General features: G+C 38.5%; 87 protein-coding genes, 7 tRNA genes and 4 pseudogenes. 33 read left to right on the top strand and 65 right to left on the bottom strand.

From position 1 onward, the window contains the following. Positions 1–318 precede the first annotated feature (318 nt). The 24 genes from PCY16_RS10105 to PCY16_RS09990 form a co-directional block, all read right to left on the bottom strand. Positions 319–792 carry an ECF transporter S component gene (locus tag PCY16_RS10105; RefSeq protein WP_070576157.1) on the bottom strand — a complete coding sequence of 158 codons (474 nt, stop codon included), beginning with the start codon at positions 790–792 and terminating at the stop codon, positions 319–321. Beyond that, positions 782–1,543 (bottom strand): bifunctional hydroxymethylpyrimidine kinase/phosphomethylpyrimidine kinase, encoded by a 762-nt coding sequence (locus tag PCY16_RS10100; RefSeq protein ID WP_070576154.1) that lies wholly within the window; start codon positions 1,541–1,543, stop codon positions 782–784. The genes PCY16_RS10105 and PCY16_RS10100 overlap by 11 nt, the downstream gene beginning before the upstream one ends. Beyond that, the gene (truA, locus tag PCY16_RS10095; RefSeq protein WP_070576151.1) at positions 1,536–2,282 is read right to left on the bottom strand and encodes a tRNA pseudouridine(38-40) synthase TruA; all 747 of its coding nucleotides are present in this window, start codon (positions 2,280–2,282) and stop codon (positions 1,536–1,538) included. Before truA ends, PCY16_RS10100 begins: the two co-directional genes overlap by 8 nt. Before the next feature lie 106 nt (positions 2,283–2,388). Further along, positions 2,389–3,522: a molecular chaperone DnaJ gene (gene dnaJ / locus PCY16_RS10090; protein WP_070576148.1), complete on the bottom strand. Its 1,134-nt coding sequence runs from the start codon at positions 3,520–3,522 to the stop codon at positions 2,389–2,391. 353 nt (positions 3,523–3,875) lie between these two features. After that, a complete protein-coding gene (gene dnaK, locus PCY16_RS10085; RefSeq protein ID WP_014633800.1) occupies positions 3,876–5,699 on the bottom strand; it encodes a molecular chaperone DnaK in 1,824 nt (607 codons plus the stop codon). Between the two features lie 85 nt (positions 5,700–5,784). Continuing rightward, positions 5,785–6,309 carry a nucleotide exchange factor GrpE gene (grpE, locus tag PCY16_RS10080; RefSeq protein ID WP_002886396.1) on the bottom strand — a complete coding sequence of 175 codons (525 nt, stop codon included), beginning with the start codon at positions 6,307–6,309 and terminating at the stop codon, positions 5,785–5,787. A 38-nt stretch (positions 6,310–6,347) separates the two neighbouring features. Beyond that, entirely contained in the window at positions 6,348–7,382 is a 1,035-nt protein-coding gene (gene hrcA, locus PCY16_RS10075; protein ID WP_004182170.1) for a heat-inducible transcriptional repressor HrcA, read from the bottom strand. Positions 7,383–7,571: 189 nt separating this feature from the next. After that, on the bottom strand, positions 7,572–8,156 hold the full coding sequence (locus tag PCY16_RS10070) for a glycoside hydrolase family 73 protein (protein ID WP_195413970.1): 585 nt from the start codon (positions 8,154–8,156) through the stop codon (positions 7,572–7,574). Then, complete coding sequence (locus PCY16_RS10065; protein WP_195413969.1) at positions 8,153–8,950, bottom strand: M15 family metallopeptidase; 798 nt, start codon at positions 8,948–8,950, stop codon at positions 8,153–8,155. Before PCY16_RS10065 ends, PCY16_RS10070 begins: the two co-directional genes overlap by 4 nt. Beyond that, entirely contained in the window at positions 8,937–9,641 is a 705-nt protein-coding gene (locus tag PCY16_RS10060) for a histidine phosphatase family protein (RefSeq protein WP_195413968.1), read from the bottom strand. The genes PCY16_RS10065 and PCY16_RS10060 overlap by 14 nt, the downstream gene beginning before the upstream one ends. A gap of 115 nt (positions 9,642–9,756) precedes the next feature. Beyond that, entirely contained in the window at positions 9,757–11,094 is a 1,338-nt protein-coding gene (locus tag PCY16_RS10055) for a PFL family protein (RefSeq protein WP_301354552.1), read from the bottom strand. Positions 11,095–11,111: 17 nt separating this feature from the next. Beyond that, a complete protein-coding gene (locus tag PCY16_RS10050; RefSeq protein WP_002889695.1) occupies positions 11,112–11,378 on the bottom strand; it encodes an ACT domain-containing protein in 267 nt (88 codons plus the stop codon). Between the two features lie 320 nt (positions 11,379–11,698). Continuing rightward, the gene (locus PCY16_RS10045; protein WP_301354551.1) at positions 11,699–12,916 is read right to left on the bottom strand and encodes a CapA family protein; all 1,218 of its coding nucleotides are present in this window, start codon (positions 12,914–12,916) and stop codon (positions 11,699–11,701) included. Positions 12,917–13,082: 166 nt separating this feature from the next. Further along, positions 13,083–13,919, bottom strand: coding sequence for a class B sortase, LPKTxAVK-specific (srtB, locus tag PCY16_RS10040; protein ID WP_002889691.1), 837 nt, complete (start codon positions 13,917–13,919; stop codon positions 13,083–13,085). Positions 13,920–14,005: 86 nt separating this feature from the next. Beyond that, positions 14,006–14,419, bottom strand: coding sequence for an LPKTxAVK-anchored surface protein (locus PCY16_RS10035; RefSeq protein WP_002889684.1), 414 nt, complete (start codon positions 14,417–14,419; stop codon positions 14,006–14,008). Between the two features lie 691 nt (positions 14,420–15,110). Further along, entirely contained in the window at positions 15,111–15,320 is a 210-nt protein-coding gene (locus PCY16_RS10030) for a helix-turn-helix transcriptional regulator (protein ID WP_002886384.1), read from the bottom strand. Between the two features lie 3 nt (positions 15,321–15,323). Next, a complete protein-coding gene (locus PCY16_RS10025; RefSeq protein ID WP_301354550.1) occupies positions 15,324–15,905 on the bottom strand; it encodes a hypothetical protein in 582 nt (193 codons plus the stop codon). Positions 15,906–16,510: 605 nt separating this feature from the next. Then, positions 16,511–16,795, bottom strand: a complete 285-nt coding sequence (locus PCY16_RS10020) for a hypothetical protein (protein ID WP_014334291.1) — start codon at positions 16,793–16,795, stop codon at positions 16,511–16,513. A 69-nt stretch (positions 16,796–16,864) separates the two neighbouring features. Continuing rightward, positions 16,865–16,999 (bottom strand): hypothetical protein, encoded by a 135-nt coding sequence (locus PCY16_RS10015; RefSeq protein WP_002889641.1) that lies wholly within the window; start codon positions 16,997–16,999, stop codon positions 16,865–16,867. 45 nt (positions 17,000–17,044) lie between these two features. Beyond that, positions 17,045–17,383, bottom strand: coding sequence for a Cd(II)/Zn(II)-sensing metalloregulatory transcriptional regulator CadX (gene cadX, locus PCY16_RS10010; RefSeq protein WP_118172276.1), 339 nt, complete (start codon positions 17,381–17,383; stop codon positions 17,045–17,047). Between the two features lie 11 nt (positions 17,384–17,394). Then, positions 17,395–18,009 carry a CadD family cadmium resistance transporter gene (locus PCY16_RS10005; RefSeq protein ID WP_301354549.1) on the bottom strand — a complete coding sequence of 205 codons (615 nt, stop codon included), beginning with the start codon at positions 18,007–18,009 and terminating at the stop codon, positions 17,395–17,397. A gap of 706 nt (positions 18,010–18,715) precedes the next feature. Next, positions 18,716–20,713 (bottom strand): heavy metal translocating P-type ATPase, encoded by a 1,998-nt coding sequence (locus tag PCY16_RS10000; RefSeq protein WP_301354548.1) that lies wholly within the window; start codon positions 20,711–20,713, stop codon positions 18,716–18,718. A gap of 19 nt (positions 20,714–20,732) precedes the next feature. Then, a complete protein-coding gene (locus PCY16_RS09995) occupies positions 20,733–21,182 on the bottom strand; it encodes a CopY/TcrY family copper transport repressor (protein WP_301354547.1) in 450 nt (149 codons plus the stop codon). Between the two features lie 621 nt (positions 21,183–21,803). After that, the gene (locus PCY16_RS09990) at positions 21,804–22,712 is read right to left on the bottom strand and encodes a hypothetical protein (protein WP_037611209.1); all 909 of its coding nucleotides are present in this window, start codon (positions 22,710–22,712) and stop codon (positions 21,804–21,806) included. A 362-nt stretch (positions 22,713–23,074) separates the two neighbouring features. On the opposite strand from PCY16_RS09990, the gene PCY16_RS09985 reads away from it, so the two are divergent. The 7 genes and pseudogenes from PCY16_RS09985 to PCY16_RS09955 all read left to right on the top strand — a co-directional run bounded on the left by PCY16_RS09985 (position 23,075) and on the right by PCY16_RS09955 (position 29,002). Then, complete coding sequence (locus tag PCY16_RS09985) at positions 23,075–23,446, top strand: hypothetical protein (protein ID WP_037611208.1); 372 nt, start codon at positions 23,075–23,077, stop codon at positions 23,444–23,446. Positions 23,447–23,902: 456 nt separating this feature from the next. Continuing rightward, positions 23,903–24,220: pseudogene (locus PCY16_RS09980) on the top strand (IS30 family transposase); the annotation flags it as partial. A gap of 373 nt (positions 24,221–24,593) precedes the next feature. After that, positions 24,594–25,175 (top strand): CPBP family intramembrane glutamic endopeptidase, encoded by a 582-nt coding sequence (locus PCY16_RS09975; RefSeq protein WP_051413952.1) that lies wholly within the window; start codon positions 24,594–24,596, stop codon positions 25,173–25,175. Between the two features lie 12 nt (positions 25,176–25,187). Beyond that, entirely contained in the window at positions 25,188–25,613 is a 426-nt protein-coding gene (locus tag PCY16_RS09970) for an Msa family membrane protein (protein ID WP_037611206.1), read from the top strand. Further along, a complete protein-coding gene (locus PCY16_RS09965) occupies positions 25,606–26,487 on the top strand; it encodes an ABC transporter ATP-binding protein (RefSeq protein WP_037611212.1) in 882 nt (293 codons plus the stop codon). Before PCY16_RS09970 ends, PCY16_RS09965 begins: the two co-directional genes overlap by 8 nt. 2 nt (positions 26,488–26,489) lie before the next feature. Continuing rightward, complete coding sequence (locus PCY16_RS09960) at positions 26,490–27,248, top strand: ABC transporter permease (RefSeq protein WP_037611205.1); 759 nt, start codon at positions 26,490–26,492, stop codon at positions 27,246–27,248. A 17-nt stretch (positions 27,249–27,265) separates the two neighbouring features. After that, entirely contained in the window at positions 27,266–29,002 is a 1,737-nt protein-coding gene (locus PCY16_RS09955; protein WP_051413951.1) for an ABC transporter ATP-binding protein, read from the top strand. A gap of 505 nt (positions 29,003–29,507) precedes the next feature. On the opposite strand, the gene PCY16_RS09950 is transcribed toward PCY16_RS09955, so the two are convergent. From PCY16_RS09950 to PCY16_RS09930, 5 genes and pseudogenes are all read right to left on the bottom strand, one after another. Beyond that, positions 29,508–29,906, bottom strand: a complete 399-nt coding sequence (locus tag PCY16_RS09950) for a hypothetical protein (protein WP_301354546.1) — start codon at positions 29,904–29,906, stop codon at positions 29,508–29,510. A gap of 301 nt (positions 29,907–30,207) precedes the next feature. Further along, complete coding sequence (locus tag PCY16_RS09945; protein WP_037611204.1) at positions 30,208–30,648, bottom strand: ASCH domain-containing protein; 441 nt, start codon at positions 30,646–30,648, stop codon at positions 30,208–30,210. Between the two features lie 11 nt (positions 30,649–30,659). Further along, positions 30,660–31,349 (bottom strand): hypothetical protein, encoded by a 690-nt coding sequence (locus PCY16_RS09940; RefSeq protein WP_037611203.1) that lies wholly within the window; start codon positions 31,347–31,349, stop codon positions 30,660–30,662. A 10-nt stretch (positions 31,350–31,359) separates the two neighbouring features. Further along, positions 31,360–31,506, bottom strand: a pseudogene (locus PCY16_RS09935) (SDR family oxidoreductase); the annotation flags it as partial. 59 nt (positions 31,507–31,565) lie between these two features. Then, positions 31,566–31,808, bottom strand: a complete 243-nt coding sequence (locus tag PCY16_RS09930) for a hypothetical protein (RefSeq protein ID WP_037611202.1) — start codon at positions 31,806–31,808, stop codon at positions 31,566–31,568. On the opposite strand from PCY16_RS09930, the pseudogene PCY16_RS09925 reads away from it, so the two are divergent. After that, positions 31,808–31,924, top strand: a pseudogene (locus PCY16_RS09925) (DNA methyltransferase); the annotation flags it as partial. The gene PCY16_RS09930 and the pseudogene PCY16_RS09925 overlap by 1 nt on opposite strands. A 28-nt stretch (positions 31,925–31,952) precedes the next feature. On the opposite strand, the gene PCY16_RS09920 reads toward PCY16_RS09925, so the two are convergent. From PCY16_RS09920 to PCY16_RS09890, 7 genes are all read right to left on the bottom strand, one after another. Next, positions 31,953–32,237, bottom strand: coding sequence for a DUF5960 family protein (locus tag PCY16_RS09920; protein WP_037611200.1), 285 nt, complete (start codon positions 32,235–32,237; stop codon positions 31,953–31,955). After that, positions 32,230–32,592 (bottom strand): hypothetical protein, encoded by a 363-nt coding sequence (locus tag PCY16_RS09915; protein ID WP_037611199.1) that lies wholly within the window; start codon positions 32,590–32,592, stop codon positions 32,230–32,232. The genes PCY16_RS09920 and PCY16_RS09915 overlap by 8 nt, the downstream gene beginning before the upstream one ends. After that, complete coding sequence (locus PCY16_RS09910; RefSeq protein WP_037611198.1) at positions 32,589–34,004, bottom strand: Y-family DNA polymerase; 1,416 nt, start codon at positions 34,002–34,004, stop codon at positions 32,589–32,591. Before PCY16_RS09910 ends, PCY16_RS09915 begins: the two co-directional genes overlap by 4 nt. A 3-nt stretch (positions 34,005–34,007) precedes the next feature. Continuing rightward, positions 34,008–34,694, bottom strand: coding sequence for an XRE family transcriptional regulator (locus PCY16_RS09905; RefSeq protein WP_037611197.1), 687 nt, complete (start codon positions 34,692–34,694; stop codon positions 34,008–34,010). An 8-nt stretch (positions 34,695–34,702) separates the two neighbouring features. After that, on the bottom strand, positions 34,703–35,560 hold the full coding sequence (locus PCY16_RS09900) for an ImmA/IrrE family metallo-endopeptidase (RefSeq protein WP_037611196.1): 858 nt from the start codon (positions 35,558–35,560) through the stop codon (positions 34,703–34,705). A 119-nt stretch (positions 35,561–35,679) separates the two neighbouring features. Beyond that, the gene (locus tag PCY16_RS09895) at positions 35,680–37,275 is read right to left on the bottom strand and encodes an RNA-directed DNA polymerase (protein WP_229036661.1); all 1,596 of its coding nucleotides are present in this window, start codon (positions 37,273–37,275) and stop codon (positions 35,680–35,682) included. After that, positions 37,276–37,617 (bottom strand): helix-turn-helix domain-containing protein, encoded by a 342-nt coding sequence (locus PCY16_RS09890; RefSeq protein WP_037611195.1) that lies wholly within the window; start codon positions 37,615–37,617, stop codon positions 37,276–37,278. A 640-nt stretch (positions 37,618–38,257) separates the two neighbouring features. On the opposite strand from PCY16_RS09890, the gene PCY16_RS09885 reads away from it, so the two are divergent. The 17 genes from PCY16_RS09885 (at position 38,258) to PCY16_RS09805 (ending at position 53,059) form a co-directional block, all read left to right on the top strand. Next, the gene (locus PCY16_RS09885; RefSeq protein ID WP_081721214.1) at positions 38,258–38,440 is read left to right on the top strand and encodes a hypothetical protein; all 183 of its coding nucleotides are present in this window, start codon (positions 38,258–38,260) and stop codon (positions 38,438–38,440) included. A 38-nt stretch (positions 38,441–38,478) separates the two neighbouring features. Continuing rightward, positions 38,479–38,775: a hypothetical protein gene (locus tag PCY16_RS09880; protein ID WP_021144871.1), complete on the top strand. Its 297-nt coding sequence runs from the start codon at positions 38,479–38,481 to the stop codon at positions 38,773–38,775. Positions 38,776–38,796: 21 nt separating this feature from the next. Beyond that, complete coding sequence (locus tag PCY16_RS09875; RefSeq protein ID WP_061652451.1) at positions 38,797–39,258, top strand: hypothetical protein; 462 nt, start codon at positions 38,797–38,799, stop codon at positions 39,256–39,258. A gap of 13 nt (positions 39,259–39,271) precedes the next feature. Then, complete coding sequence (locus PCY16_RS09870) at positions 39,272–40,960, top strand: FtsK/SpoIIIE domain-containing protein (protein WP_301354545.1); 1,689 nt, start codon at positions 39,272–39,274, stop codon at positions 40,958–40,960. A 206-nt stretch (positions 40,961–41,166) separates the two neighbouring features. After that, positions 41,167–42,399, top strand: coding sequence for a replication initiation factor domain-containing protein (locus PCY16_RS09865; protein ID WP_037611146.1), 1,233 nt, complete (start codon positions 41,167–41,169; stop codon positions 42,397–42,399). Positions 42,400–42,413: 14 nt separating this feature from the next. After that, on the top strand, positions 42,414–42,644 hold the full coding sequence (locus PCY16_RS09860; RefSeq protein WP_037611147.1) for a hypothetical protein: 231 nt from the start codon (positions 42,414–42,416) through the stop codon (positions 42,642–42,644). A 3-nt stretch (positions 42,645–42,647) separates the two neighbouring features. Next, positions 42,648–43,205, top strand: coding sequence for a hypothetical protein (locus PCY16_RS09855; protein ID WP_037611148.1), 558 nt, complete (start codon positions 42,648–42,650; stop codon positions 43,203–43,205). Between the two features lie 11 nt (positions 43,206–43,216). After that, positions 43,217–44,212, top strand: a complete 996-nt coding sequence (locus tag PCY16_RS09850; RefSeq protein ID WP_037611149.1) for a conjugal transfer protein — start codon at positions 43,217–43,219, stop codon at positions 44,210–44,212. Between the two features lie 9 nt (positions 44,213–44,221). Next, positions 44,222–44,446 carry a hypothetical protein gene (locus PCY16_RS09845; protein ID WP_021144863.1) on the top strand — a complete coding sequence of 75 codons (225 nt, stop codon included), beginning with the start codon at positions 44,222–44,224 and terminating at the stop codon, positions 44,444–44,446. A 2-nt stretch (positions 44,447–44,448) separates the two neighbouring features. After that, entirely contained in the window at positions 44,449–44,859 is a 411-nt protein-coding gene (locus PCY16_RS09840; RefSeq protein ID WP_037611150.1) for a conjugal transfer protein, read from the top strand. Between the two features lie 13 nt (positions 44,860–44,872). Beyond that, entirely contained in the window at positions 44,873–47,377 is a 2,505-nt protein-coding gene (locus tag PCY16_RS09835; RefSeq protein WP_272146434.1) for an ATP-binding protein, read from the top strand. Positions 47,378–47,388: 11 nt separating this feature from the next. Then, a complete protein-coding gene (locus tag PCY16_RS09830; protein WP_037611151.1) occupies positions 47,389–49,269 on the top strand; it encodes a hypothetical protein in 1,881 nt (626 codons plus the stop codon). Position 49,270: 1 nt separating this feature from the next. Beyond that, complete coding sequence (locus PCY16_RS09825; RefSeq protein ID WP_195187935.1) at positions 49,271–49,495, top strand: hypothetical protein; 225 nt, start codon at positions 49,271–49,273, stop codon at positions 49,493–49,495. Positions 49,496–49,512: 17 nt separating this feature from the next. After that, positions 49,513–50,625 carry a CHAP domain-containing protein gene (locus PCY16_RS09820; protein ID WP_195401414.1) on the top strand — a complete coding sequence of 371 codons (1,113 nt, stop codon included), beginning with the start codon at positions 49,513–49,515 and terminating at the stop codon, positions 50,623–50,625. A gap of 61 nt (positions 50,626–50,686) precedes the next feature. Then, positions 50,687–51,514 (top strand): hypothetical protein, encoded by an 828-nt coding sequence (locus PCY16_RS09815; protein ID WP_037611320.1) that lies wholly within the window; start codon positions 50,687–50,689, stop codon positions 51,512–51,514. Positions 51,515–51,558: 44 nt separating this feature from the next. Continuing rightward, entirely contained in the window at positions 51,559–51,831 is a 273-nt protein-coding gene (locus PCY16_RS09810; RefSeq protein WP_037611321.1) for a helix-turn-helix domain-containing protein, read from the top strand. Positions 51,832–51,841: 10 nt separating this feature from the next. After that, positions 51,842–53,059, top strand: a complete 1,218-nt coding sequence (locus PCY16_RS09805; RefSeq protein WP_301354544.1) for a site-specific integrase — start codon at positions 51,842–51,844, stop codon at positions 53,057–53,059. 331 nt (positions 53,060–53,390) lie between these two features. Here the strand turns inward: PCY16_RS09805 and PCY16_RS09800 are convergent. Then, a pseudogene (locus PCY16_RS09800) lies at positions 53,391–53,724 on the bottom strand (diacylglycerol kinase family lipid kinase); the annotation flags it as partial. Positions 53,725–54,220: 496 nt separating this feature from the next. Here PCY16_RS09800 and PCY16_RS09795 point away from each other — a divergent pair. After that, positions 54,221–54,829 carry a DUF1269 domain-containing protein gene (locus PCY16_RS09795; protein WP_037611045.1) on the top strand — a complete coding sequence of 203 codons (609 nt, stop codon included), beginning with the start codon at positions 54,221–54,223 and terminating at the stop codon, positions 54,827–54,829. A 244-nt stretch (positions 54,830–55,073) separates the two neighbouring features. Next, positions 55,074–55,295, top strand: coding sequence for a tyrosine-type recombinase/integrase (locus tag PCY16_RS09790; RefSeq protein ID WP_037611047.1), 222 nt, complete (start codon positions 55,074–55,076; stop codon positions 55,293–55,295). A 109-nt stretch (positions 55,296–55,404) separates the two neighbouring features. Here PCY16_RS09790 and rpsI read toward each other — a convergent pair whose 3' ends face one another. From rpsI to pnp, 13 genes are all read right to left on the bottom strand, one after another. After that, positions 55,405–55,797, bottom strand: a complete 393-nt coding sequence (rpsI, locus tag PCY16_RS09785) for a 30S ribosomal protein S9 (RefSeq protein WP_002888293.1) — start codon at positions 55,795–55,797, stop codon at positions 55,405–55,407. A gap of 27 nt (positions 55,798–55,824) precedes the next feature. Next, positions 55,825–56,271, bottom strand: a complete 447-nt coding sequence (gene rplM, locus PCY16_RS09780) for a 50S ribosomal protein L13 (RefSeq protein WP_002886374.1) — start codon at positions 56,269–56,271, stop codon at positions 55,825–55,827. Positions 56,272–56,520: 249 nt separating this feature from the next. Then, on the bottom strand, positions 56,521–56,721 hold the full coding sequence (locus PCY16_RS09775; protein ID WP_002886373.1) for a helix-turn-helix transcriptional regulator: 201 nt from the start codon (positions 56,719–56,721) through the stop codon (positions 56,521–56,523). A 9-nt stretch (positions 56,722–56,730) separates the two neighbouring features. Beyond that, a complete protein-coding gene (locus PCY16_RS09770) occupies positions 56,731–57,228 on the bottom strand; it encodes a hypothetical protein (RefSeq protein ID WP_301354543.1) in 498 nt (165 codons plus the stop codon). Between the two features lie 125 nt (positions 57,229–57,353). Next, positions 57,354–58,214, bottom strand: coding sequence for a DegV family protein (locus tag PCY16_RS09765; protein ID WP_301354542.1), 861 nt, complete (start codon positions 58,212–58,214; stop codon positions 57,354–57,356). Positions 58,215–58,222: 8 nt separating this feature from the next. Further along, a complete protein-coding gene (locus PCY16_RS09760) occupies positions 58,223–58,738 on the bottom strand; it encodes an NYN domain-containing protein (protein WP_175062692.1) in 516 nt (171 codons plus the stop codon). Positions 58,739–58,740: 2 nt separating this feature from the next. Beyond that, positions 58,741–59,484: a 23S rRNA (guanosine(2251)-2'-O)-methyltransferase RlmB gene (gene rlmB / locus PCY16_RS09755; RefSeq protein WP_301354541.1), complete on the bottom strand. Its 744-nt coding sequence runs from the start codon at positions 59,482–59,484 to the stop codon at positions 58,741–58,743. A 47-nt stretch (positions 59,485–59,531) separates the two neighbouring features. Then, a complete protein-coding gene (locus PCY16_RS09750; RefSeq protein ID WP_301354540.1) occupies positions 59,532–61,205 on the bottom strand; it encodes a hypothetical protein in 1,674 nt (557 codons plus the stop codon). A 288-nt stretch (positions 61,206–61,493) separates the two neighbouring features. Further along, positions 61,494–61,895, bottom strand: a complete 402-nt coding sequence (locus PCY16_RS09745; RefSeq protein WP_037599742.1) for a Mini-ribonuclease 3 — start codon at positions 61,893–61,895, stop codon at positions 61,494–61,496. Beyond that, entirely contained in the window at positions 61,888–63,231 is a 1,344-nt protein-coding gene (cysS, locus tag PCY16_RS09740) for a cysteine--tRNA ligase (RefSeq protein WP_060971526.1), read from the bottom strand. Before cysS ends, PCY16_RS09745 begins: the two co-directional genes overlap by 8 nt. Before the next feature lie 376 nt (positions 63,232–63,607). After that, on the bottom strand, positions 63,608–64,228 hold the full coding sequence (gene cysE / locus PCY16_RS09735) for a serine O-acetyltransferase (RefSeq protein WP_014633706.1): 621 nt from the start codon (positions 64,226–64,228) through the stop codon (positions 63,608–63,610). 86 nt (positions 64,229–64,314) lie between these two features. After that, positions 64,315–65,085: an SseB family protein gene (locus PCY16_RS09730; protein ID WP_060971525.1), complete on the bottom strand. Its 771-nt coding sequence runs from the start codon at positions 65,083–65,085 to the stop codon at positions 64,315–64,317. Then, positions 65,082–67,319: a polyribonucleotide nucleotidyltransferase gene (pnp, locus tag PCY16_RS09725; protein ID WP_195413966.1), complete on the bottom strand. Its 2,238-nt coding sequence runs from the start codon at positions 67,317–67,319 to the stop codon at positions 65,082–65,084. The genes PCY16_RS09730 and pnp overlap by 4 nt, the downstream gene beginning before the upstream one ends. Positions 67,320–67,528: 209 nt before the next feature. Here pnp and pbp3 (PCY16_RS09720) point away from each other — a divergent pair, with 209 nt between their 5' ends. Beyond that, positions 67,529–68,776: a D-alanyl-D-alanine carboxypeptidase PBP3 gene (pbp3, locus tag PCY16_RS09720; RefSeq protein ID WP_195413965.1), complete on the top strand. Its 1,248-nt coding sequence runs from the start codon at positions 67,529–67,531 to the stop codon at positions 68,774–68,776. 144 nt (positions 68,777–68,920) lie between these two features. After that, positions 68,921–70,177 carry a D-alanyl-D-alanine carboxypeptidase PBP3 gene (gene pbp3 / locus PCY16_RS09715; protein WP_195413964.1) on the top strand — a complete coding sequence of 419 codons (1,257 nt, stop codon included), beginning with the start codon at positions 68,921–68,923 and terminating at the stop codon, positions 70,175–70,177. A 129-nt stretch (positions 70,178–70,306) separates the two neighbouring features. On the opposite strand, the gene PCY16_RS09710 is transcribed toward pbp3 (PCY16_RS09715), so the two are convergent. Continuing rightward, positions 70,307–72,757, bottom strand: a complete 2,451-nt coding sequence (locus PCY16_RS09710) for an ATP-dependent Clp protease ATP-binding subunit (protein ID WP_195413963.1) — start codon at positions 72,755–72,757, stop codon at positions 70,307–70,309. Next, a complete protein-coding gene (locus tag PCY16_RS09705; protein ID WP_002889615.1) occupies positions 72,758–73,213 on the bottom strand; it encodes a CtsR family transcriptional regulator in 456 nt (151 codons plus the stop codon). Between the two features lie 317 nt (positions 73,214–73,530). Here PCY16_RS09705 and PCY16_RS09700 point away from each other — a divergent pair, with 317 nt between their 5' ends. Next, a complete protein-coding gene (locus tag PCY16_RS09700) occupies positions 73,531–74,001 on the top strand; it encodes a small multi-drug export protein (RefSeq protein WP_004182164.1) in 471 nt (156 codons plus the stop codon). A gap of 108 nt (positions 74,002–74,109) precedes the next feature. On the opposite strand, the gene tsf is transcribed toward PCY16_RS09700, so the two are convergent. Together tsf and rpsB are read right to left on the bottom strand one after the other, a co-directional pair. Further along, the gene (gene tsf, locus PCY16_RS09695) at positions 74,110–75,150 is read right to left on the bottom strand and encodes a translation elongation factor Ts (protein WP_002886343.1); all 1,041 of its coding nucleotides are present in this window, start codon (positions 75,148–75,150) and stop codon (positions 74,110–74,112) included. Positions 75,151–75,260: 110 nt separating this feature from the next. After that, the gene (gene rpsB, locus PCY16_RS09690; protein ID WP_002886342.1) at positions 75,261–76,028 is read right to left on the bottom strand and encodes a 30S ribosomal protein S2; all 768 of its coding nucleotides are present in this window, start codon (positions 76,026–76,028) and stop codon (positions 75,261–75,263) included. Positions 76,029–76,299: 271 nt separating this feature from the next. Here rpsB and ahpC point away from each other — a divergent pair, with 271 nt between their 5' ends. The 3 genes from ahpC (at position 76,300) to PCY16_RS09675 (ending at position 78,655) form a co-directional block, all read left to right on the top strand. Continuing rightward, positions 76,300–76,860, top strand: a complete 561-nt coding sequence (ahpC, locus tag PCY16_RS09685; RefSeq protein ID WP_037599758.1) for an alkyl hydroperoxide reductase subunit C — start codon at positions 76,300–76,302, stop codon at positions 76,858–76,860. 16 nt (positions 76,861–76,876) lie between these two features. Continuing rightward, positions 76,877–78,409, top strand: coding sequence for an alkyl hydroperoxide reductase subunit F (gene ahpF / locus PCY16_RS09680; protein ID WP_070576123.1), 1,533 nt, complete (start codon positions 76,877–76,879; stop codon positions 78,407–78,409). 175 nt (positions 78,410–78,584) lie between these two features. Then, positions 78,585–78,655, top strand: a tRNA-Cys gene (locus tag PCY16_RS09675). An 87-nt stretch (positions 78,656–78,742) separates the two neighbouring features. On the opposite strand, the gene PCY16_RS09670 is transcribed toward PCY16_RS09675, so the two are convergent. The 11 genes from PCY16_RS09670 to PCY16_RS09620 form a co-directional block, all read right to left on the bottom strand. Continuing rightward, positions 78,743–79,288 (bottom strand): NAD(P)H-dependent oxidoreductase, encoded by a 546-nt coding sequence (locus PCY16_RS09670; protein ID WP_195413962.1) that lies wholly within the window; start codon positions 79,286–79,288, stop codon positions 78,743–78,745. 87 nt (positions 79,289–79,375) lie between these two features. Further along, the gene (locus PCY16_RS09665; RefSeq protein ID WP_002886332.1) at positions 79,376–79,804 is read right to left on the bottom strand and encodes a MarR family winged helix-turn-helix transcriptional regulator; all 429 of its coding nucleotides are present in this window, start codon (positions 79,802–79,804) and stop codon (positions 79,376–79,378) included. 132 nt (positions 79,805–79,936) lie between these two features. Continuing rightward, the gene (locus tag PCY16_RS09660; RefSeq protein ID WP_002889604.1) at positions 79,937–80,167 is read right to left on the bottom strand and encodes a GlsB/YeaQ/YmgE family stress response membrane protein; all 231 of its coding nucleotides are present in this window, start codon (positions 80,165–80,167) and stop codon (positions 79,937–79,939) included. A gap of 19 nt (positions 80,168–80,186) precedes the next feature. Further along, positions 80,187–81,428 (bottom strand): aminopeptidase, encoded by a 1,242-nt coding sequence (locus PCY16_RS09655; protein WP_195413961.1) that lies wholly within the window; start codon positions 81,426–81,428, stop codon positions 80,187–80,189. Between the two features lie 163 nt (positions 81,429–81,591). Then, positions 81,592–85,986 (bottom strand): PolC-type DNA polymerase III, encoded by a 4,395-nt coding sequence (locus tag PCY16_RS09650; RefSeq protein WP_195413960.1) that lies wholly within the window; start codon positions 85,984–85,986, stop codon positions 81,592–81,594. A gap of 51 nt (positions 85,987–86,037) precedes the next feature. Next, a tRNA-Leu gene (locus PCY16_RS09645) sits at positions 86,038–86,121 on the bottom strand. 9 nt (positions 86,122–86,130) lie between these two features. Further along, positions 86,131–86,202, bottom strand: a tRNA-Gln gene (locus tag PCY16_RS09640). 8 nt (positions 86,203–86,210) lie between these two features. After that, positions 86,211–86,283 (bottom strand) — tRNA-His (locus PCY16_RS09635). A gap of 11 nt (positions 86,284–86,294) precedes the next feature. Continuing rightward, positions 86,295–86,365 (bottom strand) — tRNA-Trp (locus tag PCY16_RS09630). 5 nt (positions 86,366–86,370) lie between these two features. Further along, a tRNA-Tyr gene (locus PCY16_RS09625) sits at positions 86,371–86,451 on the bottom strand. A gap of 14 nt (positions 86,452–86,465) precedes the next feature. Continuing rightward, positions 86,466–86,538 (bottom strand) — tRNA-Phe (locus PCY16_RS09620). Positions 86,539–86,589: the final 51 nt, after the last annotated feature.

Below are 86,589 nucleotides of genomic sequence, written 5' to 3'. Positions count from 1 at the left end.
GACAGGTTATAATTTCTTCTATCATAACCCTGCACTTGGTTTCTTATTCAGTTCTCAAAGGTCTTTGTCTCTCTTAAGACAACTCCTATATTCTAGCAAATCTAGAATAGCTTGTCAACACTTTTTTCGAAGTTTTTTTACTTCTCGTGTTCGCCGCCCCTTCCGAAGCAGCTTATTTATAATATCATCTCTGACTTATCTTGTCAATAACTTTTTTAAAGTTTTGGAACCTTTTCAAGTTTGTGGCAAGTCTGTTAAGACAACTTTTATATTCTAACACCCAATTTAGTTCTTGTCAATAGGGTTTTAGTAAATCTATTAACCTTTTTTAGATTGAACTTTTTTGAATCCTTGATACAATACCCATCCAACAACTACGCCAAGGGCATTCTGGCAGAAATTAGGAATTACTTCTGCGATTGAAGCTCCTGTTCCATACATAAATACTGAAGCAAGTGCATAGCCACCCACCATCACAACTGCTGCAATCAGAAGGCCTAGGATACGATAGTTCCCTTTTAAGCCAGCAAAATAACCTTGTGCACCATGGATTAACAAACTGATAAACATCCATTGCGGAGCAGATGATAGCAGATCTATCAGAAAAGCAGACAATCCGCCCACAATTGCCCCCTCTTTCTTCCCAAGATAGAAGGCTGTGAAGTAGATTCCCGCATCTACCAAGGTTAAGAGCCCTGTCGGAGTTGGAATTTTAGCTACGAATCCAAAGGTTACTGATAAAGCTGTTAAGATTGCTAATAATGTTAGCTCTTTTGTTTTCTTATTTTGCATATTGAACTACTCCAAATTCATTTGATTGTTTAATTGATTCAAAAACAAAGGCTTTAGCATTAGCTACAGCTTCAATTTCTGAACATCCTTTGACTAATTCACTAGCTATACTTGAAGCAAATGTACATCCTGCACCGGTATTGTTTTTATCCAACACAGCTTCTTCAAACAATTTGTAGTCTGCTCCATCATAAAAGACATCTATCGCTTTATTACCATCCAAGCGGTTTCCACCTTTGACAACGATAGTCTTAGCTCCTAATTCATTGAGATAGCTAGCCGCATGCTTCATATCATCAAGAGTCTTGACCTTTCTATCTATAAGCAGTTCGACTTCAGGTAAGTTCGGAGTGATAACCGTGATATAAGGGAAAAATTTAACCAATTCATCACGTAGTTGAGAAACTTCAACGTCATGAGTCTCCTTACATACTAAAACGGGATCCAAGACAATTGGAATATCAGAATGATTTTTAACAAAATCCAACGTTAATTCTGCGATCTCAACGTTAGGCAACAAGCCAATTTTAATTGCTGAGAAGGGGACATCTTTTAGTGAGTCAAGTTGTTGTTTAAAAACATTAGTATCAACCGGAATGACCTCAAAACCATTCTCAGTCATAGCTGTTAGACAGGTAAGAGCCACAAATCCATGCTGTTTATTTGTGGTAAATGTCGCTAAATCTGCATGAAGTCCGCCACCACTAAAAATATCATTCCCTGAAATCGCTAAAATCAATTCATCACTCATATCTTATCTCCTTCAAATATAACCCATTTCCTGCTGCTGTTGGTCCTGCAAGATTACGGTCACGACTTTCCAACACTGTCTTCACTTGTGAAACAGGCATGCGGCCATTGCCAATCTTTAACAAGGTACCCACCATATTTCTAACTTGCTTATAGAGAAAACCATTACCAGAAAAAGTAAAGATATAAAATCCAGTTTTCTCATCGATAGATACACTAGCCTGTGTAATTGTACGTTCTTTATTTTCTACAGAAGTTCCTGAAGCTGTGAAGCCTGTAAAATCATGTGTCCCGACCAAATCCTTAGCAGCCTCCTGCATAGGAGCTAAACTCAAAGGATAAGGATAGTGGGTGGCATAATTACGCATCATGGGGTTCTTAGGTCGCCCTGCATCTACTAGAAACTCATAAGTTTTACTGTGTTTATTGTATCGTGCATGGAATTCCTCCGATACAAGTTCGATACTAACAACATCAATGTCATCTGGACATTGCGTATCTAAACCGAAACGTAACTTCTCTGGATCTCGCTCCTGGGGCAAATCGAAGTGGACAACTTGTCCATAGGCATGAACACCTGCATCTGTCCGACCCGCCCCATGAACGGTGACAGGTGTACCGCTATTTAACCGTAAGAGAGTCTTTTCAAGCTCTTCTTGAATAGAACGTGCATTTGGTTGTCTTTGAAAACCTGAGAAAAGTGTACCATCATAGGAAATTGTCGCTTTGTATCTAACCATAGAATTATCATATCAGATTTTTTCAAGGATAAAAAGTAGGTCGATCACCAACTGACCCCATACAGATTTTTGTCATAAAGAAAAAGACGCATTAAGCGTCCTTCCTTTATAAATCTTCTAAAGCGTCTTTTACCTTGTTAAAGAAACCTTTTTTCTGTGGTACAATCTTTTCATCACCACTTGCTTTGGCGAATGCAAGGAGAGCTTCTTTTTGAGCATCATTTAGCTTCGTAGGAGTTACAATCTTAACTGTAACGTGTTGGTCTCCTTGTGAACCTCCACGAAGACGTGGAGCACCCTTTCCTTTTAGACGGAAAGTTTTGCCTGTTTGAGTTCCTGCTGGAATGGTCATCTCAACATTGCCATGAACTGTTGGTACTTCGACAGTGTCACCAAGAGCTGCTTGGACAAAAGAAATGTTAAGTGTATAGTAAATCGTTGATCCATCACGCGTAAATTTATCACTTGGATTAACATTGATGATTACAAAGAGATCTCCATAAGGTCCACCATTGAAACCAGCTTCACCTTGACCAGCAAGACGGATTTGTTGACCTGTTTCAACACCTGCTGGAATCTTGACAGATACTTTATGGCTTTGTTTTTCATGCCCTGTTCCATGACAAGTTTGACATGGCTCTTTAATTTCTTGACCTGTTCCATGACAAACATCACAGGTTACTTGACGACGCATCATACCAAGTGGTGTTTGCGTATCGACATTGATAACCCCTTGACCATGACAGCGACCACAAGTTACAGGGCTTGTGCCAGGTTTTGCACCAGATCCCGAACATGTCTTACATGTTGCTTCACGATTGTAGTGAACTTCTTTTTCGGCACCAAAAATCGCCTCTTCGAAGCTTAGGTTGACACGGTACTGAAGATCATCACCTTGACGTGGAGCATTCGGGTTACGAGTAGCACCACCACCAAAGAAGCTAGAGAAGATATCCTCAAAGCCACCAAAGCCTGCACCACCATCGAAGCCACCAAAGCCTCCTTGACCACCAAAACCATTCGCACCATCTGGTCCGTATTGGTCATAGGCTGCACGTTTTTGGTCATCACTTAAAGTTTCGTAGGCCTCTTGAACCTCTTTATATTTTTCTTCCGCACCCGGTTCTTTATTAATGTCTGGGTGGTATTTCTTAGACATCTTACGATAGGCACGTTTAATTTCATCTTGAGAGGCATCCTTAGATACCCCAAGACGATCGTAATATTCGGTATTGTTCATAATTTTAGATACAAAGGGCATCTAATGGAGAAAGCCAAAGTAATAGTTTTGAAGATGAACACCTAGTCCCTTGAAACCAACTATCTTTTTTGCTTAATCCATAGCCCGTGTTCAACGACGAACACTCTTTGTTCCTTTCTATTTTATATTTGTTACGATACGAAGTAAAACTATATCTTATATTCACTTCACTTATTTTAGCGAAAAACAGAGGCTGGTTTGCAACCTCTGGATTTCTTTTTATCATTTACTAGCTAAGCTCAACACCTTACCGAACTGAGCACGCCCTAACCTCTTGGTGAAAAAGAGAAATCTTCCTATTTTCACTGTGAGGTTTTAATGGACTTTACATCTTATTTTTCAGTAAACTCTCCGTCTACGACATCGTCGCCTGGGTTATCTGCTGTTTGTGCACCTTCTGCTCCTGCTTGAGCTTGTTGTGCTGCTGCAGCTTGTTCGTAAAGTTTAACTGCAAGAGCTTGAGCTTTTTCGTTAAGAGCTTCCAATTTAGCCTTCATATCATCAAGATTGCCTGATTCTTGAGCTTTCTTAAGGTCATCAAGAGCTGATTGAGCAGCATCACGTTCTGTGTCGAAGCCTTTACCTTCTGTTTCTTTGATTGTTTTTTCAGTCGCAAAGATAGCTTGGTCAACTTCGTTACGAAGATCTACTTCTTCTTTACGTTTTGCATCTGCTTCAGCATTTGCTTCAGCATCTTTCATCATCTTTTCAATTTCTTCGTCTGTCAAACCAGAGTTAGATTGGATGACAATTGTTTGTTCTTTTTGAGTTCCAAGGTCTTTAGCTTTAACAGATACGATACCGTTCTTATCAATATCGAAAGTAACTTCGATTTGTGGGATACCACGAGGTGCAGCTGGGATATCAGTCAATTGGAAGCGTCCAAGAGTCTTGTTATCTGCTGCCATTGGGCGTTCCCCTTGAAGAACATGGATATCAACGGCTGGTTGGTTGTCTGCTGCAGTTGAGAAGACTTGTGATTTAGATGTTGGAATAGTAGTGTTGCGGTCAATAAGTTTTGTGAACACTCCACCCATTGTTTCGATACCAAGTGACAATGGAGTTACATCAAGAAGGACAACGTCTTTGACATCACCAGTAATAACACCACCTTGGATAGCAGCACCCATGGCAACTACTTCATCAGGGTTAACTGATTTGTTTGGTTCTTTACCAGTTTCAGCTTTAACAGCTTCTACAACGGCAGGGATACGAGTTGAACCACCGACAAGGATAACTTCGTCAATATCTGACAAGCTCAAACCTGCATCTGAAAGGGCTTGACGAACTGGAGTTTTCGTACGTTCTACAAGGTCACGAGTCAAATCATCGAATTTCGCACGAGTCAATGTCATTTCCAAGTGAAGAGGTCCAGCCTCACCGGCAGTGATGAATGGCAAGCTGATTTGTGTTGAAGTGACACCTGAAAGGTCTTTCTTAGCTTTTTCTGCTGCGTCTTTCAAACGTTGAAGAGCCATCTTGTCTGTTGACAAGTCGATTCCATTTTCTTTCTTGAATTCTTCAACCATGTGGTCGATGATTTTTTGGTCAAAGTCATCACCACCGAGTTTGTTATCCCCTGCAGTGGCCAATACGTCAAAGACACCGTCACCAAGTTCAAGGATAGATACGTCGAATGTACCACCACCAAGGTCGAATACCAAGATTTTTTCTTCTTTATCAGTCTTATCCAAACCATAAGCAAGGGCTGCTGCTGTTGGTTCGTTGACGATACGTTCTACTTCAAGACCAGCGATTTTACCAGCGTCTTTTGTTGCTTGACGTTGTGCATCGTTGAAGTAAGCAGGAACTGTGATAACTGCTTTAGTTACTTTTTCACCAAGGTAATCTTCAGCATAACCTTTCAAGTATTGAAGAATCATAGCTGAAATCTCTTGTGGTGTGTATTCTTTACCGTTTGCAGAAACTTTTTCAGAAGTACCCATCTTAGATTTGATAGAGATGATTGTATCTGGGTTTGTTACTGCTTGACGTTTTGCAGCGTCACCAACGATGATTTCACCGTTTTTGAATGACACAACAGATGGAGTTGTGCGGTTACCTTCTGGGTTTGCGATAATTTTTGATTCAGTTCCTTCAAGAACTGCTACTGCTGAGTTTGTTGTACCTAAGTCAATACCAATGATTTTAGACATATGTTTTTCCCCTTTTTACTTTAATTTCTATTTTGCTTTTTTATCTTTCATTCATAGTTTTCTGTCATTTCGGACAAGTTTTCAATTAATTATATACAACTACCATAGCTGGGCGTAAGACGCGTTCGTGGAGTTTATACCCTTTTTGGAAAACTTGTGCAATCGTGTCTGCTGGATGTTCATCATCTGCAGGCATTGTTTGAATCGCCATGTGGAAGTTGTGATCGAAATCACCATCTGCTGGGATTTCTTCAATTCCTTCCTCTTTAAGAGCATGTACTAAACTTTCTTGCACCATTTCCAAGCCTTTTTTGACATCATCAGTCAAACCCTCAACGGCAAGAGCACGTTCAAGGTTATCAAGTGATGGCAAAATCGCTTTTGCCAAATCTTGGCTACGATACTTTTGCAATTGTTGACGTTCTTCATTGGCACGTCGCTGAATATTTTGCATTTCTGCATGGGCACGAAGGTATTTGTTTTCAAATTCTTCGGCACGCGCTTGGGCTTCTTCAAGTTCAGAAGGTTCGCTTACTTCCTCTACAACTTCTTCAGTTGTCTCAGTAGCTTCCTCTTCTTTCACTTCTTCTTTTTTAATATCTTCAGTCAAGGCATACACCTCTTTCTATACTTTTTAAATGTTATATCTTAGCTAACTTCATAATGGTTACTATTGAGGTAACGGTAATAATCCGTCAACTTCATAACCAAAACTCTACTAATAACATTGACCAAACTAACCATGCGACGATAATCCATTTCAACTGGGCCAATCACATGCATGAGCGCCATCCCACGATAAGGAATCAGGAATTTATGACTCATAACTGTGACATTTTCAAGCGCTTCTTCAGTTGATTCTGCAACCGAAATCTTGGTCACTTCATCATCGGAGATAGCTGATCGAAGCTCAAGTGCCACATGTTGTGGATTGTCCAAAAATTGATAGGTTTTTAAGTCGGCATAAGTCAGTGATGCAACCTTACCTTCGATGAAAATCAATTCCTTAAAAAGTTGTGAAAAGATATAATCAAACAAATCCAGAACATTATCTGTTATCTTGAAATACTTCTGCACAATCTGAGGAATCTCAGTTCTCAATCGGTAATGGATATCTAAGACAGTGTTTCCCAAAAAACGTTCTTGAACAAGCTTATGAAGAATTTCCAAATCACTAGACAAGAAATTCTTTGGAATAGCAAACTGAACTGTCACAGGCTTAGATTCATCTAGAGTGAGAACCGCTAAAGCGTCGTGATTGGATAGATGAACAATGTCAAATCCAGTCAGACGTTGTCGTGTCGGTTCCACATCTTGAATCACCGCTGTGCATCCTGTCATTTCTGCCAGCAGCTTTGCCGCTGCATCCAAGATATCTTCAAGTTTGAAAGCTTCAAAGTCGAAAGCTTTAACCACTTGATAAACATCTTGTTCATCAATCGTATCAAGATTCAAAGAATTAGCGACAAAATACTGGAAACCTGCTCGGCTTGGCATACGCCCACTAGAAGTATGAGCTTTTTCAAGATAGCCCATTTTTTCTAGCTTGGCCATGTCATTACGAATAGTCGCTGAACTCGAATCAATTGATTCTTGTAACGCTTTAGAACCAACCGGTTCATGTGTACGAGTGAACATCTCAACTATCAAATTCAAAATAGTGTTTTGCCTTTGCGTAATCACGATGTCACCTCATTTCTTTTTATTAGCACTCTAACACATCGACTGCTAACTTATGATTCTATTATACACCTAAACTTGAACATGTCAACCCCAAAAAACAAAAAAATTAGCACTCTTTTTGATAGAGTGCTAAAAATACATCTCAAGACCTAGAGAAGCAAAAAAGAGCACCTCCGAGGTACTCTAATCTTATCGATCATATTTTGACAAATGATAGGTCTCAATAATAGATATGAGGTGTTTGGCGTAATCTGGATCACTGCTAAAACCCGCAGCTTGTAGTTTTTCTGCCGCAACTTTATAACTAGTCGTTCCTGCCACCTCTTTATAGGTCGACTCGCCCCACGTTCCTTGGCGAAGTTCTTCTAAATAAGTCATCATAGAACTTGACCAATCCTTAAAAACTGCAAAATCCACCTTTTGGTATTGCCACTTACCTTTACTATAGATACTATCTTTTAAACGAATACGTTCTTGACCCGGCTGAGCTAGCAGACTGTAGATGTTATGGTATTTAACAGATAAAAGACTGCTACCATAATTCGACTCATATGCAGCTTGACTAAGGAGAATAGACGCAGGTACACCATAGTTTTTAGACATCTTTTGAGCTGTTGGAGCTAAGGTCTCAATAAACTCTTGCTGCGTGTAAGCAACCTTTACCGAACGAGCATTATCATCTGTAGAGACATGAAGAATCAAAGGTAAGACAATACCTAAAGCGAAAACAGCAACTAAGGTTATGAAGGCTTTTAGTTTAAAACGTCGTCTCACTTAGTTTTCTCCTTTAATAATGCCAAATATTCCTCCAAAGTAAGATTATGTTCAGTCATATACTCTGCTGACTCTTTACCAACATAGCGGAAATGCCAATCCTCGTAGCCTACACCAGTTGATGATGTTTTACCATCTGGAAAACGAAGAACAAAGCCATATTTCGGCGCCAACTCTTTGACTTTAGCTACTGTATCTGGATCTGCTTCATTTAAGCTATCTACAGTACTCATATCAATCGCAAGACCTGTCTGGTGTTCACTCGCTCCTGGTGGTTGTGAATAGGTTTGAACCTTTTTCTCCGCCTGAGACTCCGTCAAACTTGGGTCAGCAGCCATTTCCTGCTGAACATAACTGTTATAAAGTTCTGTCTGATAAGCGACACTACGATAACCGGATATCAAGTGATAACTTGGATCAATTTCTTGAGCAGCCGCTAAAAACTCCTTAACATTCTTAGCAATTCTCGCATCTACAGAAACACCATCGACATCAGCAATCTCAGGGTTAAGTTCTTTAGACTTATTATCTCGATTTACCAAAAGCAATTGCCAGTCTTTAGGCGATACATCAGGTAGTCCCTTTGCATCCTTGCTTTGAGTCGCATCGGTAGCTTGTTTACTACTTTTTGTTATTGACGATCCACTGGTTTGTTGGACTGTACGACTGACACCAAATACTGAATAAAGTCCTGCTACAACTAAAAGAACTGCAATCAAGACACTACTGATAACCAAAAACCAGTTGGTTTGCTTTTTCGCCCGACGGCGACTTGGATAGTTATTTTTTACCATTTTCTTTTTCTATTATCTCTCGCCCAACCTGACGATAAGTCATATCGCCAAGTGCTTCTAATGTAAATTTACCATTTTCATAAGCAACAACAGTAACCGAACCGTTGTCCAATGAAGGATGCTCGACAGAAGGATCAATTAACCATGCAAAAGTTGCGATAGTCATACCGTGACTAACGACGATAGCATCACCACCACCAGACCTCTCAAGATCCTCAGCCATAGCTGTAAACCCTTCTATAATACGTTTTCTGAGCACTTCCCAAGACTCTGCCCAACCAGCCGTATCCACATCAAGGATACCTTGTGCAAGTTCAGGATAAGTTACCTCATGCAAATCCTTACCTTGAAAAGCATCTGTTCTCGGTAGCACACCGTAGAAAAGTTCACCATCATAGCCACCATCTAAACTACCAAAACACCACTCACGAATACGTTTGTCACGTTTATAGGGAATAGTTTCTAAACCCGTCTCACGCAAAATGATATCCATGGTTTGAATCGTTCGACCTGAATCACTAGAATATGCGGCCTTGAAAGGAATACCTGCCGCTTTCAGACCTATCCCCAATTCACGAATACCTTCTTCACCGAATGGGGTCAAAGGGCTATCAGACCAACCTTGTGCACGACCAATGGTGTTAAACATCGTTTTGCCATGTCTCGCAATATATAACCTAACCTTACTCATAGCGCCCCTTCTTTCCGTCATTTTTGAATTCATTATAGCACAAATCCCCTCGACTATCTAGCCAGCGAGACCATCAGAAAATGCCTTACCAATTGGCAAAGCATTTATCATCCGTTTAGTTTTTAAAGCTGTGAACAGGAGCTGGGATTTGACCACCACGCGCAATGAAGTCAGCCGATGAAGCTTTGTTTACCTTCATTACCGGTGCATACCCAAGAAGACCTCCAAGTTCCAGCATGTCACCTTCCTTACCATAAGGAATAATACGAACAGCTGTTGTTTTCTGGTTAATAACACCGATAGCCGCTTCATCAGCAATCATGGCCGCGATTGTAGTATCTGGCGTATCAGCAGGAATAGCAATCATGTCTAGACCAACAGAACAGATGGCTGTCATAGCTTCCAATTTTTCAAGGTTGATATGACCAGATTTAACAGCCGCAATCATACCCTCATCTTCAGAAACTGGAATAAAGGCACCTGACAAACCACCAACTTGGTTACATGCCATGATACCACCTTTTTTAACTTGGTCATTAAGAAGAGCTAGAGCTGCAGTAGTACCATGTGTACCAACAACTTCAAGACCCATCGCTTCAAGGACACGGGCTACTGAATCACCAACTGCTGGTGTTGGCGCAAGAGACAAATCTACAATACCGAACTCGACACCAAGACGTTCACTGGCCATTTGACCAACCAACTGACCAACACGTGTGATTTTGAAGGCAGTCTTCTTAACTGTTTCAGCTAAAACATCGAAACTTTCGCCTGGAACTTTCTCAACTGCACGTTGCACAACACCAGGACCTGAAACCCCAACATTGATTACAACATCAGCCTCACCAACACCGTGGAAGGCACCTGCCATAAATGGATTATCTTCAACCGCATTGGCAAAGACAACCAATTTACCTGGACCCATTGGATCTGCCTGAGAAGCCTCTTTGATGATACGTCCCATGTCACGTACTGCTGTCATGTTAATACCGGTCTTTGTTGAACCAATGTTGACAGACGAACAGACAAAATCAGTCTCAGCAAGCGCACGTGGAATAGAATTGATAAGAATCTCATCACCTTTTTGGTAACCCTTTTGAACGAGCGCAGAGAAACCACCAATAAAGTTAACGCCGATTTCCTTAGCTGCTCGGTCAAGCGCCTTCGCAAAAGGTACATAGTCTGTAGCATCTGTTGCCGCACCGATGATTGAAATCGGAGTAACAGATACACGTTTATTAACAATCGGAATACCAAGTTCAGCCGCAACCTCGTCGCCAACAGTTACCAAATCCTTAGCCTTAGATATAATCTTGTTATATACTTTTTCCGCTGCCTTATCGATATCTGAATCGATACAGTCTAGGAGTGAGATTCCCATGGTAATGGTACGAACATCAAAATTCTGTTCCTCAATCATGGCAATGGTTTCTGTGACCTGTTTAATATCCATTTTAAGCTACTCCTATCTTACAAGTTGTGCATCGCATCAAAAATCGCTGAACTTTGGATGTTGATTTTAACGTTCAATGACTCACCAAAGGCTTCCAATTCAGCACGTAGGTGTGTAAAATCTTGTTTGCCTTCCGATGATACAACCGCCATCATGGTAAAGAATTCATCAAGGACTGTTTGAGAAATATCATCAATATTCAAACCAAGTTCTGCCACCTTAGTCGCAACACCCGCAACAATACCTGCTTTGTCCTTACCTACAACTGTAATAATTGCTTTCATGAGAAGCCTCCATCATTTTATTTTGTATAATTTTAGCATATTTTGATTAAAAATGCTATTTTTTATGAAAATTGCCTCTTTTTCTTGAAAAAGACGAATGTTTCAGCAACATTTAATCATTATCGTTTATGAAAATATCCTCTCTTTGACTTAACTACTTGTGGATAAACTTGTTCACAACCTAAATAATTTCCTTCTTTTAAAACCTTGAAAAATCAATATTCAACACAGTTAACAGACTTATCCACACCTGTGGATAAGTCTGTGGGTAACTTGTCGATAAACAAAAAATACCGCCAAATTTAGGCGATATCTTAGCTTTATTTCCATTTTAAATTAACATGGGCATTCATTTCTTTATAGGCAGTATCGATACGTTCTTTGGTCTCTTCATCTAGTTTATTTCTATATTTACCACCTTTAATGAAATCCTCTAAAATATAAGTTTGGTAAGTATACAAAGGATACCCCTCTGGCGAAGTTGTTCCTTTAGGCGTACGGTTAACCCAAGTCGGATGTGCTTGAGCCGTCTTAATCGTGGTTTGACCATTCTTTTTCTCAAGGGTCACATCCATTAAGACACCTCTCTCTGTCCACTCTGCACTATCCACACCATCCATAGTCTCTATGCGCTGGTTAGAGATAAAATTCCCCATTGAGTAAATAATAAGTTTTTGCTGACCATCTTTTTTAACCACCTTTGAAGGCTCAACCACATGAGGATGACCTCCAAAGATAATATCGGCACCCCAATCAATCATCTTATGATAGAGTTTAACCTGTTCATCTGTCGGTTCCAAACGATACTCAACACCCATCTGAGGCATGATAACCGTGATATCTGCTTCTTTTTCTGCACGCTGAATCTCAGCTTTCATACGTTTTTCATCCAAATTCGATAAGTGATCTGCAACCTCTTTATACGTTAAGTTCGACTCTAGACCATTGTAACCATAAGCATAGGAAAGTATTGCAACCTTGATACCATTAACATTCTTGATGAGGAGTGGTGCCTTGTCACGCACCGGCTTTTCATAAACACCAACAGGATCAATTCCTACTTTTTTAAAAGCATCAGCTGTTGTAAAAGCTCCCTCTAAACCAGAATCCAAGATATGATTATGAGCCAAATCCATAACATCATAGCCAGCATCCTTAATAGCTGCGGTCACTGATTGAGGAGCATTAAACAGAGGATAACCTGACAAGGGATAGTCAGGATTGATAGTTCCCTCAAAATCACCCAAAACCAAATCAGCCTGCTTTAACCACGGCTTCACATAAGTAAAATTCTCCGTGAAATCATAGCTACCATCTGCCTGCAGAGCACTCATATAGAGACCGTCATGATAGAGCAAGTCCCCATTAGCCATGATACGTGCTGTCTGTATCTGGTTCGAGGCATTCTTTTGCTGTTCGTTCTTACTATGAACAATTAAAATCTCAAGAAAAAGCAAACCTAAGACAAGAGCAATTAACCCCATCAAAATCTTATTAGTCATCGCATTGTCACGCTTTTTAGCCTGGCTCTGTTTCATAATACTCTCCTTTTTCATACTTCTAGTGTACCAAAAAAACTTATCCATTGATGATAAAAAAGATTAATAAACGGTTACATCTCAATTCCACGACGATTGAAAAGATCAGTTTTCTTAGACAAGATAAAAAACCCTACTTCAGTATGAAGTAGAGTTTTGTTAATGATTAGCGTGTTGGTGTGTATTCCAAATCTTTACCGTGTTTAGCTACAAAATCAGACATTTCAGAGTCTGGAATTTGACGTAAGTAGAGATTGGCACGAATCGTTTCATCTTCCTCACGACAAGTCGAAAGAACGAGGTATTTATCTGAAGCACTAACCTTCAAATCCTTGTTTTTAACACTTGCTTGATCATAGATAATATCCAACTGTTGTTTAAAGTCTTTATCGCTTTCAAATGATGTACGATAGAAAGCTGTGTCTTCAGGCACAATTACCATAGCAAGCGCTTCATAATAGTACTTACGTTGAGGCGTCTCAATAACAACATATTTGTGTTTATCAAAGAACGACTGATCACTATAGTAGTTAACATCATTGAACATACGACTATCAGCAACCTTACTGCCTCGAGCATGGCCGAAGAGCCAAGTCAAACGATCACTGAAATCTTTCTTATTGTCTGTATCCATGAAGACAGTTCCCAAATACGGAACGTTTCCTCCATCAAATGTTTTATCTAAATAGGTTGAATTGTCCGTTGTTTGAACAACTGGCTCATCCAATTTAGTCCCTGGTGCATAGACATAAGCGATAGTATCAGGGTTTGTTGCCTCAAGACCATCAAATTTATTTTTGAGGTAGGCTTTCTCCTCATCTGAAACTTTATAAGTGTTTGCTTTTTTAGTCGTTAAAACACTCTTAACACCATTAGAGGATGATGCTGTTGGAGACATAAACTGGAAGCCAAGGAAAATTGCCAAAGCAGCAATTACTACGGCAGAAATCCCAGCAATCAGTTTATTGCGAGATCCATTAGATTTACGATTGTGATTACTCATGAAATGTCAAATCCTTTTCTTTATCCATAGAAAAATATCACCGAAGCTTAAGCTCCAGTGATATTCTTTTTAGCAATAACAGTTAATTATTTAACAGCTGCTGTGTTTGGAAGAGCTTTAGCTTCAGCTTTAGCTGCTGGAGCTTTCTTTTCTGCAGCTTTAACAGCTTTAGCTTCTTCTTTAGCGTCTTTGTTAGCGTTAGCTTTATCAGTAACTACAAATTCATCTTTGATGATGTTTCCGTTAGCATCACGTTTTGGTTCGATGTGTTCACCAGCATCTTCAAATTTTTGTTTAGTTGAATCTGCGTCAACGTTGTTAAGACCATCTTTAGCAGCTTGAGTAAGACCACCTTCGTTGTTTGTGAAGAAGTCACCACCAGTTGCTTCAGTTTTGTTATCAAGGTTTCCAGTGTGAACGTTACCGTCGTTAGCGAAAACTGCTGCTGATGAAGCGAATACTGCAAGAACTGCAGCTGATGTAAGCAATACTTTTTTCATAATTGTTTCTCCTCTAATGGATTATTATATATTTAGTATCAGGACCTCCCTGACATCTATAGATTATAACACTATCTAGAGATATGTCAACAATTTTTAAAAACTTTTTTAAATTTTTAATATATCCTACAATTCCTACAAACAAAGGGTTTTTGAAGTCTGTTACCAAATAGTAATAATTAATCATTTTTAATTTTAATGTTATTTTAGGTAATTTATTATGTCCTCTGCTAAGTTTAAATACAAATTTAAATCATATATAAAAGCATAATTTGTAAAATATACATTCATTATTATGTGAAGTTTTTTGGCCAAAAATCAAGAGATATTTAATAGATGTATAAAACCCTTTACTGATAATATGTTTGAAGTATATAACAATATCATCTTTCAAATGAATGTACTCATTCACTTTGAGCGCTTTTGTATGATAACTACATAATATGCAAGACCTCAAAATTGAATAGATTAGAGAAACATTAGCATTTTTGAAAGTATTTCGGCCTAAAAAGTTCTATTATTGGGTTAAAATGCTTGAAAAATAAACTATTATCTTATTTTTGAATGCGTTTCAACTAAGGTGAAGTCAAGAAAATTCCTTTGAAAACACTCCCTCTTACCAAGACCTCTTCTCAGAATAACAAGTCTCCAAAAAACTAATACACAAATCAATTGGATTGTTTTACTTCTCTTATTTCAGACGAAATAGTTCTTCCACTTGTTTATTAAAGACTTGTGCTATTTTTAAAGCCATTTCCAACGAAGGGTTGTAGCGGTTATTTTCTAAGTGAACAATCGTTTCTCTCCGTATTCCTACTTGATCTGCTAAATCTTGTTGAGTCATACCATAAGCTTCCCTTACTTCTTTCAAGTTAGTCTTTATTTTACTTTCTTTCGCCATATTTCATCCCCTTTTTTCAGTGATAAAGTAAGTAATGGCAAATAATAAGAGTAAAAAAGCCACCAAAATATAAAGAAATCCAGCATTCAAAACAAAAACTTTACAGACGGCTATCAAGGTTGCAATTCCCAATAATATAAAGATTGCTATTGTAAACAAAATGGAAGAGGACTTTGCAATATTTCTATAAAATCGTTCATCGGGTTCTTCATTAATTCTCTTGAATAAGAAGTAAAACATTAATAACAACTGAACACTTAATCCAACTCCTAACATTATATTCTTAATCAAAGAACCAGGAGTTAGAAGCCAAACTCCAATAGTATAAATCGAGGACGAGAGAAATACAAGCACTGTATATAATTTTGCAGTAATCCCAAACATATTTTTCTCTTTCTTTTGATAGGTTGATTTTGAGAGGACCGATAGCATCGTACAAGCCAAATACGTAGGAAGCCAAGACATCGTCATAATAGCACCTTTTGCTAGAATCGGTAGGTGATTCCCCAGCAATAAAACTAAACATACAACAATAAGCATGCTAGCGATATAAAGGATTATCTTTAAGTTCTTCGACATTTTCATTTTCGTCACCTTCTTTCATCATGTTATAAATACATCACACCTCATATGTTATAAATATATCACATTGTTATAAGAATTTCAAGATGAAGACAAAACTCTAGTAAGATTTTGAACAATTTTTCAGAAATCTATACAAAAAAGCACCCATGAGGTAAACTCTTGAGTGCTTTGAAACGTTGATATAATCGTATCGATTAACGTTTTGAGTGCAGTGGTTGCCATCCAATCAAACATCGCTTCGCTTGTTTTCTTGGGGCAACTATGCATAGCATATCTCTATGCGACTAAAGTCGCTAGAGCTATCCTAATTGCGCACCGCCAATTCTCATACAAAAAACACCTTGCAAGTTGCAAAGCGCTTTCGATTATAATTTGCTGTCTAGTAACAATTAACGTTTAGAGAATTGGCTAGCTTTACGAGCTTTCTTAAGACCTAGTTTGGAAAGTATGGATTTCAGTTGGACTAAAAACAGCGTAATATCAAGGATTTTCTGAACAATATCTACTTTTTAATTTCATAAAATCTGAATCAATATTTTTAAAATAGGGGAATAGTTTAGGTCTCTAAGCATTAAAATAATACACCTAACTTTGGTCACCGTTTTTTAGTTATTCACTCTTTTTTCGGATAGTGTTTTTAAAGTTATGATGTAAAATGCCGCAATTAAAACACTATACATCATAATCGGAGGATAGAGAATTAAGGATAGAATCAATCCCACTCCTTTAATTATTAGGTCAGGTATCAATAACTTCCTATATTGTGCGGTAGCTTCAAGTAATTCTTTCTGATCTATATTGGGTTTATCAATTACTTTATGTAAAAACCAGTTTGCTACCGTTGAAACAATAACGATCAGTCCATAAAAGAGCTGTGCCGTATGATTCATGAAATGACTACTAACTATTCCAGTAGCATAGGGCATAAATGAAACAAAAAATAAAAGATACAAATCCTTTCAAATTCCTCCCTTTTCAACTTGGCTAACTTGACCTGCATTACCTAGGTCGCTTTGCTTTAAATTATACTTTTTTCTTAAACATTTGATACGAGTAGGTATTTCTTGTGAGTAATTTTCATCAAAAAATTTCATAGATAAGTCCTATATATAATCATGGTAAAGTAGTAAAAATAGTTGTTATCCTAGTTGATTAAAAAAGTCTTTGATTTCCTCATCTTTTATAAAATAATATATAATTTTCCCCTCTCTTCTAGTATCCAAGATGTTTTGATTGGCTAGTTTACGAAGATGGTGGGAGGCAGATGCCATACTGAGATCTAGTAAACAGGCTATATCACAGACACAGAGTTCTTCAACAGCAAGGAGATAAAAGATGATATTTATCTGTTTATTATCGGTAAACTTTGATAAAATACGAAGTGATTTTTGGACTTTTTCCTTTTCAAGGTAGTTCGTTGCGGTTGTAACATTTTGTTGATTTATAACATCCACTTGACAGATACTATCTTTTTTCATAATTTTTTCTCCTAGCCGAACACAGTCCTTAGCATGTCAAAGCTGTTGTTTTCAATCAGGATATACATCCCCAATCCTAAATAGACAACGGCAATAAACCATCTGCTATATTTCTCCAAAGTTTCTCCAACAGAAGGGACTTGTGCTAATTTTTGGGCAGAAAAAACCAAGAGATAAATCATGACTAGAAAAGTAAGTAAAGTCACTATCAAATTCGCTAAATTTAAGGTAGTAAAATATGGGACAAAGACACCAATATTGTCAGCGCCACAACTTGCAAAAGTAATCATAGCGACTAAAAAAATCAAGTTTTTATTGTCTTTTCGCAAACCATCTTTTGCAATAGCTTCTCCATCAGAATCTCCTAAAAGCAAAACTTTGAGGCCTAGGAAAATTGGAATCAAACCGAGTAAACCTAAAATCTCTTTACTAGGAATATAATTTAAGACAAATGCAAAAAGCAAACTTAGGAATATTAGACTAACAGAGCCTAGAAATTGTCCTAAATAGATGTTAATGATGTCCTTTCTGCTTTTTCTTTTGGCAAAAAATAACATTAGGATAATAAGTAAGTCTACGGCTGTCCCAGAATACAGGATTATTGAAGTAACAACATTTTGAATCATAAAATACCTCATTCAAATATATTTTTGAATGTATTCTAACATTAAGCTTTGTAGATGTCAACTTAAAATCCACCAATTAATAATTGCATGTCAATATTTGTATTGTGAAACTAGTTTCAGAAATATATAGTCTTAAAGTATGTCCACTGCCAATGGTTTTTTCAATATTTAAGAGGAGATTTATAATGGTTCATTTCTATAAATTTATAAACGAGTTATATATTTTGTTTAACCAATTATTAACTATTTTTATCAATAATCACTTCATTAATTTGTACTTTTTAATTTTGATTTATTTTTCGTGCATATTTTATATGAATTTAATTCTAATACATTTTAAATAAAAAATACGCAATTTTAATTGGCACTGACCCCCGTAAATGAGAATTAAATAAAAACACCTCCAAGTTGGATTTGGTACAATATAATCAAATGCTCATGGAGGTGTCTTTTTATGGTTAAAAAACGTGTGGAGACGGTGGTATTATTGTCAAGAAAATAGAATAACAAGCTATAAAACTGTCGAAATAGGTGGCTTTTAGGATTTTAACAGAAATCAGTTCTATAATAAATTAAAAATCGTGTTGGTAGAAAAATCGTCTACTTCTACCAACACGATTTTACAAAGAGCCATTACTTACATCTCTTTTTCTCCTGTAAAACTATTGTATCTTGATACTTTAAGGAGTTTCCATCATTCAATCTGTTAACCGTTATTTTTGGGATCTAAACGTAATAACATAGCATTAATAGCGACGATGACTGTTGACACAGACATTAGGATTGCTCCTAATGCAGGGCTTAATGTGATACCAATAGGAGCCAAAATTCCTGCAGCTAGAGGGATAGCTATAAAGTTATAACCAGCTCCCCAAAATAGGTTTTGTTTCATTTTACGAGTTGTTTTGTGTGCTAAATCAATGAATGATCCAATATCTCCTGGATCGGATTGAGTCAATATGACATCAGCTGAATCCAACGCAACTTGAGTTCCAGCACCTATAGCTATACCAACATCTGCTAAGGCAAGAGAAGGAGCATCATTTACACCATCACCTACCATGATAACTTTCTTTCCTTCATCTTTAAGTGTTTTAACTAACTCATATTTGTCTTGTGGAGATTGATTTGATCTATATTCAATCCCTAAATCTACTGCCGCGCCTTGAGCCGCTTTTTCATTATCACCTGTTGCCATAATTGGTCGAATATTGTTCTTTTTAAGAGCTTTAATTAACTCTTTACTCGTTGGTTTTAATTCGTCCCCTAAAGCTACAGCACCAATGGCATCATCATTTTCTACTAAGACACTAAGAGTTGCTCCTTTTGGAGTATCCATATCAAGATTACGTCCATAGGCTTTTTGACTGATTAATTGGTAACGGTGCCCACCTGCTTTACCCTCTACTCCAGAACCGGAAATCACATCAATCGAATCAAAAGATGCTGGACGTATATTTTGCTGCTCGGCGAAACTTATAATTGATTGAGCAATTGGGTGGCTAGATCCTCCTTCAATACCTGCCAATAAGGCAATGATTTCCTCTTTTGTATATTTGTCATTAAGAAGTTTTACATCTAATACTTTAAATTCACCAGTTGTTAAAGTACCCGTTTTATCTAAAATCATCACATCTGCATCTTGAGCTATTTCTAAGGCTTGGCGGTCTTTTACTAGTAAGCCACGGCTAGCTCCTAAGCTTGTGCTACGGGCGGTTACCAATGGAATAGCCAGACCCAATGCGTGCGGACAAGCAATAACTAATGTAGTAATAGTAAATATAACTGCCGTTGGGATATCTCCAATAATCATCCACACTACAAAAGCAATTAGCGCGACAATAACAGCAATATAGAAGAGCCACCCTGCAACCTTTTGCGCAATATTTTCTGCCCTGGAAGGCTGACTTTGAGCTTGGCTAATTAAAGTCTGTACTTGAGAGATAAAGGATTGATCACCTGTCTCAAGCACTTTAATATAAAGAACCCCTTCTCCATTTGTTGAGCCCCCGATTACTTCATCGCCAGGGCCTTTTTTAACTGCTTTTGATTCTCCAGTCAAAAGAGCTTCATTTAAACGTGATTCGCCACGCTCGATAATCCCGTCTGCTGGCACATTTTCTCCGGCTTGAACACGAATTAAATCACCTACCTTTAAGTCAGCAACTGGTCGTGTTTCAATTGAATCGTCTTCTAATACAACGTGAGCATCTTTCGGCACTAACTTAGCCAATTCTGCTTGTGCGTCTCCTGCTTCTCCAATAGCTTTCATCTCAATCCAGTGACCTAATAGCATGATTAATAGTAATGAAGCAAATTCAAAGAAAAAGTCCATCACGTGTTCACCCGTTACGTAGGTAATGATCACAGCATAAATACTGTATAAATATGAAACACTTATACCTAAAGAAACGAGTGCCATCATTCCAGGGTTTTTTTGTTTAAATTCGTCAACTGCACCTTGATAGAATGGACGTCCGCCATAAATAATTAATATAGTAGATAAAACAGCTACTACAATATCAGAATATGGAAAAGTAAACTGGAATGGTAGTTTAAATCCATGCAAAGGGGAAAAGAACATAATAATGATTCCTAGTGGCAATGACTTTAAGAAAAGTTCCTTAAAGCTTCCGTGATGATGGTGGGCATGCCCACTGTGCCCGCTGTGATTATGGGACGAATATTTGTTGTCATTATTCATTTTAAATTCCTCCTTATGCTTAATGATGATGTAAATGACATTCGCATTGTTCTTCTGGACAATTGCAATCCACTTCTTCTACTGCGAAAGATTTTTTCATCTCTAATATTTTTTCTAGTCGATCTATATCATCGAAGCTTAAAACATGATCTTCAATGATGCTTCCGATTACATTTCCGACATTCTTATTGCAAATACGTTTAAAAATATCTTCTGCATAATTCCTTACGGCTTCTTTCTCTTTAATATTGGCAGTGTAAATAAACTTTCTACCTTCTTTCTCTGTATTTAGTACGCCTTTTCCAACTAATCGACCTAAGATCGTTTTGATAGTGGATTGTGTCCAGTCCATTTTTTCTTGCAATACGGAAATGACTTTTTTACTAGTTACTCGATCATTTGCCCAAACTACACGCATGACTTCCCATTCTGCATCTGTGATATAAGTATTAAATTCTATTGTGCTCATTCTCCTTCCTCCTAGCTGTCTACAGATGTAAACGAATATCTTTAAAAGAAGTTTACCATTGTAAACGAATTATGTCAAGTCTTTTTATTAAATTCTCACTTTTTGGGGTCAGTCCCTTAAAACATGCTATTTTTATCATTGATAAATATTAATAGCTAACTTTCCGAAAAACAACTATTTTTTATACAAAAAAGACATCCAAGAGAAATCTCTTGAATGTCTTGAAACGTTGAGATAATCGTATTGATTAACGTTTTGAGTGCAGTGGTTGCCATCCAATCAAATGTCGCTTCGCTTATTTTCTTGGGGCAACTATGCATAGCATATCTCTATGCGACTAAAGTCGCTAGAGCTATCCTAATTGCGCACCGCCAATTCTCATACAAAAAAACACCTTGCAAGTTGCAAAGTGTTTTCGTTTGGACTCTGCTGTCCAGTAACGAATTAACGTTTTGAGAACTGGCTAGCTTTACGAGCTTTCTTAAGACCTGGTTTGGAAAGTATGGGTTTCATTTGGACTAAAAATAATGTAATATCAATATTCTATAGTTTTCAACTGCCTTTTTATTTCAAAAAATTTGTATAAGTTTTATTGAATGAGGGAAATTTCAAGTAAACAACTTAGCTGTTATTACTCCCAAATAGAGTTTCCCACTGAGTTATTGATAATGGGAGTATGGGTTTGTTTTTCTTGTAAAAATCTAATAGGTCATCATTATCTATTCGAATCACATTGTCAATCTGATCTATATTAATTACTTGCGGTGCATATAAGTAAACTATATATCCCTCTTCAACATATTGTTTAAAATCTAAAGCATCAAGTACTTTCGCTTTCTTACCCTTCACCTGAACCACAGCTTTCCTAAAGTTGCCAACCTCTCTAGAAATCATTTCACACTCGATCTTAATTGTAGTAGATTTATTTGCTATTGAATTAGATAGAACATAGTAGTTCTCTTCTATTTGCAAATAAGATATCACAAGTTCCTCTAAGTCAAAATCCGGTAGATTATCCAAAAGATTATCCTCATATGGAATAACCTTATAATATTTACTGTTTGATAATTGATTAAAAATTGTTTTCGAATACTCAATTATTATTCTATCACGAATTCTTTCAACAGTACCACCTCGTGGCCTATTGAAGGACGATTTAATTTGACCAGGAACTTGCATTCCAAAATTATAAGCTTCAACTGGTAAGACTGCTCCAATATCCAATCGTTTATCACATACTACTTCAACAGGCGATTTAACTCTACAAATCCAGTATCTACCATCTAGATCTCTTGTCCAGAATAAGTCGTCTACTTTTGCATCCCTAAAAACGTTAATTGCTGGGTTAGCTCTTCCAGATAATTCTTTAACCCTTTGATAATACTCTTGAAAACTCTCACGATAGAGATCTTCACTCTGACTACTCCACCCAATAGCAACATACTGTTTTTTACTATTTAAACAGAAATCCACCAATTCCTGCCTAGAATCAGTCCCAGTCTTCAAGTGTAATCTCACTACATTATCCATAAATTTCACCTCATCAAAGGATATAATTACAGTATAAGTATATCATAAATAACAACAAAATCTTGACTTTCTGAAAAACAACAATTTTCCCGAAAGTTGATTATTTGCCGTTATAGCAGACATTAGCATAATCCTATAAAATTCTTTTGGTAAAAAACTATAAAAAGATGTGTATTTTATGATAAGATTGATAGAGATTCTACTACTTTCATTATCAATTATTGCGCTAATTGCTAGCTCAAAAATAATTGTTTTTTTCAAATATAAACTTCTTAAAAAATTGAGGGAAATAGAAAAAGCATCCCGTATTATGATGGAGAAATAATTACCTATTACATATAGTAGAAAAGGAGAAATTCATCATGAAAAAAATCTTATCAATTCTACTTCTTACCTTATCAGCTTTCCTTCTCTTTTCTTGCTCATCACAAGACAAACTAGATGGCAATTACTACTGGATTGATACCGAAAATGGTCTAAGAAATGAGTTGTCATTCACTATCAAAGGTATTGAAGGTACGATTGAGAAGGGGGAGTACGACAAATTCACCATCAATAGTAAAAACAACACCTTTGAACTTTCTGGTGAAGATGCTTCAGCCAAAGAAGTGACTTACAAACATTCTGATGGAGTCATCACCGTTGATATTAGTGGTACTGAACATGAGTACTATAAAGAAGGTACTAATGCTTATAAAAAAGCCGTCAAGAAATACAATGAATTACAAAACTAAAAAGGAGGTCATTTGAATGGAAATCAACTCAGAAATCTATGATAATCTATATGATTTTATCCAAAACCTAGAAATCAGAATCCAAAAGAATGTTTTTCATTCTAATCATTCGGAACAACTATCAACTTTCAGCAATGAACTATACTAACTTTGCAAGACCAAAGAATTGAATGTCTTGCTAAATGACGTTACTTCTCTATCTTCATATGAAGAACTTGTCCTGTCTACACCTGAACGATCAAAAGGATACGTTATGATGAGCGTAGAGAATTTCTATAATGAGGTTATTGAGCCGTCTAAAATAGAATATTATGGGTAAAAGCACTAAAGCCACTTCGATTATGAAGTGGCTTTTCTATTTATTAAGGAGGCTAAAATGAATACATTTAATAAGAAAGAATTACTTAGAAAATATCCAGTAGGTGCTAAAGTTAAACTTTTATTCATGGATGTGATGTCAATCAAGCAGTCTTAGAGTGTATGAAACTTTATCCCATTAAGTCCATAACTGCAGATAATGGAAACGAATTTTCATCATTGAGTAAAATAGAGGGATTAGATGTTTATTTTGCACATGCCTATTCATCTTATGAACGAGGAACAAATGAGAATTTCAATGGACTACTAAGAGAGTTCATTCCGAAGGGGTGTTCGTTAAAAGAACTAAATCAGAATCTTTTAGAGGACTATACAAAGGCTATCAATGAAAGACCTAGACGAATTCATGGCTATCAGTCCGCAAAAAAGCTGTTTGAGCTAACTCAAACAGCTTGAAAGATACTCACTTAATCAGATGAACAACTTTGTTGCACTTGACTTGATAATTAGAGGAAAGTTTGAAATTATTTAAAGTTTTGTAATTTTTTCTTGACATAGGAAAACGTTTGTAATACAATAATGGTGTTAGCAGGTTAACATATGATTAATAGTTGGAGGTATTATCATGAAGTTCCTAAAAAAATTATTTTCACGCAACGAAGTTAATGTTGGTTTCGTAAAATTTGGATACACTGGTAAAAATTGGCACTGGTAAGATATAATTACCTTACTGTATGTGTCAATTATTACAGTAGCTACTGATGGTTGCAGTTGAGAGAAAGGTAGCTGATTCTCTCAACTGTTTTTATTTTTGTTAAAAGTTTAATTTATGTTTATGAAAGAATCCCATAGTAAATTTGAAGCAATAATCATTTCAATTGGTATGGTGGTATTAGCAGGTTTATTTGTTAATATTGGTAATGTCTTTGCTCTTTTTTGGAGTGTAGACAATCAAATGATTATTAATTGTATTTTGGCTTTTTCATCTTCAGTAGGTTTTATAGCAATACCGTTATTATTTTTACACCTTTTAGGATTTAAATTTATTAAGCCTAAGTTTAATATTGTTTTTGCTATTATTTTATTGATTGTTATTCTGTTTATTTCTATTTTTGTTTTTAAATCAGGAGAAACAATACATGCATTAATTATAGCAACTTGTGAGGAATTTTTATTCAGAGGAATTATTTTAAGTGTATTATTGTCTTGTTTTACAAAACGAGAGGCTTTTATTTTAGGTTCTCTAGTATTTGCAATTCTTTTACATTTAAATGGTGATTTTTTGTTAAATTTTGTGGTGAAGTTTCCTGCTAGTATTATTTTATATATTTTAGCAGATTATTTTGGATTACAAAGTTCAATTGCATTTCACTGGCTTTATAATATTTGTGTGGGGGTTTTTCTTGGCTAAGGAGGAGATTTTTTGTTACTTTATGTTATTATTGCAAGCATAATAAATATATTTTTGATTGTTGTTGGGACAAAATTTTTATCAAGCTTAACAATTTTAGGATTTATTTTTATTATTTATCTGTTTCCAATTATATTGAATTTAATACTTTCAGTTTTAGCGATTTTAAAAAAGCATGTAAAGCCAACCTATTGTTTTATTTTTCCAGCAATCTCTTTAATTGCTTACATTATTATAGGGCTATTTTTAAAAGGTTCTAGTGTCTGGACTAGTTTTATTCAAAAAAATACAATAACAAGTGGAGAAATGTATATCAAGATAAATAATAGTTTAATTGAGCCTTCTCAAATTGTATTTGTAGCCTTACTTTATTTCTTGGTAGAGTATATTAGCATAAAAGTTATGGAACGTATGGTGAAGAAAAATGGCAATAATTGAAGTTAAAGGGTTAGGAAAAAAATATAAGGGTAATGCTTTTTATTCTTTAGAAAATGCTAATTTTACGATTGAAGAGGGAGATATTATAGGTTTAGTAGGTAAAAATGGTTCAGGGAAGAGTACTTTGCTCAAAATATTAGCAAAATCTCAAAATCCTACAGAAGGGACTGTTTTTTTTAATGGTAGGGACATTTTTAAAGAAGATAATATTCTTAAAGATTTTGGAATCATGATAGAACCTGTATTCTTTCCACAAATTAGTGTTGAAGAAAACTTAAAGTTATATCTTAAAATTCATAAGAAAGAACAGTATCAAGATAATATCGAAAAAATACTGAAATTAGTCGGACTTTGGGAAGCTAAAGATAGAAAACCTATAGATTTTTCTTTTGGTATGAAACAAAGAACTGCTTTAGCATTGGCTCTTGTTACGGAACCTCAATTTGTGTTATTAGATGAGCCTTTTGTGGGTTTAGATCCTATTGGTGTTAAAAATTTATTGGAAATTTTAAAACAATGGTCAAAAGTTAATAAAACATCAATGATAATATCTAGTCATCAGTTAGCAGAATTAGAAGACTTGTGTACACGTTATCTTTTCATTGAATCAGGGATAATTGATGATAAAATCAGTACGGAGCAAAATAGTATTATAATAGAGCTGAATGAGATTTTCAGAGATGAAGATAATCATTTGATAGAGAATCTTGTGAAAAAATATAGCTTAAAGTATAGTGAAAATAATATTGAAATTGATAATTCTGTAAATAATGAAGCATTAAATAGTATCTTGGAACAACTTGCAGTTGCTAAGCTAATTAATAATGTTTTATCAAAAAAGGATAGTTTAGAAAGATTATTTGTGGAGGAATAGGAATGAATTACTTAACATTACCTTTTTTTAAAGCATTGTTGAAGAAAAAAGAATCAAAAATTGCGTTAGCTTTTAGCTTTTTCCCAATGCTATTAATTGTTGTAGGATTATTTAATACCAATTTTATGCAATTGAGCGCCCCAGTGGGGTCACTAAGCTTTTTTGAGTTTTTTAGTGCAGTTTTATTTACTCAGTACCAAATGACCTTGCCATTAGTAGTTTTTATTTATATTGTAAGTACGATTTTTAGAGATGAAATTACAAGTGGTATTATGTATCTTTACAAAGATATTAGTAGAAAAGTTATTTTAAATGCAAAGCTAGGAGCGATTTTATTGTTTCAAATATTGTATATAGTAATAACTTTCTTTTCATCATTGTTTACTTATTATGTCTATTTGGTTCATCAACCATATACATCAGGTAGGTTTTGGCCTTCCCAAATTGATGATGTACAGTATACGGTAATTAGTATTTTAGGGACTATTTTGGTGTTTTTGTTGTGTTTATTAGTTGCCAGTTTGGCATCAATTATCTTGACAAATGGATTCACTATGCTTGTAGGAATTATTTTTGCATCTTTTTCTTTTATAGCTCCACATCTTGCTTCGCTAAAATATGTGTTTCCGAACGGTTATGTTAATGTGTTAGGTCATATGTCTTTTAATAGTAGTATATTACTTATTATGTTATTATTTGTAGTCTACTATGCAATTTTGTATATTGCTTCTTTATATTTTTATAGTAGACTTGAGTATTAGTGGGTTGAGGTACTATTATGGAGAGTAAAAAAAGTTCTTCAGTATTATCTCAAATTAGACGCTTTCTTATACCTGAGTACTTTTTATTTATAGTAGGATTAATTCTAAGTATTATCGGTGCCTTATCTACACTTGCTTTGCCTTTAATTATGGGCAGTTTAGCAGATCGTAATAGAATGAACTTTATTCTATCACATAAAATTATAGTTCTTTTAGGAATGATTGTAATTTGTATAATTTATATTATTCAAGGTTTAGCTACATTTTTGTTGGGTAAGGTTGGAGCTAGGGTTATTAAGAATATGGAGAATGAGTTTGTTAACCATACTTTGAATTTACCTATTTATCAGTTAAATAAATTTTCAGCAGGAGATCTTACGAGTCGTCTGACAAATGATATATCAGAAACGGCTAAAATTGTTACTACGACTATTCCTCAATTAATAATAAATGCTATTATTGTTTTGGGAACGAGTATTATACTTGTGTCAATAAATTTTCGCCTTACTATTATAGCCTTTTTAGCAACAGCTTTAGCCAGTTTGCTTATCATGCCTTTTAATAAAAAACTGGAACGGCTCTACAATTTACACCAGACATATTTAGGTGATGTTAGTGGAAGTTTTACTCAAAAGATTTTAAATAATAAGTTGGTAAAGTCTTATGTAGGATCAAAACAAGAAGTAAGTACATTTAAAGGTAAATTTAATAAGATTTACTATAATTTTGTTCAGATGGTTGCTACAGCCGCTGTTCTTAATACTTTAACATCTGGTTTGTTAATTCTTTTAGTACTTAGTTTTTTACTATATACTAGTTGGCAAGTGAATCAAGGACTTTTGTCTATTGGTGAGATGGTAACTTTCATCTTATATATTATTCAAGCTATTAGTCCAATCACGAGTATTTTTACTAGTATATCAGAATTTTTTGAAGTTAAAGGGACATTAAGACGTATTACAGATATTTTGACTGTTAATATTGAAAGTGATTCATTAGATTCAATTGATTTTAACATTTTAAAAGGAACTATCACTTTAGATAATTTATCTTTTAGTTACGATGGTGTTACAAAAGTTTTAAATAATATCAATGTAGAGTTACCTTCAAAAAAATTTATAGCTATAGTTGGTCCAAGTGGCTCAGGAAAGACGACCTTGTTTTCTTTGCTGTTAAAATTTTTTAATGATTATGATGGGAATATTTTAGTGGATAATGTTTCATTAAAAAATATTTCTACAAATACTATACGAAATCAGATTTCTTGTGTTTTCCAAGAAAGTGGCTTCTTTTCAGGAACTATTAAATCTAACTTATTGTATGGAAAAAATTGGAAATCAGATGATGTGAGTATTGCCAGGGCTCTAAAAAGGTCAGGGGCATATGATTTTGTTCATCAGTTTTCTAGTGGTTTGGATACAGTTATTGGTGAAGGTGGGATAGAACTTTCCGAAGGGCAAAAACAAAGGTTAAATATTGCCAGAGCTCTAATAAGTAATCCTAAAATTTTATTGATGGATGAAGCAACAGCAAATCTTGATACAATGACTGAAAGTCTTATTATTAATACTTTGTTAGAGCTAAAAGGAACTATCACAACCATTGTTATTGCTCATCGGTTAAAAACTATTGTTGAATCAGATTTAATTATTGTGTTGGAGGAAGATGGTACAGTAATACATTGTGGGACACATCAAGAGTTGCTTCAGCAAAGTGAAACTTATAGAAAAATATACAGTGAGGGACGCTTTTAAAAAAATTGTCTTCAATATGCTAGTTATGCGATTGCATGGGTGATGGTGATGAATGGGAAGATGTTACCATGAGTACTGAAGTTCCTTACTATGAGGGGGAGCAGATATTGTCAGCTAGTTAATGAGTATAATTGTTGTGATATTGAGAGAGTTGTGTTAGTATGACACTAATCTTTTAGTATTTATTCTCTTTTACAAATTGTCACAATAGAGTAGTCGTAGGACTATTCTATTTTTATAACAGAGATACTATCAATAATTTTGTGTAAACACCCTAGTAGAGTTATGGAGTTTTAATCAAATAAGCTTTCAAGTGTGTCAGAACATTGGTTTTCAGTGTGATGATGGCTTTTGAGCAGCATTCTACTAAGGTAATGACTGCACTTTTGTGTTTTTCTCCCACAATTGTATCCCCTTCTAGATGACCGATTCCGTCTTAAAATTAGGATAACTGTCTGCTCTCTCACGTAAATCTCTGCGCAACGCTTGTTTTCCTCGTTTTTCGCTATGACCATTTGGTTTTCTTTTGCCTTTCCAAGGGAGATCCTCTTTCTTTAGAATACCACGGTCTGCTAGTCGATAGAGAGCTCATAGAACAAGAAACCCTATCTGGATAAGTTCCTTTAATGACATCAAGGCTCCAATTTTGTTCTAAATAAGTTTGGATAAAAACTTTTTCTGATTGCGTAAGACTGGTTTTATTCCTGCCACAGCGTTTCTTATTGATTTTATATCGGTTATAGCAATCATAAGCAGAGCGCCCCTCTTTCAGATAGTTGATGACATTGTAGATTGTCTGTTTTGATCTGCCAAGTGAAGTCACAATATCTGAAACTTTTATGTTTTCTTGATAGTAAACCTCTATCATTACAAGCTCGTTTGTGATAAGATGAGCATAGGTCATTTATGTTAGGGTCAGACAAATGTGGTGTTTATCTGGCCCTAACATAGATGGTTTTTTCTGTCTAGCTTAATTTTACAAATTGGGATTGATAAAGATAATAAAACCTTTGAACTTGAACATAAAGAGGCTGGGACAAAAGTCCTAGCCTCTCAATTGTCTTTGGATTGTCGAGCAAGACGCAGTGGTTGAGTGGGCTCTACTACGCTGATTTCATCAGCTTTTACAGCCCTACTCAACTGTGAGGAGGTAGGACAGAAATCGAATTCTAACGAATTACCGATTTCTGTCCCCCCCTCATGTTCTATAATGGATAAACCTTACGAAATTCTTCCAAAACAACCTTGCTGTTAGGTGTAAAAGTCATTCCTGCCTCTCTCAGCCACTCAGCGAAACAGTCCTCATGAACCTGACGCCAATAGGCTAGGGATTTGTCACCTTCCCCTTCCTTGAAGGCATGGTCAGCTGACACTTGATCAAAGGGTTCAACGGAAACCTTTGTAATTTCGACAATGCAGACAGCTTGACCTTGACTGTCTAAAATAACATCGAATGTCCCTTCCTGTGGAAGGGGTTCATCCTCTAGTGCATAAAGGTCGTAAGCTGAAGCGGTTGCCGTCTTTACGCCTTTTAAAACCAAGTCAGCTAAGAGATCTGCCTCTACTCCAAAAGCCCAGGCGTCTATCTCATCACCGATAGAGGGGTTGATTTGCTTGTAGGCATTCCACGTTTCTTGCGGTGTCATGAGTTCTCCTTTCAACTGAATATACCTTTCCGGTTTAAATTTAACATATTTTCCATGTACAGATTTAATGTATCTGAAATCTCTTTTCTAGAAATGATTTTCTGGATAATTTCTGATTGTGCTTTACTGATACCTAAAACTTCATAGTTTTCATTCACGAAAGCATTCAACTTCATCTTATCAATGAAATACTTGAAACCTCTATTAAACTGCCTTAACCAAATCTCTGTCTCTTCACCTTGATAGGCAGCAATCATCGGAGCCTCTTGTCCTCTAAAATAACATTTTAGATCAAAAAGTAAATAATCAATCCTATCTAAATATTTAGTGTAGCGATAAGTATTGATTGTTGGCGCCTTGTGTTTAGGCCACAAAAAATGAAGGTTTAAATTGGAACGAACAAGTTCAAAATCTTCTCTCCACTTTTTATAATCATTTTCGTGAAACTTAACAATTTGCTTTCTACCACAAATAATATCAGACGCAAGTCTAATCTTTCGTCCTTCAATATCATCTATCAAATGATCTTTTCTAGCAGGGATTTGAAACTTATTACTTAATTCTTGGTACAAAGTTCTGTCACTTGCATCTGGATCTTCACATAAATGATCAAATAAATAGGGGATATAGTTGTGACTATTCTCCTCTAAAAATTGATAAAAAGCATCACAACGTCTTAAATTTTCTTTAATAACTTCCATCCTACTCCTCCTACTTCAAAGACCAGCCACCATCAATCGTCAGGATTTGTCCTTGCATGGCAGATGCATGACCACTAGCTAAGAATAAGCTGACTTCTGCAATCTCACTTGGCTCAATCCAGCGTTTGATGGGTGTTGAGAACTTCCACAATGAGATTATTGAGCCATCTAAAATTGAATACTATGGATAATAAAAGATGAGCAAACACCCCTCTTTCATTTTAGTTTATCAGAAAAAATTCCCATTTTTTTCAAATAGTATTTAGCAACCGTCATATTCAAGGGATGCTCTTTTTTCCTATTAGGACTAGTATATATAATTTGAGGACCTTTTTTGTCAGTATTTTGTGAATTAAGCACATTCAAATATACTTTTTCGTCATCTAAAATTACCTTGAGAGCCTTATCCTCATGAAAAGCTTTTCCATTTGTAACCATTGTTTTATATGTCTGTTGCATCCAATGGATCTATTGTTGAAGTTTCTGATAAAATGCGTATGTTCTTTATGGGAAATGCTTTAGTAACGGAAATTGTTCGTAAAATTGGAGATTTTATTAAAAAAATTGAGAAATAGAAGAAGTACGGAAAATCAACCGTACTTTTTATTTGATTTCAAACCTATGTTGCTTATACTCAAAGCACCTTATTTCTCCACTACTTCTAATAAGAAAATAAAAATAGTGATCCCGTCTATCCTTTGCGTTCTCTTTATTCAACTTGAAAAAGTTCTTCTGGTTCATTGCCATAGTTCTGAGAATATCATCAATTAGAAAAGTAAGTGGTACGTCCATTGCTGAGTATTTTTGGAAGTCTTCTTCGAATCGTATATAGTCTTCTGAGAAATAATCCATCTGCAATTTATTCTCATATAGTTCTTTTCTACTCATAGGTAACCTCTTCTAATAACTGGATGCTCAAGAAGTCTTCTACTTGAATCAGTCGGTATCCTTCATAGGTCTTGAGAGATATTTCTTTTGCTGAAATTTCTCTAACTTCGCCAATCAGAATTACTTTTTGAGTTTTTTGTTTGACTATAAAGCGACCCTTTAAATTCCCAACATAAAGCTGAGAAAGTAACAATAATTTTTCTGTTTTGTTCAAGTCACTAGTTAGATCGACACGATATTTTTCTTCTCCTAGTGACCTGGTATGTTCGGACAAAAAGAAGCCCATCCACTTTTGCATACCTGAGTCTTGATATTCTCGGGCTGACTGATAGGGCAAATAAGAACGATCAATCATTTTAAACCATCTAATCCGCCAGCAGAATGACCTCCGATTAGTTTACTTCTAACGACGCTTCTTGATGCTGACTCAAGCGCATTGGCTTTTAATAGTGAAGTGAACCCAAACCGATCTCGGATACTGTCAATCGCTGATTGGAGCCTTTCTTCTTTTTCTATTTTTTCAACATCATCAAATAAAGAAATGAGTCCAAACGATTCATCCACTAGACCCGAATAGTTGACGGCAACGCTTCTTACAGCACCAGAACTGTATTTCTGATGAAATAACTGTAAAACCACATTAGTTAGAGTGTCAATCTGATTAGTTGGTTCGATCTTTCTTTGTGTGTTGATTGATTTTCTATTTTCTTGTTTGGAATAGCCTACGTGAATAGAGACAACAGTTGTTTTCTTACCTGCTCGTCTAAGACGTATAGCAACCTGCTCTGCCATCTCTCGAAGGACAATCTCAATATCCCGTTGCTTGATATAATCTCTTGGTAAGACTTGAGAGTTACCTAATCCTGAGCTCTTTGGTTTATATGGAGTGTTAACTTTACTTTCATCTACTCCATTTGCGTAAAACCAGAGACGTAGCCCTACTACTCCTAAAGACTTTTTTAGTAAGTCGGGATTACAATTAGCAAGTTCCTTAATAGAGAAGATTCCCAAATCATTTAATCTCTTTTCCATACGATGACCAATTCCCAAAAAATCAGTCATGTTAGGAATTGTCCAAACCTTACTTTCTACGTCTTCATAAGACCAGTTAGCACGCATGGTGGACATTTTCTTAGCTTCGTTGTCTAAGGCTAGCTTTGCAAGTAAGGGATTACTATTTGACATACCAACAGTTGAGTAAATACCTGTCTTTCGCCAAATATCATTTTGAATCTTAGCAGAAATCATATCCAACTTATCTTTTCGGGATATGGTCTGATCGCTAACAAAGTAGTTAAGAGAAGTTGTTAGATCAATAAAGCCCTCATCAATTGAATAAGGGTGTATTTCATTGGGGCTACCGTAGTCTTGGAAAACTCGTTGTATTTCCATATTAACCTCAATGTACTTGTCCATTCGAGGTGGAACGATAAAGGTGGCCTTCGCCCATTCCTCAATATAGCCTACAAAGTCTGGATCCGTTGGAAGTCCCTGCTTTTTTGCGTTAAAGTAAGAAAATTTTCTGGTTTTGACGTCAAATGGTAAATCATAAGCCCGACCAACATTCTTTTTTCCAAATACTTTCTTAAACATAGGTGATGATGCCAATATCAATCCAGCAGAATTATCCGCTCGACTCATCACACAGAGGGAGGTTTTAAGAGGATGAAGTCCTCGCTCCACACATTCAACACTAGCATAGAAGGACTTCATATCAATAAAGGCAATATCACTGACAGGCTCTTTTGAATAGTCAATGATTCCCATAGGCTAGTCCTCCAAAGGCATAAAGTTTCCTACAATTTTACCAACAATGCGAGGATCATCGTCATAAGGAGCAAATTTGTCTTTGTATTTTTTATTGATGGAAACGAGGCGTAAGCCATCTTCTTCCAAGTAGACTCGCTTGATATAGGTCTGCTCATTCCAAACAACTGCATAAACTGCCCCATTATAATCAAAGCCTGTCTCACGAATGAGGGCAACGGAACCATTCGGATATTTAGGCTCCATAGAGTCCCCTGAAACCCAAGAAGCGAAATCATGTCCCAGCTCCTCATCATAGTAGACCGTATCGTATTCTTTTTCTCCATAAATAGTGGCTCCAAGACCAGCAGACATTTCTTCATAGACCCGATATTCATAACGTGGTTCAGCAATAGAGACAACCTTCTTATTTTTCTCTTCTGCGACTAAGTCACGAGCATAAGACACAACTTGATTTTTTCCATTGGGTGAGAGGACATTATAAAGTCTGACAATCTCTATTTCAGTGAAATAACCTTTTGGGACACTCAGAATCTTTTCTAGTAATGCTACTTTCTCAGTAGATGGTTCTTTAACTCCACGTTCCCAAGCAGAATAGGCTTGATAGCTAATTCCTAGCTTATCTGCAATATCTTTTTGTGTTAGTTTTAGCTCTTTCCTCCGAGCTTTTAATTTTTCTGGTTGATACATGATTCACCTCACATGACTAATAATTCTAAATTTGCCTTTCTCCTAGCTTCTGTCTCTGATAGTTTGTTGCTATCCCACACGTAGGCTAAAGATTTTCCCTTATTGTAAACAAGCCACACCTTGAATTTCTTTACCGCTCTAATCTCGTCCCATCTTGTCTGATCAAGTAATTCTGGTAGTTCTTGACTCGTCACAAAATTGGTTTGTTTCAATCTCTTTTTTAGCCGTGCTATAAGCGAGGGTTGATATTGATTGAACTCCTCAATCAATATTTCTTTAAGTTGATGAAAGCAATGGTGAAGGGAGGCATTTTGACCGTCAAGGTATTCATCTACTGCCTGTTTGATGGCTGATTCAGTATCCACTTTGTAAATTCTCAACAAGTCAATCAGTCGGAAATAAAGTGCCTGCTTTGAAACCTCTAGATCCTCTTTGACCTTTTGGAAAGATTCACAAGCGTAGTAAATCTTGGATAGTAACACTATATCAGGCATGAGTACAATAGCTGAAAACACATTGGCTTCTCGCTCCAAAATAGATTCCTGATTATCCACCAACTCTGTAAAATAAGAACCATCGTGTTTCAAGATAAAATGGCCTAATTCATGACACAATGTAAAGTGACGTTTGCTTACTGGATTTTCTTGCTCATAGGAAAAACTCGTTCCTAGATTATCAGTAACTGTCAGGCCTTCAATTTTATGATTTGAAAAGTGATGACTAATAACTTGTATATTATTTTCACGAATACAATAGTCAAAATAATAGTGGAACTTATAGTTCAGTGTAGAAATTTCTTCCTCTTTCATAAAAGAATAGAGGGCTTGTTTTGTGATTTCACTTACTCTTGAATACAATTCATCCAACTAACAGCACCTCCCTTAATTCATAATCCACTAAACTAAACCAAAATGGTTGAGCTTATTGTACAAAAAAAGTGGACGATTGTCCACTTAAATCCATGATCAAAGAATAATGTAAATTTCTATAAATCTGAGTCTAAATCAAAATTATTTAAGATGTATTTCGGTTGTAATTCAGAAATTTTATCCTCATCTATTAGAAGCGTTTCATTAATTCTCTTTTCAGGCTTTAACCAATCACTATTCCATAAGAGTATACTATTATCGGCTATCTTTTGAGAAAGTAAATTTTTGTATTTCTTTGATCTATCTAGCCTGACTGAAATATTTTGAATCCAAATCTCTACTAGATCTGCATTTGGTAAACTATTAAATTTTTTAAGAATACTATTTATTATTTCCTCAGCCTCTTCCTTATTCTCTAGAAATTCCAAAAGTTTGTGTAGAATAGCTACACAACTTTGTATTGTTCTAGGATTTTTTACCATAATTGATGTAACAATGCTTATAAGTTGATAAGTATCAGGAAGTTGATTTTTAGAGGAATTTAAAACAGAAATACGATTATCATAAAATTCATTTAATGCCTTTATTAGTTGTCCACAATTTGGAAATTTATCACCTAAAATCTTTAATTCAATCAAATGTTTCTGTAGACTAATTTTATAGTGAATCTCCTTAGTTATCCTGATTTTATCATCTTTTCGATATAAAAATGTACGATATTCAGCGAAACTAGCCCTTTTAGTAGTCCAATATAATTTATCTGCTTTAATGGCATCTAGAATAATCTCTTCAGACAAAAATGTTTTTTTTGAATTAATTTTTAAATTTAAATCTAAAAGAACCTCGGACAACAATTTCATTAATCTTTCCGCAACATCTTTTTTGTTTGCAAAAATCCTGTAATCATCTCTATATCTCAATATTTTGAACTCTGAAAGAGATTCTTGATCAGCTAAATCTAATAATCGAATATCGGCATACCCTAATACAATCTCTGCAATAAGATCCATTAACACTGATCCTTGTGGTATTCCATTTGTTTGTTGACCTTGTAACGACTGAATTTTCCCATCAATCATGTTTCCTAAACCATCGTCTCTATTGTTCTTTGCCCATTCTTTGTTATGCAAAGCCCATGCAATTGTATGAGTATAGATTGAAGGATAGCAATCGGTTATATCAGTATGAATACAATAGTTAAAATCTAAAGCAAGTTTTATTTGAGCTTGTTCAAGGTTTTCCCACCAAGATAAAATTTGCTCTTCTGTGTCACTCTTTTTTGCAGTTGACTCTACGGGAATAGAAGCACATATAACTCTATCATCTTCCTGAAATTTAGTAAATCTAGCTTTAATTTCTTCCCAATTATCTTTTCCAGTAATACATTTAACAAAATCAACATAAATTATTGGATGAATAAGCGTAAAAGGACGCCAAGAGTATGCTCCATCTTTATTAGCCATTATTCGCAAATTAGCATCACTTATATCCTTTAATAAAACAATATCTAAGTCAGGATGTTTTTTTTTATACTTTGGTGAATACTGTATGTTTGAAAGATCTTCTATACCATCTATTAAATTTTCAGCATATTGTATAACATCCTTTAAATTAATATAGTCCGGTAAAGGAATATTACAATACGACTCCGGTTTCAGGAAGAAGTTTCTAGCTTCAATTTCATTCATATCTAAAATGCTTCTTCTAGGCATCTATTCTTCCTTCCTAAATGCTTTTTTCCTCTCTTCCATAAACTCAATCAATTCCTTCTTGAAGATTTCTTTTTCTTCTTCGGTCATTCCCTTTGAGTTCATACGGAAAAGCAATTCAATATTGTCTAATTCATCTGATTTTTCTTCTGAATTTCCAACTAAATAATCAATTGATACACTTAAAACTTGTGCTATCTTAACAAGATTTTCTTGGGTTGGTTTTTTCTTGCCTCTCTCCCAGTCTGCATAGGAAGATTGTCCTATCCCTAATCGTTTTGCGAGTTCAACCTGAGTCAGGTGAGCTTGTTTTCGTAATTCTTTTAAACGTTCTGCAAACGCCATAGCTATTCCTCTTCAATTTTTTAAAAAAATTCCAAAAATCTCTTGACTATTATCGCCAATAGCGATAAAATATAAATATAGCTGGTAGCGATATTGAAAATCAAAATAATAATCCCTACCAATTGAGATCATTGACAATTAAATAAAAAGTGCGTCTGACAACCAGAGGACTGACTATCAAACTACACTAAACTTCGTACCTTTATTGTAATTGTTTTGATAAGTAAAGTCAAGTCCATTTATGGTTGAAGTGAAGATAAAAACAAGTATTTTGTGGGCTTCCACGCATTTCGGACGATTAGCACTTTTGCCGAATAGTAAAGTGAACTGGTTGCGCAAGATTGCGTAAGAGAATCCCTAGGGTATGACAATGACTACCTAAAGAGATTGGCCGGGAAAGCGATGGTAATTCATGCAATGCACCTTGCTAAACGTTGCCACCGTGGAAAGAAGAATCTTTCCAACCAAACAACTTTTCTATACTGCTGTCTATCTTTTGAGATAGACTTACTCTCAAGCTACTAAGTCTTCTTTATATCTTAGTAGCTTTTTTACGCTTACAATAAAGGAGAAATTATGACTAACTTTTTTCGCACTACAATGTAAACGCCTCTATGATAACTATGAATTCACCTATAACATGTTTAGCTACTCGCCTAAACTACAAGCTAAACTCTATGCACAAGCTCTTATTGACCTCGAACATTTAGTCCAAGAAGCTCGTAGAAACAGCTATCCTAGTGGTGATATTCAGTTCTATAGTCGACAGTTTAAACGTAAACTATTTACCCACTATTACTCAAGAGTGAAGCAACTAGCTTAACTCTTTTTCTTTTGCTTAAATTCAGAAAGGAAAAACCTATGATTCCAGAAACACTTGTTATGAAACCAGATTTTATCGGCCCTGCTTACTACGAAAAATTAGGAAATGCTCCTCGTTTTATCTTTGGTAAAGAAGGCAAATACCAACGTCATATCCTTAATAGCGAAAAGCACGGTGCTTTTCACGTCATTACCCCTGCTTCTACCACCGTTTTCCCAGAAGATGCTCTCGTAGAAGCGGTCAACCCAATTTTTCTCTCAGACACGGCTCTAAACGGCAACTCAGTTGCCCCAGCCCTCAATGTCTTTGCGGAAAAATTAGTCCTAAAAAAATAAGAAAGTAAAGGAGAAATACCTATGGCTAAAATTGGATTAAACTACGGAGAAAAACTACAAATTGCAGACAAGACCTATCGTGTCATTACGGATGGCCTAAACGTACCTGAAGTCCTTGGAAGACTATCCTTCCGTGGCATTGAAGGTCCTGATATCATCTTTGAAGAAGACCGCACCCAACGAAATCCTGACGGCTCATTTGTACAAGTTAATACAGGAGAAATCCGAGGGATTGTGGTGGCAATTCACTCTTCCGTCCAACACGAAACCCTCTTTTTCACCATTGCTGATATGGCACAGTCTGAAATCGAAGACCTAGGGATTAAATACCGAGAAGAAGTTGAACTAAAAGATATTGTGATCACCCATACGCACGTTAACCGCAATGATATTTACAAGCTCTTTGCTTCTAAAATCAAGAAAAAGAATGGAGGGGCACCTCTTAAGGAAAACAAACCTCTAGACACCAAGAAGGATAATTAGGAGGTGATGCATTATGAAACTCTTTACCTATCGTGGGATAAGAGTTAGGGCCTTTTATCGTCATATTCGGGGAATCACCTGGTTTATCTGGTGGTTCCCTTCTTTGTTAGCGATTGGAAATTATTGCTATCTTAACCTAGAAGAATTGAAGGACCATCCCTTGCCACAAGTTTACTTTATCGGGGGTGTCCTTGTTGCTTCTTGCCTGGTGGCTTACCTACTGAATCGGATGTGTTACGAGAAAATCGTCTTCTTTCAAAAGCTCAATAGCCTACGGATTTTATCTCGCTTCCTGATCGAAAATAACCTCTATTTGATTAAAAATATCAGACGTGAAAACAAAACGATTGAAAAGATTGTCCTTCCTCAGGTCTACTTGAAACAGTCTCGCTACAAGATTGAAGTTCGTTTTATCCTAGAAGGCAATAAATTTCAGGACCGTTTTCTCAATCTTGGCTCGACTCTTGAAGTCATGTTTAACGGGGACTTTCGTAATAAAACCTTTGATAAACGGTTTATCACCTATGACATTGCCATCAACCGCATTGATAGCCGTATCACCATTAATGAGGTCGATGTCAAGGGATCTAAACTCCAACTTATGAAAGACGTCACTTGGGATTATATTGAAGAGCCTCACTTGCTCATTGGTGGGGGAACCGGTGGTGGTAAAACCGTTGTCCTTATGACCATTATCTATGCACTGGCTAAGATTGGCTTTGTGGATATCTGTGATCCAAAGAACTCTGATTTGGCTGGTCTCAAAAAGATACCTGTCTTTCATGGTCGTGTCTATACAAGTAAAGAAGATATCATCCAGTGTTTTAAAGAGAACGTCGCCTTCATGGAAAAACGCTACGAGCTTATGTCAACGTCACCTAAATTTCAAGCTGGAAAGAACTTTACATACTACGGTATGACACCCAAATTCATCCTCGTCGACGAGTGGGCAGCCCTTATAGCCAAGATTGACCGTGACTATAGTCTCCAATCTGAACTCATGGAATACCTCTCTCAGCTCGTCCTAGAAGGGCGTCAAGCTGGTGTCTTTATCATCTTTGCCATGCAACGACCTGATGGAGAATTCATCAAAACAGCTCTTCGAGATAACTTTATGAAACGTCTCTCAGTTGGCCACTTGGAATCAACAGGTTACGACATGATGTTTGGAGATGCTAACAAAACCAAAGAGTTCAAAAAGCTTGATGAAATCAATGGCGTCAAAGTTAAAGGACGAGGCTATATCGCAAATAATGGGGACCTGGCTGGGGAATTCTTCTCACCTTACGTGCCACTTGACCAAGGCTTCTCTTTCTATGATGCCTACGCAAAGATCCCTATTATGGAATATGATGGCAAAGAATTTGAGGTCTTTGGAGAAGTCCAACCTCAACCAGAAACGATTGAATCAATAGAGGAGGAAGAGCCTCTAAATATTGAAACCAATCGGCGTCCTCTCAAGGAATTTGCGGAGGAACAAGAACTCAAAATGGCGACGCTTAGAAAGATTATCTATCTCTTGCAAGAACAAGGGATTGTTTTCGAACGGACAGAATCCGCCATTCTAGTCGATCCTTTTCAAGAAGAACTTCTTCTTGAAATTCTCATCCACTTTGAGGAGGGGGGACGCAAATCTTATCCAAAAGCCGTTGAAGCGACGCTTAGTCATCATGAGCTAGGACAAGGGCAAGGGCAAGCCTGACCACAGGTCAGGCGCAGACCGTAGCCCGAAGTTCCTAGGCCATGATGAGACTTCAACCCCCGATTCTAATAGGGGGGTTACATTTGGCAAAAGTGCCACGTCCACCCCTCCTCATTCCTTGTGGGAGTTGGGATTTCAAGATTTAGAAAGTGTGTCACTTTGGTCCAAAAAGTGTGTCACTTAATTAAAAGGAGGTGTTTCCATGAATGACTAAAATGAGTCCCTTTCAGATCAAGAACTTCAGAAAACAAATAGGCCTTAGCCAAAAAGCCTTTGCACAAGCTGTTGATCTTCCAACTAGAACCTACCGCTCTTATGAAACAGGCGAAAGAGGACTGACCATTAACAAGTTCCGAGAACTCAAAGAAAAACTTGGTTATTATCAGGAGTGTCACAGAAATAATCTTAGAGCTCACATCGACTATTTGCGATTAACCTTCCCTAGTCTGAGGGATTTAGAAGCTTTCTGTGAAAACTTTCTTTTTTGTCACCTAAGCGAATTTACAGACCAAGAAACACGGCTCATGAATTATACCCACTTGTGGCAACGAGGAAACATTTGGATTTTCGATTTCTTTGATAAGTCTGCGACCAATAACTACCAAACGTGTCTTCAACTATCTGGTCAAGGCTGTCGGGAGATGGAACTCCTCTTAGAACACAAGGGGATTTCTTGGCAAAACTTTCTTCAAAATATTCTCTATGCCTACCAAGATGTTAGGGTAAAACGCCTTGATATTGCCCTAGACGAGCTCTATAAAGGCTATGGACACGAGGAGGAACATATCCAGATCCCCAAGCTCATTGATAAGCTCTATGCCAAAGAGATTGTACTAGATACTATCAAAAAATGGAATATCACTGGTGGAGGTTCCTTCACCGATAACGAGGACATGGAAGCCAATCATGGTCTTTCCCTTTACTTTGGGAGCCGACAAAGTCAGCTCTACTTCAACTTTTATGAAAAACGATACGAAATCGCCCGTATGGAAAATATCTCCTTGGAAGAATCCTTGGAGATTTTTGGTATCTGGAACCGCTACGAGCTACGTTTTTCAGACCAGAAAGCCCAAGGGGTTGTGGAGGAATACATCAACGGTGTGGACCTCGGAGAAATCGCAAGAGGCATCGTGAATAAAGAAATCCAAGTCTATGATGGTCTCACTCGGTTTGGAGCCTATAAGCCCGATGAAAAATGGCAAAGGCTCTTTGGAGGGGTTGAACCCCTAAAACTCTCAACCAGTCCACAACCTTACAGTATCGAACGGACTATTCGCTGGTTAACCTATCAAGTCGCAAATTCTCTTGCACTCGTTTCTGAGGCAGACAAAATCATGCAAACAGAATACATGAAGATGATTCAAAATAGCGGTGAAATTACTGATCGTGGGGAGGCTATCTTAAGACTCCTCAAAACCAACAAACACTATGAACACTAGAAAGGAAATCCCTTATGGAATACAAAGTCGAAATCAATTCACTAAACAACTTTAAAGCCTGGTCTGGTGGCCTGAGTACCTTAAACACTGTTCGTGAACGAGGTGGCATAGATACCCTAACCACCATTTGTGAAGACCTCTTTTCTGGCAATATCCCCACCGACACTCAAATCAATGATTGGCTTTGGTTTGATACAGATTTTATTTACCAGGCGCTAGGCTACGAGGACCTTCTAGAGGGCTAATCCATGCTCAAGAAAATCTATCAAGCAGACTTCCTCCTTCTTCCTGATCAAGAGTTTTGGAACATGTATATCCTCCTTAGAAAAGGTAAGGACTTCTACTATGAATGTGCTGGAAGGTGTACCGAAAAGCCACCAGATGACAGGGGCTTCTACGACTATGAACATGCCTGTTTCACCCTAGACGGTCAAGTTCTGAATCTCAATAAACGAATGCGCCCCTCTCTCATTGCCTATATTCAACAGACCATCAAAAACAATCACGAAACATTTAGAAAGGAAATTGACATGGCCACTAAAACGATGTTTGAAACCAAAATTGGACAAGTTACCAACGAACTCGGAGAATTGCTCAAAAAGAAAGACCACAAACAAGCTTGGACTAAGGCTGGAGAACTAAACGCTCTGCTCAAGAAAGAGGAAGCCAAAGACCTAAAGCCTGAGTTAGTCGAACAACTACATAATGAGTTACGAGGCTACTACTACATCAACAGTGAGATTGAAAAAGCCAATAAGCGCCTCTACGCTAAAGGGTCTAAACTCATCGAACTCGCTAGTCTCTAGAAGGAGGACCTATGATAAAAGCCAAACGTTACTTACTAAAAGCAAGGGAATACCTCTCAAACTTTAAAAAGGTGGAGAAGAAAGGAGGTCCACCAAAACTAAAAGTCACTACGAAAAAGACCGTCAATCTAGCTGTTATCGGAGGAATTGCTTTCCTCCTTTTTGTTGGTCTTACGGGTGCTATCCGTGCCATCACACTCTCAAATAAAGTGGGAACACTACAAGCTCAAGTGGAAGCAGCTCAAAAACAAAAAGCACAGCCTGTTAACGCTAATCGTAAGTACGACTACAAGCTCCAGTATTATCTCAATGACTATGTTTATGCCTACTTTACCCTCCCACAAGAAGGGGATAAACAACAAGCACAAGTTGAACACCTCAACAGCTTCTATAACTTCGTTCCAGACGTCAAAGCACAAGGTCAAGTGCGTAACCCAAGTACCTTGCTCTACTCACAATTAGTCACGGTAGAGGGTAAGGTAGCCACCTACAAGGTCAAATACAAGGAAATAACCCAACATGACAAAGACACCGAGGAAAAAGAACTGGTAACAGGATTTAATATTCCCTTTGATGAAAAAGAGGGGAAATACTACGTTTCTGGACTCCCTTGGTTCTCTGCCATTGACTCTTCACAAGCTGGACACTTTAGCGAAGACGATCAACTCCAACTAACAGCTAACGACCACGCCTCAGACAGCCAGCACAAGAAGGTTGAAAAGTTCCTCAAGGTCTTCTTCACCAACTATACCACTAACCAAGACAACCTCAACCTTATTGCCAAGAACGTTGCAATTGTAGCCAATACCACCTTTAAAACGATTGACTATACCTATCTTAAGAAAGATGGGGATGATCTCATTGCTTATGTCCAAGCAACCTTTGAGGTGGGGGAAACGACACACTCTGAAAACTTCACCTTCACGCTCTCAGAAAAAGACAAGAACTACTATGTCACAAAACTAGAACACACCATTCCTCTCAACTACGCAAACGATAAAGATTAGGAGAACTCTATGAATACAGACAATCTACGCACCTTCCTCCAAGGCGATGGGATTTGGATTCTCACCGCTATCGCTGTTTTGTTGGCTATTAAAGCTTGGCGAAACAGTTCTTGGCTTCAACTCTTCTCAGTCGTTGGCTTCTATGCTGTCATTGTCTCAATCGCAAAAGGACAAGACATCCTAAAAGTGGTCGGCTGGTTTCTACGACTCTTTGGTATCGATTCAGGACTTTAAGTATGACTGACGAAAGACTCTATGACTACAGTAAGGGCTTAAACGCCCCCTATTGGATCCAGGAAATCAAGACAAAAAAGGGAACTCGCCTTTGGTACTTTGCGACACCAATGCAACTATCATTTTTCATTGTCTTTACCTTCGTTTTTGTTGCTATGTTGCTCTTTGGAGGATTCATCCTGGTTCCCCTCGCAAAACTCACACACTCTATTTCACTACTGCTCTACTGGTACCTCCCCTATAAACTTGCTAAATTCTACACCGAGTATGAACCTCATGGAAAGAAGATGCATCTCTTTCTATCTGACTACCTGATGTATCTGTGGGACTTCAAACTTAATCAAAAAGCTATCTACCAGGAGGACCGAATAGAACCAATTGATGAAATTGTCTTTGAAAAAACAAACCTATAGAAAAGGAGGTCCTATGAGTATTACCTTAACCTATCCAATTCGAGAGACACATGACAACCTAGCTCTGAAAAAGGATCATTCCGTTGTCGCCTTCTATCGAATCCCCAATACTCCCATCACCATTACGGATGATGAGAAAAAATGGAAACACAAAATTACTGTTGCGCAAATGATGAAAAAGCTCCAAAAGAACCAGCACTTTGAAATCTCTCTCATTCCAAAAGATTATCTCCTAGAAGAAAAAATGCGGGACTTTTCCGATGCTCTAGCAGATGACAGCCGTGAACTAGGAGAAGAATTGCTTCTTTACACGGTGGATCGTCTAACAGACGAGATGGAGATCCCTTATCAGTTTGACTGGGTGATTGGAGTCACCCTTCGCAAACAAAATCACGGGGCAACACTTAAAGACTTAGCCTATGAAAGCTTTACAGACTTTTCAGAAAAAATCGCAAAAGGGCTTGGCTATGAGTTAGAACTGAGCCCAACTTGGTATGAAGAATATCAAAGTGACGAATTAACTATCTTTCAAGCTCTTTCTGTTCTTCGAGCACAGCGCCTCACCAATGAAGAACTTTTCTACTACCAGCGGATGCAATACCTCCGCTATATCCCTCACTACAAGAAAGAAGTGGTTGCCAATCGTGCTTCATTCAATATCACAGATACCTTGATTAAAGTCCTAAAAGGAGGCTTCCTTAAGCTAGAAAGTCCTTATGGATCCTCCTTTGTGACGATTCTTCCTGTTGGAAAGTTCCCAGTTCAATTCAATGGTTTTCACTTAGGAGAATTTATCCAGCGCTTGAATTTTCCAGTTGAGTTACGAGTCAAATCTGAGTTCATTGATACCAATAAGATTAAAGGCAAGATGGGACGTTCCAACACTCGTTATCGAAACATTATGGAAGAAGCTGAGAATACCGACACCGTCCAACAAGATGAGATTATTATGGGATCTATCTCTCTAAAAGATCTGATGCGTAAAGTCGGAAACAAAGAAGATATTATTGAATATGGAGCCTACTTGATTGTCTCAGCTTCAAGTGTTCACCAGCTCCGCCAAAGACGACAAGTGGTCCTTAATTATTTTGATGATATGGGAGTTGAGATTAGTGAAGCCTCACAAGATGGACCTTATCTCTTTCAGGCTCTCCTATACGGGGAACCTCTTCAAAAGAAAACTCGTACCTGGACTCACATGGTAACACCACGAGGCTTTGCGGAACTCATGCCCTTTACCAATACCACTTCTGGAAATAGAATTGGTTGGTATATCGGCCGGGTTGATAACTGGACGGGACGCTGGGACTCTATCTCAAAAGCCATCGAATCATCAAAAAATATCGTCCTCTATAATGCGACAGTGGGAAACAAAGAAGATATTGCAGGAAAGATTACCAAGAACCCTCATATCATTATCACTGGGGCAACAGGACAAGGGAAATCTTTCCTCGCTCAGATTATCTTTTTAAGTGTCGCTCTTCAAAATGTCAAAACTCTCTACATTGACCCGAAACGTGAACTTAGAAATCACTACCAACAAGTGATTAGTTCTCCAGAATTTGCAAGACTTTACCCTGAACGCAAGAAACAAATTGAGAACTTTAATTTTGTGACACTGGATAGCTCACTACCATCAAACCACGGAGTCTTAGATCCTATTGTAGTTCTCGATAAGGAACAAGCTGTAGAGGTCGCAAAGAACATGCTCGAGTTTCTACTACAAGCTGTCGATGATGTAACGATGGACCAGAAAACAGCCATCACAGAAGCCATCAATGCTATCGTGGAACGTCGAGTAGCTGGTGAAAACGTCGGCTTTAAACATGTCCTAGAAGCCTTAAGACAGGCTTCCTCATCTGAAATTGCCTCAGTGGGTCGCTATCTGACGTCCATTGTGACAAACTCCATCTTGGAACTCGCCTTCTCAGATGGCACAACTCCGGGGCTTAACTATGAGTCCCGAGTCACTATCCTAGAAGTCAATAACCTCAAGCTCCCAAAAGATGACTCCACAAAGATTTCAGACCACGAACGGAACTCTATTGCCCTCATGTTTGCGCTTGGGGCCTTTTGTACCCACTTTGGGGAACGCAATGAAAATGAAGATACCATTGAGTTCTTTGACGAAGCTTGGATTCTCATGAAGTCCGCAGAAGGAAAAGCCGTTATCAAAAATATGAGACGTATTGGACGCTCCAAAAACAATACCTTAGCACTGATTACACAATCTGTCCATGATGCAGAAAATGACGATGACACGACTGGATTTGGGACTATCTTTGCCTTCTATGAAAAATCTGAACGTGAAGATATTCTCAGACACGTCAATCTCGAAGTCACTGAAAGTAACCTCGAATGGATTGATAATATGATTTCTGGTCAATGCCTTTACTACGATGTCTACGGTAATCTTAATATGATTTCCGTCCATAATCTCTTTGAGGATATTGACATGCTTCTAAAACCAATGAAAGCAACAGTCTCTTCAAGTCTCGAAAATAAATACGCTAGTTAGGAGGTGAACTGATGCAAGAAGCTTTTGCCAAGCTAAAGGGAGTGGATATCTTCTCCCTAAAGTCCTACATGGAACCAACCAACTTTGGCTCCTTTAATGGAGCCTGGGTCCTAATTAATGAACTCTTCGTAAACCTCTTCTTTTTCATTCTTAATGCCGTCGTTGGCTTCTTTTCCCTCCTCATTCGCATCTTAGAAAAGATTGATCTCTACGCCACCTATAAAACCTATGTCTTTCATGGAGCAAGCAGTATTTGGCACGGATTTACGGGCTCTAATTCTGGCAACATTACCAACAAATCACTTGTAGGCACCTTGCTTTTGGTTTTAGCTTTCTACCTGTTCTACCAGTATTTCTTCTCAAAAGGCTCTTTTTCAAGAACACTCCTCCATGTCTGTCTAGTACTCCTATTAGCTCTGGGGTACTTTGGGACAGTCGCTGGAACTTCTGGTGGGCTCTATCTCCTTGATACCGTCAATAACGTCTCTAAAGACGTTACCAAAAAGATTGCAGGTATTAAGGTGGACTACGCCAAAGACAAGTCGATTAAAATTGGAAAATCGATGTCGGATAGCTACATTGCAGAAACGTCCTATAAAGCCTATATCTTTGTCAATACCGGCCAAGAAAATGGAAAATACAAGAATAGCCAAGACGGGAAAGAAGAAGCCTTTGACGACAGTAAAGTTCTTGGAACTAGTGATAAGAATGGAAATTTTAAGGCTGTCAAAGCCAAAGACCGTTCCAAGTATTTAGACGATTTAGGAGACGGAGCCAACGATGATGGTGAAAAGAACCGTTGGGTATCAGCCATGCCGGACTTCATTTTCACTCGGATGTTCTATGTGATTTTTAAAATTGTAGAAGCCTTTGTATTAGCTGTCCCCATTATCCTTATCCAGCTCTTAAATGTAGTAGCCCAAATCCTTGTCCTCACCATGATTCTACTTTTCCCAGTAGTCCTTCTCATGTCATTCGTTCCAAGAATGCAAGAGTTGGTCTTTGGAGTGCTTAAAGTTATGTTTGGAGGTTTGATTTTTCCAGCAATTACAACTCTCTTAACACTCCTTATTTTCTATATTGAAAAAATGATAGAAAACATCGTCACAAATGGGTTTGATGGAGTTCTAAAAACCTTACCATCCCTTCTCTTATTTGGTCTTGTCTTCAAACTCTTAGTATCGGTGGTTTCTAAAGGTGTCATCTATTTCCTTATCTGGAGATTTAAAGGCCAACTCCTCCAATTCGTTCTTGGCTCCAAAGCTCGAATGGTTGCGACAGATATTGGGACTAAAGTTGAACATGGCGTCACAAAGACCAAAGAGGTTGCTTCACAAGTCCCAACACGAAGCCTTGCGACGGCTCAACACCTCGGAAACTTTGCATTGGCTGGAGCCGGTTTTGGGACTGGAGTAATGATGAATGCCAAGAGCCATTTCCAAAATGCTGGTTCCTTCTTTACCCGTAAAGAACCAAGTCAACCGGAAACTGCCATGCCATCTGTACCAACAGAGGCTCCAATAACGTCAGAATCTCCAGAACCAATCATTCCTCCAACACAGACACCACCTGATAACTTCAAGCCGATTGAAGAAGAGAGCCCAACACCTCCAAATGAGGCACCAATCATGTCAGAAGGAATACCTAGTCCAGAGGACGAATTCCAAACGCTCAGAAAAGAGTGGATGTCACCATTCAAACAACACCGTATCAATATCCTAGAACGGAGATTGGATGCTTACAAGGACCCTCAAGCCATGTATAAAGCCCAAGGTTCCAATGTCTTCACCCGTGCTTATCGTCAGACCATGACACGAGACGATAAGATAAGAGCCAATATCGAGCGACGAGATCGTTTAACTCAACGCCTAAACCAATTGAGAGGAGAATAGAATGAATACTAAAATACGCTCAAGAACAGCCTTTCCAAGAATGCTTGAAGAGACACTTTTTAAGGCCTACCAAGAAGGGAAACGCTCCGTCGATTTTCTTCTTTTATTTCCAGTCTCAGAAAAAGACAAAGACCAGATCATTGCACAAACGAAAGCTTATTCCGTCGTCTTAGACGCTAAATGGCGCTTTGGGACTGTTCTATTTACAGCTTATATCAGACATTAAAGTAGAAAGGAGAGTCGATGAAAAAACTAAAATGGTATCTATTATCTAGCCTTCTTCCTCTCTTTTTTCCTGTTTTTATCATTATCATCATTATGGGAGCCGTCGGAGGAGGTAGCACTGGTGGCTCTTCTCAATCACTAAATGGCGCAACCTACACAGACCACTGGTCAAATGGAGACCCCTATACCCATAATTTACTCGTCCATCGCTATGGTATTAAAGCAGAGCAATTGGACGGTTTTTTAGATACTTTAGGAATCTCCTATGACAAGAAACGCATCAATGGGAAAAAACTCTTAGACTGGGAGGCTAAGTCTAATCTAGATGTTCGTGCCATTGTAGCGATTGCCTTAAATGAAAGCTCACTTGGAACAGCTGGAGTCGCTACAAATCCTGGTTCCAATATGTTTGGTTTTGGAGCATTTGACTCTAATCCAGAAAATGCCAATAATTTTAACGATGAAGTGGCCGTTGTTGGACTCACCAATCAGACCATCATTGGCAATAAAAATGAAACCTTCAAAGTCCAAGATGACAAAGCGCAAAAATTTGCGAGTGGTTCCCTCAACACGTCAACAGATGGTGGGGTCTACTTCACCGATACCTCTGGCTCAGGAAAAAGGCGTGCTGAAACCATGCAAAAACTCGATACTTATATCGATGAGCATGGAGGTACACCAAAAGCCCCTAAACAAACAACAGGAAAAACCAGAGACGGAGGCGGTGTCACAACTGGGGATGTCCCACAAGGCTATAGCCTCACCAAAGAAATCAATACCTCAAGCTATACAGGACTGTCTTATCCTTGGGGACAATGTACCTGGTTTGTCTATAACCGAGGAAAAGAGGTCGGTGTTAGCTTTGGAGAGTATATGGGAAATGGTGGCCAATGGATGAATGCCCCAGGTTATCAAACAACTCATACCCCTACCGAACACTCCGCACTATCTTTTAGCCCAGGACAAGCTGGAGCAGATCCAACCTATGGTCACATTGCCTTTGTGGAACAAGTCAAATCAGATGGCTCCATTCTTATCTCTGAATCAAACGTCAAAGGACTAGGAGTCGTTAGCTACCGTACTTTTGATGCAGATACAGCAAAACAATTTACATATGTCATAGGACATTGATATTTCAACTAAATTAGAATATAATTTAGTTTATCTTACAAATAATACGCTGAGGTTTACTATGAATAACAAATCAGTATCAATAGCTGATTCCAATATCCTTGATAAAACTGTAAATTTAAGTCCAGACGATGAGCAATTCATCTTGAATTGCTTGAAGACATCTGACAAACTACACACTATCTTTAATTATTTCAAAATTACTGAGTATAATTTTTATAAGATTTTTGTTGAATTTGAAGTCAAAAAAAATGGTTTTATATCGCTAAAATGTGAAGATAAGTCAGAAGAATTTATAGTTTTAAATTCATTACTTATCAGCTACCTTACAAGTAGTAGAACCCTAACAGATCTCTTAGAATCATTTGAACAAACTGACTTGATGGATGATCATTTTAAAAAGATATATGATACTAATTTCTACTATCAGCTTATGTATACATTAAGAAACTTTGCATTACACGGTCATATACCTATTTATTTCGATGGCTTAAGATATAGTTTTAACCTAGAATATATCCTTAAAGAAGGTGAAAATTTTAAATTTAGTAACTCTGCTAAAAGTACCTTAGAAAAAGTAAGGAATACAATCTTAGAGGATCGTTTTGATATTGCTAATATAGATTTTTACACTACCATTACAGAGTATCATCATAGTCTACTAATATCTACTAAGCACTTTTTTGAAGTGTATGAAAGTATCTTAAAAGGGAAATTTACTAAATACAAGGAATTAATTGAAAAATATAAAAATGACGATGACACACTGTATCTTAATTTAGGCAATGAAATTCACTCAAACTTCCCTAAGGATATATTGAAATGGATAAATTCTCTAGATAATTTTATTCAGGAAAGCTTATCCTTTTATGAACAACAATTTACTTAATATAGAACCGTATTATTACGGTTCTTTTTTATAAGGAGGACATTATGCAGGTAACATTACCAGAAGAACAGACACAAGAAATTCAAAAAATGATTGCAACTCTTATCAAAGATGAGATTCATCATTTCAAAGAAGATATGGGATTAGATACTCCATTTCTGAACAAAAAACAAACGTGCCATTATCTTGGAGTTTCACATAATACCCTTGATATCTGGATTGCAATGGGATTACCCTATATTCGAATTGGAAAATCCATTCGTTTCAGCAAAGAAAGTATCAATCAGTGGATGACTCGACTAGAGATAAGCGCATAAGGAGGCAAAAATGGGCATTTCAAAAACAAAAAATGGATCTTATAGGCTAAGGGTGTACATACCCGATGACGTCCAAGGAAAGTTAGGAATGGGTAAACGATTTGAAAAAAGATTCAAAACTCGCAGAGAGGCAAAGGAAGCAGAAATTAAGTTAGCTGTTGACATTGAAAATGCACGTTTAGGAAGATTTTCTACTTTATCTCAAAGAAAAGGAGACATCCTATTTAAAGATTTTTACAAAGACATTTGGCTAGAACCCTATAAAGCAGGACAAGCTACTGCTACTATTAAACCACCTACAGCAGTAACTGTCTTTCAAACAGAAAATCTCTTTCGTTTGCAAATTCTTCCAGTCCTAGGTAATTATTCTATTGATCATCTCAATGAAAATAAACAACTAGTTTTGTCACTTCTTACTCCACTATCGAATTCTTATGCCAACTTTAAATCCATTAGAGGGTACGTCAATTCTGTCTTGGACTGGGCAGAAGAGCTTGAATATATTCAAGTCAATAAGGTAAAAAAGACAATCAGTAGAATTAAAGCTAATAAAAAATTAGCCCTCAAAGAAAGTAAAAAGTTTGAAGACCTAGCATTAAATGAGGAAGAACTTAAACAATGGCTACAAGCATTTGATGACGATCTAAAAAATGATCGAATGGAATTAAAAGATTATGCTTTGTTCTATACGACATTCTTTTTATCAGATAGAAAATCAGAAACCTACGCTCTCCAATGGAAACATATCAATTTTGAAAAAAATGAAATTCTCATTGAACAAGCATTAGACAAATTCGGAAATGTTAAATCAACTAAAGGAAATAAAAAAACTCTATTTAAAGCACCTAAAGAACTAATGAATATCCTGACCGATTGGAAAATAGAACAAAAAAAGCAACTAAAGCTGTTTGGAATCAGACAGAATGAAAAGCAATTCGTTTTCACATACAATAATAGAACAAACGGTATTAACGTTCCACTTCATATTGATTATCTTAATCATCGAATGAATTCTATTCGAAGAAGACATCCGGAACTTCCTCCAGCATCTCCTCACAAATTAAGACACACCGGAGCAACTCTGGCAAGACAGGCTGGAACATCATTAAATGCTATTTCAGAAGCACTTACTCATAGTGACATCCAAATAACGAAGACTTATGTCAATACTACTGAAACAGTAAATCAAACAGCAGGAGAAATAGCCTTTAGAAGTCTCAAAAAGTAATAGGGTGAACTTGGGGTGAATTTTGGGGTGAACTTTAGTTTTTTGAACAAAAAAAGACATCCAAGAAATAATTCTTGAATGTCTGTAAACGTTGATATAATCGTGTTGATTAACGTTTTGAGTGCAGTGGTTGCCATCCAATCAAACATCGCTTCGCTTGTTTTCTTGGGGCAACTGTGCATAGCATATCTCTATGCGACTAAAGTCGCTAGAGCTATCCTAATTGCGCACCGCCAGTTCTCATAGAAAAAAACACCTTGCAAGATGCAAAGTGTTTTCGTTTGTATTCTGCTGTCCAGCAACGAATTAACGTTTAGAGAACTGGCTAGCTTTACGAGCCTTTTTCAAGCCTGTTTTCTAGTATTTTTATATCTATTGGCAGATTATCCGACTTATCCCCATCAACATCTGACTCTAACTCAACCTCTGAAGAAATCCTAATATTGCGTACTTTGATATATTCGATATTATTGTTACCTACTAGATCCCCTTTTTAATAAATCTGGGATAGCCGATAATTTAGAAATGATGGATGAATCCTTTAAAATCAAGATATTTCCATATTCATCTGTATTTTCATCAAATAGTTTTTTGTCTGCATAGTAATTGGATAGAAGAACTAAGACCTGAGTAGCTTCACCTTCATAATTGCCATTTTTGCTTTCAAAAGGTAATAATTGCTTGTTCATAGCTTGGCGAATCAGTTGCACCAGCCAAATTAATTGTCTTGACCGACGAATAAAGCGACTTCTTTCAAGGATTCGACCATAAGGAAACAGTTGGCAGATTCTATAAAAGTGTCGATGTGATTCGGCACGCTCATCAGACTCGCTACACAGAGCTGGTACATAAATCTGCTATAATTTTCTGGAAGATTTGGTCAAGCGGTCTTTTAGCCGTGTGACAGGCATACAGGAAAAACACTATTTATTTACTTTTTGCACGGGAGGCTTTAAGATGTTGCTGGACGCCTTTCTTGATAGTCACTCAGAGTCTCCAGAGTGTCTGGGCTGGGATATGGCAAAGATATACCGCTGCTGAAACTGTTCTTTGACGCTGATAAACGCGACATAGCAATTAAAATGTCGCACTAAAATGATTGAAAAGTGATTGAAACTGTGTTACAATGCACATGTAATTTTTAGAAAAGAGGTACTAACTATGGAAAACCTAGTAGTTTCAGTCTTTAACACTGAAAGCGAAGCTTATCAGTCCTTTGCGGATTTGAAGGCTTTCCGCCAAACTCAGACGACCAAGGTTGCTCAAATCGCCTTGGTCAAAAATGAAAACGGTCACATCGTTGAAAAAGAACGCTATGACTTTGAAGATTCAACGACGGATGCAACCCTAGAAGGTGGCTTGCTCGGTGCAGTTATCGGGCTTTTGGGTGGTCCTATCGGCGTCTTGTTTGGTTATGGTATTGGCAGCCTCTATGGTTTGGCTGCTGGTGATACCGTTGATACGGCAGAAGCTGGCTTGATTGACGTTGTGTCTCAAAAATTGATCGACGGCGAAACAGCCGTTGTCGCCTTGGTGCAAGAAAACAACGAAGCAGTCATCGATGCTTACTTCACCAAGTACGACACCCAAATCGTGCGTTGGGATGTAGCAACCGTCGTAGCCGAAATCGAAGCAGCTCTGCAAGTCCAAGAAGACCTCTACAACCAAGCGCGTGCGCAAATGAAGGCTGAACGTAAAGCAGAGCGCAAGGCCAAAATTGAAGAGTTCAAGGCAAACATCAAATCAAAATTTGATAAATTGAAAGCCTAACGTCTAAGCGTCTCATAAATTTAAATGTGACTGAGACGCCATTTAAAATTTATGTGCGTCGGATTCTCACAGTTAAATAATTGCGTTGACAAAGCCGTTACAGCCGTTCTTCCATTCTTTGAAAAGAATGTTTAATAGACAAGAAATCTGGACTAGTATTGGTCTGGATTTTTTTGTGAATATAGAGGTCATAGCTTTTTGACTATGCTTCGTTATAATTAGAAAAATTTTAAGTTTTATCAAGATGAAATCAGTCAGACGAAGACATCCCGAATTAGCACCAGCATCACCACACAAACTAAGACATACTGGTGCTACTCTTGCTAAACAAGCAGGTGTTTCTCTTGAAGCCATCTCAGAAGCTCTTACTCATAGTGATAAAGAGATTACAAAAACTTACGTTAATATCAAAGATAAAGTCAATCGGACTGTAGGTGATATTGCTTTTCGTAGTTTAAAAAATTGATGGGGTGAATATGGGGTGAATTTTGGGGTGAACTTTAGTTTTTTGAACAAAAAAAGACATCCAAGAAATAATTCTTGAATGTCTGTAAACGTTGATATAATCGTGTTGATTAACGTTTTGAGAATTGTGATGCTTTACGAGCTTTCTTAAGACCTGGTTTCTTACGTTCAACCATACGTGCATCACGAGTAAGAAGTCCAGCGCGTTTCAATGAATCGCGGAAGTCTGGGTCTACTTGAAGAAGTGCACGAGCGATACCGTGACGGATCGCACCTGATTGACCAGCGTATCCACCACCTACAACGTTAACGTGTACGTCGTATGAACCTTCAGTTGAAGTAACTGCGAAAGGTTGGTTGATAACGAGACGAAGGTCTGCGTGTGGGATGTATTCTTCTACATCTTTTTTGTTAACTGTGATTTTACCAGTACCTGGAACCAAACGTACGCGTGCAACGGCGTTTTTACGGCGTCCTGTACCTGCATATTGTGCTTGTGCCATTATATTAGTGCTCCTTTCCTCTTAGAATTAGATAAGTCCTGAGATATCAAGTACTTCTGGTTGTTGTGCAGCGTGAGTGTGCTCACCGCCAACGAAGACTTTCAATTTCATACCTTGTGCGCGTCCAAGAGTGTTGTGTGGAAGCATACCTTTAACTGATTTTTCAATCAAACGAACAGCATTTTTAGAACGAAGTTCACCTGCTGAGATTTGTTTCAATCCACCTGGGTACATTGAGTGAGTGTAGTAGATCTTATCAGTTGCTTTTTTACCAGTCAATTTAACTTTTTCAGCATTGATAACGATTACGAAGTCACCTGTATCAGTGTGTGGTGTGAAAGTTGGTTTGTTTTTTCCGCGAAGTACGCTAGCAACTACTGCAGAAAGACGTCCAAGTGGCACATCAGTTGCGTCAACGACATACCATTTACGTTCAACTTGGCCTGGTTTAGCCATAAATGTTGTTTTGTTCATGATTTCTCCTATATATAGTTCGATTTTTGTTTACGAGTGATGGGTGTTCCTTCCCATCGAAAAGTATTTGGAAGGTTCCGGGGCCTTTCAAATGGGGTAAACAATACCGTTTAACATAATATCAAAAAAATACGTCCAAGGCAAGTCATTTGGAGGTGTTTTCTTTTATTTTTTGTATTTTTTTAGTCTCTCATTTTATAAGGTGTAAGACTAGAAATCATACCTAATTAACCTCTAAGGGGGTACAAATTAATCCTCAGATTCCCAAAAAAGCTGGTCTAAAGTTTTGTCCAGAGTTTTGCAGATAGCAATACACAGATTTATAGTCGGGTTGTAGTCTCCCTTTTCAATAGCTGAGATAGTCTGACGAGAGACCCCTATAGCATCTGCCAACCCCTGTTGAGTGAGATCCTTTGCTACACGAGCTGACTTCATTTTTAAATTTTTCATTCAAAAATCCTATTCTTCGTCTTCTAGTTCTTCCAAACGGTTTTTCTTGATTCTGTTAATAATAACCCAGCAGTCACAAATAAGGGTCAAACCCAATGTCAAAAATGCTACACTACTCATAAGATTCTTCCCTATCTTAAACGACTGAAATAGACTTAAGAGGCCCATTAGCAATATAAAAATTCCCAAAAGACACATTCCCCAGGACAATATGAGCATCTTCTTCTCAAGTTTTTTGTCCAGCAACCATGGGTGGCCATTCCGTGATACGCTGTGCACTACGACCACACACATAGAACCAAAGAAGGTAATGTATAATAATGACTGCACTAATTCGACAGAGTGTGTCTTACTAACAACCATAATCGTTACAAATAGACCAAGCATGGCTACCCAATAACCTCTAGCAGAAGATTCTCCGCTGATCAACTGAGCACGTTCATCCATCGTGCTAGCTACTTTTTTCTTTGACTTCTTCATTTTGTTTCCTCCATTTTCTAGATTCATTATAGCATTATTTTACGTTATGTCAAATATATCATTCATTTTGTATGGATTATCTTTTGATTTTCTATTAATCTAGCATTTCAGAAAACAAAAAATCAGATAGGAAATCCTATCTGACACTTTTTCTATCTAGCTTCTTTACCAATCGTGAAGACGGCCAAGGTATCTGGTCCGACGTGAGTAGAGATGACTGGCCCAAGTGGCATAATGAGAACTTGCTCAATGCCGTCAACTGCTAACAATTGTTCTTTTAGATTCTCCGCCGCTTCACTATCATTGGCATAAGCAACAATTGCTGTGCTATGTCCAATATCCTGGGTAGCTTGTAGGACCATTTCTTTAATGGCTTTTTTACGTCCACGGATCTTGGCCAGAGGAACCAACTTGCCTGAAGCATCTAACCAAAGGAGAGGTTTAATATTAATCAAACTACCAATAATAGCTGAGCTCTTTGAGAGACGTCCCCCACGCATGAGATGGTAGAGATCATCAACTAAGAAATAAGTCCGTAAACGTGGCAGAATGTCCTCAATCATGGCTTTCGTTTCAGATAAGCTCTTACCTTGGTCACGAGCTTCTGCCGCCAAGATAGAGAGATAACCTTCCCCACCTGCTGCCGCTAGAGTATCTACAATCTCAATGACAGCTTCTGGGTATTCATCCAAAATCATGTCACGCGCCATAACAGCACTTTGATAAGTACCTGAAAGCACTGATGAGAAGGCAATATAGAGAAGAGCATCACCATTTTTAGCATGACGACGAAAAACCTCTTCAAATTGACCAACATTCACCTGGCTTGTGGTTGGCTGACTGCCTTCTTGCATACGTTCTAAGAGACGGTCACTCGTTAAACGGTTAGGACCAACGGTCTCATAGGCAATATCATCAAGCGTAATGGTCAAACCAACGAGCTCTACCTTATTCTCCTGAGCCCATTTTTCATCTAGATCTGCTGTGGAATCTGTCAAAATGTTAAATGTCATATGTCCCTCTATTCTATTTCATTTAAAAGGTCCTGTAATTTCCCTAATTGCGCATCGTCCCATGGACGTAGTTTTGGTGTCTTTAAGTCAATATGTGCCGACATCTTGTCTAGATCAGACTTAACGGTATTGACACGCTCTTCCAACTCACGCGCCGAAACACGTAAAGCCCCTTGTGAAAAAATAGCCCACTGTTCATTTAAGTCACTAGTTGCTACTTCAACTAGATTTTGAACAGTATTCATCTCAGATGCTGCGCGCTCAATATAGCTATCTGCTGTCTCATCTTCCTCAGTAAAAATGACACTGATACGATATTGATCATAACGTTGACGACTCCCTGGAACAAACTGGGCATCAAACACACAGATAATATCAATATGTTCAAAGTTAGCATAATGATTGAGCTTACGAAGCAAGGTTTCACGAGCTTCATCAAGCTGGTTGGTCTTAAAGAGTTGACGGGTTTCTTGCCAAAAGGCAATCATATTATAACCATCAACTAGAAGTATTCTTTTTTTCATAGTTACAATCGGTTTCGATAAACTTCATACATGAGAACTGCTGCTGCCACACTGGCATTAAGGCTCTGCACATGACCACTCATGGGTATTGTAATCATCTCATCCACTTGTTTCTTGATGTTAGCAGAGATTCCCTTACCTTCATTACCAATGATAAGGGTAACCTTTCCAGCTGTATTCCATTTATGAGATGGGGTCCCATCCATATCCGTTCCAAACACCCAGAAGCCTGCTTCTTTAAGCTTATCAAGAGTTTGGCTAAGATTAGTCACTCGGGCAATGGGAATATGCTCCACGGCCCCTGTTGATGTCTTGGCAACGACAGGGGTTACCCCCACAGCACGATGCTTAGGAATAATAACTCCTGTCACCTGAGTAGCATCAGCTGTACGTAGGATAGAACCAAAGTTATGAGGGTCGTTAAGTCCATCTAAAATGAGGACTAGAGGATTCTCCTCTTGTTCAGCCTTATCCATAATAACTGAGAGCTCAGAATAAGCGAACTCTGACACACGAAGAACAAAACCTTGATGCACAGCCCCACCTGTCATATCAGACAAGGTTTTCTTAGGTGTCCAAGAGATGGAAACCTTCTTTTCAGCTGCCAAGGCCTTAATGGCATCAACATTTTTCCCTCGAAGATCATCTTGAATATAGAGTTTATTACCAGTATTTGCTTCTAGACTCTCTGTTACGGCGTGCACACCGTAAACAATGTCTAGACTTGATTCTTTAGTTGTTTTCATAAGCTAATTCTATCATAAAAAAAGCCCTCTTACGAGGGCAAAGCATGTTAAATAAATGTAATTGCTGCTAAGTAAAGCACTAGAAGAACGAGAACAACAGTTGCAGCAGCCAAAGCTTGCTTACCAATTGTATCTGGATCTGAGATTGATTCTGCAATCTTTCTCGCAGCTTGAGTAATGGTTTTACCTGCCGCTTGGAAGATATCAATTGAACCTGTGCTTGTTGAATTATTTCCAGAAATCGCTGAAGACCAACCACTCAAAACCTCAGCAATTTGTTCTGCTAATTGCTGTGTTAACGCTCTAGTTGTCTCAGCCAACTCATTAACAGCCGTAGCTTGTATATGATTGGCGGTCTCAGTATAGTTATTTGCACTGGTATTATAAGTAACCGGTACAGTCGTTGTTGTCGTTGATGAATACTGATTCCTACGGTAACTATCAGGTGTCACTGGACGCTCGCCTTCATTGAAGACGCTAAAAGTCTGTGTCAGGTAATGAATATTGTTATTCGTATCAATCAACTCAAAGGTCATTTTATGAATACCAGTCGTTTGTTCTGCCAAATGGTAGGCACTCAAACCAGCATTGACCTCATCCAGAGTTCCTTCAACAAAGTAGCTATGATGAATTTGTTTGCCATCAAGGACTAGATTAAGGCCCTTAATCTTCTTACCTTCCATCTTGTTAACATCAAAATTGACGTTAAAGATTTCACCACGTGCTAAATAAAGAATGTCTGTATTCCCTGTAACAGCAGATTGATCTTCAAGAAGCGCTCCAGTACTATCTCGTTTTGGAACAACGGTGTATACTTCAGAAGTGATTGGAGTCGCTAAGATTTCTGAGATGAGTCCATCCGTAAAGGTTACCTCTGACGAATAGGTCAAACTCTCACTTTGCAACATAGAAACCACTTCAGAAGTTTCAAAGACCTCAGAAGTTGATGATGAATCTTTCCAACCAATCGTGAGGACAGTTAAGCTATCTTCTGAATTATTATTTAACTGACTCGTTTCTGGAGCCGTAGATGCAAGAGAACTTGCAGTACTTGCAGACTCAGAAGCGACTTCAGAAGTTGCAATAGCTTGGCTAGTAGGAGTCGCACTTACAGATGTCGTATGAGAATCCAGTGAAGAATACTCTGATTTTTCAATAACTGCATGTGTATTTCCAGCAAGTTCGGATGTATATAGTGTGCTTTCACTCTTATACATTGAAGTTACAGCTTGAGACTCTGCAGTCGCTGTAGCCTCACGAGACTTATCATAAGTAAGCACAATATTTGGTTTAGCTTGTTCAGAATCAGATGTTGGATTTGCATCTCCTCGTTCAGATGTCGCTACTGATCGATCCTCACCAAAAGCTTGGGCACGAGCCTCTTCTGAATGAGATGAAGTCGTAGAAACGCTAGTCTCCACGATATCAACTTGAGAATGTACCTCAAGAAGCCCCTCATCTGTCTCACTTGAAGAGATAACCATCAGTGACGTTGAGGTCACTACTGAACTTACTTGACTCGTTGGCTCTGCCTTAGCTCCTACCGATGAAAGATCAGCCTGAGGAGCAACTGGAGCCGGTGCCTCACTATTAACATAATCTATTTTAGCTTCATCAGGTTTTACCTGAACCTCATCTGCTTTACCTGTTTGAAGCGTAAAGCTAGATAAAATCAAAGCAGCAAAAGTTGTATAGAAAACTTTTTTCTTAGCTATTTCCATTCACCTCCTCATTTTTAGATGGCCTCATTTATTAATATTATAGACTTTTTTTTTACTTTCTGTCAAATTAGTTTTATTAAAAAAGCTATAATATCGGGGTTTTACACGTGTTAGACATCCCTTAACTTTCTCATTTTCAAGGTACTAAATATTAGTTTCATCTTATTTTTTATTGTCAAATCGCTGAATTACTTTGATTATCAAATAATCTAAATTTTGAAGCTTCAACTAATTGTCACAATTTTTATAGCCTTTAAATAACAAAAAATCCTGCTCTCGGCAGAATTTTTAGATTTCTTTTTCAACTTCGTCAATACACCAATCAATAAGTTCCTCTAAGCGAGCAATATCCTCGGTCATATGAAGATAGCCCATGACTGCTTCGAAGCCTGTTGACATTTTGTAGGTAATGACATCTGTATTTTTAGCCTTGGTATGGCTATTCGCATTACGACCTCGTTTATAGATATCTAGCTCTTTTTCAGTCAAAAGCTCTTGCTCTAGCATTTTTTCAATGAGACTAGCTTGCGCCTTTGCCGATACATAGCGTGTAGCTAGACGGTGCAATTGATTTGGCTTGGTCTGACCTTGAAAAATCAGGTGACGGCGAATGTACAAGGAATAAACAGCATCTCCCTCAAAAGCGAGAGCAATACCATTAATAAGGTTGACATCAAGGTGTTTAGTCACGTGTCCACCTCACACCATCCTTGGTATCAAGAAGTTTGATACCTTGAGCAGCTAATTCATCGCGAATGCGGTCTGCTGTCGCAAAGTCTTTGTTGGCCCGCGCTGCTTGACGCTCTTCAATGAGTTTTTCGATATCTTCATCAAGGACTTCTTCTTCGAAAACAATACCGAAGACTTGGAGCATTTTTTCAAAGACATCCTTAACGGTTTGGTCATAATTGCCTGAATTAATCCATTTGGCCATGTCAAACAGAACAGTCACACCATTCGCCGTATTAAAGTCATCATCCATAGCTTCTTGGAAGGCTTCAAGATAAGTTTGCAACTCATCTTGATTCACCTGATCTGTCAATGGAAGACTGTGGGTGTTTTTCAAATACTTAAGATTGACTTCAGCATCATGAATAGCTTTTTCAGTAAAGTTAATTGGCTTACGGTACTGTTGTGTTGCTAGGAAGAAGCGAAGCACTTGACCATCGACTGTCTTAAGCATATCATGAACCGTTACAAAGTTACCTAAGGATTTTGACATTTTCTCATTGTCCACATTGACAAAACCGTTGTGCATCCAGTAGTTGGCGAAGGTCTTGCCAGTTTTGGCTTCTGATTGGGCAATTTCATTGGTATGGTGTGGAAACTCAAGGTCTGCCCCTCCACCATGGATGTCGATGGTATCTCCAAGGATTTCAGTCGACATAACTGAACATTCGATGTGCCAACCAGGACGACCAGGTCCCCACGGGCTGTCCCAAGAAACTTCTCCCTCTTTGGCAGCTTTCCAAAGGGCAAAATCCAGAGGATTCTCCTTACGTTCTGTTTCAGCATCCGTACGTCCGCTTGCACCAATTTCAAGATCTTCCAAAGTCTTGTTAGCCAATTTAGCATAGTTGTTTGACTTGGCTACTCGGAAGTAAACATCACCTTCAGAGACATAGGCGAATCCTTTGTCAACCAAGGTTGACACAAATGCAATGATTTCATCCATGTAGTTAATAACACGAGGATTTTGTGTCGCTGGTTTAATGCCAAGCTGTGCAGTATCCTCCATAAAGGCTGCGATAAACTTGTCCGACAATTCCTTAGTTGAAATACCAGCTTCATTAGCTGCCTTGATGATCTTATCATCTACATCCGTAAAGTTGGAAATATAGTTGACTGTGTAGCCACAATACTCAAAATAACGACGAATAGTATCAAAAGCTACTGCTGAACGGGCATTTCCGATATGAATATAATTGTAAACTGTTGGTCCGCAGACATACATATTGACAACATTTTCTGTCAAAGGTACAAAATCACGGAGCGAACGCGTCATCGTATCATAAATTTTAATCACTAGAGATTCCTTTCAATTAACTGGAAACTATTTTTTATCCTTGATATGGTTTAGGTATAAACACAAGAGTATCACAAGAATGATAATCCATATAGCCGCTACCAGCTGACCTTGAGCCAAGAGAGACATAGCTGAAAGGAAACTCCCAACTATATAGAAGACCAAAAAAGGATTGTTTTTGAATAAATTTTTCATAACTCAAGTATTACTTGTGACGTTGCTTAAAAACAAGACCAACCCATAAAAGAGCAATGCAAAACCACAAGGCTGCCATGCTATAGTCTGCTCTATGTAAAGCAATGTAAACAAGGGCAAGAGGGCCCACGACCGTCAATCGAGTTACCTTTGAACTAAAAAGTTTCATCGTTTCCTTTCCTTATAGCCGTGATGAGTGGAAGCTAGCTGCTTTTAGAAGGTCTTCTAGCTTTTCGCTATAGTATTCACGACCTTCTTCAATATCGTGGATAACTTCTTCATCCTTTTGACCATGAACACGCACAACCTTAGCAGGAACACCAACGACTGTAACATCTTCTGGGACATCCGCAACAACCACAGCTGCCGCACCGACCTTAGAATTCTTTCCAATCTCAATAGGGCCTATGACCTGAGCATGGGCTGAAACCAAGGCACCCTCACGAACGGTTGGGTGACGTTTTCCGACATCTTTACCAGTACCACCTAAAGTGACACCGTGGTAAAGCATAGCACCCTTCTCCACAACAGCTGTCTCGCCAATGACAAGGCCTGAGCCATGGTCAATGAAAACACCTTCAGCAATCTGAGCCCCTGGGTGAATCTCGATTTGAGTCCAGAAGCGCCAAAACTGACTATGCATACGCGCTAAGAGTCGACAATGGTGGCGCCAGAGAAAATGTGAGATACGATGAGCAGCCAAGGCTTTTAATCCAGGGTAGGTTAAAAGAACCTCCAGACTCGTCCGAGCTGCTGGGTCATTTTTCTTTACTATATCAATACTTTCTTTCCACCAACCCATTTAGGTCACTCCTTACATCATTATTGCTATTATTGTTTGTTGTGGCCCTATTATTTCTTTAAAGTGGAAAGCTGTAAACACTAGGTCTACTCGCTATCCCCCTCAAAATAAGACCAATCGACTAACTCAGGTTGCTCATCAAACGGATTGATGACAATACCTTGAACCTTATCCAACTCATTTTCACCTGTTGAAGGCTGGTAAATTTCTGACAGTGGCCATTGTAAAATCGTCCCTTTAGCCTTACGGAAAGGTAGGCCAAAAGTTTCGTTACCGTACCATTTTGCAAAGCTCGTTAAGTTCGTAAACACAGGCACATAACTCTGTCCCTCTGCATTCGACATGGTCGCAAAGAGACGGTCATCCTGACCATCTTCCTCGCGTTTGTGAATGAAGGCTGGGACAAGATAAATCTTATCTTCAGGATCCGCCTTTTGATTTTCCTCACCCAAAAGGTTATTGAGCGTCTGAGTGAAATAGTTGATAAACTGGATAAGTTCACTGCTTGCAAACAGAGTGGTATTTGAGAAATCACCATCCTCTTTTAAATTGAAAGCAATACCAAAAAGCTCTGCCTGAACCAGTTGTGTTAGGATATCTAAGCTTGAACGTTCTATCCAAGTCTGTTCTCGAGCACTCTCTTGAGTAGCTTTGAAAGATTGTAAGTCCTGTTCACTAGTGAAGACAGGAACAACCTTCTTGCCTTCCACTTCAACTGCGTAGAGGTCTTGGGCAGCCAAGACGGGAGTACGTTGTAAGTGATTAACCAAAGCCAAACTGGTCAAAAAGTGGTCTGGTTCCTTTAAAAATTCTTTTAGAGTTTCATCAAAAGCTTGCAATTCTTGATTTTCTGTCATTCTTCTATCTGTTCTTTCGTTTCTGATTTATCAGGATTTTTCGGTGCTTCACCATTTTCATTATGGTGGCGTGGTTTGTGATGAGAACGACGGCGGTGACGATGCTCTCCTTTATTTTCCCCGTCCTCAATCTTTTCAGGCTTAGGAAGCAAGGTCTTGATTGAGGCATCGATACGTCCTTTTTCATCGATTTTGATAATTTTAACAGTTACCATATCCCCAACCTTAACCACATCTTCGACACGCTCAGTGCGTTCCCAAGCTAGTTCTGATATGTGGACAAGAGCATCTGTCTTATTGAAGAGGTGAACAAAGGCACCGAACTTTTCAATACGCACAACTGGTACAGTGTAAACCTCTCCAACCTTAGCTTCACGTACAAGATCGGAGATGATAGCTTTAGCACGGTTAATGGCATCCTGATCACTAGAGAAAATCTGAACAAGACCTTCTTCATCGATATCGATAGTGACACCAGTCTCAGCGATAATCTTGTCAATCGTTTCGCCACCTTTACCGATGACAACCTTAATCTTGTCAACAGGAATCTGAATACAGTCAATCTTAGGCGCCGTTGGTGCCAATTCTGGACGTGGCTCAGCGATTGCTGACTCAATAACGTCAAGAATCTCAAAACGAGCTACCTTGGCTTGAGCCAAAGCCTCTTCGAGAATGGCAGGTGTAATACCTGAAATCTTAATATCCATCTGAAGAGCTGTAATTCCTTGACGTGTACCAGCTACTTTAAAGTCCATATCTCCAAAATGGTCTTCTAAACCTTGAATATCAGTCAGGACAGTGTAGTTAGTACCATCTGAGATAAGCCCCATGGCTATCCCTGCAACAGGCGCCTTAATCGGTACACCGCCAGCCATAAGAGCCAAGGTTCCTGCACAAATAGAGGCTTGTGAGGAAGAACCATTTGACTCCAAGACTTCTGCTACCAAACGGATAGCGTAAGGGAACTCTTCAACACTTGGAAGAACCTGAGCAAGGGCACGTTCACCTAGGGCTCCGTGACCTATTTCACGTCGACCTGGTGCACCGTAACGCCCTGTTTCACCCACTGAATACTGAGGGAAATTATAGTGGTGAAGGAAACGTTTCTTATACTCTGGATCCAAACCATCAACAAGTTGTGTATCACTCATAGGTGCTAAAGTCAAAACTGACAAGGCTTGAGTTTGTCCACGTGTAAAGAGACCTGAACCATGAACCTTAGGAAGAAAGTCAATCTCTGCGTCCAAAGGACGGATTTCATCCACACGACGACCATCTGGACGAACCTTATCCTCGATAATGAGACGGCGTACTTCAGCATGTTCCATCTGCTCAAGGATTTCTGCTACATCACGCAGAATGGTTTCCTTATCTTCATCTTCTGCAAAGCGTTCTTGATAAGAAGTAAGGACCTCTTCTTTAACAGCCTGGGTTGCTGCTTCACGCGCCAGTTTTTCTTCCACCTGAACAGCCTTAGCTAACTGATCATAATAAGCCTTTTCGATTTCGACTTTCAAATCAGCATCAACTTGGAGAAGTTCAACCTCAGCCTTTTCCTTACCAACAGCTGCAACGATATAATTTTGGAAATCAACCAACTCTTGAATAGCCTCATGTCCCTTCAAGAGTGCTTGCAACATAATATCCTCAGACAATTCCTGAGCACCCGACTCTACCATATTGATAGCTTCCTTGGTACCTGCCACTGTCAAGTCTAAAAGTGAAATTTCCTTATCCGCTGCACTTGGGTTGATGATGAAATCTTCTGCGGCATAGGCCACTTGAACCCCAGCAATCGGACCATTGAAAGGAATGTCAGAAATAGAAAGAGCTAAAGAGCTGCCAAACATAGCTGCCATCGGAGCACTAGCATTCTCATCATAAGAGAGGACGGTGTTAATGACTTGAACTTCATTTCGGAAACCTTCCGCAAACATAGGACGAATAGGACGGTCAATGAGGCGAGCAGTCAACGTGGCATCTGTTGAAGGACGACCCTCACGCTTGTTAAAGCCCCCCGGGAACTTACCAGCTGCATACATTTTTTCCTCATAATTAACCTGTAAAGGAAAGAAATCTGTAGTTGCCATCTTTTTAGACATAACAGCTGTTGATAATACCGTTGTATCTCCATAACGCACGACGACAGCACCATTAGCCTGCTTGGCTACCTGCCCTACTTCAACGACAAGCGGGCGTCCTGCAAAGGTCATCTCAAAAGTTTGTTTAGCCATGTTTGATCCCTCTTTTTATCCATGACCAGCTCTTATAAAAACGAACCGGTCAACTTTATGTCATTCATTTGATATAACTTTCATTTTACCATAATATAGTCAAAAATGGCAGAGCTCCGGCATAAGTTGGCGGCTAAGATTCCCTTTCTCTCAGATATTTAAGTCGTTTTGTGATATAATAAACACTTATGAGAGACAAAGGAATGACTATGAAAAAATTACAACACATCATTATGGTTGCCTTAATCTTACTAGGCCTAGTAACACCTGCTCTAGCACAAGAACAGACAGATGACTTTAATGTTTCCGCTAAACATGCGATTGCTATCGAAGCAACTACAGGAAAAGTCCTCTATGAAAAGGACGCCACTACCCCTGATGGTGTGGCTTCAATGACTAAAATCCTAACAGCCTACATGGTCTATAAAGCAGTTGATCAAGGAAAAATTACCTGGGACACTGAAGTAGATATTTCAGACTATCCTTTCAACTTAACCGTTGATTCAGAAGTTTCAAATGTCCCACTGGATTCCCGAAAATACACTGTTAAACAACTCCTAGATGCCACCCTCATTTCCAGCGCTAACAGTGCTGCTATTGCTCTGGCTGAAAAAATCTCAGGATCAGAGAGTGCCTTCGTTGACACTATGACAGCCCAACTAAAAGAATGGGGCGTTACAGATGCTAAATTATTTAACGCTTCTGGTCTAAATAATAAATATCTTGGGGATAACCGCTATCCTGGCTCAAAACCAGATGACGAGAATACGATGAGCGCCCTAGATGTTGCAATTATTGCGGACCACCTCATCAAAGACTATCCTCAGGTACTTGAAATCACCAAGCAAACCGAAACTGACTTCGAAGGTGACAACAAATTAACGACGCACAACTACATGTTGGAGGGGCAAGACAACTACCGTGAAGGCGTTGATGGACTCAAGACTGGAACAACCGAGCTTGCAGGGGCATCCTTTGTAGCCCACTCCAATGAAAATGGCATGAGTTTGATTACAGTTGTTATGAATGCGGACAATGGCGGAGAGGATGAAGCTGCTCGATTCACAGCCACAAATGAGTTGCTAGATTATGTGACTCAAAACTGGGAAATCAAAACCCTCAACACCAAGGGACAAATCATCAAGAAAAATGATATTAAGGTAGCCGATGGAGACAGGCAAACCATCTCTGCTAAGCTCGAGTCAGACCTTACAGTCATTCAAAAAATAAACAGCAAAAATGATGCTGTTAAAATCAAAGCAAAAACCATAACAGCACCTATCAAAAAAGGTGACACTATTGGAATAGCAACCTTTGATGATGAGGATCTCGTAGGAACAGGTTACATCTCTGATCCGCCTCAAATTTCGGTAACAGCCAACCAATCTATCAAGAAAAGTTTCTTCTTAAAAGTTTGGTGGAACCATATCGTTAATTTCTTTACAGGAAATAAGTAAACACAAAACTACCTTTTAGATATCAAAAGGTAGTTTTATCTTGCCTTCAAAATTAGTCCTGTTAGTAAATGCCCCTTCTCTACACCTTATGTTCCTCTCAAAATGTGGTATAATAAATATCCAAAACACATGAAGGAACAAACCATGAAAAAACTGATTACGCTTATGATGACCTTCTTACTCTGTCTGGGAAGCGTAGCCCCTGCTTTTGCAGCAGATAAGAAAAAAGGATATGATGCCGCAGCCAAACATGCCATCGCTGTCGAAGCTACTACTGGCAAAATTTTATACGAAAAAGATGCAACCACTTCTACAGGGATTGGCTCTATTACCAAGCTCCTAACAGCCTATATGGTTTATAAAGCGGTAGATCAGGGAGACCTCAAATGGAACAGCAAAGTTGACATTTCTGACTACCCATTTGAACTAACTGTCAGTGCCGGAGTATCTAATATTCCACTAGACGCCCGCAAATACACTGTCAAACAACTTCTTGACGCAACTCTTATTTCCAGTGCCAATAGTGCATCGATTGCTCTAGCCGAGGAAATCGGAGGAACCGAAAGTAAGTTTGTCGACATGATGAAAGACCAACTTAAAGATTGGGGTATCACTGATGCCAAGATTGTCAATGCCTCTGGTCTCAATAATTCTTACTTAGGTGACAATATCTATCCAGGCTCTAAATCAGACGAAGAAAATACCATGAGTGCTAAAGATGTTGCTATCATTGCACAACACGTGGTGAAAGAATATCCTGAAATCCTCGATATCACTAAAAAAACTGAGGCTGATTTTGATGGTGTTAACAAACTTAAAACCTTCAACTATATGCTTAAGGGACAACCTAGTTACCGTAAAGGGGTGGATGGCCTAAAAACGGGAACCACTGATTTAGCCGGTGCCTCCTTCGTGGCCCACTCAAATGAAAGTGGTATGAGCATTATTACAGTCATTTTGAATGCTGATAATACCGATACTGATGACTACGCCCGTTTTACTGCAACCAATGACCTACTTAATTACGTGGTCTATCATTGGGAAAGCAAGACCATTGCCAAAAAAGGGCAAGCTATCGGTAAAAGTCAAGCCCATGTCCTTGATGGTAAATCTAAGCAAGTCACTGCTGTCGCTAAGTCTGACTTTAATATCATCCAAAAAATAGATGCTAACAATAGTAAACACATTAAAGTCACTACAAATCAAGTCCAAGCCCCCGTCAACTCAAGTAACAAGGTTGGAACGGCTACCTTTGAAGATAAGTCACTTGTAGGAGAAGGTTACTTGCCTAACCAAGGTATGCCTAGCATGGAACTGGTTGCTGGTAAAGAAGTTAAGAAAAGCTTCTTCCTCAAGGTCTGGTGGAATCACTTTGTCAACTTTGTCAACGAAAAACTCTAATCATTACAGTCGAGCTTTGCTCGGCTTTTTCTTTTACCCCAACTTTACAGAAAGATTGACTCTATCTTGACTCCTATTGACACAACAAAAAGACAAACTACACCTGTAATCTGTCTTTTTGTTTGATTTTTACACTACTGTAAAGGTTAATTTATCTTTCGAGCATCCAATCTTAAGGGTTTGTCCACTAACTACTTGGCCACCTAGTAAGAGCTCAGATAACTTATCCTCCACCTGAGTTTGAATCGTGCGACGTAATGGACGAGCACCCATCTCAACATCATAGCCATCTTTAGCTAAATGCTTGAGGGCAGCTGGTTGGAATTTCAAGTCAATCCCTTTTTCAGCCAAAGCTGATACCAACGGTTTTACCATAATCTTGACAATCTCACGAAGCTGCTCTTCCTCTAAACTATGGAAGACAACCTTTTCATCAATACGGTTGATAAACTCTGGGCGGTAGGCCTTCTTAAGTTCTTCCATGATACGTGACTGCATAGCTTGGTGATTATGAGAAATGTCTTGAACTCCAAAACCAACAGTCTTATCATCACGAAGAGCAGTCGCTCCCAAGTTCGAAGTCATGATGATAATGGTATTTGAAAAATCAACTTTACGTCCACGGCTATCTGTCAGAACACCATCATCCAAAACCTGTAAGAGAATATTGAAAATATCTGGGTGAGCCTTTTCCACCTCGTCAAAGAGAAGAACTGAGTAAGGCTTATTACGAACTTTTTCTGTTAACTCACCGCCCTCATCATATCCAACATAACCTGGAGGAGCACCGTTAAGTCGGCTAGCCGCAAATTTTTCCATGTATTCTGACATATCAAAGCGAAGCAAAGCTGACTCATCATCAAAGAGGACTTCCGCCAAAGCCTTGGCCAATTCTGTCTTACCAACACCAGTCGGTCCAAGGAACATGAAAGAACCAATAGGACGTTTTCCAGTACGAATACCTGACTGGTTACGACGAATAGCACGACTGATAGCCGAAACCGCCTCATCTTGACCAATAACACGTTTGTGGAGTTCTGATTCAAGATTCAGGTAACGCTTGCTGTCAGCCTGCGTCATCTTCTCAACAGGGATACCTGATAAACGACTAAGGGTTTGCATAATCTGATCCGCATCTACCAAAGCAGGTTTTGGTAATTTTGCTTTTTGGCTAGCCTTATATTGTTTAGCAGCAGACTTCATATCACCAGATAGAAGCGCTTCATCCAAAGGCGTTATCTCACGTTTGGCTTCTTTTTTAATACGACCTTGAACAGTTGCACTCGCTTCATCTAAAAGGTCAATGGCAGAGTCAGGCAAGTTTTTACTCGTCAAATAACGATGCGCCGCCTTGACCGCTGTCTCAACCGCTTCATCAGTAATCGTTACACGATGATAGTCTTCATAAGACGAACGTAGGCCTTTTAGAATATCAATCGCCTCAGCTACACTTGGCTCCTCAATTGTAATCTTAGCAAAACGACGAGAAAGAGCTGCATCTTTTTCAATATGCTTCTGGTACTCAGCTTGAGTTGTTGCTCCAACCATATGAAGAGTTCCACGTGCTAGAGCAGGTTTCAAAATATTAGCCGCATCCAAGGTACTATCAATACCTGAACCAGAACCAATAATCGTATGCAATTCGTCAATAAAGAGAATGATTTTTCCATCAGCTTCAATCTCATCAATGATTTGATTCATACGTTCTTCGAAATCGCCACGGAAACGTGTTCCTGCAACCACACTCATCATATCAAGCTCTAAGATACGCATATCAGCCAGCTCAAAAGGTACTTCGCCTGAAGCAATACGCTGTGCCAAGCCAAGCGCCAGTGCCGTCTTACCAACACCTGCTTCACCAACAAGAACTGGGTTATTCTTCGTTTTACGACTCAAAACCTGAATCATGCGTGAAATTTCTTTCTCACGTCCAATAACAGGATCAAGAGCACCTGACTCGGCTACAGCCGTTAAGTCCTTGGTATAATCTGACAGTTCCCCAGTAGAAGATTGGGGAGGCTGCATCATATTAGCAAAATTTCCTGATGCCTTTGATTTTTTAGGCTTACGAAGGTCATGAATGGCCTTCAAGTCTTGCTTACTAAGACCTGCGTAACGCTCCAAAGAACGTCGTAAATCGATAATGCGAGGCTTATCACTGTCATCCTTATATTGAAAACCAGCAACTTCAAGGAGACGACAAACCATCAAATCCTTATGAAGGAGAAAGGCCATCAATACATGTTCAGACCCTACCTCTACAGCACCAGTCACACCAGCAATTCCCTCTGCCTCTTGCAACATAGCCTCTAAAGCATGTGACTGTGCACGTAAATCGATAATATCTGATTCAGACAAGTCTTTTGGACTTTTCTCCATCGCTAGTACAGCGGCTGTCTCAATCTCTTCCGCACGAATACGGTCCTCAAAATCAGTAAATGTTAGGTAGGCTACAGATCCTGGAACCTCAACCATAGCCAGAAGCACATGCCAAGTCTCCAGAAAAGGACTTCCAAAACGCTCTGCCTCAAGCTGTGCACGATGGAAAATGGCCTGCATTTTTCTTGAATATGTCGTCATCTAATTTCCTTTTCTATCCAATCTAAGTAATAGCGAGCGTAGAATACGCGAACGAATAGCAGCCGCATCTGCGCCTAAAATATCATCACTAGCAGTTGCTAAAATCAAATTTCCCTCACGTTCTGTGATGATTTTTTCATCAAAAAGCAACTGGATCAAGTCTGTAAATACCTGCTCGCTGAGTTGATCCGCTAAGTTCTGAAGCAAATCATTAATCATGTGGTGCTTGTCAGAGAATCTGACTTTGACGATACGAATATAACCGCCACCTCCACGCTTACTCTCAACAATATAACCACGACTTTCTGTAAAGCGGGTCTTAATAACATAATTAATCTGACTCGGTACAACTTGAAAAGTATCTGCTAAGTTCGAGCGTTGAATCTCAGCAATTCCAGACTGGCCCAGCAATTCTTTAATATATTCTTCTATACTATCTGATGTATTTCTTGCCATCTTAATTCCTCCAGTCTAATTTGACTATAACTGACTATTATTATACCAAAAATGTCAGCTCATGGGAAACTATACCTTCAAAAAGCTTTTTAAAGTTGTCATTAGAGACCATATAAGATACAATAAATAAGACTAAAATATTAGGTAACTTAAGGTGTTTGATTCAAATTTTCTATCCACTTTGACAGGCTGAGACCCACCTAATCCAACAAGTACTTTTTAGCACTTTCGCAGTAGTATTAGTCTTATCACTCTCGATAAAGCTCATGTCATTTTGAGTCTTATCTCTTATTTTATTCCCCTATGAAAGGTTACTCATGAAATACATCATTGCACTCTTAATCTCTATGATTCCTTTGGTTGAGCTCCGTGGAGCCGTTCCTGTTGCTATCGCCTCAGGTATCCCTTGGTGGCAAGCCCTAATTCTTTGTGTCATTGGGAACATGATTCCAGTTCCAATTATCTTCTTCTTCGCCCGCCGTGTCCTCGAATGGGGGGCAGATAAACCTCTAATTGGTGGCTTCTTTACCTGGTGTCTTAAAAAAGGTCACAGTGGTGGCCAAAAACTTGAAAAAGCTGCTGGAGATAAGGGTGTCTTCTGGGCCCTTCTACTTTTTGTGGGAATTCCGCTTCCAGGAACAGGAGCTTGGACTGGTACCCTAGCAGCATCTATCCTAGATTGGGACTTTAAACGTAGTGTTATTGCTGTTATGCTTGGGGTTATCCTTGCAGGTATCATCATGGGAACACTCTCTCTTCTACTTGGTGTAAATACCTTCGCTCATTAATTACTTTTTTCAACGTCTGGGGCATGCTCAGACGTTTTTTTAATAGCAACAAAAAAGAAGTTACGATTCATTCACGTAACTTCTTTTCTTTTTATCTAGCAACTAGAATTAGTTGTTAAGAGCTGCTGCCATTGTAGCTGCAACTTCTGATTCAAAGTCGTTAGATGCTTTTTCGATACCTTCACCAACTTCAAAGCGAACGAATTCTACTACTGAAGCGTTTACTGATTCAAGGTAAGCTTCAACTGTTTTGCTGTCGTCCATGATGTAAACTTGAGCAAGAAGTGTGTATGCTTGGTCAACTTTAGTGTTGTCAAGCAAGAAGCGGTCCATTTTACCTGGGATGATTTTATCCCAGATTTTTTCTGGTTTACCTTCAGCAGCCAACTCAGCTTTGATATCTTCTTCAGCTTGAGCAAGAACAGCATCAGTCAATTGAGCTTTAGAACCATATTTAAGGTGTGGAAGAGCTGGTTTGTTAACCATAGCACGGCTTTCGTTATCTTGATCGATAGCGTGGTTAAGTTGTGCCAATTCATCTTTAACAAATTGTTCGTCCAATTCAGTGTATGAAAGAACAGTTGGTTTCATCGCTGCGATGTGCATTGAGATTTGTTTTGCAAGAGCATCATCTCCACCTTCGATAACTGAAACAACACCGATACGTCCACCGTTGTGTTGGTAAGCTCCGAAGTGTTGTGCATCAGTTTTCTCAACAACTGCAAAACGACGGAATGAAATCTTTTCACCGATAGTAGCTGTAGCAGTTACGTATGCAGCTTCAAGAGTTTCACCTGAAGGCATAGTCAATGCAAGTGCTTCTTCGTTGTTAGCTGGTTTACCTTCAGCAATTACTTTAGCTGTTTCGTTTACCAACTCAACGAATTGAGCGTTCTTCGCAACGAAGTCAGTTTCAGCGTTAACTTCAACAACTGCTGCAACGTTACCGTTAACGTAAACACCAGTCAAACCTTCAGCTGCAACACGGTCAGCTTTCTTAGCTGCTTTAGCCATACCTTTTTCGCGAAGCAATTCAATTGCTTTTTCGATATCACCTTCAACTTCAACCAATGCTTTTTTAGCGTCCATGACACCAGCACCAGATTTTTCACGCAATTCTTTAACAAGTTTAGCTGTAATTTCTGCCATTTTGTTTTTCTCCAAATTTATTTTATCAAACTAAGGGGCAGGGCTGAGCCCCGCCCCTTAGGTGTTTGTCGTATCTTTAGTGGGCATTGAGCCCAAACCAATCTTAAAGATTAGTTGTTGTCACCTTCGACAACTTCAACGATTTCTTCGATTGAATCAGCTGCAGCTGCTTCTTGGAAATCTGCAGAAGCATCTTCACCTTGGTTACCTTCGATGATAGCATCAGCCATTTTTGAAGTGATCAATTTAACGGCACGGATAGCGTCATCGTTAGCTGGGATGATTACATCAATCTCATCTGGATCAGCGTTTGTATCAACCATCGCTACAACTGGGATACCAAGTTTTTTAGCTTCTTTAACAGCGATTTGTTCTTTGTGTGGGTCAACGATGTAGATTACATCTGGAATGCGAGGCATATCTTCGATACCACCCAAGAATTTTTCAAGACGTGCACGTTGTTTGTTAAGAAGTGCAACTTCTTTCTTAGGAAGAACTTCGAAAGTTCCATCAGCTTCCATTTGTTTGATTTCTTTCAAACGAGCGATACGTTTTTGGATAGTATCCCAGTTTGTAAGAGTACCACCCAACCAACGGTGGTTGATGTAGTATTGACCAGCACGAGTTGCTTCTTCAGCTACTGCTTCAGCTGCTTGTTTTTTAGTACCAACGAACAAGATTACTGCATCGTTAGCTGCTGCTTCACGAACGAATTCGTAAGCTGTATCAGCCATTTTTACAGTTTGTTGCAAGTCGATAACGTGGATCCCGTTACGTTCTGTGAAGATGTACTTAGCCATCTTAGGATTCCAGCGACGAGTTTGGTGACCGAAGTGAACACCAGCCTCAAGAAGTTGTTTCATTGAAATTACTGCCATGAGTATTTCTCCTTAAAAATTGTTTTTTCCTCTTCTAAGCTTTAGACTTGCAGTCCCACCCTGCGGCAACAAGACCACAATCGGCTTAGAATGAGTATTTGTCACTTTACGCAACTATAATAGTTTATCAAAAAAAGTGACATTTGACAAGCTCTAAAACCAGTCTGACCATTAGAAAAATCCCCTCTCATTAAAATTGCAATCGTTTTCTTTGAGGTTGATGAGTATTTTGTTTATAATTAGGCTATTAAAAATAGAGGAGGACATTATTTTGTCATTAGTCGGAAAAGAAATTATTGAATTTTCAGCACAGGCTTATCACAACGGGGAATTCATTACTGTTACAGATGAAGATGTTAAAGGTAAATGGGCGGTCTTCTGCTTCTATCCTGCAGATTTTTCATTTGTCTGCCCAACTGAACTCGGTGACCTTCAAGAACAATATGAAGCTCTTAAATCTCTTGGTGTAGAGGTTTACTCTGTCTCTACCGATACTCACTTTGTTCACAAAGCTTGGCATGATGACTCAGATGTTGTTGGAACTATTACTTATCCTATGATTGGGGATCCTTCACACCACATCTCACAAGGTTTTGATGTTCTTGGACAAGATGGTCTCGCACAACGTGGTACATTCATTATTGATCCAGATGGTGTTATCCAAATGATGGAAATTAACGCTGATGGTATTGGACGCGATGCAAGTACTCTTGTTGATAAAGTCCGTGCTGCTCAATACATTCGTCAACATCCAGGTGAAGTTTGTCCAGCCAAATGGAAAGAAGGAGCTGAAACACTTACTCCTAGCTTAGATCTTGTAGGTAAAATTTAACAACCAGGGGGTATCCATGGTCTTAGATAAAGAAATCAAGACACAATTAGCGCAGTATTTAAATTTACTAGAATCTGATATTGTATTACAAACAGATTTAGGGGATGATGATAATTCTCGTAAAGTAAAAGAATTTCTAGACGAGATTGTTGCTATGTCTGACCGCATTAGTCTTGAATCAACACATTTAAAACGTCAACCTAGTTTTGGTATTGCACAAAAAGGGCAAAAAAGTCGTGTTATTTTCTCAGGCTTACCAATGGGCCACGAATTCACATCTTTCATTTTAGCTCTCTTGCAAGTTTCTGGTCGTCCACCTAAAGTTGATGAGGATATTATCGAACGTATCAAGAAGATTGATAAACCCATCGATTTAGAAACTTATGTTTCACTAACCTGTCACAATTGTCCAGACGTTGTTCAAGCCTTTAATATAATGGCTGTTTTGAACCCAAATATCACTCACACTATGATTGAAGGTGGTATGTATCAAGATGAGGTCAAAGCCAAAGGTATTATGTCTGTTCCTACGGTTTACAAAGACCAAGAAGAATTTACGTCTGGTCGTGCAACCATTGAACAGCTTGTAGAAAAGTTGGACGGACCACTTGAAGCTGAGGCTTTCGCTGATAAAAGTGTCTATGATGTTTTGGTTATTGGTGGTGGTCCTGCTGGAAACAGTGCTGCAATTTACGCTGCTCGTAAAGGGCTTAAAACTGGGCTTTTAGCAGAAACTTTTGGTGGACAAGTTATCGAGACAGTTGGTATTGAGAACATGATTGGTACGCTATATACAGAAGGTCCTAAGTTAATGGCCCAAGTTGAAGAGCATACGAAATCTTATGATGTTGATATCATCAAAAGTCAATTAGCCACTGGCATTGAGAAGAAAGAACTTATTGAAGTGACACTGGCTAACGGTGCCGTTTTAAAATCTAAAACGGCTATCCTAGCTCTCGGAGCCAAATGGCGTAATATCAACGTTCCTGGCGAAGATGAATTCCGCAATAAAGGGGTTACTTACTGTCCACACTGCGATGGTCCTCTATTTGAAGGAAAAGATGTTGCTGTTATCGGTGGTGGTAACTCAGGTTTGGAAGCTGCTTTGGATTTAGCGGGTATTACTAAACACGTTACAGTCTTAGAGTTCTTGCCTGAATTAAAGGCAGATCAAGTCTTACAAGAACGAGCTGCTAAAACTGATAATCTAACCATTCTTAAGAACGTTGCAACCAAAGAAATTCTTGGTCAAGATCATGTGACTGGTTTGAGTTACGTTGAGCGTGATACAAACGAAGAAAAACATCTTGATCTTGAAGGTGTCTTTGTCCAAATTGGTCTTGTACCAAGTACTGCTTGGCTCAAAGACAGTGGTATTGAACTCAATGAACGCCAAGAAATTATCGTTGATAAATTTGGTTCAACAAATATCCCTGGTATTTTTGCCGCAGGTGACTGTACTGACAGCGCCTACAAACAAATCATTATTTCCATGGGATCTGGTGCTACAGCTGCTATCGGAGCCTTTGATTACTTGATTAGACAATAATCAAAACATACGTGTTAGTAATCTATCTACAACAATTATAATTAATATAAAGAGGTTGAATGTCTTTCAGCCTCTTTATATTTCTTGTAAATAGGCAGTTTGAACAATCAACCAGCCAATTTGATGAAAGAGACTTGACGAATCTTTGTTTTTTCGATAGAATGGTATCTGTTATGGCGGTATAGCCAAGTGGTAAGGCACGGCTCTGCAAAAGCTTGATCGTCGGTTCAAATCCGTCTACCGCCTTCATAATACGAGGACACCTTAGGGTGTCTTTTTTCATTGTTGCATATAAAAATACCCGAAGCTAGATACCTCGGGTATTCATTATTCTTATTTAATGACCTCAATCAAAACCTCCGCTTGAGTCTGAAGGCTTTCAAGAACTTCTGCTGTTGCTACGAATTTTCCATCCACCCAGGCTGTATCATTTATACGTGTCGCTGTAAAATCACCAACCACTTGGGTACGGATAAATGGTAACAATTCTTTGTAGACATCAAAAAGTTGATTGTGACCACCATTAGCAACTGATGACACGGTTACAATCTTATCTTGAAGAGCTGATGGTCCTGAAGGATCTGATAGGTCAAGGGCGCGGCTCAACCAGTCAAGCAAATTTTTCACAGGCCCAGGAATTGAGAAATTATAAACCGGTGAGAAAATCCAGATTGCATCTGCTGCCAAGACCTGCTCTCGAACTTCTGCCAAAACAGGAAGAACCGGACTTTCTAAATCCTGATTAAAAACAGGTACTTGACTATAGTCAAGATAAGAAACATTAGCTTTATCAGCTAGCATTTTCTCAGCTTCTTCTGCTAATTGGTGGTTAAATGATCCCTTACGAAGAGACCCAACGATAAATAGAATGTTTTTCATGATACATTTCCTTTGTATTTCTAACAATCAATAATTAATACTACATAGTAATATATGCGATTTCATTAGAAATATAAAGAAATATGCTCAGACATTCTTAAATTTTTTCAGTAGCTCTACCAACTGTGCCTGCTCTTCAGGTGTCAGAACGGAAAAAGTCTCCTCAATAGCTCGCTGATGTGGGGGGATTGCTGCTTGAATAATACGACGTCCTTCATCCGTCAAATCAACCTCGAAAGCACGCTTATCTGTTTGGCAGGCTTCTCGCGTCAGCCAGCCTTTTTTCTCCATATTTTTAATGACGACAGTCATATTACCGGAGGTAGCAAGCATGCGATCAATTAATTCGCCAATCTTCATACGTCCTTTGGCATTTAGTACGTCCATGACCCCAAATTGAGTTGGTGTCAAATTAAATTCTTTAAAAGTCTCAGAAACCTTGGCATCGATGGTACGAAAAGCCTTACGCATAACTACCATACTTTTTACAGCCATATTTTTATCTAAGTCGCTCATTTCTAGTCCTTTCCAAATAGATGCTGTTTTTATTACTCTACCACAGTTTTTCTAAAAGTGGTATATGAAAATGAAAAAATAAGAAAAAAGAGTCCTTAGATATCTAACCAATACCTCAGAACTCTTTCATTTCTAACTATTACGATTCCAAAAAAGGGCTAATAAGATAACAGCACCTAGCACCGAAGGGACTATAGCAGTATCTGCTAACATCGGTCCCCAATTTCCAAAAAGAAGCTGACCAACAAAAGCACCTAGCCATCCAACAAAGGTCTTGCCAATACAACCCATACGTTCACCCCTATTTGATATAGCAGAAGCAATAAGGCCAATTAGAAAACCAACTATCATACTTCCAATCATGATAAATTCTCCACGATACTTAAATCACCCAATCACCATTTCGGAAGATTGGTACACGGCTACCATCATGGCGGATACCATCAATATTCATTTGATTTGAACCAATCATAAAATCTACGTGTACATCAGAGCGGTTAAGACCAGCTGCTTTAAGATCCTCTTCTGTCATGTCTGCTCCCCCCTCAACACTGGTAGCATAGGCTGCTCCAATAGCTAGGTGGTTGGAGGCATTCTCATCAAATAGGGTATTGAAGAAGGTAATCCCAGATTGTGAAATAGGGCTTGGATCTGGTACCAAGGCACATTCGCCTAGAGCACGCGCCCCATTGTTGTTGAAGACGAGATCCTTCATCACTTCGTCACCTTGGTCTGCTGTAATATCTACAATTTCACCATCTTTGAAGGTTACTTTGATTCCCTCAATAATATTACCATTATAGCTTAGTGGTTTTGTACTTGAGACATAACCATCTGCACGACGGAAGTCAGGAGCTGTGAAGACTTCTTCTGTCGGCATATTTGGCAAGAAGCCTTCGCCTTGGGCATTGATAGCTCCTGCTGATTCCCAAACGTGGCTTTTCGGCAAACCAAGGGTCAAATCTGTTCCAGGTGCTTGGTAATGCAAGGCTGAGAATTGTGCCTCATTGAGTAGGCGTGCCTTAGCATCCAAACGTTCAGCATGTTCCTTCCAAGCACGTACAGGATTCTCTTCATAAACACGACAGGTCTTGAAAATTTGGTCCCAAAGTAAATCTACAGCTTCCTCATCACTCGAAGCATCAGGAAAGACCTTCTTAGCCCATTCTTTACCTGCTGCTGCAGCTACTGTCCAACTAACCTTATTAGACTGAGTTGCCACCTGCATAGGTTTAAAGGCCACTCCAGTAGCCTTAGCATGAGCAGATAGACGTTCAGGAGCTACACCATTAAGGGCACCCGGATCAGAAGAACGGACTCCTAAACGACTTGCTTTCTTTTCTAACAAATATTCCATCTCAGCTTTTTTATAGGCAGGAACCTCTTCGATGCGGTCCATATCAGCATGCAAGAAACGCTCGCGATTAATAATATCATCCGACCATTGAACAATTACCTCAGCTGCTCCTAAAGCATAGGCTTCTTTTACTAAGAGATGAGCTAGCTCTGCTTGTTCTATATCAATGCTCAAGGCCACTGTGTGACCCGGCTGCACATTAATCCCATTAGCAACCAATAATTTAGCATATTTCTCAAGATTTTCTTTAAAATTTGGTAAAACCATGATTAACTCCTTGAAACTTTAATTTTCTATCAGTATACCATAAGATGAAGAAAAAAGTTTTCTATCAGCTTTGGCTTTTTATCATCACAGACAGACACCTAAACAAAAAGAGAACGGAGACTGACTCCATTCTCTCAAAGTTGATGACGATTCTCTTTAGCTATTAAAAGAAATCATCAAAAAGACTTAATTGATTATCTTCTGGCATATTTCCTAGGATTCCCATTTCATCCAATTTTTCAACCAAGGTTGATGATAAACCTCCTCGTTTACGCAATTCTGTTTTGGAAAGGAACTCCCCTTCTTCACGCGCAGCAACCACTTGCTTAGCAACGTTCTCACCCAAACCTTCAAGTGCAATAAACGGTGGAATCAAGGTATCTCCTTCAATCAGAAATTCAGTTGCCTGACTCTTATAAAGATCTAACTGGCCAAAGGTAAAGCCACGTTCTAACATTTCATTAACAATCTCAAGCGTCGTAAATAAGTCATTTTCAACATTAGTCGCTTCATTTCGTTGGCGCTTCTCCTTAATATCTTCCATTCGAGCTTTAACAGCATCAAGACCCGCAGACATCGTTTTAAGCTCGAATGCTTTAGCTCGAATTGAAAAGTAGGCACAATAGTAATAAATAGGATGGTGCACTTTGAAATAAGCTACACGCAGGGCCATCATAACGTAGGCTGCCGCATGGGCTTTAGGGAACATGTATTTGATTTTACCACAAGATTCAATATACCAGTCTGGAACATTATTTTCACGCATGGCTTGAATATAGCCATTTCGCTCTTCTTCAGAAATTTTCAACCACATTCCCTTACGCACACGTTCCATAATGGTGAAGGCCATCTTAGGATCTAATCCCGCATGCATTAGGTATACCATGATATCGTCACGACAACCGATAACAGTTTTCAGAGTGGCAATACCTTCCTTGATCAAATCTTGTGCATTACCCAACCAAACGTCTGTACCATGAGACAAACCAGATAACTGTAAGAGTTCCGCAAAGGTCGTCGGATGCGTCTCGTCGACCATACCACGAACAAAGTTAGTCCCAAACTCAGGGATTCCTAACATTCCCGTTGGTGTCCCAATCTGTTCAGGTGTAACCCCCAAAATTTCAGTCCCTGAAAAAAGTTTCATCACATCTGGATCATCTGCTCGAATATCTTTGGGATCAATTCCCGATAAATCCTGCAACTTACGAATCATAGTCGGATCATCATGTCCCAGAATATCAAGCTTCAATACGTTCTCATCGATATCGTGGAAATTAAAGTGAGTCGTCTGCCAGGCAGCCGTTACATCATCAGCCGGATATTGAACAGGTGTGAAATCATAGACATCCATATAATTTGGAATAACAACGATACCACCCGGGTGCTGACCTGTGTTTCGCTTAACCCCAGCGGCACCCATGGCCAGACGATCGACCTCGGCATCACGGTAAAACTTATTGTAGTCACGTTCGTAACCTTTGACAAAACCATAAGCCGTCCGATCTGCAACAGTACCTACTGTTCCAGCACGAAAAGCATATTGCTCTCCAAAAATATCACGAACATCCAAGTGGGCTGATGGTTGATCATCACCGGAAAAGTTCAAATCGATATCCGGAACCTTATCCCCATCAAAACCTAGGAAAGTCTCGAAAGGAATATCCTGACCATCTTTTTTATACTCTGTTCCACATTCTGAACACTCCTTATCAGGCAAATCGAAGCCAGATCCATAAGAACCATCTGTAATGAACTCTGAGTGTTGACATTTAGGACATAAATAGTGTGGCGGCATCGGATTAACCTCAGTAATTCCAATCATCGTCGCAACAAAACTAGAACCGACAGATCCACGCGAACCAACTAGGTACCCACGTTCATTTGAACGGTTAACTAGCATCTGCGAAGCCAGGTAAATTACGGCAAAACCATTACCAAGAATTGAGGACAACTCTTTCTCAATTCGCAAATCAATAATATCAGGCAAAGGATTACCATAGAGCTCAAACGCTCTAGCATATGTCATCTCTGCAACCTGTTCTTCCGCACGATCAATGAAAGGTGTGTACAAGTCTTTTTTGACAACCTCGACCTCTTCAATTTGGTCTGCCATAGCCTGCGTATTAGTTACAACAATTTCATAGGCTAAGTCTTTTCCTAAAAAGGCAAAGTCGTCTAGCATCTCGTTAGTTGTCCTAAAATGAGCTTCAGGTAAAGGAGCAGGTTTCGCATTTTCTCCCTTACCAATTGGCCTATTAATCATGGCTCCTTGTCCCAAAGCACGAACAATGATTTCACGATAAATGGCATCCTCAGGGTTGATATAGTGTACATTTCCTGTAGCCAGCACAGGTTTGTCCAGACGATTAGCGACTTCAATTAAATCCCGAATCAGTTGTTCTATAGCCGCCTCATCCTTGATTAAATCCTTTGCAATCAAGGGCGCATAAATTGCCGGTGGCATAACTTCAATAAAGTCATAATATTTAGCAACTTCAACCGCCTTGTCAATACCGTGAGACAGAAGCGTATCAAAAACCTCACCATCAGCACAAGCAGAACCTACAATGATTCCCTCACGATACTCATCTAAGACCGTACGAGGAATACGTGCTACTCCCTCAAAGTATGAGACATTTGATAAACTTACCAACTTAAAGATATTCTTCAAGCCAGTTTGATTCTGAACATACAGCGTCGCATGTTTGACACGAGACTTTTTATACGAATCTTCGGAAACCAAATCCGTATTCAACTGTTCCAGATTAGTCAAACCGTGCTTATCAAACACATCTTTTATGAAGATAAACAACAAACGACCAGTAGCTTCCGCATCATAATTGGCCATATGGTGATGATCCAAAGCCACACCAAACCGCTTCGTCAAAGGCCCCAAACCATGACGCTTATACTCAGGATAAAGATTTCGTGCAAATTCTAAAGTATCAATAACCGGTTGTGAAATTGTTGGTAACTGATGTCTTTCGTAATTGGCATTCATAAAACCAACGTCAAAGGTCGCATTATGGGCTACTAGCACAGTTCCTTGACAGAATTCTTGAAACTCCTGTAAAACTTGGACTAAAGGTTTAGCACCTTTTACATGATTATCAGTAATACCTGTCAACTCAGTAGTAAAAGCAGAAAGAGGATGCCCAGGGTCTATAAATTCATCAAATTGCTCAATAATATTACCTTTATGCATTTTTGATGCCGCAATCTGAATCAAATCATTATGAACAGCAGACAAGCCCGTTGTCTCAACGTCAAATACAACATAAGTAGCTTCTTTTAATTCCAAATTCTGGGAATTATAAACAATAGGAACTTTATCCTCAACAAGATTGGCTTCAAGACCAAAAATAGCTTTAATACCAGCTTTCTTAGCCCTATGGTAGCCATGAGGAAAACTCTGAACATTAGCGTGATCAGTTATAGCAACAGCTGGATGCCCCCAAGAAGCAGCAGTATCAATAAGCTCTTCCACAGTTGGCATGGCATCCATAGTCGACATGTTAGTATGTGCATGAAATTCTACACGCTTTTGTCCCTCAGGCATCAAATCCTTGCGAGGTGTGTGCGAAATCTCTTTGATATCTTGTACATTCATTGTCAGACTATGAGTGAAAGGATTATTCTCAATACGACCGCGAACTCTTACCCAGTTCCCCTTTTTTATCATATCGAACTTAGCAAGCTCATCACTATCTTTAACCCAGCGCTGCATTGCAAAACTAGAGGTATAATCAGTTACCTTGAAATTAATAATAATTCGACCCGTCTTAGTTTCACGTTGCTCTACATCAAAAATATATCCTTCAAAAACAACACGATTCTCTTCAGAATTAATATCAACCATTGGCGTTATTTCTGCCTTATCAAAACTAGCTTGACGTTGACTTTGCTTCTCAGCAAAATTTTGGGCCGGTTCATTCACAGGACTCGGTGCTGGAGCACTCTCAAGAATAGATTGAAGAGCCTGTCTTGCCTGAGATTCAGCTTGTTCTTGTAAAGAAACCTTGTTTGTTTCATAAGCCTCTTCTATAGAAGATGACGCTTCCTTATCTTCAAGAACAGAAATTGATACGTCAGATAAACCAACTTGAGAAAGAGATTTAGAAATCAAAGAAATAAATCTATCCTGTAAGTTTTCTTTAATAATATGCGCTGGAGCCTTAACACAAATACTATTATTTGAAATTTCAACCTTTAGATTTGAGAATAAAGAATAAATAGAAAAGTGAGAAACTTTTAAATTATCCAAGGCATATGAAAAATAATCTCCAAGTAAAGAATCATCGCAAGAAGTAGAAAGTAAACGAATCTCAAAAGAAGCTTTGGCACCTAAAGAATTGAAGGAAGAATGAAGTAAACTATCAAAAAGCACAAAAGACTCATAAGAAAGAACACTACGAAAAGAAAAAACAAAAAACCACAGCCGTTTTGATTTAAATAGTTTTACTGTTTCGATAGAACCATCTTTAATTTCTTTAAAAGCATCGTGTTCCTCAGGAAAACGAATTTGTTTTAAGAGAAGCTGAAATTTATCAGACATAAAAATTAAACTCCTATAGACAAAAAAACACTCCTTAAGGAGTGTAACTTATACCGGCGGCCGGGGTCGAACCGGCACGTCCTTGCGGACACTGGATTTTGAGTCCAGCGCGTCTGCCAATTCCGCCACGCCGGCAAAGTATAACTGGGGTAGCTGGATTCGAACCAACGCATGAGGGAGTCAAAGTCCCTTGCCTTACCGCTTGGCTATACCCCAAATATATAGGCGAATGAGGGGAATCGAACCCCCGAATGTCAGAGCCACAATCTGATGTGTTAACCACTTCACCACATTCGCCACCTTACTAACACGGGCAGTAGGAATTGAACCCACACTGAAGGTTTTGGAGACCTTAGTTCTACCTTTAAACTATGCCCGTAACTATGGAAGGGGAGGGATTCGAACCCCCGAACCCGAAGGAGCGGATTTACAGTCCGCCGCGTTTAGCCTCTTCGCTACCCTTCCAAAATATAAACAAATGGCGCGAGACGGAATCGAACCGCCGACACATGGAGCTTCAATCCATTGCTCTACCAACTGAGCTACCGAGCCATATTGCGGGAGCAGGATTTGAACCTACGACCTTCGGGTTATGAGCCCGAC

It is taken from the genome of Streptococcus sp. SS4 (assembly GCF_030440125.1).
In the GTDB taxonomy this organism is placed as follows: Bacteria; Bacillota; Bacilli; order Lactobacillales; family Streptococcaceae; genus Streptococcus.
The sequence above is the reverse complement of the archived record's forward strand: the minus strand, read 5'-3'. Positions and strand labels throughout refer to the sequence as shown.

Excerpts from the sequence above, each read along its gene's own strand:
- rpsB (WP_002886342.1), bottom strand. The coding sequence starts at position 76,028 with ATGGCAGTAATTTCAATGAAACAACTTCTTGAGGCTGGTGTTCACTTC.
- PCY16_RS09985 (WP_037611208.1), top strand. The coding sequence starts at position 23,075 with ATGAAAAAAATCTTATCAATTCTACTTCTTACCTTATCAGCTTTCCTT.
- truA (WP_070576151.1), bottom strand. The coding sequence starts at position 2,282 with ATGGTTAGATACAAAGCGACAATTTCCTATGATGGTACACTTTTCTCA.
- PCY16_RS09990 (WP_037611209.1), bottom strand. The coding sequence starts at position 22,712 with ATGGATAATGTAGTGAGATTACACTTGAAGACTGGGACTGATTCTAGG.
- PCY16_RS09730 (WP_060971525.1), bottom strand. The coding sequence starts at position 65,085 with ATGACAGAAAATCAAGAATTGCAAGCTTTTGATGAAACTCTAAAAGAA.
- PCY16_RS09760 (WP_175062692.1), bottom strand. The coding sequence starts at position 58,738 with ATGAAAAAAAGAATACTTCTAGTTGATGGTTATAATATGATTGCCTTT.
- PCY16_RS09770 (WP_301354543.1), bottom strand. The coding sequence starts at position 57,228 with ATGAATCTAGAAAATGGAGGAAACAAAATGAAGAAGTCAAAGAAAAAA.
- PCY16_RS09840 (WP_037611150.1), top strand. The coding sequence starts at position 44,449 with ATGACTGACGAAAGACTCTATGACTACAGTAAGGGCTTAAACGCCCCC.
- PCY16_RS09890 (WP_037611195.1), bottom strand. The coding sequence starts at position 37,617 with ATGGCGTTTGCAGAACGTTTAAAAGAATTACGAAAACAAGCTCACCTG.
- PCY16_RS10050 (WP_002889695.1), bottom strand. The coding sequence starts at position 11,378 with ATGAAAGCAATTATTACAGTTGTAGGTAAGGACAAAGCAGGTATTGTT.
- PCY16_RS09850 (WP_037611149.1), top strand. The coding sequence starts at position 43,217 with ATGATAAAAGCCAAACGTTACTTACTAAAAGCAAGGGAATACCTCTCA.
- pnp (WP_195413966.1), bottom strand. The coding sequence starts at position 67,319 with ATGGCTAAACAAACTTTTGAGATGACCTTTGCAGGACGCCCGCTTGTC.
- PCY16_RS10015 (WP_002889641.1), bottom strand. The coding sequence starts at position 16,999 with ATGAAATTTTTTGATGAAAATTACTCACAAGAAATACCTACTCGTATC.
- PCY16_RS10045 (WP_301354551.1), bottom strand. The coding sequence starts at position 12,916 with ATGAAACAGAGCCAGGCTAAAAAGCGTGACAATGCGATGACTAATAAG.
- PCY16_RS10020 (WP_014334291.1), bottom strand. The coding sequence starts at position 16,795 with ATGAATCATACGGCACAGCTCTTTTATGGACTGATCGTTATTGTTTCA.
- PCY16_RS09665 (WP_002886332.1), bottom strand. The coding sequence starts at position 79,804 with ATGAGCGACTTAGATAAAAATATGGCTGTAAAAAGTATGGTAGTTATG.
- PCY16_RS09910 (WP_037611198.1), bottom strand. The coding sequence starts at position 34,004 with ATGGGAATCATTGACTATTCAAAAGAGCCTGTCAGTGATATTGCCTTT.
- rpsI (WP_002888293.1), bottom strand. The coding sequence starts at position 55,797 with ATGGCACAAGCACAATATGCAGGTACAGGACGCCGTAAAAACGCCGTT.
- PCY16_RS09880 (WP_021144871.1), top strand. The coding sequence starts at position 38,479 with ATGATTCCAGAAACACTTGTTATGAAACCAGATTTTATCGGCCCTGCT.
- PCY16_RS09790 (WP_037611047.1), top strand. The coding sequence starts at position 55,074 with ATGAAATCAGTCAGACGAAGACATCCCGAATTAGCACCAGCATCACCA.
- srtB (WP_002889691.1), bottom strand. The coding sequence starts at position 13,919 with ATGAGTAATCACAATCGTAAATCTAATGGATCTCGCAATAAACTGATT.
- pbp3 (WP_195413965.1), top strand. The coding sequence starts at position 67,529 with ATGAAAAAATTACAACACATCATTATGGTTGCCTTAATCTTACTAGGC.
- PCY16_RS10005 (WP_301354549.1), bottom strand. The coding sequence starts at position 18,009 with ATGATTCAAAATGTTGTTACTTCAATAATCCTGTATTCTGGGACAGCC.
- PCY16_RS09835 (WP_272146434.1), top strand. The coding sequence starts at position 44,873 with ATGAGTATTACCTTAACCTATCCAATTCGAGAGACACATGACAACCTA.
- PCY16_RS09830 (WP_037611151.1), top strand. The coding sequence starts at position 47,389 with ATGCAAGAAGCTTTTGCCAAGCTAAAGGGAGTGGATATCTTCTCCCTA.
- PCY16_RS09795 (WP_037611045.1), top strand. The coding sequence starts at position 54,221 with ATGGAAAACCTAGTAGTTTCAGTCTTTAACACTGAAAGCGAAGCTTAT.
- PCY16_RS09945 (WP_037611204.1), bottom strand. The coding sequence starts at position 30,648 with ATGACACCGCAAGAAACGTGGAATGCCTACAAGCAAATCAACCCCTCT.
- PCY16_RS10035 (WP_002889684.1), bottom strand. The coding sequence starts at position 14,419 with ATGAAAAAAGTATTGCTTACATCAGCTGCAGTTCTTGCAGTATTCGCT.
- PCY16_RS09930 (WP_037611202.1), bottom strand. The coding sequence starts at position 31,808 with ATGCAACAGACATATAAAACAATGGTTACAAATGGAAAAGCTTTTCAT.
- PCY16_RS09765 (WP_301354542.1), bottom strand. The coding sequence starts at position 58,214 with ATGACATTTAACATTTTGACAGATTCCACAGCAGATCTAGATGAAAAA.
- PCY16_RS09865 (WP_037611146.1), top strand. The coding sequence starts at position 41,167 with ATGACTAAAATGAGTCCCTTTCAGATCAAGAACTTCAGAAAACAAATA.
- PCY16_RS09700 (WP_004182164.1), top strand. The coding sequence starts at position 73,531 with ATGAAATACATCATTGCACTCTTAATCTCTATGATTCCTTTGGTTGAG.
- PCY16_RS09650 (WP_195413960.1), bottom strand. The coding sequence starts at position 85,986 with ATGTCTGATAAATTTCAGCTTCTCTTAAAACAAATTCGTTTTCCTGAG.
- PCY16_RS09960 (WP_037611205.1), top strand. The coding sequence starts at position 26,490 with ATGAATTACTTAACATTACCTTTTTTTAAAGCATTGTTGAAGAAAAAA.
- PCY16_RS09875 (WP_061652451.1), top strand. The coding sequence starts at position 38,797 with ATGGCTAAAATTGGATTAAACTACGGAGAAAAACTACAAATTGCAGAC.
- PCY16_RS09775 (WP_002886373.1), bottom strand. The coding sequence starts at position 56,721 with ATGAAAAATTTAAAAATGAAGTCAGCTCGTGTAGCAAAGGATCTCACT.
- PCY16_RS09950 (WP_301354546.1), bottom strand. The coding sequence starts at position 29,906 with ATGACCTATGCTCATCTTATCACAAACGAGCTTGTAATGATAGAGGTT.
- rplM (WP_002886374.1), bottom strand. The coding sequence starts at position 56,271 with ATGAACAAAACAACATTTATGGCTAAACCAGGCCAAGTTGAACGTAAA.
- PCY16_RS09915 (WP_037611199.1), bottom strand. The coding sequence starts at position 32,592 with ATGATTGATCGTTCTTATTTGCCCTATCAGTCAGCCCGAGAATATCAA.
- PCY16_RS09955 (WP_051413951.1), top strand. The coding sequence starts at position 27,266 with ATGGAGAGTAAAAAAAGTTCTTCAGTATTATCTCAAATTAGACGCTTT.
- PCY16_RS09940 (WP_037611203.1), bottom strand. The coding sequence starts at position 31,349 with ATGGAAGTTATTAAAGAAAATTTAAGACGTTGTGATGCTTTTTATCAA.
- PCY16_RS09995 (WP_301354547.1), bottom strand. The coding sequence starts at position 21,182 with ATGAGCACAATAGAATTTAATACTTATATCACAGATGCAGAATGGGAA.
- PCY16_RS10025 (WP_301354550.1), bottom strand. The coding sequence starts at position 15,905 with ATGAAAATGTCGAAGAACTTAAAGATAATCCTTTATATCGCTAGCATG.
- PCY16_RS10065 (WP_195413969.1), bottom strand. The coding sequence starts at position 8,950 with ATGGTAAAAAATAACTATCCAAGTCGCCGTCGGGCGAAAAAGCAAACC.
- PCY16_RS10030 (WP_002886384.1), bottom strand. The coding sequence starts at position 15,320 with ATGGCGAAAGAAAGTAAAATAAAGACTAACTTGAAAGAAGTAAGGGAA.
- dnaJ (WP_070576148.1), bottom strand. The coding sequence starts at position 3,522 with ATGAACAATACCGAATATTACGATCGTCTTGGGGTATCTAAGGATGCC.
- PCY16_RS10055 (WP_301354552.1), bottom strand. The coding sequence starts at position 11,094 with ATGGATATTAAACAGGTCACAGAAACCATTGCCATGATTGAGGAACAG.
- PCY16_RS10060 (WP_195413968.1), bottom strand. The coding sequence starts at position 9,641 with ATGAGTAAGGTTAGGTTATATATTGCGAGACATGGCAAAACGATGTTT.
- PCY16_RS09655 (WP_195413961.1), bottom strand. The coding sequence starts at position 81,428 with ATGGTTTTACCAAATTTTAAAGAAAATCTTGAGAAATATGCTAAATTA.
- PCY16_RS09825 (WP_195187935.1), top strand. The coding sequence starts at position 49,271 with ATGAATACTAAAATACGCTCAAGAACAGCCTTTCCAAGAATGCTTGAA.
- PCY16_RS09895 (WP_229036661.1), bottom strand. The coding sequence starts at position 37,275 with ATGCCTAGAAGAAGCATTTTAGATATGAATGAAATTGAAGCTAGAAAC.
- PCY16_RS09705 (WP_002889615.1), bottom strand. The coding sequence starts at position 73,213 with ATGGCAAGAAATACATCAGATAGTATAGAAGAATATATTAAAGAATTG.
- pbp3 (WP_195413964.1), top strand. The coding sequence starts at position 68,921 with ATGAAAAAACTGATTACGCTTATGATGACCTTCTTACTCTGTCTGGGA.
- PCY16_RS10000 (WP_301354548.1), bottom strand. The coding sequence starts at position 20,713 with ATGAATAATGACAACAAATATTCGTCCCATAATCACAGCGGGCACAGT.
- cadX (WP_118172276.1), bottom strand. The coding sequence starts at position 17,383 with ATGAAAAAAGATAGTATCTGTCAAGTGGATGTTATAAATCAACAAAAT.
- PCY16_RS09905 (WP_037611197.1), bottom strand. The coding sequence starts at position 34,694 with ATGTATCAACCAGAAAAATTAAAAGCTCGGAGGAAAGAGCTAAAACTA.
- PCY16_RS10100 (WP_070576154.1), bottom strand. The coding sequence starts at position 1,543 with ATGAGTGATGAATTGATTTTAGCGATTTCAGGGAATGATATTTTTAGT.
- PCY16_RS09750 (WP_301354540.1), bottom strand. The coding sequence starts at position 61,205 with ATGGAAATAGCTAAGAAAAAAGTTTTCTATACAACTTTTGCTGCTTTG.
- rlmB (WP_301354541.1), bottom strand. The coding sequence starts at position 59,484 with ATGAAAACAACTAAAGAATCAAGTCTAGACATTGTTTACGGTGTGCAC.
- PCY16_RS09810 (WP_037611321.1), top strand. The coding sequence starts at position 51,559 with ATGCAGGTAACATTACCAGAAGAACAGACACAAGAAATTCAAAAAATG.
- cysE (WP_014633706.1), bottom strand. The coding sequence starts at position 64,228 with ATGGGTTGGTGGAAAGAAAGTATTGATATAGTAAAGAAAAATGACCCA.
- PCY16_RS09670 (WP_195413962.1), bottom strand. The coding sequence starts at position 79,288 with ATGAAAAACATTCTATTTATCGTTGGGTCTCTTCGTAAGGGATCATTT.
- PCY16_RS09815 (WP_037611320.1), top strand. The coding sequence starts at position 50,687 with ATGAATAACAAATCAGTATCAATAGCTGATTCCAATATCCTTGATAAA.
- PCY16_RS09805 (WP_301354544.1), top strand. The coding sequence starts at position 51,842 with ATGGGCATTTCAAAAACAAAAAATGGATCTTATAGGCTAAGGGTGTAC.
- PCY16_RS09885 (WP_081721214.1), top strand. The coding sequence starts at position 38,258 with ATGTTTAGCTACTCGCCTAAACTACAAGCTAAACTCTATGCACAAGCT.
- tsf (WP_002886343.1), bottom strand. The coding sequence starts at position 75,150 with ATGGCAGAAATTACAGCTAAACTTGTTAAAGAATTGCGTGAAAAATCT.
- PCY16_RS09975 (WP_051413952.1), top strand. The coding sequence starts at position 24,594 with ATGTTTATGAAAGAATCCCATAGTAAATTTGAAGCAATAATCATTTCA.
- PCY16_RS09920 (WP_037611200.1), bottom strand. The coding sequence starts at position 32,237 with ATGAGTAGAAAAGAACTATATGAGAATAAATTGCAGATGGATTATTTC.
- PCY16_RS09710 (WP_195413963.1), bottom strand. The coding sequence starts at position 72,757 with ATGACGACATATTCAAGAAAAATGCAGGCCATTTTCCATCGTGCACAG.
- PCY16_RS09820 (WP_195401414.1), top strand. The coding sequence starts at position 49,513 with ATGAAAAAACTAAAATGGTATCTATTATCTAGCCTTCTTCCTCTCTTT.
- dnaK (WP_014633800.1), bottom strand. The coding sequence starts at position 5,699 with ATGTCTAAAATCATTGGTATTGACTTAGGTACAACAAACTCAGCAGTA.
- PCY16_RS09860 (WP_037611147.1), top strand. The coding sequence starts at position 42,414 with ATGGAATACAAAGTCGAAATCAATTCACTAAACAACTTTAAAGCCTGG.
- PCY16_RS09870 (WP_301354545.1), top strand. The coding sequence starts at position 39,272 with ATGAAACTCTTTACCTATCGTGGGATAAGAGTTAGGGCCTTTTATCGT.
- PCY16_RS10105 (WP_070576157.1), bottom strand. The coding sequence starts at position 792 with ATGCAAAATAAGAAAACAAAAGAGCTAACATTATTAGCAATCTTAACA.
- PCY16_RS09845 (WP_021144863.1), top strand. The coding sequence starts at position 44,222 with ATGAATACAGACAATCTACGCACCTTCCTCCAAGGCGATGGGATTTGG.
- PCY16_RS09660 (WP_002889604.1), bottom strand. The coding sequence starts at position 80,167 with ATGATTGGAAGTATGATAGTTGGTTTTCTAATTGGCCTTATTGCTTCT.
- PCY16_RS09855 (WP_037611148.1), top strand. The coding sequence starts at position 42,648 with ATGCTCAAGAAAATCTATCAAGCAGACTTCCTCCTTCTTCCTGATCAA.
- ahpF (WP_070576123.1), top strand. The coding sequence starts at position 76,877 with ATGGTCTTAGATAAAGAAATCAAGACACAATTAGCGCAGTATTTAAAT.